At 48.8% G+C, this 115,343-nt stretch carries 104 protein-coding genes and 1 riboswitch (1 of these 105 running past the window's edge); of the genes, 58 read left to right on the top strand and 46 right to left on the bottom strand.

Annotated elements, in window-relative coordinates:
- From DUW71_RS03915 to DUW71_RS03905, 3 genes are all read right to left on the bottom strand, one after another.
- Positions 1–320, bottom strand: the start of a protein-coding gene (locus DUW71_RS03915) for an FAD-dependent oxidoreductase (protein WP_199671146.1). 1,072 nt of this gene lie to the left of the window's left edge; 320 of the gene's 1,392 nt are visible here — the first part of the coding sequence; its start codon is at positions 318–320; its stop codon lies beyond the left edge, outside the window.
- Between the two features lie 105 nt (positions 321–425).
- Positions 426–2,927: a DUF2339 domain-containing protein gene (locus tag DUW71_RS03910; RefSeq protein WP_158583860.1), complete on the bottom strand. Its 2,502-nt coding sequence runs from the start codon at positions 2,925–2,927 to the stop codon at positions 426–428.
- 158 nt (positions 2,928–3,085) lie between these two features.
- Complete coding sequence (locus tag DUW71_RS03905) at positions 3,086–4,870, bottom strand: carbamoyltransferase family protein (protein WP_119393933.1); 1,785 nt, start codon at positions 4,868–4,870, stop codon at positions 3,086–3,088.
- A gap of 341 nt (positions 4,871–5,211) precedes the next feature.
- Between DUW71_RS03905 and ybaK the strand changes: the two genes are divergently transcribed.
- The 3 genes from ybaK (at position 5,212) to DUW71_RS03895 (ending at position 6,608) form a co-directional block, all read left to right on the top strand.
- Entirely contained in the window at positions 5,212–5,676 is a 465-nt protein-coding gene (gene ybaK, locus DUW71_RS03900) for a Cys-tRNA(Pro) deacylase (protein WP_119393932.1), read from the top strand.
- 92 nt (positions 5,677–5,768) lie between these two features.
- Positions 5,769–5,891 carry a hypothetical protein gene (locus tag DUW71_RS17940; protein WP_267896646.1) on the top strand — a complete coding sequence of 41 codons (123 nt, stop codon included), beginning with the start codon at positions 5,769–5,771 and terminating at the stop codon, positions 5,889–5,891.
- A 66-nt stretch (positions 5,892–5,957) separates the two neighbouring features.
- Positions 5,958–6,608 carry a TetR family transcriptional regulator gene (locus DUW71_RS03895; protein ID WP_119393931.1) on the top strand — a complete coding sequence of 217 codons (651 nt, stop codon included), beginning with the start codon at positions 5,958–5,960 and terminating at the stop codon, positions 6,606–6,608.
- On the opposite strand, the gene DUW71_RS03890 is transcribed toward DUW71_RS03895, so the two are convergent.
- The 3 genes from DUW71_RS03890 to DUW71_RS03880 all read right to left on the bottom strand — a co-directional run bounded on the left by DUW71_RS03890 (position 6,553) and on the right by DUW71_RS03880 (position 9,063).
- Entirely contained in the window at positions 6,553–7,806 is a 1,254-nt protein-coding gene (locus DUW71_RS03890) for a uracil-xanthine permease family protein (RefSeq protein WP_119393930.1), read from the bottom strand. The two genes, DUW71_RS03895 and DUW71_RS03890, sit on opposite strands and share 56 nt — an antisense overlap.
- Before the next feature lie 9 nt (positions 7,807–7,815).
- Positions 7,816–8,442, bottom strand: a complete 627-nt coding sequence (upp, locus tag DUW71_RS03885; RefSeq protein ID WP_119394138.1) for a uracil phosphoribosyltransferase — start codon at positions 8,440–8,442, stop codon at positions 7,816–7,818.
- Positions 8,443–8,565: 123 nt separating this feature from the next.
- Entirely contained in the window at positions 8,566–9,063 is a 498-nt protein-coding gene (locus DUW71_RS03880) for a hypothetical protein (protein ID WP_119393929.1), read from the bottom strand.
- Positions 9,064–9,300: 237 nt separating this feature from the next.
- Here DUW71_RS03880 and DUW71_RS03875 point away from each other — a divergent pair, with 237 nt between their 5' ends.
- On the top strand, positions 9,301–9,984 hold the full coding sequence (locus tag DUW71_RS03875) for a GGDEF domain-containing protein (RefSeq protein WP_119393928.1): 684 nt from the start codon (positions 9,301–9,303) through the stop codon (positions 9,982–9,984).
- A 7-nt stretch (positions 9,985–9,991) separates the two neighbouring features.
- Here the strand turns inward: DUW71_RS03875 and DUW71_RS03870 are convergent, their stop codons facing one another.
- Complete coding sequence (locus DUW71_RS03870; protein WP_119393927.1) at positions 9,992–11,323, bottom strand: DUF2252 family protein; 1,332 nt, start codon at positions 11,321–11,323, stop codon at positions 9,992–9,994.
- Between the two features lie 40 nt (positions 11,324–11,363).
- Entirely contained in the window at positions 11,364–12,521 is a 1,158-nt protein-coding gene (locus DUW71_RS03865; RefSeq protein ID WP_158583859.1) for a DUF418 domain-containing protein, read from the bottom strand.
- 150 nt (positions 12,522–12,671) lie between these two features.
- Positions 12,672–12,765: riboswitch (TPP riboswitch) on the top strand.
- Positions 12,766–12,799: 34 nt separating this feature from the next.
- On the opposite strand from DUW71_RS03865, the gene thiB reads away from it, so the two are divergent.
- The 3 genes from thiB to DUW71_RS03850 are packed head-to-tail and all read left to right on the top strand — an operon-like array spanning position 12,800 to position 15,925.
- Positions 12,800–13,777 carry a thiamine ABC transporter substrate binding subunit gene (gene thiB, locus DUW71_RS03860; RefSeq protein WP_119393925.1) on the top strand — a complete coding sequence of 326 codons (978 nt, stop codon included), beginning with the start codon at positions 12,800–12,802 and terminating at the stop codon, positions 13,775–13,777.
- The gene (locus DUW71_RS03855) at positions 13,756–15,288 is read left to right on the top strand and encodes an ABC transporter permease subunit (RefSeq protein ID WP_119393924.1); all 1,533 of its coding nucleotides are present in this window, start codon (positions 13,756–13,758) and stop codon (positions 15,286–15,288) included. Before thiB ends, DUW71_RS03855 begins: the two co-directional genes overlap by 22 nt.
- Positions 15,281–15,925, top strand: a complete 645-nt coding sequence (locus DUW71_RS03850; RefSeq protein WP_119393923.1) for an ATP-binding cassette domain-containing protein — start codon at positions 15,281–15,283, stop codon at positions 15,923–15,925. Before DUW71_RS03855 ends, DUW71_RS03850 begins: the two co-directional genes overlap by 8 nt.
- A gap of 9 nt (positions 15,926–15,934) precedes the next feature.
- On the opposite strand, the gene murI is transcribed toward DUW71_RS03850, so the two are convergent.
- Positions 15,935–16,738: a glutamate racemase gene (gene murI, locus DUW71_RS03845; RefSeq protein WP_119393922.1), complete on the bottom strand. Its 804-nt coding sequence runs from the start codon at positions 16,736–16,738 to the stop codon at positions 15,935–15,937.
- 218 nt (positions 16,739–16,956) lie between these two features.
- Positions 16,957–17,418, bottom strand: a complete 462-nt coding sequence (locus DUW71_RS03840; RefSeq protein WP_119393921.1) for a hypothetical protein — start codon at positions 17,416–17,418, stop codon at positions 16,957–16,959.
- A gap of 142 nt (positions 17,419–17,560) precedes the next feature.
- On the opposite strand from DUW71_RS03840, the gene gcvH reads away from it, so the two are divergent.
- Positions 17,561–17,956 (top strand): glycine cleavage system protein GcvH, encoded by a 396-nt coding sequence (gene gcvH / locus DUW71_RS03835; RefSeq protein ID WP_119393920.1) that lies wholly within the window; start codon positions 17,561–17,563, stop codon positions 17,954–17,956.
- 42 nt (positions 17,957–17,998) lie between these two features.
- Here the strand turns inward: gcvH and DUW71_RS03830 are convergent, their stop codons facing one another.
- The 4 genes from DUW71_RS03830 to DUW71_RS03815 all read right to left on the bottom strand — a co-directional run bounded on the left by DUW71_RS03830 (position 17,999) and on the right by DUW71_RS03815 (position 23,732).
- Positions 17,999–18,562: a cob(I)yrinic acid a,c-diamide adenosyltransferase gene (locus DUW71_RS03830; RefSeq protein ID WP_119393919.1), complete on the bottom strand. Its 564-nt coding sequence runs from the start codon at positions 18,560–18,562 to the stop codon at positions 17,999–18,001.
- A gap of 69 nt (positions 18,563–18,631) precedes the next feature.
- On the bottom strand, positions 18,632–21,172 hold the full coding sequence (locus DUW71_RS03825) for a hypothetical protein (RefSeq protein ID WP_119393918.1): 2,541 nt from the start codon (positions 21,170–21,172) through the stop codon (positions 18,632–18,634).
- A gap of 84 nt (positions 21,173–21,256) precedes the next feature.
- A complete protein-coding gene (locus DUW71_RS03820) occupies positions 21,257–22,894 on the bottom strand; it encodes a sensor histidine kinase (RefSeq protein WP_119393917.1) in 1,638 nt (545 codons plus the stop codon).
- The gene (locus tag DUW71_RS03815) at positions 22,875–23,732 is read right to left on the bottom strand and encodes a ketopantoate reductase family protein (RefSeq protein WP_267896645.1); all 858 of its coding nucleotides are present in this window, start codon (positions 23,730–23,732) and stop codon (positions 22,875–22,877) included. The genes DUW71_RS03820 and DUW71_RS03815 overlap by 20 nt, the downstream gene beginning before the upstream one ends.
- 40 nt (positions 23,733–23,772) lie before the next feature.
- Between DUW71_RS03815 and DUW71_RS03810 the strand changes: the two genes are divergently transcribed.
- From DUW71_RS03810 to flgL, 9 genes are all read left to right on the top strand, one after another.
- Positions 23,773–24,216 carry an FxsA family protein gene (locus tag DUW71_RS03810; protein ID WP_119393915.1) on the top strand — a complete coding sequence of 148 codons (444 nt, stop codon included), beginning with the start codon at positions 23,773–23,775 and terminating at the stop codon, positions 24,214–24,216.
- A gap of 121 nt (positions 24,217–24,337) precedes the next feature.
- Complete coding sequence (locus DUW71_RS03805) at positions 24,338–24,628, top strand: co-chaperone GroES (RefSeq protein ID WP_119393914.1); 291 nt, start codon at positions 24,338–24,340, stop codon at positions 24,626–24,628.
- Positions 24,629–24,659: 31 nt separating this feature from the next.
- The gene (gene groL / locus DUW71_RS03800; protein ID WP_119393913.1) at positions 24,660–26,300 is read left to right on the top strand and encodes a chaperonin GroEL; all 1,641 of its coding nucleotides are present in this window, start codon (positions 24,660–24,662) and stop codon (positions 26,298–26,300) included.
- A gap of 423 nt (positions 26,301–26,723) precedes the next feature.
- Complete coding sequence (locus DUW71_RS03795; RefSeq protein WP_119393912.1) at positions 26,724–27,470, top strand: type II secretion system protein N; 747 nt, start codon at positions 26,724–26,726, stop codon at positions 27,468–27,470.
- Complete coding sequence (locus DUW71_RS03790) at positions 27,471–28,478, top strand: type II secretion system protein N (RefSeq protein WP_119393911.1); 1,008 nt, start codon at positions 27,471–27,473, stop codon at positions 28,476–28,478.
- Between the two features lie 13 nt (positions 28,479–28,491).
- Positions 28,492–30,390, top strand: coding sequence for a type II secretion system secretin GspD (gene gspD, locus DUW71_RS03785; protein ID WP_119393910.1), 1,899 nt, complete (start codon positions 28,492–28,494; stop codon positions 30,388–30,390).
- Between the two features lie 183 nt (positions 30,391–30,573).
- Positions 30,574–31,554 carry a flagellar assembly peptidoglycan hydrolase FlgJ gene (gene flgJ / locus DUW71_RS03780; protein ID WP_119393909.1) on the top strand — a complete coding sequence of 327 codons (981 nt, stop codon included), beginning with the start codon at positions 30,574–30,576 and terminating at the stop codon, positions 31,552–31,554.
- 3 nt (positions 31,555–31,557) lie between these two features.
- A complete protein-coding gene (gene flgK / locus DUW71_RS03775) occupies positions 31,558–34,572 on the top strand; it encodes a flagellar hook-associated protein FlgK (RefSeq protein ID WP_119393908.1) in 3,015 nt (1,004 codons plus the stop codon).
- A gap of 9 nt (positions 34,573–34,581) precedes the next feature.
- Entirely contained in the window at positions 34,582–35,829 is a 1,248-nt protein-coding gene (gene flgL / locus DUW71_RS03770) for a flagellar hook-associated protein FlgL (protein WP_119393907.1), read from the top strand.
- A 106-nt stretch (positions 35,830–35,935) separates the two neighbouring features.
- On the opposite strand, the gene DUW71_RS03765 is transcribed toward flgL, so the two are convergent.
- Positions 35,936–36,244, bottom strand: coding sequence for a hypothetical protein (locus tag DUW71_RS03765; protein WP_119393906.1), 309 nt, complete (start codon positions 36,242–36,244; stop codon positions 35,936–35,938).
- A 22-nt stretch (positions 36,245–36,266) separates the two neighbouring features.
- Between DUW71_RS03765 and DUW71_RS03760 the strand changes: the two genes are divergently transcribed.
- Positions 36,267–36,869, top strand: coding sequence for a PIG-L deacetylase family protein (locus DUW71_RS03760; protein ID WP_119393905.1), 603 nt, complete (start codon positions 36,267–36,269; stop codon positions 36,867–36,869).
- Between the two features lie 104 nt (positions 36,870–36,973).
- Here the strand turns inward: DUW71_RS03760 and DUW71_RS03755 are convergent, their stop codons facing one another.
- On the bottom strand, positions 36,974–38,536 hold the full coding sequence (locus DUW71_RS03755) for an ATP-binding protein (RefSeq protein ID WP_119393904.1): 1,563 nt from the start codon (positions 38,534–38,536) through the stop codon (positions 36,974–36,976).
- Between the two features lie 38 nt (positions 38,537–38,574).
- Positions 38,575–39,564, bottom strand: a complete 990-nt coding sequence (locus DUW71_RS03750) for an Rpn family recombination-promoting nuclease/putative transposase (RefSeq protein WP_267896644.1) — start codon at positions 39,562–39,564, stop codon at positions 38,575–38,577.
- Positions 39,565–39,954: 390 nt separating this feature from the next.
- Between DUW71_RS03750 and pseB the strand changes: the two genes are divergently transcribed.
- The 4 genes from pseB to pseI are packed head-to-tail and all read left to right on the top strand — an operon-like array spanning position 39,955 to position 43,735.
- Entirely contained in the window at positions 39,955–40,953 is a 999-nt protein-coding gene (pseB, locus tag DUW71_RS03745; RefSeq protein ID WP_119393902.1) for a UDP-N-acetylglucosamine 4,6-dehydratase (inverting), read from the top strand.
- A gap of 7 nt (positions 40,954–40,960) precedes the next feature.
- A complete protein-coding gene (gene pseG / locus DUW71_RS03740) occupies positions 40,961–42,049 on the top strand; it encodes a UDP-2,4-diacetamido-2,4,6-trideoxy-beta-L-altropyranose hydrolase (protein ID WP_119393901.1) in 1,089 nt (362 codons plus the stop codon).
- The gene (locus tag DUW71_RS03735; protein WP_199671145.1) at positions 42,046–42,693 is read left to right on the top strand and encodes a formyltransferase family protein; all 648 of its coding nucleotides are present in this window, start codon (positions 42,046–42,048) and stop codon (positions 42,691–42,693) included. Before pseG ends, DUW71_RS03735 begins: the two co-directional genes overlap by 4 nt.
- The gene (pseI, locus tag DUW71_RS03730) at positions 42,680–43,735 is read left to right on the top strand and encodes a pseudaminic acid synthase (protein WP_233546018.1); all 1,056 of its coding nucleotides are present in this window, start codon (positions 42,680–42,682) and stop codon (positions 43,733–43,735) included. Before DUW71_RS03735 ends, pseI begins: the two co-directional genes overlap by 14 nt.
- Positions 43,736–43,743: 8 nt before the next feature.
- Here pseI and DUW71_RS17935 read toward each other — a convergent pair whose 3' ends face one another.
- From DUW71_RS17935 to pseC, 6 genes are read right to left on the bottom strand one after another with little or no spacing between them, the layout of a single operon-like run.
- Complete coding sequence (locus DUW71_RS17935) at positions 43,744–43,872, bottom strand: hypothetical protein (RefSeq protein ID WP_267896643.1); 129 nt, start codon at positions 43,870–43,872, stop codon at positions 43,744–43,746.
- Positions 43,873–44,586 carry an acylneuraminate cytidylyltransferase family protein gene (locus tag DUW71_RS03725; RefSeq protein ID WP_199671144.1) on the bottom strand — a complete coding sequence of 238 codons (714 nt, stop codon included), beginning with the start codon at positions 44,584–44,586 and terminating at the stop codon, positions 43,873–43,875. It lies immediately after the preceding gene.
- Positions 44,580–45,332, bottom strand: coding sequence for an SDR family oxidoreductase (locus DUW71_RS03720; protein WP_119393897.1), 753 nt, complete (start codon positions 45,330–45,332; stop codon positions 44,580–44,582). The genes DUW71_RS03725 and DUW71_RS03720 overlap by 7 nt, the downstream gene beginning before the upstream one ends.
- Positions 45,329–46,222, bottom strand: a complete 894-nt coding sequence (locus DUW71_RS03715; RefSeq protein WP_119393896.1) for a Gfo/Idh/MocA family oxidoreductase — start codon at positions 46,220–46,222, stop codon at positions 45,329–45,331. Before DUW71_RS03715 ends, DUW71_RS03720 begins: the two co-directional genes overlap by 4 nt.
- Positions 46,223–46,224: 2 nt before the next feature.
- The gene (locus tag DUW71_RS03710; protein WP_119393895.1) at positions 46,225–47,085 is read right to left on the bottom strand and encodes an aldo/keto reductase; all 861 of its coding nucleotides are present in this window, start codon (positions 47,083–47,085) and stop codon (positions 46,225–46,227) included.
- Positions 47,082–48,242, bottom strand: a complete 1,161-nt coding sequence (gene pseC / locus DUW71_RS03705) for a UDP-4-amino-4,6-dideoxy-N-acetyl-beta-L-altrosamine transaminase (protein ID WP_119393894.1) — start codon at positions 48,240–48,242, stop codon at positions 47,082–47,084. Before pseC ends, DUW71_RS03710 begins: the two co-directional genes overlap by 4 nt.
- Positions 48,243–48,611: 369 nt before the next feature.
- Between pseC and DUW71_RS03700 the strand changes: the two genes are divergently transcribed.
- The 5 genes from DUW71_RS03700 to DUW71_RS03680 all read left to right on the top strand — a co-directional run bounded on the left by DUW71_RS03700 (position 48,612) and on the right by DUW71_RS03680 (position 59,665).
- On the top strand, positions 48,612–50,666 hold the full coding sequence (locus DUW71_RS03700) for a motility associated factor glycosyltransferase family protein (RefSeq protein ID WP_119393893.1): 2,055 nt from the start codon (positions 48,612–48,614) through the stop codon (positions 50,664–50,666).
- A 170-nt stretch (positions 50,667–50,836) separates the two neighbouring features.
- Positions 50,837–54,412, top strand: coding sequence for a flagellin N-terminal helical domain-containing protein (locus DUW71_RS17980; protein WP_119393892.1), 3,576 nt, complete (start codon positions 50,837–50,839; stop codon positions 54,410–54,412).
- Positions 54,413–54,479: 67 nt separating this feature from the next.
- The gene (locus DUW71_RS03690) at positions 54,480–54,887 is read left to right on the top strand and encodes a flagellar protein FlaG (protein ID WP_119393891.1); all 408 of its coding nucleotides are present in this window, start codon (positions 54,480–54,482) and stop codon (positions 54,885–54,887) included.
- 139 nt (positions 54,888–55,026) lie between these two features.
- Complete coding sequence (fliD, locus tag DUW71_RS03685) at positions 55,027–58,905, top strand: flagellar filament capping protein FliD (protein WP_119393890.1); 3,879 nt, start codon at positions 55,027–55,029, stop codon at positions 58,903–58,905.
- 298 nt (positions 58,906–59,203) lie between these two features.
- A complete protein-coding gene (locus DUW71_RS03680; protein ID WP_158583856.1) occupies positions 59,204–59,665 on the top strand; it encodes an REP-associated tyrosine transposase in 462 nt (153 codons plus the stop codon).
- Positions 59,666–59,849: 184 nt separating this feature from the next.
- Here the strand turns inward: DUW71_RS03680 and DUW71_RS03675 are convergent, their stop codons facing one another.
- Positions 59,850–60,059 (bottom strand): cold-shock protein, encoded by a 210-nt coding sequence (locus DUW71_RS03675; RefSeq protein ID WP_119393888.1) that lies wholly within the window; start codon positions 60,057–60,059, stop codon positions 59,850–59,852.
- Between the two features lie 403 nt (positions 60,060–60,462).
- On the opposite strand from DUW71_RS03675, the gene DUW71_RS03670 reads away from it, so the two are divergent.
- From DUW71_RS03670 to DUW71_RS03640, 7 genes are all read left to right on the top strand, one after another.
- Entirely contained in the window at positions 60,463–60,717 is a 255-nt protein-coding gene (locus DUW71_RS03670; protein WP_119393887.1) for a BufA1 family periplasmic bufferin-type metallophore, read from the top strand.
- A 2-nt stretch (positions 60,718–60,719) separates the two neighbouring features.
- A complete protein-coding gene (locus DUW71_RS03665; protein ID WP_119393886.1) occupies positions 60,720–61,571 on the top strand; it encodes a DUF692 domain-containing protein in 852 nt (283 codons plus the stop codon).
- A complete protein-coding gene (locus DUW71_RS03660) occupies positions 61,555–62,205 on the top strand; it encodes a hypothetical protein (RefSeq protein ID WP_119393885.1) in 651 nt (216 codons plus the stop codon). The genes DUW71_RS03665 and DUW71_RS03660 overlap by 17 nt, the downstream gene beginning before the upstream one ends.
- Positions 62,206–62,228: 23 nt before the next feature.
- The gene (locus tag DUW71_RS03655) at positions 62,229–62,705 is read left to right on the top strand and encodes a DoxX family protein (protein WP_119393884.1); all 477 of its coding nucleotides are present in this window, start codon (positions 62,229–62,231) and stop codon (positions 62,703–62,705) included.
- Positions 62,702–64,300, top strand: a complete 1,599-nt coding sequence (locus DUW71_RS03650; protein WP_119393883.1) for an ATP-binding protein — start codon at positions 62,702–62,704, stop codon at positions 64,298–64,300. The genes DUW71_RS03655 and DUW71_RS03650 overlap by 4 nt, the downstream gene beginning before the upstream one ends.
- Entirely contained in the window at positions 64,297–64,905 is a 609-nt protein-coding gene (locus tag DUW71_RS03645) for a response regulator transcription factor (protein ID WP_119393882.1), read from the top strand. Before DUW71_RS03650 ends, DUW71_RS03645 begins: the two co-directional genes overlap by 4 nt.
- 449 nt (positions 64,906–65,354) lie before the next feature.
- Complete coding sequence (locus DUW71_RS03640; RefSeq protein ID WP_119393881.1) at positions 65,355–66,212, top strand: type 2 periplasmic-binding domain-containing protein; 858 nt, start codon at positions 65,355–65,357, stop codon at positions 66,210–66,212.
- A gap of 149 nt (positions 66,213–66,361) precedes the next feature.
- Here DUW71_RS03640 and DUW71_RS03635 read toward each other — a convergent pair whose 3' ends face one another.
- The 4 genes from DUW71_RS03635 to purM are packed head-to-tail and all read right to left on the bottom strand — an operon-like array spanning position 66,362 to position 69,785.
- On the bottom strand, positions 66,362–67,360 hold the full coding sequence (locus DUW71_RS03635) for a 2-hydroxyacid dehydrogenase (protein WP_119393880.1): 999 nt from the start codon (positions 67,358–67,360) through the stop codon (positions 66,362–66,364).
- Positions 67,361–67,375: 15 nt separating this feature from the next.
- Positions 67,376–68,086 (bottom strand): DUF3108 domain-containing protein, encoded by a 711-nt coding sequence (locus DUW71_RS03630; protein ID WP_119393879.1) that lies wholly within the window; start codon positions 68,084–68,086, stop codon positions 67,376–67,378.
- 8 nt (positions 68,087–68,094) lie between these two features.
- Entirely contained in the window at positions 68,095–68,742 is a 648-nt protein-coding gene (gene purN / locus DUW71_RS03625; RefSeq protein ID WP_119393878.1) for a phosphoribosylglycinamide formyltransferase, read from the bottom strand.
- Entirely contained in the window at positions 68,742–69,785 is a 1,044-nt protein-coding gene (purM, locus tag DUW71_RS03620; protein WP_119394137.1) for a phosphoribosylformylglycinamidine cyclo-ligase, read from the bottom strand. The genes purN and purM overlap by 1 nt, the downstream gene beginning before the upstream one ends.
- Positions 69,786–69,924: 139 nt before the next feature.
- Between purM and DUW71_RS03615 the strand changes: the two genes are divergently transcribed.
- Genes DUW71_RS03615 through hda form a run of 3 tightly spaced genes read left to right on the top strand, consistent with a single transcriptional unit; the run spans position 69,925 to position 72,767 of the window.
- Complete coding sequence (locus DUW71_RS03615; protein ID WP_158583855.1) at positions 69,925–70,977, top strand: DUF2066 domain-containing protein; 1,053 nt, start codon at positions 69,925–69,927, stop codon at positions 70,975–70,977.
- Positions 70,978–71,001: 24 nt separating this feature from the next.
- Positions 71,002–72,069, top strand: a complete 1,068-nt coding sequence (locus DUW71_RS03610) for an AI-2E family transporter (RefSeq protein ID WP_199671143.1) — start codon at positions 71,002–71,004, stop codon at positions 72,067–72,069.
- Complete coding sequence (gene hda / locus DUW71_RS03605) at positions 72,066–72,767, top strand: DnaA regulatory inactivator Hda (RefSeq protein WP_119393876.1); 702 nt, start codon at positions 72,066–72,068, stop codon at positions 72,765–72,767. Before DUW71_RS03610 ends, hda begins: the two co-directional genes overlap by 4 nt.
- Positions 72,768–72,898: 131 nt before the next feature.
- Here hda and rnt read toward each other — a convergent pair whose 3' ends face one another.
- Positions 72,899–73,588 carry a ribonuclease T gene (gene rnt / locus DUW71_RS03600; RefSeq protein WP_233546016.1) on the bottom strand — a complete coding sequence of 230 codons (690 nt, stop codon included), beginning with the start codon at positions 73,586–73,588 and terminating at the stop codon, positions 72,899–72,901.
- 32 nt (positions 73,589–73,620) lie between these two features.
- Between rnt and DUW71_RS03595 the strand changes: the two genes are divergently transcribed.
- On the top strand, positions 73,621–74,505 hold the full coding sequence (locus DUW71_RS03595) for a flagellar protein MotY (protein ID WP_119393875.1): 885 nt from the start codon (positions 73,621–73,623) through the stop codon (positions 74,503–74,505).
- A 6-nt stretch (positions 74,506–74,511) separates the two neighbouring features.
- On the opposite strand, the gene DUW71_RS03590 is transcribed toward DUW71_RS03595, so the two are convergent.
- Positions 74,512–76,500 carry a class I SAM-dependent methyltransferase gene (locus DUW71_RS03590; RefSeq protein ID WP_119393874.1) on the bottom strand — a complete coding sequence of 663 codons (1,989 nt, stop codon included), beginning with the start codon at positions 76,498–76,500 and terminating at the stop codon, positions 74,512–74,514.
- 186 nt (positions 76,501–76,686) lie between these two features.
- Between DUW71_RS03590 and fliS the strand changes: the two genes are divergently transcribed.
- The 4 genes from fliS (at position 76,687) to DUW71_RS03575 (ending at position 80,429) form a co-directional block, all read left to right on the top strand.
- On the top strand, positions 76,687–77,100 hold the full coding sequence (gene fliS / locus DUW71_RS03585; protein WP_119393873.1) for a flagellar export chaperone FliS: 414 nt from the start codon (positions 76,687–76,689) through the stop codon (positions 77,098–77,100).
- 229 nt (positions 77,101–77,329) lie between these two features.
- The gene (locus DUW71_RS03580) at positions 77,330–78,769 is read left to right on the top strand and encodes a sigma-54 dependent transcriptional regulator (protein WP_119393872.1); all 1,440 of its coding nucleotides are present in this window, start codon (positions 77,330–77,332) and stop codon (positions 78,767–78,769) included.
- Between the two features lie 38 nt (positions 78,770–78,807).
- Positions 78,808–78,981 (top strand): hypothetical protein, encoded by a 174-nt coding sequence (locus DUW71_RS17550; RefSeq protein ID WP_158583854.1) that lies wholly within the window; start codon positions 78,808–78,810, stop codon positions 78,979–78,981.
- A 269-nt stretch (positions 78,982–79,250) separates the two neighbouring features.
- Positions 79,251–80,429, top strand: coding sequence for a mechanosensitive ion channel family protein (locus DUW71_RS03575; protein WP_199671142.1), 1,179 nt, complete (start codon positions 79,251–79,253; stop codon positions 80,427–80,429).
- Positions 80,430–80,649: 220 nt separating this feature from the next.
- On the opposite strand, the gene DUW71_RS03570 is transcribed toward DUW71_RS03575, so the two are convergent.
- The 11 genes from DUW71_RS03570 to DUW71_RS03520 form a co-directional block, all read right to left on the bottom strand.
- On the bottom strand, positions 80,650–83,709 hold the full coding sequence (locus tag DUW71_RS03570) for an efflux RND transporter permease subunit (RefSeq protein WP_119393871.1): 3,060 nt from the start codon (positions 83,707–83,709) through the stop codon (positions 80,650–80,652).
- Positions 83,709–84,908: an efflux RND transporter periplasmic adaptor subunit gene (locus DUW71_RS03565; RefSeq protein ID WP_158583853.1), complete on the bottom strand. Its 1,200-nt coding sequence runs from the start codon at positions 84,906–84,908 to the stop codon at positions 83,709–83,711. Before DUW71_RS03565 ends, DUW71_RS03570 begins: the two co-directional genes overlap by 1 nt.
- Before the next feature lie 155 nt (positions 84,909–85,063).
- Positions 85,064–85,510: a methylglyoxal synthase gene (locus tag DUW71_RS03560; protein ID WP_119393869.1), complete on the bottom strand. Its 447-nt coding sequence runs from the start codon at positions 85,508–85,510 to the stop codon at positions 85,064–85,066.
- Positions 85,507–85,854, bottom strand: coding sequence for a VanZ family protein (locus tag DUW71_RS03555; protein ID WP_119393868.1), 348 nt, complete (start codon positions 85,852–85,854; stop codon positions 85,507–85,509). Before DUW71_RS03555 ends, DUW71_RS03560 begins: the two co-directional genes overlap by 4 nt.
- The gene (locus tag DUW71_RS03550; RefSeq protein ID WP_158583852.1) at positions 85,827–86,474 is read right to left on the bottom strand and encodes an alpha/beta hydrolase; all 648 of its coding nucleotides are present in this window, start codon (positions 86,472–86,474) and stop codon (positions 85,827–85,829) included. Before DUW71_RS03550 ends, DUW71_RS03555 begins: the two co-directional genes overlap by 28 nt.
- A gap of 59 nt (positions 86,475–86,533) precedes the next feature.
- The gene (fabB, locus tag DUW71_RS03545; protein WP_119393866.1) at positions 86,534–87,763 is read right to left on the bottom strand and encodes a beta-ketoacyl-ACP synthase I; all 1,230 of its coding nucleotides are present in this window, start codon (positions 87,761–87,763) and stop codon (positions 86,534–86,536) included.
- Between the two features lie 6 nt (positions 87,764–87,769).
- On the bottom strand, positions 87,770–88,291 hold the full coding sequence (fabA, locus tag DUW71_RS03540) for a bifunctional 3-hydroxydecanoyl-ACP dehydratase/trans-2-decenoyl-ACP isomerase (protein WP_119393865.1): 522 nt from the start codon (positions 88,289–88,291) through the stop codon (positions 87,770–87,772).
- Positions 88,292–88,401: 110 nt separating this feature from the next.
- The gene (locus DUW71_RS03535) at positions 88,402–88,998 is read right to left on the bottom strand and encodes a hypothetical protein (RefSeq protein WP_119393864.1); all 597 of its coding nucleotides are present in this window, start codon (positions 88,996–88,998) and stop codon (positions 88,402–88,404) included.
- Positions 88,952–89,821, bottom strand: a complete 870-nt coding sequence (locus DUW71_RS03530) for a hypothetical protein (protein ID WP_158583851.1) — start codon at positions 89,819–89,821, stop codon at positions 88,952–88,954. The genes DUW71_RS03535 and DUW71_RS03530 overlap by 47 nt, the downstream gene beginning before the upstream one ends.
- Entirely contained in the window at positions 89,754–90,359 is a 606-nt protein-coding gene (locus DUW71_RS03525) for a lysophospholipid acyltransferase family protein (protein WP_119393862.1), read from the bottom strand. Before DUW71_RS03525 ends, DUW71_RS03530 begins: the two co-directional genes overlap by 68 nt.
- 265 nt (positions 90,360–90,624) lie before the next feature.
- On the bottom strand, positions 90,625–91,818 hold the full coding sequence (locus DUW71_RS03520; protein ID WP_119393861.1) for a BaiN/RdsA family NAD(P)/FAD-dependent oxidoreductase: 1,194 nt from the start codon (positions 91,816–91,818) through the stop codon (positions 90,625–90,627).
- 248 nt (positions 91,819–92,066) lie between these two features.
- On the opposite strand from DUW71_RS03520, the gene DUW71_RS03515 reads away from it, so the two are divergent.
- The 6 genes from DUW71_RS03515 to DUW71_RS03490 are packed head-to-tail and all read left to right on the top strand — an operon-like array spanning position 92,067 to position 98,357.
- Complete coding sequence (locus tag DUW71_RS03515; protein ID WP_119394133.1) at positions 92,067–93,023, top strand: AAA family ATPase; 957 nt, start codon at positions 92,067–92,069, stop codon at positions 93,021–93,023.
- Entirely contained in the window at positions 93,023–93,910 is an 888-nt protein-coding gene (locus DUW71_RS03510) for a DUF58 domain-containing protein (protein ID WP_119393860.1), read from the top strand. The genes DUW71_RS03515 and DUW71_RS03510 overlap by 1 nt, the downstream gene beginning before the upstream one ends.
- Entirely contained in the window at positions 93,897–94,358 is a 462-nt protein-coding gene (locus DUW71_RS03505) for a DUF4381 domain-containing protein (protein ID WP_119393859.1), read from the top strand. Before DUW71_RS03510 ends, DUW71_RS03505 begins: the two co-directional genes overlap by 14 nt.
- A complete protein-coding gene (locus DUW71_RS03500; protein ID WP_119393858.1) occupies positions 94,355–95,266 on the top strand; it encodes a VWA domain-containing protein in 912 nt (303 codons plus the stop codon). The genes DUW71_RS03505 and DUW71_RS03500 overlap by 4 nt, the downstream gene beginning before the upstream one ends.
- The gene (locus DUW71_RS03495; protein WP_119393857.1) at positions 95,263–96,876 is read left to right on the top strand and encodes a VWA domain-containing protein; all 1,614 of its coding nucleotides are present in this window, start codon (positions 95,263–95,265) and stop codon (positions 96,874–96,876) included. Before DUW71_RS03500 ends, DUW71_RS03495 begins: the two co-directional genes overlap by 4 nt.
- A complete protein-coding gene (locus DUW71_RS03490) occupies positions 96,876–98,357 on the top strand; it encodes a BatD family protein (protein ID WP_119393856.1) in 1,482 nt (493 codons plus the stop codon). The genes DUW71_RS03495 and DUW71_RS03490 overlap by 1 nt, the downstream gene beginning before the upstream one ends.
- On the opposite strand, the gene yfbR is transcribed toward DUW71_RS03490, so the two are convergent.
- The gene (yfbR, locus tag DUW71_RS03485; RefSeq protein ID WP_119393855.1) at positions 98,343–98,954 is read right to left on the bottom strand and encodes a 5'-deoxynucleotidase; all 612 of its coding nucleotides are present in this window, start codon (positions 98,952–98,954) and stop codon (positions 98,343–98,345) included. The genes DUW71_RS03490 and yfbR overlap by 15 nt on opposite strands.
- A gap of 120 nt (positions 98,955–99,074) precedes the next feature.
- On the opposite strand from yfbR, the gene DUW71_RS03480 reads away from it, so the two are divergent.
- Together DUW71_RS03480 and DUW71_RS03475 are read left to right on the top strand one after the other, a co-directional pair.
- Entirely contained in the window at positions 99,075–99,662 is a 588-nt protein-coding gene (locus DUW71_RS03480) for an HAD-IA family hydrolase (RefSeq protein WP_119393854.1), read from the top strand.
- On the top strand, positions 99,659–100,342 hold the full coding sequence (locus DUW71_RS03475; RefSeq protein ID WP_119393853.1) for an HAD family hydrolase: 684 nt from the start codon (positions 99,659–99,661) through the stop codon (positions 100,340–100,342). Before DUW71_RS03480 ends, DUW71_RS03475 begins: the two co-directional genes overlap by 4 nt.
- Here the strand turns inward: DUW71_RS03475 and DUW71_RS03470 are convergent.
- Both DUW71_RS03470 and DUW71_RS03465 read right to left on the bottom strand, forming a co-directional pair.
- Entirely contained in the window at positions 100,325–100,699 is a 375-nt protein-coding gene (locus DUW71_RS03470; RefSeq protein WP_119393852.1) for a GNAT family N-acetyltransferase, read from the bottom strand. The two genes, DUW71_RS03475 and DUW71_RS03470, sit on opposite strands and share 18 nt — an antisense overlap.
- A 25-nt stretch (positions 100,700–100,724) precedes the next feature.
- Positions 100,725–101,300, bottom strand: coding sequence for a DTW domain-containing protein (locus DUW71_RS03465; protein ID WP_119393851.1), 576 nt, complete (start codon positions 101,298–101,300; stop codon positions 100,725–100,727).
- A 139-nt stretch (positions 101,301–101,439) separates the two neighbouring features.
- Between DUW71_RS03465 and DUW71_RS17930 the strand changes: the two genes are divergently transcribed.
- The 5 genes from DUW71_RS17930 to DUW71_RS03445 all read left to right on the top strand — a co-directional run bounded on the left by DUW71_RS17930 (position 101,440) and on the right by DUW71_RS03445 (position 107,132).
- Positions 101,440–101,565, top strand: a complete 126-nt coding sequence (locus tag DUW71_RS17930) for a hypothetical protein (protein ID WP_267896642.1) — start codon at positions 101,440–101,442, stop codon at positions 101,563–101,565.
- Positions 101,566–101,625: 60 nt separating this feature from the next.
- Positions 101,626–103,371 (top strand): ABCB family ABC transporter ATP-binding protein/permease, encoded by a 1,746-nt coding sequence (locus tag DUW71_RS03460; protein ID WP_119393850.1) that lies wholly within the window; start codon positions 101,626–101,628, stop codon positions 103,369–103,371.
- A 193-nt stretch (positions 103,372–103,564) separates the two neighbouring features.
- A complete protein-coding gene (traF, locus tag DUW71_RS03455) occupies positions 103,565–104,977 on the top strand; it encodes a conjugal transfer protein TraF (protein ID WP_119393849.1) in 1,413 nt (470 codons plus the stop codon).
- Between the two features lie 11 nt (positions 104,978–104,988).
- On the top strand, positions 104,989–106,581 hold the full coding sequence (locus DUW71_RS03450; RefSeq protein WP_119393848.1) for a hypothetical protein: 1,593 nt from the start codon (positions 104,989–104,991) through the stop codon (positions 106,579–106,581).
- Positions 106,582–106,679: 98 nt separating this feature from the next.
- On the top strand, positions 106,680–107,132 hold the full coding sequence (locus DUW71_RS03445) for a DMT family transporter (RefSeq protein WP_119393847.1): 453 nt from the start codon (positions 106,680–106,682) through the stop codon (positions 107,130–107,132).
- Here DUW71_RS03445 and DUW71_RS03440 read toward each other — a convergent pair.
- A complete protein-coding gene (locus DUW71_RS03440; protein WP_119393846.1) occupies positions 107,094–108,659 on the bottom strand; it encodes an HD domain-containing phosphohydrolase in 1,566 nt (521 codons plus the stop codon). The two genes, DUW71_RS03445 and DUW71_RS03440, sit on opposite strands and share 39 nt — an antisense overlap.
- 96 nt (positions 108,660–108,755) lie before the next feature.
- Positions 108,756–109,493: a TSUP family transporter gene (locus DUW71_RS03435; protein ID WP_233546014.1), complete on the bottom strand. Its 738-nt coding sequence runs from the start codon at positions 109,491–109,493 to the stop codon at positions 108,756–108,758.
- A gap of 99 nt (positions 109,494–109,592) precedes the next feature.
- Here DUW71_RS03435 and sbcD point away from each other — a divergent pair, with 99 nt between their 5' ends.
- The 3 genes from sbcD to DUW71_RS17770 all read left to right on the top strand — a co-directional run bounded on the left by sbcD (position 109,593) and on the right by DUW71_RS17770 (position 115,169).
- The gene (sbcD, locus tag DUW71_RS03430; protein WP_119393845.1) at positions 109,593–110,750 is read left to right on the top strand and encodes an exonuclease subunit SbcD; all 1,158 of its coding nucleotides are present in this window, start codon (positions 109,593–109,595) and stop codon (positions 110,748–110,750) included.
- Complete coding sequence (locus DUW71_RS03425) at positions 110,747–113,995, top strand: AAA family ATPase (protein ID WP_119393844.1); 3,249 nt, start codon at positions 110,747–110,749, stop codon at positions 113,993–113,995. Before sbcD ends, DUW71_RS03425 begins: the two co-directional genes overlap by 4 nt.
- An 88-nt stretch (positions 113,996–114,083) precedes the next feature.
- Positions 114,084–115,169, top strand: a complete 1,086-nt coding sequence (locus DUW71_RS17770; protein WP_119394131.1) for a UPF0149 family protein — start codon at positions 114,084–114,086, stop codon at positions 115,167–115,169.
- Positions 115,170–115,343: the final 174 nt, after the last annotated feature.

Genomic DNA, 115,343 nt, shown 5'->3' with positions numbered 1-115,343 from the left:
GTAAGCATGTGCAAGCGCGGCAATAAATCATTGGGGTCGCTTGGGTCTGATTTAGGTGTGACCACGACGGTAGGGCGCTTGTTAATTGCCTGCGGGTAAATTTGCATGGTTTGCAAAGACTGGCGCAGCAAGTCGCGGCATTGTTGATCGGAAATCTCGCGATAAAAATTACCACCAGCATGCAGATGGCAAACCGGCGGGCCATTCACCAAGCTTGGCCCTTTTTCAAACAACTCAATGCCTAGCCCTTGCTCGGCTAGGAACATGGCGATGGTTGACCCAGCAACCCCGCCACCAATAATGCCTACCTTAATTGTCACGTGCGACTCAGCTATTCGTTTATTTGCGGTGAATCATAACAAAACTCATTTACTGGGTCGTTGATACGTAACAGCAAAAATTTAGACTTGTCGCGTAAAGCGTCATTATGTTGCGTGCTTCTTGCTCTGCAGGCGCTGGAAGATCCAGCCTAATGCCACCAGTGCTGCGCCTAAGCCAATAAAGCTTGCTGCTCGCAGCACGCCATCTAACTCGCTGGCATCAATCAGAAACACCTTACAAGACACTAGCGCCAGCAAGCCTAAGCCGATGGTTTGCACAACAGTCTGTCGTTTAGCTGCCGCAAAAATGGTCATGGTTATGCCCAGTACTAGCCATACCACCGAATAGCTATATAGCTCTGAGTTGCTTAGGCCATAATCAATGGCCATCTGGCCGCCTTGCCAAATATTTCGAATAGCAAGGTTGATCCAGAGTGTTGCCAAAGCCGCTGCCGCAACGACGTAAACTTTACCACTAATCGGCTTCACCAATAGGTTTTGCTTGGCTTGCCAAGCAAAGAGTACCGCGGGCACCAAATAACCCACAAGCATCCAGTTGAGCACACGCCATCCGGCACTTGCCTCGTAGTATGACTCATAGTATGACAAGTAAGGTAGTTGCACGGTTAGCAGCAGCAACATAACAACTGCGCCAAGTGCTAGCAGCGCTTGTGCGTAATACTGATACAACTTATGCGAGCTAGTGCCACTGCGCCACCAATATAGCGCCGAAAGGCTAAATGTTTGCGCTGAGGCCAAACACAGGCGGGCAAACTCATTGCCGTTTGTCACATCCAGCCACAGCTGCCCCAATACCAGCAGCCAAACTGCAAACACATGCAGAATGCCACCGTTATACCAAGGCAGTAGGGCATGGCCTGTCAGCAGGTGCCTACCGAGTAATAGTAGTGCCAACACCGCGCCACCTAGTAAACCATAGGGCAGCAGGTTAGCGAGTTGCCAATCGCCAACAAAGGGTGCTGCGGTAAATAGCAAAGAAATAGCCAGCAACGCCGCTTTGATTAACCAGGTTGATGGTTGCCAGTTTTGCTGGTTGGCTAGCCATGCGAGCAGCGCCACTTGCGCAGCAATAGCGGCAACAAAATAGCCACCGGGCAGGGCAAAGTAGCTTAATAAGGCCAGCAGAATGTGGGCCGAGCAAAACATGGCTTGGCGTTGAGCACTTAACTGGTTGGCAGCCAAAACACTTGCGGCTAGGGCGGTGAGAATAATCAGGCGCCAATCGCCAACTAACATGTCGCTTAAATGCAAGGCGGTTAAACTTGCGGGTAGCCAAAAAATGCTAAACCAGTGGCTAATCACATCTAATGGTTCGCGCCCTTGCAGCATGAGTCGCGCCCATACTAAAGCTGGAACGGCCAGCAGCTGCCAGCTTACGTCGCTATATACGAGAACCAGTAGCAACCAAACAATGGCGAACACGAGCGTGTCCCATGTAATAAGCTGATGGCTGCGCCCTGTCACCAACACAGGCAACCATACACAGGCCAGCAGTGCCCAGCTCATCCATAACATTTGCTCGTTGTTATAAATAGAAACTACTAAGGCACTAGCCGCTAACAACGCACTAATGGTAAGGTTTGGGTGCTGCCAAAATGCGGGTGAATGATTGGTTTTCAGCCTCCAGCCTTGGCGAGGCACTAGAACTAACAAATAGTAAGCAACGGGTAGCGCGATGCTAGCAATCAAAGTTGATTGGCTGGCTAATAACAACAGCCAAACGGCCATAAATGGCCAATTAAAGTAACCTAACCAAGCTCGTTTTACCCGCTGGCTTACCAACTGCCCAGCCACAACAATAGAAAACAGGTACGCCGATAATAACCATAGGTTGGGCTGCTGGCTGTCAATAAACAGTGGTGCAGCAAAGCCTGCTAGCATACCCAAAGCCGCCATTAACGGGCCTTGGCGCTGGGTGAGGGCAATGCTTACCCAAGCAACGACCGCAAGCATTAACATGGCGCTGCTTGGCCCTAATAATTGGTAATCCAAATAAGCAAATAAAACTGTGCCATAAAGGCCACTCTTGCCCGCGGCGGTAACGGCTGCGGGAATATAGGCGAAGTGCAAGCCATCCTTTCGGTGCTTGTGCAGGTATTCGCCAAGCATGATGACCGCGAGTGAAATGATGCTGGCTAAGCTAATTCTGGCAAGCGGCGGAATGCTGAAGTTGCTGCCTATTACCTGAACTAGGTAGCCCATGCCGATCAGCAGGGCAAGGCCGCCAATCCAAACCAGCCAGTTAGCTTTGAAGCTTTGCCATACCTTGGATGTCCAGGTTGAACTCAAAGGCGGTTTCGATGCAGGCAAGTCATAAACTTTTGTTGGCTGGCTTATTGGCTCAGCTGGCACGGGCGTTGTTTCTGGTTCGGCAGGTGTTTCAACTGGCGCTTCCAGTGCGCTATCGCTTTCCTCGTCCCTGGCTGTATTGTCGGGGATAGACTCATTTGCCTCTTTAAACGCCGCTTTGCGTTCTAATACCCGCACGCGTTGTTTAAGTTTTTGTACCGAGGCAATGGCCCAGATCGCAATGGCAGTTGGGCCAATAATCACCCATAAGGCTAAAAGTATAATGCCAGCATCCATGGTGGCCTCCTTCATTGTTTTGTCATCTTAGTTTGACGATAAAACAATCATTTGGCCATCAGGAAATATGTCTAGCGAGTCAGTCGTTAAGGTAGCGCAAAAGAAAAACCCCGAGCAAGCTCGGGGTTTACATTTAAACGGCAAAGTAATCAGACTGGTCATACCGTGGCGGTAGTTTGATGCACCTCTTCGTTGCCTTGTTTAATGGCTTGCTTGCGAAACACGTAGCGGCCAACCACTAATACTTCTATGTCGGAAGTGTAAAACGTCATCACGGCATCATTGAGGCAGCCAACAATAGGTTTGCCCATCACATTTAAGCTTGTGTTTAACAACACAGGCACGCCGGTTCGCTCATAGAACGCGGTCATCAAACCGTGAATATGCTCGTTGCGCGCTTTCGTTACCGACTGCAGGCGGCCGGTATGATCGGCATGGCACACCGCCTGTACTTTGCCGCGTACTTCTGGTTTAAAGGTAAGAACCTTTTCCATATATGGCGTGTCGCTGTAGTCTTCAAAGTACTGCTCACCAAACTCGTCTAGCACCATGGGTGCAAACGGTCGGAACGGTTCGCGGTACTTCACCGCCGCATTAATCTTAGCTTTCATTTTTTCACTGCGAGGGTCGGCTAAAATTGAGCGATTGCCCAGCGCTCGTGGGCCAAACTCAGCGCGGCCTTGCACCCAGGCGACGACCTTACCAGCTTCTAACTCATCGGCTACTGCTTGATAAAGCTCACGCCATTCAAGCTTCTCTACATTAGTGATGCCACCTTTGGCAATGAAGCTGGCCACTTCCTGTTCGTCGATGTCGTCACCTAAATACGGCGTTTGGAAAGCATTGCGAATAACTAAATCTGGGTTGTCTGCTTTGGCAGCCAGCAAGGCAGCACCTACTGCATTGCCATCATCCCCTGGTGCATTGGGTACGAAGATGTTTTTAAATGGCGTGTTCTTAGTAACACGGCCGTTATAAGACGAGTTCAGACCACAGCCGCCGGTAATAACAATATTGTCCATGCCGGTAATACGGTGAATGTCGGTGAGCACCTGATCCATTAGTTCACTGAAGTGATATTGTGCGGTATACGCTAAATCTGCACATTCTTCTGGGAACATATGATATGGGCGGGCATGTTCACGCATTTTTGCAACAGCCATAACTGACCCTTTTGGCAGGGTAATATAGCCATCTTTAACACCAATATGTTCGCGCAATACTTGCAAGAATGCTTCATTTAACTTGCCATAAGGGGCAAGGCCCATAATTTTCCATTCTTCACCAGAATCAGGTGCAAAGCCGCATACTTTACATATGGTATAGCCGTAGTATATCCCTAAACTTGCGGCAATGCGGTTCAGCTCGCCGTCGTATTCCGGCATATCTAGTTTTTCTAGCTTATTATCTTTATAGATATAAACAGACTGCGCTGAATCTTCGGCATAGCCATCCATTACCAAACATGCGGCCTCTTCGAATGGCGAGGAGTAACATGCAAAAGCAGCATGTGTGCTATGATGGTCGAAGTGCTTGATGGTGCTCGGAATCTCTAAATTAAAAGCCGTACGCGCAGCGCCGCCACCAGCCATCTGGATATTAGGTAAAAATACCTGTTCCATGTTCATGGTTTGAATGGTGATAAAGTTCTGCGTGATGGCTTGTTCTGGGCCAGGTTGCGCGACTGGTGTAATGCGTTCAATCTGTGCCCGCATACGCGCTTCGGTATCGGCTGGCCAAGACTTACAAATGGTAAGTTCTGTGATATCTGGCGCATAGCGTTTTAGTAGCTTAGCCAGCTTGTGTGGCTGGTCCGGCGCTAGGCTGAATCCTTGTTTGCTCTGTGTATCGCGCTCTGCTGCTTGGGCATAGAGCACCTTGCCATTTTTATCCACTAACGCCAATGCATTATCGTGGCCTGTGCATGATATCCCTAAGTACATGCTGATTCCTTTTGTTTAGTGTTGTTATTAATCCGTTTGAACACTATAAAGGTGGTCATTAAGGTTAGTCAAAAGAAATTTATCAGTGTGAGAAAAACTAACCTAAAGTATAAATATATGTAATATAAACAAAAAAATAGGGTGCTTTAGGGGAAAGCACCCGTTAAGAAAGAGACAGGCAGTCTATATGTCTCAGAGGGTAGTCACTGCGAGTCAAGCATGGCAGTTACCTAACTCAAAGCACACACTACGCCTAAATTGCTGCAAATTTTTTTCAAAATTATGCAAGTTAAGTAAAATTTTCAATTATCTTTTGGAACACGCTAGATGGAGATATTGATTTGACACCCGCCGTTGCATTAGCGAAAGCTAAAAAGATTAACTATTTTTTACATCAATATGAACACGACCCAAAAAGTCAGTCGTATGGCTTGGAAGCGGCTGAAAAGTTGTCGGTAGAGCCGCCGAGAGTATTTAAAACTTTGGTAGCTGATGTAGACGGCAAGCTGGTTGTGGCAGTTATTCCGGTTGTTAGCCAACTAAGTTTAAAGGCGCTCGCGAAAGCCGCAGGGGGTAAGAAGGCAGCCATGGCCGATAAACAAAAAGTGCAACGTGCTACAGGCTATGTACTCGGTGGCGTAAGCCCGTTGGGGCAAAAGCAAGCGTTACCACTCTTCGTAGATACCTCGGCGCAGGGGTTTGCCACTGTTTATGTGAGCGCCGGAAAACGAGGGTTAGAGATTGAACTCGCACCTAGCGATCTGCTTCAGCTCGCCAATGGCCAGCTAGCCGAGTTGCAGGCGTAGTACTTTCAGTAGGCTTATCTAACAGTTTGGTAATCGTAATAAGGTGAACATGCTTTAACATGCAGCGCCATTAACACCTATTGAGGCATGTCATGAAAGCTGCTACTGAAATCTTGTGTGCATCTAAATGCACTATGGAGCGTCGCATTGGCGTCGTTGCATTTCCGCTTATTTCTGCTGGATTTGCTCTGTCGGCTTGGTACTTCTGGCTATAAGTGCTGATGATCGTTATCTTAGGTACCCGCGTAATGCAGTACCTAGATAGTGATTGAGAGCCTTATATGAGTTGGCATCGAGCACGCAGTGCCGAGCAAATAGAAGACCGAGTAAATTCCATTATCACCGCCGCCGCAGAGCTGTTTGAAAGCCACAGGTTTGAAGACATCTCGTTGGTGATGATTGGTAAGCGCATTAATTTTACCCGCTCAAACGTTTACCGATATTTTGATAGCAAAGAAGAAATTTTTCTCCATCTTTTGCTGAAGGATATCGGTGTGTTCCGTCAAGCATTAACGCAGCTGCCGCCACCACCCGATCTAGCGACTTTCTGCCAGCAGTGGCTGACTGCTGCACTAAACCAACCTCGTTTAATGAAACTATTCTCGTTGTTGTATCAGATGCTTGAACACCATGCGACGCCTGAGGCCTTGTTTGCTTTTAAGCGGGGGCTAGCAAGTGAGCACCAACAGCTAACAAGGCTTTTGTCAGCTTGGTTTCCAAATGCCAAGCAGGTGGAAGGCTTCTTATTTGCGCAGTTACCGATGATTAGTGGCATGTATCCATTACTGGTCATGTCGCCATTGCAGCAACAAGCGTTGCAGCAGGCGGGGTTGCCTGCTGCACAAACCGATTATCGCAGCTTATTAAGCCAATCGCTTATGGCGCTGGCGCATCAGTTTTTGGCGCCGCAGGTAGAATCAGGTTCAGAATAATTGCCACAATACCACATAGGCTAATGCCTTGAAGTGAGAAGCTATCGTTGCCGACTACCATGCCGCCCAAGCCAAGCACGAGTGTGGTCGCAACAATCACTAGATTGCGCTGATGGCTTAAATCAACATTGTTTTTGATCAAAATATTCATCCCAACCGAGGCGATTGAGCCAAATAACAAGATCATTATGCCGCCCATAACCGGCACCGGTATGGTTTGCAGTAAAATGCCAAACTTGGCGATAAAGGCTAGGGCGATGGCGAATACTGCTGCCCAAGTCATTACTACAGGGTTGAAAGCGCGGGTTAGCGTGACGGCACCAGTGACCTCTGAGTAGGTTGTGTTGGGTGGGCCGCCAAACGCAGCTGCCAATGCCGTAGCGATGCCATCGCCAAATAAGGTGCGATGCAAACCTGGCTTCTTCAGGTAATTTTTACCAGTAACATTGCTAATGGCCAACACGTCGCCAACGTGTTCAATTGCTGGGGCAATGGCAACGGGCAACATAAACAATATGGCAGCCATATTAAACTCTGGGGCGGTGAAATTCGGCACAGCAAATAGTGCTTGTTCTGCCACTGGCGAGAAATCGACCATGCCAAAAATAAGCGCTGCGATATATCCTACTACAACACCAGCGAGAATAGGGACTAGCCTAAAAATACCACCGGCGAATACCGATACAGCCACAGTGGTGGCAAGCGCTATCGTGGCAACAATCATGGAATCTAGATATGGGAACACGCGTGTGTCGCCTGCCATGCCCATCGCATTGCCAACGGCAACAGGCGCTAGATTTAAGCCAATAATCATAATGACAGGCCCAGTTACCACGGGCGGGAGCAAACGGTGGATGATGTCTGGCCCGCGCCAAGCAACGAGGCCAGCTAGGATCATATAAACACCACCAGCAGCCATTAGTGCGCCCATCGTCGCGGCTTGGCCATATTGCTCAATACTAATGCTGATCGGTGCGATGAATACAAAAGACGAGGCGAGAAAAACAGGGATAGAGCGCTTGGTCACCAACTGGAATAACAAGGTTCCCGCACCAGCTGTGAAGAGCGCAACGCTTGGATCTAAACCGGTGATCAGTGGCATGAGGACCAAGGCCCCGAATGCTACAAAAAGCATTTGTAAGCCGACCAAAGGTAGCTTCCAGCCAGACACCTCGTTGCTGTTTACATTTGTGGTCATGGGAAGTCCTTATTTGGTGCCAAAAATCTTGTCGCCTGCATCACCCAAACCTGGAATGATGTAGCCGTTTTCATTCAAATGACTATCGATAGCCGCCGTGTAGATTTCAACATCTGGGTGTGCATCTTGTACGGCCTTAATGCCCTCTGGTGCAGCAACCAACACTAAGGCTCGAATGCTGTCGCAGCCGCTCTTTTTCAGCAGCTCAATGGTTGCGTTCATCGAACCACCGGTTGCAAGCATAGGGTCAACAACTAGTGCCATGCGCTGGTCAATGTCGCCCGCAAGCTTGTCGAAATAGCTCACTGGTTGCAGGGTTTCTTCATCTCGATATATACCTACCACACTAATTTTGGCACTTGGCACCATTTGCAGAACGCCATCTAGCATGCCGAGCCCGGCCCGAAGAATGGGCACCACGGTAATCTTTTTGCCCTTAATTTGCTGTGCTTCAATGGGGCCGTTCCAGCCTTCAAGCTCAAACGTTTCGAGTTCTAAATCCTTGGTGGCTTCGTAAGTAATGAGGTTGCCTACTTCGCCTGCGAGCTCGCGAAAGCTGCGAGTGCTGATATCTGCAGCTCGCATAAGGCTGATTTTATGTTTTACCAAAGGATGGTTTATTTCATGCACAGTCATTGAATTTGCCTCATCAATTTGCACAAAAAATGCCACTTTATGTGGCATCTTGTTGGAATTAGCTCAATTATGCTGACATCTTACCAAATTGGTCAGGTTGCCGTAGATCAGTTGAAGGCCTAGTTATAGCAAGCTTTTGACCTGTTGGATGTACAGATTAGTTGCCGATGCAGGAACTCGGTCGGTCATACGCTTTAACCATTGATCCAAACAAAACTGCAGCTCAGAGGCATCCTGCAGGTGATCAAACACATCGGTGAGCATGGTATCTAGCTCGTCGGATAAATATTGCTGGCTACACATGGCAAGAATGCCTCGAATTCTATTTAACGAAGCGCTAGCGGGAAGGCTAGTGACTTGCAGTGTGTTACCGGTTGAGCTAGTTGGTTTGGCTGCTGGTTTTGCTGTAGCAGGTTGATCGCCAGCGATTAAGCCTTCTTGCAGTAAAGACTGAACGCGTGCGATGGCAGTATCGTCGATGCTTGGAAAGATATCTTTCACACGCTTTTTTCCGTCGATCATAATTAGTAGCTGGCGTTGTTTTGGTGATAGGGGGATGCTTCTATCGGTAATGGCAGCGCGGCCTTGGTCAGTTTTGGCAAAAATGGCGTCAGAGTTCATAAGTCAACCTACTGCTAATTATTTTTCTATTTATAAGCAGACGGTAACATAAAACGGCAGAGAACTAAGTATCAAAATGGTTTAAGGCAACAAGGTACCCTAGGCGGCGAAAGTCTGTCGTTATTTTGATAAAATAAGCCAAAAAAAGTGGTATGGCTTATGCTTAGTTTAATACGGTATGCTGGTACAGAAATAGGGTATTGGCAGTGAGTGTGATAATGGTAACAAGGCGGTTAGATGGAACGGTTGAACAATAAACAGTTCGCTCAAGTTGAGGCGTGCGAGTCTTGCGAAGCATATCGCCAACAACTCGATCACCTGACGAGCAGAGTGTCCGAGCTTGAAAAGATGGCTTCAACGGATGAACTGACACAGTTGTTTAACCATCGCGCATTTGAGCAGCATCTTGCCCATGAAATGGAGCGAACCCGCCGTACCGGTTCTGCTATGTCATTGATCATGTTAGACCTTGACCACTTTAAGCGTGTTAATGATGAGTATGGCCATCCCGTTGGCAATGAAGTATTGCAAGAATGGAGTCGCCGCATAAAAGAAACCGTTCGCAAACTAGATATTGCTTGCCGCTATGGTGGTGAAGAATTTGCCGTAATTTGCCCCACTACTGGCATGCGGCAAGTTAAAACCATTGCCGAACGCCTACGCCGAGTCTGTGAAGAAACACCCTATCATACAGAAGCTGGCGATTTGAATATTACTTGCAGTGTCGGGGCCGATGTGTTGTTTGCGGCCGACAACGATACCCGCCAAGACCTCATTGCCCGTGTTGATGAGCAACTGTATCGAGCCAAGCGTAGTGGCAGAAACCAAGTAAGCTGTGGCAGAGGGGAAGACCGCGGGCGCATCAACGAAGTCAGTGCCGATGAAAAATCGGCACTATCTGGCTTATTCGGCGGTGAATAACACTAGCCTAGTCGTTCTTGTGTACCGTGCTTGCTAGCCAATTGTGGTCGAACAATACTTGCTGATAATACTGCTGTGCTGCTTCTATGATGGCGTCATCGTTGTGGGTGAGTGCTCTAACGATTTCAACTTCAAAATTGAGTGACCGTCGGTCGCCGCGTGAATGGGCCAGTGCGAGTGCATTTGCCGTCGTGCGCGCATATTGCACCATGGCTTCGCCGGGATTTTTTTTGCGCAATGCAATGTTATCAGGGTCGATGCCCACGCGAGCATGGTGGCGTGAGCGAATCAACCAATGCTGATTTTGCCAATACACTTCATCAAGAATGAGGTCGGGTTTGTGCTGCATTAAGCCTTGGCAGCTAGCCGTTAGGTGCGCAGGGTTAAGCTGGTTGCGTGGATTGATCTGATTAAAATAGGCCAGCGGCGCAGCAGGCCGTTGTTGTTTTACCTCAACCACATGGCAAAGAAAAATATCTTCTTGGGTGCGTAAATGCTTTGGCCCTACTAATAAATAATAGCGGCTTAGCTCCAAAGACCCAGTACCAGCACCAACTCGGCTGACTATATCGATAATCTCGTCGTCTACGTACGGGCGAAACGCTGCCTCAATCGCACGCCGTTCTTCGCTTTCTAGATGGACAAATTTATCGGGTAGATCGGCAAACTGGAGATGACCTGTTGGCGCATGTTCTGTCAGTTTGGCGAGCGTGCTTTTGCGGGCGAAATCTTTACCACCGGGTGCACGAGCTAGCGCTTTTTTTTCTGGCTTGCGCAATACATGTGGTTTATCAAATCCATACACAGTTTCGTCTCGGCGACGATCATCGCCAATGATGAGCGCTAGCGCGTTGGCATATTGCTCAATAAATGCCGTCGCAGCGGCAATGTCTTCAGCTTGGTCGCTGGCAACTTTGCCATCGAGTTTAACGCCGTCAACGTTATCGTAGCGCCCCTCTAATAATCCACGCGCGTAGTCGCCACTGAGCAATAAGCTTGTAGCAAAACGCAGTAAATCCCAAACCGCCGGGCCAAAGCAGGCATCATCAAAGTCATTTGGGGCAAAGATCACCTGGTTGCCGTGCGAGCCCTCTTCAGTAAAAAAGCCAAAGTTTGCTACATGGCAATCACCCATAATGGCTGTATGCGGCACGACGTCAAAAAACGGCTTGGGCAATACAATTTGACTGGCTAGGTCGTAGTAAAATAGCGGTGCTGAGCCGCGGAAAAACCGAAAAGGATTGCTCGCCATTTTATAGTGTTTGCCAATTGGCTCTTCACTGTTTGGCGAATGGCCATCGTTGCGGGTTAGCACTTCATCTAAGATAGTGGCTCGCATGGGCAGCTCCTTATTCGGTTTCTCCACTCAGCATAGTCAATTAACTCTGAGCCCGCTCAAGTTTACGATAGGCCAATGTTCGCCATAGTTTTTCCATCGGGCCTTGGCCATGGTTTGATTGCCACCAGTGGGCGGCAATGACTAACAGCGCCAAGTAGGCTGAAATAAACAACCAGGCTTGCCCGCGCGTCATCACGCCCCACCACTGTGGTGCTAACCACTGGAAAACAATGACAAGAATGACCGATTGAGCCAGATAAACGGTAAATGCAGTCTTACCGGTATTTTTCAACGCTGTGGTCAGCAGGCCTTGGCGATTAGCAAACAAGGCAATGATATTGGCATAGCCAATGGCCATTAGCAGGCCAGCTGGCATCATTAGCATAATGGTGGCTTGCGTCTGATCGGTGTCGGTGCCCCAGTGCAAGCGTAAGCGAGTGACAATAGCGCCCCAGATAAAGCCAATGATTAAAAAGGCAATTGAGCGTTTGCGCAACTTGCTAAAGTAGTTAGTTTCAAAAAGCACTGAGCCAATTAACATAGTGGCCATAATTTCCCACCAGGTAGCAATGGGGCCAGCGAAAATCAACTGCAAATAATCGCTCGCGTTATTGACGAACATGGCGCTTGTACCCAACTTAGCACGCTCCTCAGCCAGGTACTCGGCGCTAAATGGCATTGCAGCGTAGTCAAACATGCCAATATCGGCGAAAAATGTGCCAAGTAGCAAAAAGCCCATGGCTAACTGAGCAATGACCATGAACACCACGGCGACGATCATCTTGCGGCGCACACTCCAATTCATCATGAAGAGCAGAAAGAAGCCAGCAATGGCGTACGTGGATAAAATATCGCCCGCCCAAAAAACAAAACCATGGATTAAACCAAAAATCAGCAGCCAAAATAAGCGCCGGCGCAGCCAGGGTTTGGGTGCTAGCGATTTCATCTCTAAGCGCTGCCACTGCAAAGTGAGTCCAATGCCAAACAGCAGGCTAAACATGCTCATAAAGCGTGATTCAATAAACAGGGATTGAATAATATAAATGGTTTGGTCGAGTGAGTTGGTAAACCACGCCCAGTCGATAATGGAGTAGGCTTCGATTGGTGCAACAATCGACATGATATTCATATACAGAATGCCCAGCACGGCGATGCCGCGTATAAGGTCTAGGCTTTCTATGCGCTGATAGGTTTGCATGCTGGGTTCCTTTCCCATTGGGTCTGTTGTTCAGTGTAAGGTCAAAGCGTGAAAGTTAGTTAACAATATTGTTAGCCTGTTCAGGTTATCTTCAAATTCGGTAATCAAGCTTGGTTTGCTAGTTCTACTGCCCTTAGGCATAATGGCGCCCGAATCTCGTCGGGGTGCACTTCGGTGCTGAGAACACACCCGTACTTCACCTGATCCAGTTCATACTGGCGTAGGAAACGAGCATGCCGTTACCTGCCTATGTATGAGCGCCTGTTTTGGAGACGCCCATGCAAAAACAACTTCTTGCCTCAATAGCACTGGTTGCTGGTACAGCTGTTGCCAACCCACTGACCATTTATACCTATGACTCGTTTGTTGCCGAGTGGGGCCCTGGCCCACAAATAGAAGCTAATTTCGAACAAAAATGTGGTTGTGACGTTGAGTTTGTCGCGCTTGCTGACGGTGTAAGCCTGCTTAATCGTTTGCGTATTGAAGGCGATGATACCAAAGCCGATATCGTGCTAGGCATCGACAACGCCCTGCTTGCAGATGCAAGAAAAACTGGTCAAGTAGCTGAGCACACTGTGGATACCAGTGAACTAGTTGTTCCAGGTGGTTGGGCGCATAACGACTTTGTGCCTTTCGACTATGGTCAGTTTGCGTTTGTTTACGACAGCGAAAGAGTAAGCAATCCACCCACTTCATTAGCCGAACTAATCGACTCGGATCTATCCGTTGTGTACATGGATCCACGCACTTCAACCGTGGGTGCTGGCCTGCTGTATTGGATGAAGTCGGTATTTGGCGAGCAAGCGGGTGACAAGTGGGCAGCGCTAGCTGATAACACCACCACGGTAACGCAAGGTTGGAGTGATGCATATTATGGCATCTTTATGGAAGGTGGTGCCGATGCGGTGCTTAGCTATGTAACGTCTCCGGCGTACCACATTGAGTATGAAGATGAGACACGCTTTAAAGCCATGCCGTTCTCGGAAGGGCATTATCAGCAAATTGAGGTGGCATTCGTTACGCACGCCTCGCAGCAAGCCGAACTAGCCAACGACTTTTTGCAGTATCTGGTGTCGCCAGAAGCGCAATCGATTATTCCAACAACCAACTGGATGTTCCCTGTACATCCTGAAGCTGAGTTACCGGCGTCGTTCGAGCAATTGATTACCCCTGCCGACATTCTAATGTTCGATGAAGATGACGTTGCTAACGAACGTAGCAACTGGGTGCGTGAATGGCTCAACGCCGCCAGCTAACCCTTCAGCCATCGTGGTTGGCAACTGCTTGGGTAGTTGCCGCCTTGGTGCTACCCATTTCTGCCGTATTATCGATGTTTTGGCAAGCCAGCGCCGAGCCTATGCCTTGGCGCTGGATCGGCAACATTATTCAATTCACCCTGCTGCAAGCCAGCTTGTCGACGCTAGGCTCTGTGCTCTTGGGTATTGTTATCGGTCGCACGCTTGCTAGGCGCAGCTTCATTGGCCGCAATTGGTTAATTGCATGGCTCGATGCTTGTTTTGTGATGCCAGGTTTGCTGATTGTGCTAGCCATTTTATTGACTTGGAGCCCAACGGGTGCGGTGGGTCAGTTCCTTGATTGGAAGTTTTATGGTCTGCCTGCCATTTTGCTGGCGCACTGGTTTTTTGAAACACCGCTCATTGCCCGAGTGGTGATGCAGCAAATGCAACGTATTCCAGAGGCGCATATTAAACAAGCGCAGCAATTGGGGTTAACGGACTGGCAAATGTGGCGCTTGTTGGATTGGCCGGCGATTCGCGCCGCTATTTTCCCTGTCGCTGGCTTGGTGTTTTTAATATGCATGACCAGCTTCCCCGTTGTCGTCAGTCTAGGAGGCGGGCCTGGTTCAACCACGCTTGAAATAGCGATCTACCAAGCCCTGCATTACGAGTTCGATTTTTATTTAGCAACTTGGCTAGCGGTCATTCAACTCGCTATTGGCGTGCTGCTGGCGTTGCTTATATTGCGCCACTTGCTTGATTCATGGGGCGCAGGGCCCATTAATGTGCAACGCAGTCGCCCTGAATTAACGAGCACGCGGTACTTTGATGGCTTGGTTATTCTGGTGTGTTTAGCCTATTGGCTGGCACCCATTCTAGGCTTGTTAGTGAAAGCCGGATGGCAGCCACTACTTGACGCAATGAGTTCCGCTAAGCTTTGGCAAGCAACCGGGCAAACGCTGATGATCGCCACGGCAAGTGCCATGCTTGGTGTTATGCTCGCTATTGGTTTGCAAGCCGGGCGAGGGCGGTTTGCCATGTTTGTTGGCTATACCGTTATGCTGGTGCCATCGATGATGCTTGCGACTGGCGCATTTATTATTCTATGGCGCTACGGCGATGCATTATGGCAGCGCCTCGCCGCCATTGCCCTGCTCAATGCACTAATGATTGTGCCATTTGCCATCAAACTACTGCGACCAGCAAAAAATGCTGCTCAAGCTCGCTATGGGCGGCAAATGACCATGCTGGGCTTAAGCCAATGGCAACGCTGGCGCTGGATTTATTGGCCCAAAATGGCCACCGCCATTGCCGGTGCCCTAGGGTTGGCATTTATGTTAGCCGCCGGTGACCTAGGGGCGGCACTGATGCTGTCTAGCCACGATTTAAACACTTTGCCGCTAAGACTCTACCGCTTAATTGGTGCGCGCCAGTTGGAGCAAGCATTGTGGGTGGGGGCATGGTTAGTGTTCATCGGGGTTATGATTCAGCGCTTATTGGCTTGGTTAGCCAGGAGGTACCATGCTTAGCGTCGACAATGTAGTGATAGAGCGCGACAACTGGCAATGCCGGTTTAACTTTCAACTCACCGCTGGCCAGATGTTGCTAATAAGTGGTGCAAGTGGTGCAGGCAAGTCCACCTTGCTCGATGCGCTAGCAGGGTTTACCGCCATTCGTGGTGGTGAAATAAGCTGGCAAGGTCAGTCTTTGCTTGGCTTAGAGCCAGCTCAGCGCCCAGTATCGATGTTGTTTCAGCAAAATAATGTGTTTGAACACCTGAGTGTGGCGCAAAATCTGGCGCTGGGCATTAGTGGCTCACGCAAACTACGCCCCGAGCAACAAGCGCGTGTGACCGCTATTGCTGAGCGCCTACAGATCACCGATCAACTAAACAAACGCTGCACCATGTTAAGTGGTGGTCAGCAGCAGCGCGTCGCTCTTGGGCGCGCATTGCTGATGCAGCGTCCACTTTTGCTATTAGACGAGCCGTTTAGCGCCCTAGATAAAACGACGCGTTTGACCATGCAGGCATTAGTCAAAGAAATGCATGACGAGTTTGGCCTCACCACCTTGGTGGTAAGTCATCAACCCGAAGAAATGCAAGCCATGGTAGATGCTGAACTTTATGTTGATAAGGGTGAAGCAAACCTGCGCCAGGCCCCCTAAAGGGAGCCTCTAAAGGTCGACTAACTCGACTTGCGTCGGCGCAATCGGCTCGTCTAAAAATACGCGTGCAACACGGGCAAACCGCTCAGGTCCGTCGGTCACCATAAAGTGCTCGCGGGCCGGGCCATGGCGCTCAAATAGTTGGTGTTTTGCCAATAGCGCTTCAATCGCTATTGCGGTCGTGCTGGCAGAATCAACAACGGTAACCGTTGGCCCAACAAAGGCCTCTATAACAGGGCGAAACACCGGAAAGTGCGTGCAGCCAAGCATTAGTGTGTCGGGCGCATTTTCGACAAAGAACAATCCACGCAAGTACTCATCTACTGCAAGCTGGGCAAGCTTATTCTGTGTCCAGCCTTCTTCGGCCATGGATACCAACATTTGTGTGGCTAGGGCGTCGACTTGCGCCGATTGGTTAAGCGCTTGAATAGCATGTTCATAGGCTTTGCCGTTAATAGTGCCTTCTGTGCCAATGACCGCAATGTGCTGGTTTTTGCTAGCGCCAACTGCTGCCTGCGCACCAGGCTCAATAACGCCAATGACTGGTATATTTGGATACGCCTCCTGCAGCGCCGGTAGGGCAACCGCCGAGGCTGTGTTGCAGGCAACCACTAAGGCTTTAATGTCGCGCTCAACTAGTTTTTTAGTGGCTTGTAGGGCGTAGCGGCGCACCGACTGGGCGGATTTGGTGCCATAGGGTACGCGGGCTGAATCACCTAAATACACTAACGACTCACTAGGTAGTTGGTGGCGAATTGCCTGAAATACCGATAGCCCACCGACGCCCGAGTCGAAAATACCGATTGCAGCCATGCTTGTCTCCTAATATTAAGCGCTGCAATCTTACCCGTTGCGCAAGGCAAGTAAAAGCGGGCGTAGGTTTTCAAAACCGCAGGTTTGGGAAACATTGATCGCTGGCGATACACGTTGCCCGGCGCATGCGCGCCGTACAACCTACAGGTGCTTTGATGAGTTCGGGCGTAGGTTTTACAAACCGAAGGTTTGGGAAACAAATCCGTTCGCCGCCCCAATTACTCCTGATACCGCTCGTCGATATCACTGGTCATGGTCTTCGTCGCAATACGATAGTTGCCAATCCCTAATAACTGCAACTGCACCTGCATTCGTTCACGGGTATAAACATTGGTTGCTTCGAACTCGAGCATGTCGGTGGCCTGTGCGCGGCGGAACGTCGGTTCGGTTAAATGGAAGCGCTCCATGCCATTAAACTCACTAATGCCTTTCAGTGCTAGGCGGCCGGCATCACAATGGCACACCCATTGAATATACATGCTATGAGAAACGGGAGGACGCTCGCTTTGAACTAGGTACACGCGGTAATAGCCGGTCATATCGGACTGCGACCAGTCATTGTAGTTTTTAACCAGCTCAACGGTTAACGGCAAATCATACAGGCGATAGTCCATGCTGACATCGGCGCGCAGCGGCAATACCCAAAAACAAAAAAGTGTCACGATCAAACAGTTGCGCATCGATAAATCCTCATCTAGCTTTTGTTTTATCGACCAGAACCCACTCAAGCTTTAGGCCTGTGTGGTAAACCTCAAACTTTAGACTGGTTTTTTAACCGCTCAATGATAGAGTAGCGGCGAATAACAGAGAGATAAGGCAATCATGAGCAATATTCCTGCTGATTTGAAATACGCTGATACCCACGAATGGTCTCGTTTGGAAGCCGGCGACGTTATTACCATTGGTATTACCGACTACGCCCAAGAAGAGTTGGGTGATGTGGTTTATGTTGAACTACCAGACGTTGGTCGCAAGCTTCAGGCAGGCGAAGAAATGGCAGTGGTGGAATCGGTCAAAGCCGCTTCTGACATTTTTGCCCCAGCTGCCGGTACCGTCATTGAAATTAACGAGCGCGTTGATGAAGCACCACAGCTAATCAATGAAGACTGCTACGAAGATGGTTGGTTGGTAAAAATTAAGTTAGATGACCCAAGCGAGTTAGATGACTTAATGGATAGTGAAAGCTATCAAGACCAATGCATGGGCGATGACGACTAGCCCCTGAACTTGGCCCTACTTGGTAGGGCCTCTCGAGAGTTTTTAAGCGCCTTTTTCTTTCAGGCGGCTGTCCCACAGAATCTCTTGCCCGCCTTCGCGGCGGCCGGTTACGCGGCCCATTACGAACAATAAGTCCGATAAACGGTTCAAATACTGCATCGCAATCTTATGTTCGTTGCCATCGCTTGCCATAGCAACCAATACGCGCTCACCGCGGCGGCAAATGGTGCGTGCCATATGCATGTGGGCGGTTACCTTGTCACCACCGGGTAATATAAAGTCTTTTAGGGCAGGTAAGTCGGCATTGAGCGTGTCGATGTGCGCTTCTAGCTCGGCAATGGGCTCGGGGCGTAGCAGCTCAAAACCCGGCATCGCCAGCTCACCGCCTAAATCGAATAAATCATGCTGGATGCGTGCTAGTACAGTTTGCAGCGCGTCTTGCTCATCCATATACGCTCGCACTAAGCCGATAGCACTGTTGAGCTCATCTAGGGTGCCAATGGCTTCGATGCGCAAGTCTGCCTTGCTTACGCGGTCATTAGTCCCTAAACCAGTTTCACCTTTGTCGCCGGTGCGTGTGTAGATTTTACTGAGTCGATTTCCCATAAGTTATTGCCTTGCTAGATTTAGTGAGACTCTACGCATAAAAGCAAATAAAGTCTCACTTCTATCGCCTTATAGCGCTGTCTCAAAATTAAGCGCCAAAGACCATTCAGCGTTTTCTACACCAAACACAGAGGCTAGCTCGCTGCGAACAGGTATGATGCCATAACCAAGTATCCAATCTAGATAAACACCGGTGGTAATACTGGCTGCCACTTGCTGATCAACACCAGATACTAGTGTGCCAGCGGTAGCGCCAAAGCGAGTGTAACCAATAGGTGATAACCCAAGCACGCCTCGCGGCTGATAAGCGCTGCCCCAATATAGCTTGTTGCGCTGCTGCCAAGCGATATCACTGGTGCCCAAATCAAGCACACCCGGGTGCGATAACCCAATCTGAGTAAGGCCGGGTGTTGCGCCATCAATAGACGTTGAGTTGACCAGTTCAGCGCTCTGTCCTTCGTCCCAAATGACTGAGCCGCCAGCCACATAATACAGGCCGCCAAGTTGGCGATACCAAGCTAGCTCACTTTGCGCACGGCCGCCGGTGTCGTCCCCCCAGCTAGCAAATGCCGCGATGGTGCTGCCTTTACGTGGCTGTATGCCATAGGTGGCGTAACGTAATTTGCCGAGTCCAAGCCCCGCACCAACGCGATACGCATCGTCATCAACCTGTCCAGCAAGGTTGTAGCCAAACATTAAACCAAGGCCAAGTTCATGCCCTTGACTAAACGACAGCTGAGCGCGCCAATCGGTTGACTCATCTGTGCTACCCGCTACTTGACCAACGCGCGTAGCCAGCTGCCAGTTCGGCCATGCGTAAGCAAGGTCGACTTGCACATTGTCAAAATCCGTTTGGCCAACAAGGCTGGCCGTATGATCACCCGTAGCATCGGCAAAGTTGATACCAGCGCCATAAGCTGGTTTATCTGCCGTGCCACCAAATGTTGGCAGCCAGTTAATTGGGCGCAATGCTAGGGTTGGTAAGTAGTTACTTGTCTCGTAGGTATTGTTATTTGAAGAAGCGAATTGCAAATTGGCACTCGACTGCACGGGTTCTGGCACTGGCATTGTGGCAACCGGCATTGGGTTGGAGAGCGAGTTAACCTGATAAAACTCTGGATGCATTTGGCGTAGTACTAGGCCATTGTTAGTGGCGACTATATCGGTCACGCCACCGGTAACATTGGTCACTGGCTGCTGGTCAGACGCGCGAAACGCATTCTGAGTACCATTTATACCACTAACGAAATAAATCTCGTCCTGGTTCGCGGCAATCGCAATCGGTGCAAAATCTGCTAAACCGATTGCCTGCCAATCACCAGGCAAGCCGGTGTAAATGTCGCGATTGGCGCCATTCGCAGTGAGTACCACAAGCTGGTCATTGACTTGCACCGCCGAGAGCACTCGCTCCGGTGTTTCGATTAACTCGCCTTGTTGGTTGGCTAACTGATACTCACTGCCATCAAATAAAATATGATACTCATTACCACCAGGCACCAAGGCGACCCAACCATCACACTGGCTCACAACACGCCAGCGCTCATCAACGAGTTCAATTAACTCTGAGCTGCTGCGCCCATCACACTCTCGGCCACGCAAGGCCTGCCAGGTACCGTTGCGGAACTGAATGTCGAAGGTGCCTGCTGGCAGTTCAAACTCATCTTCACCGTTGGTAAACACCGCAGGTGCTTCGACAGCACCTTGAAAATACCAGATTTCACCGTTTGGTCCGACCACAGGTGCACCGATGCGCCCAGTCGCTAGGGCTTGGCCTTGAACCGGCGTGCCAATGGCCGCCAGTTGTGCTTCAACTTGCTGGCTTAACCAAGCTGAAAACTGCTGCCAGTCGTGCGTGATTTTGGTGCCGAATGCATCATAGTAAGCACCATCAACAAAACCCGCGAAAGGTTTGGCACCATTGGCGCGAATCCAGCGAGCTGCTGCATCTTGGCCGTATTTTTCGGTAATAAAGCGAATAAATGCCGAGCCAATTAAGTACTGATCGCCCACCACTGGCACGCGAGCACTAACGGTAAAGTCTTCGATGTCGGGCAAACCTGCTTGCACCACGGTACGCAACTTGCCGCTGTAATAAGGCGCTGTTGCCCGGCCAGTAGTGGGTGAAGACTCACCCCATACGGCAATCCCTTCGCTCATCCAACGCGGTACTAACCCGTTAGGGAGGGTAAAAAAACTGCGACCAAATATCGAATCAATAGCCTTAGCAAAGCCAGAAGACTGTGACATGTGAACAATATGAATCAGCTCGTGGAAGATCACGCTATCGAGCCAATCATCAAGGTTTAAAAGACTACCTTCACGCGGGTATGAGGTATACAAATGGACAATATTACTCGGCAATACTTGTGCTGTGCCATTCGCGTCGTCGGACACATCGCCGACCACAATGTTAAGGTGATCTACTTGGTGATTCAGTAAGGTCTCCGCTTGCTCAAGCAATGGGTCGATACGGTTGGCAATGTTTTGGCAGTAGGCTTGGCTGACTTCATCGCCACATATCACTCGGGCGCGCTCGGTTCGCAGTTGGTAATCCGCTAGTGCTGGGGTTGCTGCAACCATCGCAGCAATGGCTAAAGTTAGACGTTTCATTGGGTCTTCCTTGAAATGGCTGGCTTTGTAAGATGAGCGTATTTTAGTGTGCGTCACTCAGATCACCAGTGGTTAGTTTCCTATCTAGTTGATCCGTTCAGCTTTTGGTAACTTAATTGAAAATGTTGTGCCAACTTCAGGTTCCGAGCTCACAGTCATAGTGCCATGGTGATGGTTAGTAATAATAAAATAGGAAACCGACAAACCAAGGCCACTGCCTTCTCCGACTGATTTGGTGGTATAAAAAGGCTCAAACACGCGCCGGCGCACGGCATCACTCATGCCAATGCCGTTGTCGCTAATATCAATATGAACGTGGCGCTCAGTTTGCCACAAGCGAATATTGATACAGCCATCATGTTGCTCAAAACGGCTGCTTTTACGAACTGCATAATGCGCATTGCGCAGAATATTAACGAGCACTTGCTCCAATTCCACTGCCACAACAGGCGCGTAGATGTCTGCTTGTGCGACTTCAAAACGAATTTTTATGTCGTTATTGCTTTGTGCTTGGGTGAGGTCTTTGTCCGACTCTAGCAGCTTTAATGATTGCTCAATGACACTGTATACCGAAACCTCTACTAGTGAGGCATCGCTGCGACGGGCGAACTGCAGCATGTTAGTGACGATATTGCTGGCGCGTTGGCTTGATTGCTGAATCAGGTTTAAAAAGTTAAGAATTTCACGCTGGTGCAAGTATTGCTGCATGCGCTCTAGATCAAAGTTGAGCTGCTCGGCAACGGCTTTGTTTTTTGGCAATTCAGTGGATAGCCGGCGGCGAATATTTTGCGCTCCCTGTGTGATGGCACTCAACGGATTGTTGATTTCGTGAGCCATGCCAGCCGCTAGGCCTCCCACCGACATCATTTTTTCGGTTTGAATCATTACCTCGCTCATTTTGTGGCGCTCGGTAATGTCATCAACCCTTAGCACCACACCAGTGCGGCCACCGCGGTCAACTGGGTAAATCATCAAGTTCAGAATGTAGTCGTGGCCATCAATGCTGTATTCAACATTGTCGAAGTGAGTTACCTCTAACTGGTGCAAGGCTTCTTCAATGGCCGCAAAGGCTTTTACAGGTAGGTTAAAACTGTTGGCTAAGCGGCTTCCAACAGCCTTGGCTGCGGGTACCCCGGTAATACGCTTGGCTTCGTTGTTCCACCAGGTCACCACTTGATGATCGTCTAGGCCAATCATAATCGATGGCATGTAGCGAATCATTGCATCTAGGTCGGTTTGCACTTCGGTTAAGCGTTGCTCAACTTCAATGCGCACTCGGTTTTCTTGCTCTAGCAGCTCGTTGCTTTGGCGAACTGCCAAAATCGATTGCTCGGCAATGAGTTTTTGCTGTTCTAACGCCGTTTCGCGGCTGCTAATTTGGTCGAGCATTTGGTTAAACGAGCGCACCAGCTGGCCGACTTCATCATCGTACATAGGCTGAGCGCGAGCATTATGGCTGTCGTGTTCGCCAACCAAGCGAGCAATGCGGCTGAGGTGAGTAACAGGGCGGTTAACGGTAACCTTGATGACCCGCCAAACCAGAAAGATAGAGAGCACCGCTAAGGTAGCCGCGATGCCAAATAGCCACCATTGCAGTTGGGTTGCCGTGCCACTTAGGGCAATCATGCTGGCATGCAGGAGCAGCATTAGCCCCAATACTGTGCCGGTTAATACAGTGACCTTATGGCGAATGGCCAGTCGGCTATACCAGTTGCGAAGCATATCCCTCTTCTTTTAACTGTTCACACACCTTAGTGTAGGTGGGCATGGCAACTTGTTGTGCGGCAGCTTGTTGCAGAATGTAACCAGATATCCAAGGCAGCTCGGTTGGCCGCCCAGCATTAGCGTCTTGATTACTAGATGAAAAATTATCCGCAGTTGCCTCACAGACTGCCTTCACGGTAGCACTCACATCCGGTATATCAAGGCTGAGTTGTGCAACCAAGGTGTTCAACTCTTGGCTTAGCGTGCAGGCTTGCTCATACCAAGGTGGCTGTAGTAGTGCACCATTGCGCACATTATAAAGCACCGTCATTGGGTTAATCACCGCATTGACCACTAGTTTTGTCCAGCGCTGAGCCTGCATATCTGGCTGCCATTGCCAACTTGTTTTGCTCAGCCAAAGGGGGGCTTGTGCGGCACCGCCAATTGTTGTGGTGCCAGGGCTTATAAGATGAACTTGATCATCCTCACGCCAGGCTGCAGCAGTGGTAACCCCTGGTAAAAAAGTTCCCGGTAACTGATTCAATAACTGGTCGTAACCCATGCCGTTGCATAGGCTAATAACCTGGCTTTTTGCTGATAATCGCTCGGCTAGCGGGGCAATGATGTCCGCTAGTTGATACACCTTGCAGCAAATAATGGCTGTGTCTATCTGTTCCACTTGTTGCCAACTCAGCACCTCAATGGCTTGGCCTTCAATTAACCGGCGACCCGCATGGCGCCCTACCAGTACCGGCTGCACAAGGTTTTTAAGTTGCTGGTAAACATTAGCACCCAAGGCGCCGGCGCCAATTATATGTATAACGGGTTGATTTTTATCGGATCGACCAGATATCACTCTATTCAAGACCTTTTTTGCATTGCCGTTGGAGGCGATTATGCCAGTGTTGATGGTACCTGTGATGCTCTACTTCTTGATAGAGATATTTTTGTTGTTTGCTATGGCAAGCTGGTTTGGCTTCTTAGGCACAGCTGTATTGTTTTTTGGTTCAAGCTTTTTAGGTGGCGCTTTGTTGCGCCGAGAAGCAGCGCGTGCGCCGGAAACATGGTTGCAAGATGTGCAGCGCTTAGGGGTAAAAGCGGCTAGCAACTCACGGTTGTTTCCTGTAATTGGCGGCTTGTTGCTGACTTTGCCCGGCTTTTTAACCGATATTATCGGATTGGTAATGTGGGCGCGAGGTAGCCTCTTGAAAGTTAATTCGAGTGGCCCTATTTACGATGAGCCGCCAATGGGTGAACCAGGTTCGCAGCGCCCAGATGACGCACCGCAGCGCCCGCGCCAGGGTCATACATTGGAAGGCGAGTATGAGCGGGAAGACTAAAAAAATTTAGCTTACCCCCTTGAGTTTAACTTTGCCGACCTTAGATAGGGGAGGCAAGCGGTGAAAAGCCGCAGACAAACAAGAAACGTTGACTATTCATTATTTTTCAGGAGATCAGTACATGAAACTGCGTCCATTACACGATCGCGTAGTTGTACGTCGCAAAGAGCAAGAAGAAACCACTGCTGGTGGCATCGTTCTGCCGGGTTCAGCGAAGGAAAAGCCATCGCAAGGTGAAGTGATTGCGGTAGGTGCTGGCCAAGTACTAGAAAACGGTTCAGTACGTGAGTTGGCTGTAAAAGTGGGCGACACAGTTGTATTTGAAGAATACGCTGCTAGCACACACAAAATTGAAGGCGAAGAGCTGCTGATTGTTAAAGAAGCAAGCATCCTAGCGGTAGTTGAAGCCTAATTTACGTTTACTTGATTGAGGAATTCTGAGTATGTCTGCAAAAGAAGTTTTATTTGGTGATTCAGCTCGCACCCGCATGGTTGCTGGCGTAAACCTACTAGCCGATGCGGTTAAAGTTACCCTTGGCCCTAAAGGCCGTAACGTGGTACTTGAGAAGTCATTTGGTGCGCCATCGATCACGAAAGACGGTGTATCGGTTGCCAAAGAGATCGAACTAAAAGATCGCTTTGAAAACATGGGCGCGCAAATGGTAAAAGACGTTGCCTCACAAGCCAACGACAATGCTGGTGACGGTACAACGACTGCAACAGTACTAGCGCAAGCGTTTGTAAATGAAGGTGTTAAAGCTGTTGCTGCTGGCATGAACCCAATGGATCTCAAGCGTGGTATCGACAAAGCCACTGCCGCCGTTGTGGAAGAGTTGAAGAAGATTGCCAAGCCTTGTGAAGATAGCAAAGCCATTGCTCAAGTAGGCACTATTTCTGCTAACTCTGATGCCACCATTGGCCAGCTAATTGCTGATGCAATGGACAAAGTAGGTACTTCAGGTGTAATCACAGTAGAAGAAGGTTCAGGCTTCGCTGATGAGCTAGAAGTAGTAGAAGGTATGGAGTTTGACCGCGGTTACCTATCGCCATACTTCGTAACTAACCACGAAAACATGACGGCTGAACTAGAGAACCCATACGTTCTGCTAGTAGACAAGAAGATCTCTGCGATTCGTGACCTAGTGCCAGTACTAGAAGCAGTTTCTAAATCAGGTCGCCCGCTAATGATCATCGCTGAAGACATTGAAGGCGAAGCGTTGGCAACACTGGTTGTTAACAACATGCGTGGCACCGTAAAAGTAGCCGCTGCGAAAGCCCCTGGTTTTGGTGATCGTCGTAAAGCTATGTTGCAAGATATCGCTATTCTAACAGGCGGTACAGTCATCTCTGAAGAAGTGGGTCTATCACTCGACACGACAACACTTGAGCACCTTGGTTCGGCGAAAAAAGTTAACCTAACCAAAGAAAGCACTCAGGTTGTAGACGGTGCCGGTGATAACGACGCTATCAGCGCACGTGTTGAGCAAATTAAAGCAGAAATTGCTAACAGCTCTTCAGACTACGACAAAGAGAAGCTACAAGAGCGCATGGCTAAACTAGCTGGCGGTGTTGCAGTGATCAAAGTAGGTGCGGCCACTGAAGTAGAAATGAAAGAGAAAAAAGACCGCGTTGACGACGCGCTACACGCGACTCGCGCAGCGGTTGAAGAAGGTGTTGTACCTGGCGGTGGTGTTGCACTAGTTCGTGCACTAAGCAAGCTTGGTGAGCTAACAGGCGACAACGAAGACCAAAACGCTGGTATCACCCTTGCACTGCGTGCAATGGAAGCGCCACTACGTCAGATTGTTACCAACGCTGGTGATGAGGCGTCTGTTGTACTTTCAAATGTGAAAGCGTCTACCGATTCAAACTACGGCTACAACGCTGCAACAGGCGTTTACGGCGACATGGTTGAGTTCGGTATTCTAGACCCAGCTAAAGTAACGCGCTCTGCACTGCAGGCGGCAGCATCTGTTGCGTCTCTAATGATCACTACAGAAGCTATGGTAGCTGAGATCCCTGAAGAGAAACCAGCGGCAGGCCCAGATATGGGCGGCATGGGTGGCATGGGCGGCATGATGTGATCCGCCTAGATTGCTTAAAAGCTTGCTGATCCCGTCATTCCCGCGCAGGCGGGAATCTAGTTTGCCAACATTCGAGGCCAGCAAGTCAACATAAAGCAATCAACTCTCTAAAACCCTCAATGCTCTGCATTGAGGGTTTTTGCGTTTTTGGCCGGGCAACAGTCATTCCCGCGCAGGCGGGAATCTAGCCACCACGTTTAAAAACAGCAAACTAGACACCCGATAAAAGCGCTCGGGTGTGACGAATAGGTTAGCAAACTAGCCACCTGACAAAAGCACTCGGGTGTGACGAATGGGTTTGTTTCCCATACCTTCGATATCAGCTAACCTGAACCCCAGCCGCAAGCGAACTGAGGCAAATATCGCAAAAGCACTGATAGGCGTTTCAAATTGTTTTGCTTTTGTGGTTACATGTTCGGCTAAATGAATAGGAAGAATGACAATATTATGGGTTTGCGAGCGTCTGTAGCGGTTTTTGTCGTTAGCTTGATACTGTCGCTGGTCATTTGGGCGCCAGTATCGGTGATCGCATCCATTGCTGAGCGCCAATTGGGTATGCCTGTGCCATTACAACAAGCGCAGGGAACCATTTGGCAAGGCAAGGGTGCAGTATCAGTGAATCAAGTAGCATTGGATGCCGAATGGCAATATCAGTTCCCACTTTCATGGCAGTTAACGGTTGGTAATACTGAAAGTGGTGAGCTAGTTGGCTCACTCGCTCCGTTATCCACCCAACTCAACAACTTAACCGGTGCCGTGAAGGCCGGTTGGCTATTAAATCAGATTGAGCCCTACCTAGGCGGCATCTACCTAGACGCTCCGGGTGAGATCGACCTTGCAGGCGTTAGTGCTCATATAAACAACGGCCAGCTCACATTTGCAGAAGGCACCATCAGCTATGATGGTGGTTTAGCAACCTATAATCTTTTCAGCGACGTAAACGTTAACGTGCCGCCAATGATCGCTCTGATCGAAGCCAGTGACGATCGCCGCATTAATGCGCGACTGCTCACTCAAGACGGCCTACTACTTGGTGATGCTGAAGTAGCGGAAGGGTTGGCACAATACAAAGTATATAATGCGCTACCTAGTTTATTTGGCATGGGTTCAGGCAATCCTGCTGATATATATATTGAAAATCAAATCGCGATGCCTGCGTTGGGGATGTAAATGAACGCAATCAAAGCAAGTAAGTTTGGACTCTCGCTCGCCGTTTTTGTCTGCGTGACGTTGGCGGGTTATGTGGTGTCGCAAATCATTTGGACAGCAGCGACAACCGAACGAGAAATTGTTGTACCAGCCGTGCAACCAGAGCAGCTATCTTCTGGTGCGTCGGTTGCTATGCAAGCCCTTGAAGTAGCGCAAGCCAATCTGTTTGGTGAGTACCGAGCGCCACAAGCGCCACAACCAACACCCGTTCCAACACCAGCGCCACCACCGCCTCGCACACCACTGACCTTTGAGTTGCAAGGTGTAATGGCTGGCCCTAACGGCACAGGTACGGCGAGTATCGCTAGATCCGCTGGTCAGCGTGGTGAGTTGTTCCGCGTTGGTGACACTGTTTATGGGCAAGCGACGATTAAATCGATTTACCCTGGTGGAGTGATTTTTGATCGCAATGGCACAGAAGAGACATTAGCCTTTAACGACGAACAGTTGATTGGCGATGGCACAGGGTTAACTCAAACGTCAAACACTGGTATGGCGTCGGTTTCAGTGGGGCAGGCACCGGTTTACCGGGTGAACGAATCTACTGGTACGACAACTACTTTCACTAACCGCAGTACTCAGCGCGGTAGTCAGAATGCCGTGAGTTCTAATCGTGGCCCGTCTGCAGATGCCATCCCACCGGGTGCACCTTCGACAACAGAAGAAGCCCGAAACATGGCGCAAAGCATTATACAGGGTGCCCAGCAAGACCCAGAGCGAGTGCTAGCGCGCTATGGTTTGCGTGTGGTAGACAACGGCTACATGGTAACGGGCAATGCTCGTTTACTGATGGCCGCATCGCTGCGCCCTGGTGATGTAGTAGTCGCGGTTGATGGTGTACCCGTTGGTGACCCAGCAATTGATGCCCGTCGCTTGCAATCTGTTATGGCCAAGACTTCACTGCAGGTGGATGTTATCCGCGATGGCCGAAATGTTATAATAAAGTATCGAATTCCTTCGCTGTTTTAATGGGAGATAACGCGTGAAACGAATTTTAATCGCACTGGCTGTAATGGTTAGCGTCAGTTTTCCTGCGCTGGCGAAGGCAGAAGAACCAACTTATAACTGGACATTCCGTGACCAAGAGATCCGTGTTTTGATCGATCAGGTTCGAGAGATTACCGGTAAAACTTTTATTGTTGATCAAAAAGTTAATGGTCGCGCGACCATTTTGTCAGACGAAATGAAAACGCCTGACGAAATTTACGAAATGTTTCTTGCTGTGTTGCAAATCAACGGCTTCACTGCCATTGATGACGGCAATGGCATTACCCGCATTACCGTGTCGGCCGATGCCAAAATGCTCGACAGCGCCGTAGAGGATAACCGTGGTATTGGCCTAGATGACGGCCCCCGTGGTGAAGTGGTCACGCGCATTGTTGAAATTAAGAACACCGCCGCCAATGAACTAGTGGCGGTGCTGCGCCCATTTGTTGCGCGCTATGGTCACTTATCGGTGATTCAAAACACAAACTCGCTAATTATTCATGATCACAGAGACAACGTAGACCGCTTGGTTGAAATTATTGAAGCCATTGACCTCACCGGTGACCAAGAAATTGCCGTGGTTGAGTTAAAAGAAGCCTGGGTTGGTAATGTTATCCAGCTTCTAGAGCAGCTAAACCCTGAAGAAGTTCAAACAGGTACACGCCAGGGGGTTGGCAACATCCGCTTGGTAGCCGATGAGCGTGGCAACCGTATTATCCTAAAAGGCGAAACCACTGCCATCGAACGAGTAAAAGAAATGATTGCCGAGCTAGACAAACCAGCGCCTAGCTTGTCTTCTTCTCAGGTGATTTTCCTTAATCATGCCAACGCCGAAGCCATGGCCGAAACACTTAGTGGCATTGCCGGACAGGTAGCAGAAGAAAACGCTGCTGATGGTGCGCCAACGGTAAGTGACGTAACCATTCTGGCAGACACCGACTTGAACGCTTTAATTGTGCGCGGTGAGCCGGCGGTTATTGAAGAAGTGCGCAGCATTATTAATCAGTTAGACATTAAACGCTCACAGGTAATGATTGAAGCTGCCATTGTTGAGTTCACTATTAGCGACGACAACCGCTTGGGTGTGCAGTGGGGGATGATTCCAACGGATGTATCGGGTGGTATCTCGGTGCCGGCTTTGGTTCAGCAAGTATCGCAAAGTGGTCAGGTAGGCATTGCGCCGCTTGTTAATGCTATTGGTACAAACCCTTTGAGTGCAACGGAAGTGATTCCATCTGGTATTTCAGGTGTTGTAGGTGGCGAGCTGTCATTTGATGGTGATCAAATTGGCGTGTGGGGCACCTTCCTGCAGGCGTTGGCCTCGGAAACCAGCAGCAACCTATTGTCGACGCCAAGTACGATGACAGTGAACAATATGGAAGCTGTGCTGTCGGTTGGTGAAACCGTACCTGTACCAACGCGTACTGATGGTGACAACGACAACCCGTTTACCACTTTTGAGCAGAAAGATATTGGTACTGAGCTGAAGGTAAAACCACAAATCCAGAATGATGGCACCGTGCGCTTAGAAGTAAACCTAACCGTGGAAGACTCAAAAGGTACGGCGACCTCAGGTGGCGTGACCACATCAAAACGAGCGATTACCAACACCGTATTCGTAAAAGACGGCTTGGTCGCACCACTGGGAGGCTTGATTCGTGAAGCCAGCAGCACGGGCGTGGTAAAAGTTCCGGTATTGGGTGACCTGCCAGTGATTGGTGCCTTGTTCCGCTCAACCTATGAAGAGTCGCGCAAAACCAACCTAATGTTGTTTATTCGCCCAACCATCGTAGAAAACAACATGCCGGAAATCAGCAACAGTCAGCTAGACCGTGTTCGCTCAATTGATTTTCGCATCGGCGACATCGACAGCGCCGAAGGATTGTTTGAATAATTGATTCATTCAGTCATTCCCGCGATACACCCAGTCATTCCCGCGAAGGCGGGAATCTAGTCACCTAGGGATCACACATCCGTCAACTGGACCCCCGATAAAAGCACTCGGGGGTGACGCTTCTTAACTCCGGCACACTTATTGCATTCTCCTAATTAGAGCCAAACTTTAATTGGAGCACGCATGACTCAAGTAGATGCCAGCTTTGTATATACCGACATGAGCGGACTCGACTCGCTACGCCAGCAAGCGCGTACCGATGATTCGGCTGCATTACGCACGGTAGCTCAGCAGTTTGAGTCGATGTTCATCCAAATGATGCTCAAAACAGCGCGCGAAACCGAGAAACTGCTCAACGACGACAGCATGTTCAATAGCCATGCCTACCAAACTTGGCGGCAAATGAGCGACGAACAAATGGCGCTGTCTATGTCGGCTGATGGTGGTTTGGGGCTCGCCGATCAGTTATACGACCAACTACACGACCAAGTAATTGGCAACGGCAATAAATCACCGCAAGTATTGCCGCTTGATGAAAGCAATCGCACCATTTTACCGCCACGCTTTGACAGCACGCCACGCCAACCGGGCAGTGCCGAACCCGTGCAAAGTATTTACCAAGAAGTAAACGCTCACCCAATCACTAGCAAACTAGACGGCAGTCAAACGGACCCAGTGGCAGAAAAAATCGCCAACTTCGTTAATAAAATTCGCGCAGGCGCAGAGCAGGCCGCCGAAAAACTAGGCATCGACCCTAAATACCTTATTGCCCAAGCCGCCTTAGAAACCGGCTGGGGGCAAAAAGTGATTCGCGATAGCGCGGGCAACAACAGCCACAACTTGTTTGGCATTAAGGCGCATCGCGACTGGCAAGGCAACAGTGCCGAAACCATGACACACGAATATCGTGATGGTGTGCGCTTAGATATGAAAGACCTGTTCCGCGCTTACAACAGCTACGACGAGTCACTCAACGACTACGTCGACTTCGTTAACGGTCACCCTCGCTACCAGCCTGCCATTGCGCAAGCGCAAGCAGGAAACAGCCGTGGTTATGTTGAAGGCTTGCAGCAAGCCGGTTATGCCACCGACCCAAATTACGCCCAAAAAATTATCTCACTTGCTGAAAGCAGCCGCTTGCAAGTGGCAATGGCGGAGGGCTAAGCCATGCCGAATGCTCTAAACACTGCCATATCTGGCCTTAGTGCGTTTAAAACTGCACTATCTACAACTGGCCATAACATTGCCAACGCTTCAACCCCCGGCTATTCACGCCAAGAGGTCGTCATCGGCACGAACTTGGCACAGTACAAAGGATTTGGTTATGTGGGCAATGGTGCCAACTTGGAAGGTGTTCGCCGCCTACACGACCAGTTTCTAACCGAGCAAGTGCGCAGCGATACCGCCGTATTTCATGATATGGATGCCAATCGCTCTAATATTGAGCAAATCAACCGCTTGTTAGCCGATGAGCGCACCGGCTTAGCGCCGTCGATGGATAAGTTCTTCAGCGCCATTCAAAACGCTGCGAGTAACCCGTCTAATGTGCCGGTTCGTGAGGTGCTCATTGCCGAAGCCGGTGGCTTGGTAGAGCGCTTTCACCTAATTCAAAGCCGCTTTGAAGAGCAAAACGATACCCTAAACGGCCAAATGCGCGCGATTTCTGCCAACATAAATGCGCTGGCCGAAGGTATTGCTGAGATCAACGAAGATATTGTGACCTATCAAGGCGACCAAACCACAGCGCCACCAAACGACCTATTTGATAAACGTGATGAAATGGTACGCCAACTAAACGAGCTGACGCGCGTGGAAGTCACCGAAATTGATGGGGCTTATGATATCTTCTTGGGCACAGGCCAAGCCTTGGTGCAGCGCTACACCGCTAACAGCATTGAAGTGGTAGATGGGCGTTTTGACCCTGACCGCCAAGAGATTAAATTTGTATCCGACGTTGAAACCGTATTCTTAACTGACTCGCTTAACCAAGGTGGGCAGTTAGCGGGGATATTAAACTTTCGCAAAGAATCACTCGACCCAAGCATGCAGCAACTTGGCCGCTTGGCGGTTGGCTTTGCCGACCAAATTAACCATGCGCACAAAAATGGTTTAACGCTTGCAGGTGAGTGGGGGCAGAACTTCTTCCAAGATTTTAACACCCAAGAAGCGAAAAACCGCCGCATTGAACCGGCGCAAACCAATGCACCACCAAACGATCGCGTTATGTCGGTAAGCATCACCGACACCAGTGCATTAACCGGTAAGGAGTTCTATCTAGAATTTCCCGGCCCGCGCCCGTACAACTATCAAATTCGCGAAGTAGGTAGTAACACCATTCTTAAAGATGGCTCGGTTGAGTTTAACTTCCCCGAAACCATTGAGTTTCAGGGCATGGACATAGAGTTGTTCTCGGGCACCTTCCAAGCCGGTGACCGCTTTTTGGTGTCGCCAACACGCTTTGCTGCCAAAGATGTAAAGCTAGCCGTTACCCAGCCCGATGAGCTGGCCTTGGCATCGCCAGTGAAAGCCCAAACTGCATTTGGCAACATGGGCAGTGGTGAAGTAAATCAAGGTGAAATTCTCAACCGCAATAGCAAGTTTTTAGCGCAAGACAACAAGCTAGACCCGCCGCTATTGATTATGTTCGAACCTGGTAACCGCTATAGCATCTACGACAATAGCGACCCGCTAAACCCGAAAGCGTTAACACCGCCTCTTGAGCACTTGCCTTATATTCCGGGCACGTCGAACAACTTGCTGCCCGACACCGAAGGCTTAAGCCTTGTGCGCAGCCAGCGCGGCCAGGTACCGTTTCAGCCGTTTAAACAACTTGCTAGCGCTACAGACTTAACGCCGGGCAACGGCTTTAACCCTGAGCGGTTAAAGTTTGATATTTACGACGCTGAAACCGACAGCACGATGCAGCGCACCATCGACTTCCCTGCCAATGCTCCGGCATCAGAAGTGGCCACCACACTCAGTTCGTTAAATGGGGTAACCGCTCGCGCTTATACAACGGTAGAGTTGACCAACTTTAAAAATGGCAACCCACCGTATGCACCACCCAACCCGTTAGAAATAACCATTAATGGTGTGAACCTCACTGAAGACCTAGTGGGTAGCCAATCTACCCAGTGGGGCGATGACGTTATTCGTGAACTGCCAAGTGATATTACCGCTGACTTTATTGCCAACCGTATTAATAACAGCTTAGAGCTGCAAGGGCAGGGGGTATACGCAACATCAGACGGCTCTACTTTGCGCATTGTGGACACACAAGGCGACGACGTGCAAATTGAAATGCGCGGTGATAAAGAAGACCCAGCCGTTTCCGAGCCGGGCGATACTTTTGAGGTTTCTAATGGTGAGCGCTACCAGCTGCCAATTGTGCAAGGTGATTTAAAAGGCTTGTTAAGTGATAAGCGTGGTTTTGACTTCGCCACCGAAGGCCCATACGTATGGAACTTTAACCTACCCGACGGTACCACCGGCGAAGTGGTGATGGGGCAAAAGTTCGACACAGCCGACGATTGGATGGATGAGGTAGAGCGCCAAATTAATGCTCAGCTTACTGGCCCGGGGCGTAGCGAAATAGAAGTGTCTCCAACGGGTGAGTTGCAATTTAGGCTGCTTACCAAAATGGGCGGCTACTCCAATAACGACTCCGCCAAGCTAACCATTGGTGGCCAAGTAGATGTAGAACTAGACCCAAATGTGACAATGGAAACCTTGCCACCCTATGGCAACCGCTTTGACCGCAACACGAATCCACAAGTAATCGATTTTGGCGTGCAGTTCCAACTAAATGGCCGCCCTGAACCGGGCGACAGCTTTACGATTGATTGGAACGAAGACCCATCGAACGACAACCGCAATGCCTTGGCCATGGCCGGTTTGCAACTAGAGGACACCTTGGCTTCCAACAATGGTGGCCTTACGTTCAACGAAGCCTATGGCGTAATGGTCGAGCGCATCGGTACGCGCACGGCACAGCTACAAATTAGCACCGAAGCCGCCGAGGGGGTGCTAGAACAAGCGTCGAAACGGCGTGAGGCAATCTCTGGGGTGAACTTGGACGAAGAAGCCTCGCGGTTAATTGAATTTCAAAATGCCTACCAAGCGAACGCGCAAGTTATCAAGGTGGCACGCGAAATGTTTAACACCTTATTACAATCATTCTAGGAGTAACCCATGGTAGATAGGGTTTCGACATATCAGGTGTTTTCCAGCGGGTTAAGTGACCTGCAGCGACTCAACTCGCGCATAGACAAGGTGCAAGAGCAAATTAGCTCGGGCCGCAAAGTAGTGACCCCAGCCGACGACCCAGTGGCCGCTAGCCGTGTGCTAGAGCTAGATGCCACCATTGCCCAAAGCACCCAGTTTAATACCAACAACGACGCTGCGCGTTCACGCTTAGAGCAAGAAGAAACCAAATTAGACGCCATTGAAGAGTCGGTCATGCGGGTGCGCGAATTGGCAACCCGAGCAGGGAACGGCTCATTAACCATCACCGAGCGGCAAGCTATTGCCGCCGAAATCCGCCAGCGCTCCGACGAAATACTCGCGCTGATGAACAGTCGTGACTCGAACGGCGACTACATGTTTTCTGGTTTTTCTGGCAATACCGAGCCATTCGAGCGCCTATCTGGCGGTGGTGTGCAGTGGAATGGTGATGAAGGCCAGCGCTTTCTGCAAATTGCCACCACGACCAAGGTAGCGACTAGCGATAGCGGCAAACGGTTATTCGTTGATGTCCCCGCCGCCGAACCCAGCTTCTTAACCCGTGCTAACCCAATTAACCGCGGTGACGGGCGCATTTTGGAAGGTGTGGTGATTGATCAGGATAAGTTTCAAAGTGAGCTATACCCAGACGACGCCATTATTGTGTTTAACAACCCGCAAGACATCGACCCGCCATCACCAAACTATACCGTGGTCAACAAAACCACCAAAAAGCCAATTGATGGCCAGGTAAACGTACCATTCGCGCAAGCAAGGGAAATTCCATTTGGCGGCCTGCAAGTGCAAATTATTGGTGAACCGAGCGCCGGCGATACCTTTGTGGTAGAAACCAGTAATAAACAGCCGTTATTGGCAAGTGTTGATCGATTGGCACACGGCCTAGAAACCTTAGACGACAGTGCTGAACAATCGGAAGCTTTAAACAACTTGATTGCCAACAGCCTAGATAACTTAGAAAACGGCCTAGATCGTGTAACCGAAGTACGCGCCCAAGTGGGGGCGAGGCTAAACGTGCTAGAAACCACGAAAAACACCCTCGAAGACCTCAAGCTTAGCGCCACCGCTGTGCGCTCAGAGCTGATAGACCTCGACTACGCCGAGGCCATTACCAGGTTTTCAATGGAAACCTTTGTACTGCAAGCCAGCCAACAAACCTTTGCCAAAGTCGCCGGGTTAAGTTTGTTTAATTATTTGTAGGTTGTACGACGCGTATTTTTGCGTTGGGCAACGTGTATCGCCACAAATCAATGTTTTCACGATTACGGCACCACCTATTGTTTCCCAAACCAGCGGTTTGTGAAACCTACTTTTTGCCATACGCTTTTAACGCGGTTTTACTGTGTTTGGCCTTATTTAACTCATCGGCAATGCCTGCTTGTATACGCTGCAGGGCTTCTCGTTCAACGCCGATGGCATCAAACAAAGCACCTACTAACGCCGTTTCCGACTCAGACGGCATTTCTGGAATGGGATCGAGCAAGGCTTTCAACGCGGCATCGCGTTCTTCAATCATATTGGCCAAATCTTGGCTAAACTCTCCACTATTGAGTTGGTCTATATTTTGCTGAGTTCGCGCTAACCAATCTTTTAACTGATCTTGTAAATCTGACATTGAGCACCTTAGGGAGCCTATTATGAAAATTGTTGTACTGGCCGCACAACCCGGAGAAGATATTCGCTACCTAGGGGGTAGCCTAGCAAAATGGGCGGCACAGGGTGCAGATATTCACATTGCCTACTACAGCCTAGGTGAAAGCAAGGCCCAAAACGAAAGCTTGCAGCTGCTCGCGCAAAGCAAACGTGCGGTAAAAGTACTGGGTGTTAACCCGGAAAACTTGCACGTACTTGACCAGCAAGTCGACGACGTAACGCCAAATAGCATGGCAAGCGCCATTCAAAACCTACTGACCGACCTACAACCACAACGCCTAATTCTACCGCCAACCAACAGCCGCTCACACGCCTCGCGATTATTGTTAAGCGCTGCCGAAATGGCCCTGCACCCAGTGTGCACCATTGCACAAGTATTACATATGCAAGGCCAGCTATGGCGAGTGGATATTTCTGAGCATTTGCTAGACAAACAAGACGCCATGACCGCATTCGACATAGAACCACATTATTTCCCTCACCCATACTCACCCGAAGCCATAGAAGTAAACGCCCAGGCCACCGGTAGCCATGTTAACTTGTTAGCAGCAGAAGGCTTCGATATTTGGCAGGTTATAGAGGCGTAGGTTGTACGACCGTTCGCGGTCGGGCAACGTGTATCACCAAAAACCAATGTTTCCACGATTATGGTGCACCACACATTGTTTCCCAAACCTGCGGTTTGTAAAACCTACGCCTGCTTACTACTAAACTGCACCAAATTACGCTGATGGGTATTAAACACCATACCCACCTCGAACACGGTTTTACCTTGCCCCACATACTTGGCCGAATAACCACGTTGCTGAATTTGCTCAAGCGCTGGGTTTACCTCACCGGCAACATAATCTGGTGAGGTATCACGCTTAATTTCCATCACATACACAAAGTCACCCAGCTCAATGGTCAGATCCGTTTGGCCATGGTTGCTAATGTCTTCAGCTCGAATGCTTGCATTTAAACTGGCGAAAAACGCATACAACACGCTGGCATAAAACCCTTCGCTATCGGCGAGTTCATTATAGGTGTAGTTACGCCATGGAATGCCGGCAAAAAGCGCCTTGATATGCTGTTCTAAACCAGCAATATCACCCTCATTCAACGCATCAAACAGCTTAAACTGCAAAGACGCCCGTGTTGGCGAGCCATGCTGCGCGTAACCGCCAGCTAGGTGAGTATTCAAAGCTTGCTGCACTTCTTGGTTGGGCACCGTCAACACAAAAAACAGCTGATCGTTCATCCGCCTGCGTGTTTCTTTAATGGTGAGATAGCCACTTTGATATAACAGAGTGACTGGATCGATGTGCTCAACATCAAAGTTGTCGAGAATCTCTTCGCCTACCTCAATGTCACTGAGTTCAGGCAAAAAATACTGTTGCTGTTTAAACAGCTTCATCAAAAAGCTAGGGCTGCCCGTTTCAAACCAATAGTTGCGGTAGGAGTGCCCTTTACTAATAAACAGCAGAATATCGTAAGGGTTATAGACTGGCTCACCCAAAAAATTATAGCCGTTGTACCATTGCTTTAACTTGGCCCAATCAACGCCCGCTAAATGATCGGCGAATAGCGTTTGCAAGTCATGGTGCGTATAACCACAAATGGTCGCAAATCGCTCATCTAAACTAATATCTTCTAGCTGATTCAAGCCACTAAATAAGCTTACCTTACTGAACTTACTCACCCCGGTCATGAACACAAAGCGCAGGTGCGCATCTTGAGTTTTTAACACCGAATACAGGTTTTTGAGCCCATCGCGCATGGCTTGTGCGACGGGATCGTTTTCAATGTTATCCAAAATTGGTTTGTCATACTCGTCGATGAGTACAACTGCCTTTTGACCGTATTGCTTAACACTGCCTTCAATCAGTTCAGCTAACACGCCCGATGAAGTTTGTGCTGTTGTGCGAATCTGCAAACGGTTGACATTGTGACGGAGCATCTCGCCAATCTTCTCTTTAAGCTCTTCTGGCGATTTTAACGTGCCACTGCCGAAGTCGAGACGAATAACTGGGTAGCAAACCGACCAATCCCAATTAGGCTCGATATGCAAACCTCGAAACAGCTCTCGTTTGCCTTCAAACAACTGGTGCATGGTATCGAGTAATAAAGACTTACCAAAGCGGCGCGGGCGCGAGAGGAAGAAGTACCGACCTTGACTAGTTAAAGCTTCGAGCATGTGCGTTTTGTCGACGTATAGATAATCGGTAGAACGCATTACTTCAAAACTACTTACCGCTATTGGAAGCTTTTTCATCATTACCCCTGTTGGTTACTCCGCCGTACCGAACAACATCAATCTTTACCACACATTGTTTCCCAAGCCTTCGGTTTGTAAAACCTACGCCCCGCCACGAACATAACGCTAACCGTCGGTTGCACGACTTGTCGGGCAACGTGTATCGCCGCAAACCAATGCTTCAAAGATTCAACTTGGTCAATAGTTAGCCCGGTAATTTTTGCGATTTGAGCGGTATCAAAACCTTTTTCCATCATTGCTTTTGCTGTTTCGAGCTTTCCGGCTACGAGCCCTTCTTGTCTACCTCTCTCGATACCTTCTTTCAACCCGCGCTGACGCAACAATTCTGCAATAGTGGCCGTATTTTTGTCTCCAAAGTGAGTAGCGGATTCGTTTACCTGTTCCAATACGCTATCTAAATGCGCATCGTTTGTTTGGCCTGCCGCCAAGGCATATTCTAGCAATGAGCGAAGAAAATCCAACTTTACTTGATCTGTGGCGCTAACGCCTTCGAAACAGCTCAACAACTCTATTAAGATTGGGCTTATGTCGGCATCACGAATGTGTTTCATCAACTGGGCGAGCATGCCAATTTGCTGCTGTTGCCGCAGTTGCTCCTCGGGTAATTCGTTCACATCGATTAACGGAATGGGCTCACCGAACAGGTTCTGCATTAGCCCTAGTGGGTCGTTAAAGCAGTCGGCCAAGTGCATGGAATAAGGGTACGGGTCGCCGTGATAAAACACCATACAATATGCAGCAGGAAGTAAATCACCTTCTAATTCGCGCAACTGCCGACTAAAGAGGCTAAACATGTAGTGCCCCACCCGTGCAGGCATGAACTTGTCCGGCGTTGACTGGTGTTCTATCAGCAAACTAATAGTGGCTGGCCTACCTGCAAGCTCGCAGCCGAACACCACATTACTAAAAACACTTTTTAACTGTTTATTGATATAACTAGTGTTGAGAAGCCTGAGCGAGTTTAGGTTCAACTGCCTAACCAAGCTTTCTGGCAAGTAATACTGCATAAACTGCCGAGCCAGCAACTGCTTTTGCTTGCTTAAAAAATGAATCGTGCGGGTTATTCGGCTTTGTTGAGCACTTCGGGCAAAACAGTGGTGCGTTGGGCAGCCCAATCAAACTGCACATTTACTTCAGAAAACAGCGATTTTTGATTACTGCTCGGGCTATTTTACCTCGCCAAAATTTTGCCTCTGAAAGTTTTAGATTCTACTAGCGGTGTCAAATAATTGCCGATTAGTGATTTTCGATTGCCACATGCCATGGAGCGTTAACACGAGGTCGGAACTGAATCAGTTGTTAGCTGTTAAGCAACGCTGGCTTTCATCGTGTTTTTTCTACTGTTGGCATTTTCTTTGCTACGCTTAGTTACATAACTGTCAATTTAACGTCAGTGTGGCGTGGAAGGGGGCTGCATGTTCGACAATCAATCAATCTTAATCACCGGTGGCACTGGGTCATTCGGTAAACGCTTCATTGAGCGTATTTTGAAGCAGTACAAACCCAAAAGGTTGGTTGTATTGTCACGCGATGAGCTTAAACAGTTCGAAATGCAGCAGGTGTATAACGACCCTTGTATGCGTTACTTTATTGGCGATGTTCGCGACAAAGACCGGATGGTTCAGGCGATGCGTGGCATAGACTATGTGATACATGCTGCCGCACTGAAACAGGTGCCTGCAGCCGAGTACAACCCCACAGAGTGCATTCGCACAAATATTAACGGTGCTGAAAACGTCATTGCTGGCGCGATTGCCAATAACGTAAAGCGAGTCATTGCGCTATCAACCGATAAAGCAGCGAACCCAATCAATCTTTACGGTGCAACAAAGCTAGCTTCTGACAAGCTGTTTGTAGCTGCTAACAATATGGTCGGTGGTGCTCAACCTAGGTTCTCAGTAGTGCGCTATGGCAATGTTGTTGGATCTCGTGGCTCCGTGGTACCGTTTTTTCAAAAGTTGGTGCGAGAGGGCGCTAAAGAAATACCGATTACTGACGAAAAAATGACGAGGTTCTGGATTACTCTTGATCAAGGGGTGGAGCTAGTGATGAAAGGTTTTGAGCGCATGTATGGTGGCGAAATTTTTGTCCCAAAAATCCCTTCCATTCGCATTGTTGATCTCGCTAAAGCGATCGCTCCTAATTTACCGCACAAAATAATCGGCATTCGCCCTGGTGAAAAACTACACGAAAAAATGGTACCGCGTGATGATTCTTACCGCACTGTGGAATTCTCTGATCATTACGTCATCAGTCCAGCCATTAAGTTCCTAGACACCGATGTGGACTATTTGACCAATAGGTTAGGGGAGTCAGGAAACTATGTAGAGCAGGGATTTTGCTATGACTCAGGCACCAATAACCGCTTTCTTTCAATTGATGAAATTACCATTTTGAATAGTGCAGTTTCGTGAGAAGCCAATGAGAGTTGCTTTCCGAGTTGATGCATCAATATCGATAGGTACCGGCCATGTCATGCGATGTTTAACGCTCGCCGATGAACTAGCTTGCAAAGGGCATGAGTGCCTGTTTATTTGCCGAGCCCATGACGGTCATTTGGGAGACTACATTGAAGCAAAAGGATACTCGTTAACACTTTTACCAGGTGGCAATCCTGTAACTAGTAAAGCGAGCAATGACTACGATTCCTGGCTTAGCGTGCCTTGGTCAGTAGATGCCGAGCAGACAATTACTTCGTTAAAAGACGGTCATTATGACTGGTTAGTCGTTGATCATTATGCGCTGGATGCACAGTGGGAGGGGAGCGTAGCCCCTTTCGTGGGTAGTATTGTTGCAATTGATGATTTAGCTAACAGGCCACACTATTGCGACATTTTGCTTGACCAAAATCTTGGGAGGTTAGCAAACGATTACAGTGATCTGTTAAAGGGTAATACAAAGTGCTTGATTGGCCCCAGCTACGCTTTGTTACGACCAGAATTCGCCCTGCAACGCAATGATAGCCTTAAGCGACGTTCAAGCCCTAAGCTAAAACGTATACTTGTTTCGCTTGGAGGGGTTGATCAAAACAATATGACAGGCCGAGTGCTAAGTGCATTAGCCCTGTCAGAGTTGCCGAAGAATTCTGAAGTGGACATCGTCATGGGTGCGAACTCACCATACTTGAGTGCTGTTCGCCAGCAGGTACAGCATTTACCCTACAAGGCCTCCGTCGAAATAAATGCAACGAATATGGCTGAGCGAATGTACCTAGCAGACCTTTCAGTAGGTGCCGCAGGTAGCACGACTTGGGAACGATGTTGCGTAGGTTTGCCCACTTTGCTGATTGTACTTGCCGCGAATCAGCAACCACTTGCGAAGGCCGTGAGTGATAGAGGTGCTGCAATCTGCATTGATCGTGACCATATTACTGAAGAATTGATAGAGTCAGTATCAAAAATTAATTTATCGACTAGAGTGTTGAAAGGGCTATCAAGGCGGTCTCGTGATATATGTGATGGATTAGGTAGAATGCGAGTTGCTTCCGTGATGGAGGAATGCATCTCGTGAATATTACCATTATTTGTAGTAATTTTGATCATCCAGTTAAAATGTACCTAGATCGCTGGATATCAGAAATAAGCAATGAACATGATGTTAATCTAGTAAGCTCAACAAAAGATCTAACCCATGGTGACTTCTTATTTCTTGTTTCATGCTCAGAAATAGTGCCCATTTCATATCTTAGTAAATATCGTCACTCTCTAATATTACATGCAAGCGACCTCCCTAATGGACGAGGTTGGAGCCCTCATATTTGGGATCTTGTAAACGGAAAAACGTCGATTACCCTCTGCCTTTTGGAAGCCGAAGATAAAGTTGACTCAGGTAAAATCTGGTTTAAACGAAAGATCCAAATTGCAAAAACAATGCTTTGGTACGAAATTAATGATGCGTTGTTTCGAGCGGAAATAGGCCTAATGCAGGAAGCTCTGAAACAGCATGCGCAAGTTAGACCATTCATACAAGAAAATGCAGATTCATTAACGTACTATCGAAAAAGAACCCCTTTAGATAGTAAGATTGATCCAAGTAAATCAATAATGGATCAGTTTAACTTAATGCGCCTCTGTGATCCTGGTCGTTATCCTGCTTGGTTTGAATTGGACGGGCATAAGTACAAAATATCAATAGAGAAACATGATGATGAATGACTTCGCAATTTCGGGCCGTTCGATCGGTAAGGCCTGTAAGCCCTATATCATTGCTGAAATGTCTGCTAATCACAATGGTAAAATCGAGACAGCATTTCAAATAATAGAATCGGCTAAAAGAGCAGGTGCCGATGCAGTAAAACTACAAACGTATACGCCCGACACCATAACACTGAAATCTGACCAGCCTGATTTCATGATAGAAAGAGGTCTGTGGGCTGGAAAGGCTCTCTATGAGTTGTATGAGGAGGCGCATACACCATGGGAGTGGCACAAACCATTGTTTGAACATGCTCGAAAGGTTGGCATCACAATCTTTAGTTCCCCCTTTGATTCAACAGCGGTGGACTTATTAGAAGACCTGAATACACCGGCTTATAAAATTGCTTCCTTTGAAGCCGTTGATCTACCTTTAATTCGCTATGTTGCCAGCACCGGCAAGCCAATGATTATTTCGACCGGCATGGCCAATGTTGAAGAAATTGAAGAAGCGATTACAACCGCAAAAGAAGCAGGCTGTAGGCAATTAGCGATTTTGCACTGTGTCAGTGGCTATCCAGCACCCGCTGCGGATTATAACCTGCGCACCATCCCTGATATGATCGACCGCTTTGGCTTAATAACTGGTTTGTCCGATCACACGCTGGATAACACCACTGCTATTACCAGTGTCGCTTTAGGCGCGTCAATCATTGAAAAGCACTTTACTTTAGACCGTACCGGCGGCGGTCCGGATGATAGTTTTTCTCTCGAACCAAGTGAGCTGAAAGCCTTGTGCCGTGATGCGAAAACGGCTTGGCAGGCGCTTGGTAAAGTGGACTATGGGCGTAAAGCGAGTGAGCAAGGTAATGTGAAATTTCGCCGTTCACTATACTTTGTAAGGAATATTCGTGCGGGGGAATTAGTAGCTAAAGATGACGTGAGAAGTGTTAGGCCTGGATTTGGATTGGCGCCTAAATATATAGATGAAGTGATAGGCAGTCGTTTGATAAAAGATGTGAAGCTCTTTCAAAGAGTATCCTGGGATGATTTGGCAAAGTAAAACGAGCTTTACGGCGCCTGTTTGATGGTATGACTGGGTTGCATATCAATCACATATTGACTAGACGAGTAGTGTGATTTTTTTAATGCTTTGCTGGGAATGATCTTATCAATATCCTCGGTGAGTAGAAAATGCATTTAACTGCTCATTTTCTTTTGTGATTTCATTTTTTTTACAACTTCTGCAAAAAATAAATCGTCGTAATCGTCAATGTCGACCGCCGCTTCCCAAGAGAGTGGTTCAAAAACATGATTAGCGCCATAAAACGTTTGTTCGGAGAAGAGAGGCTTGGTTTTAGCAATCCAAATTGCCCCAGTAGGGCAAAATAGCTCTGGCAAGTCCTGTGATCTTTTCGTTACCGCTTCAGGAAAGAGCTTTTCAGGCCTTTGATTTTCATCAAGTTTTGCTGCCCACCATGGGTTCATCCAGCCGTACTTGAAGCAACTTATTTGGAACTCCCTATCAAACTGCTCAAAACTCTCGACGGCGGCAATTATACTATTTGCGTCTCTAAGAGGACAGTTGGGCATCAACTGGGTCACTGAGTCGTAGTCTTCCTCCCAGTACTCCATCGCCTGCTGTAGTGCAGCAATTGTTGCTAGGCTAACGGGTGAATGACTGTCTGCATAGTTGTTTCGGTGAAAAGGTGTTTCTGCTCCCCATTCTTTAGCCACTGTAGCAATCTCTTCACTGTCTGTTGATACGAGTACACGATCAAATAGCCCTGACCGGTTAGCAGCTTCGATCGTCCAAGCAATCATCGGCTTGTTGCAAAATGTAGCAATATTCTTTAGCGGAATTCGCTTAGAGCCTCCACGAGCGGGAATTATTGCAATTCTTTTTTTTACCATATAGTCCAGCCTCCATCTGCAATAAGTGTATGCCCTGTTACTGCGCTGCTACCAGTAGACGTTAAAAAATCGAGCGGACCTGCAACTTCGCTCTCCTCAAGCATTCGGCCATTAGGTGAAAGTGATGCATATCGGTCTTTAAAGTCTGACCTTGCTCGCCCTTCCACTCCTCCATACGCAATACAGTTTACCCTTATCTTGTGTTCAGAAAGGCGCACTGCTAATTCTCGTGTTAGATGATTCAATGCAGCTTTTGCAACATTGTATTGGATTGGGGACTGAGTATGGTTGTCATACAAGTTTGGATTCGAGGCTACAATGCCGTACTGTGAGCCGATGTTAGTGATTGACTCTAGCGCTTCTGGTTGTATTTCGCTTAGTCTGATAGACAGCTCATATGGTATTACTACATCTAAAAGATATTCATTCATGAAGTTGTCGCGAGATGAATATCCTGCGCTATCTGTCTTAAGAAAGTCGAGATTTCTTGCATTGTTGACTAAATGATTTACAGTTATTCCTTCACTCCTAAGCCCGTTTAGGAGATCAGAAATGGAATTTTTTGCAAGTAGGTCGACTACTCTGTACGAGGTGTTATCCGAGCAGTTCAATTTGTCTAGCAGATCGGCGCCTTTTTTCTGCTTGGTTGTGGTAAATATTACGGTCCACTTCTTTTCTGAAAAGTGCTCTACGAACTTCTGTCCGAGTTTTCCTGTGCCACCTGTGATTAATATTGTCTTATTCATGGCATTCCTTTCTCAATCAAGTCCACGACTTGCTCATTAAAACGTTTGGGTGATTTGATAGTGTTGCTTCTAATGCCGCTGATGAAATCAGAGAGTGCAGCCTTGAATGCTGAGAATGTATCTGAAAACGTAAGTAGTTTGGTGCTTTTTGCACCTATTACCTTAATCGATATTTCAGCTTGAGTATCCCCTAATGCAATGAACTTGGTTTGGATTCCACTTTTCCAACGTACAATTAAAGTGCTAGATTCGGCGTGGTTATTGTCTTTTTCTTTTTCGTAAGAAAGTAGTCGATCTCCTGTAGGGAGCATCTTCAACACAGGCTCAATTATATGCACTGAATACTTACTCCAGCATTTAGGAGTAGTTGCAACTATCTCTCTTATGTCACCTAGTTCTTGTCGATCGTGATAAGAAATCTGAAGCTGTTGACTGTAACGCAATGCTGAGCAAGTGAACACCTGGCCTGGGTATCTTTCATTACGATATATTTTTCGAAGTGATTCCAGAGATAAGGCGATAGGTTTATCAATATATATAGGTAATCCCGCATCAAGAAATGGCTTGGCTATGTCAAAGTGGTTTTCCGCATCATCGCGGGCAAGAAGTAAGGCGTCAATAGTGCCGATCATGTCTTCAGGATGTTCTGAAATGATTGGTATGTTTGATGCTTTTGATATCTTTGTTGAAGTTTTGATATCTTGCGTCCAAACTGTCGTTACTGTAGCGCCTGATATTTGGCAGTTCGGCCATCTTTCGTGTTCTAGATACCTTGGGATAACTGGAAATCCACAAGATTCCATGTGTTTTTTAGAATATCCGTTGAATATGGCGCTCCATGAATATGGATGACCATTGCCCTCAGAGATTCCGATTATGCCTAGTTTCATGTTTACAATTTCCACCGAGATGGTTCAATTAAATCAATGTCATTTGAGTTTAGTTCGGCTGGGATGTTTATAGTCTCGCCTTTGTATGCTGATATTAGCTGCTTAAGCTGAGAAAGGGACTCGACGCCCACAACAATTTTGTCAATCTCAGGAAAGCTTTTAAGGAATCCAAGGCATGCTTGAATTGGTGAAATGCCTTCTTCCGCTAACCAATTATCATACACATCAAATAATGGGCTCCATCTGGTAAAGTAGTTTGGTCTACTCCTCTTGGGCATCAACAGAAGCCCTTGCAGAAAACAAGATCGAACATGAACCTCAATACCTTTTTCTTTAAGTTTTGTGAGCCAATGAGAGCTTGCCAGTCTTTTATCTAGTATATTCATAGGGGTCTGAACTAGGTCGAAATCAAACTTGGTGAGCAAGTCAAGTTCAGCAGGCGAGTAGATTGAGATACCTATATTTTTTATGAATCCTAGTCTTTTTTGCCTAACTAACTCACTATATAGCTGTGGTCCATAGCTCTCTAAAAGTTGCATTGGGCGGTGAAGGAGCGCGCCATAGATACTTTCTTGCCTGAGCTTTGCTAATGATGAGGTCAAACTATCCTGAATAAAATCACTCGGTAAGGTGTCGCAGAGCGGCATTGCTGGGAATTTGGTTACAATATTAAAGGAACTGGTGTTTATACCACCTAGTACTTCTTCGCTACACCCATATAGTGATGCTGTATCAATATAATTAATTCCTACCTCTCTGCTGTAGCTAACAATATCTGATACTTCTTTTAAAGGGACTCTTCCCGATATATTGGAAATACCATACTTCAACCCGAATTGCGCGGTTCCTAATGCTAGTTTCATTGATTGAGAGCTCTTTTTAAACTGCTAACTATATAGTTTTGCTCTTTCTCAGTCAGGCTTGGAAATAAAGGAAGAGTTATAGCCTCTTGGTAATACTTGATAGAGTTTGGAAAATCATTCTCCTGGAATCCCATTTTCTTGTAGAATGGCTGGGTGTGGATTGGAATGTAGTGAACATTTACTGAGATTCCTTGGTTTATCATCTCTAGAAAGACTTCGTCGCGACTTATTTTTGAGCTGTCATTGGGGATTCGAACAATGTACAAGTGCCTAGCTGAATAACAATCTGGATGTTGCCATGGCGTTAAAACTGGCAGGTCTGATAATAATTTGTCGTATCTTAGGGCTAGTTCGTTTCTACGAGAAACAAACTCTTGTAGCCGTTTCAATTGACTGATCCCTAAAGCTGCGTGTATATCGGTCATACGATAGTTATAGCCGAGCTCTTGCTGCTCGTAATACCACGGTCCATCACGCTCGTTTGTTAGGTCTTCATTTCGGCGAGTAATGCCATGGCTACGAAGCAACCGCATTCTATTTGCAAGCTCCAAGTTGTTTGTTGTAGCCATGCCTCCTTCTCCAGTAGTTATGATTTTAACTGGATGAAAACTGAAGACAGTGATATCACAATATCTACAGCAGCCTATAGGATAGTCTTGGTACCTACCTCCGATAGCGTGAGAAGCGTCTTCAATAATTCGAACCCCGTAGATGTTGCAGAGTCTTCTTATTTGTTCCATGTTGCACGATTGTCCTGTGAGATGGACGGCCACAAGGATTTTCGGCAGCCGGTTATCTAACTTCGCACTCTCCAGCTTTTTAGCTAACGCATGTGGGCAAATGTTGTAAGTTTCGCTGTCGATGTCGATGAAATCAACACAAGCGCCGCAGTAAAGTCCACAGTTAGCAGAAGCGACAAATGATATCGGGCTTGTCCAAATGTAATCTCCTTTACTAAGACCGAGAGACAAGCACGCAACATGTAGCGCTGACGTTGCGCTGTTCGTTGCAACCGCTTCAGCCGCATTGACATTGCTCGCAATTAGCTTCTCTAGCTTAGGAACGTATGGTCCTTGAGTTAAAAAATCAGATTTTAATACTTCAACGACTGCATCAATGTCGTGCTGTTCAATGTCTTGTTTGCCGTAAGGGATCATTATTCGTTCACTGTACTCATCAATGTAGTGATTTTATGGATTTCAAAAGCTTGACTACCCATTGCTTGCGAATCAATCCAATTTAAAGCAGGAGTCGTGCCAAAAAAAGTATTGGGTTTCAGTGCTTATTTAAGGAAATCTGTCAAACAGTTGACACATCATGCCAGTTTTACTCCAGAGTCAAAAGTTTGTCGGAAATCTGTTGCCACTCTGTCGTTGGGTCCTTGGTTCTTGAGGCAAACAAGAGAATGTGTGATTTATTGTTAGTTGGTCTGGTATTTGCATTGTTTTTTCAATTAGAAGTGATTGGACAGTACACCGTTACTTGGTCTTGGTTTTAGAGTTGTGGTTGTTAACTAGGGGTAGAATGTGCGTGATATAAACTTTTTGTCTGATAATCTAGCGAAGAATTTAAAATTTTTTGAAAAAAAATATCCTCAATTGTTTCAGATGTATTCAGGGTATAGCCCGAAAAAGTACAAGTTGCACTATGATCCAACTTCTGATGACTTTAATTTACTATTGGATGGTGTAGCTGTTTATAATTTTGGAATGGAACAGCATTACAAAGAGAGCGCTAGAGATTTTTTATCAGAAGTTTCTGAAAAAAGTGTTGTTCGTACGTTTGCTTTGCCAACCAAAAATGACTTTAATCCAAATAGGTTTTTTTATGGGCATTTGCACCGTTATATGGATAAAATTAATCCAAGTGACAAAGTAAGAAATAGGTATTTAGTAGGAAGTCGGATACCTTTGCTTGTTTTTTTTGGTGTGGAGTCGGGGTTGCATGTTGATGAAATATTGAATCATAGAGAAGTCGATCAGATTGTATTTGTAGAAAAAGATCCTGAGCTTTTCTACTATAGTTTGATGTTTGTTGATTGGGGTAAGATTTGTGGAAAGTTTTTGAATGTAAGAAATAAAGCGATAAGTTTTATAATTTTTGGTGGTGATTCAAGGGTTTCTGAGAGTAATGTTCAAAATATTTTGCATAATGACCTTTGGAATCAGCTATATTTTAGAGTTCCTATCTATCCTTTGATGACATTTTCTGTTTTTTCGGGGTTGTCAACTGATTTCTATAAAGGGATTTTGCAATCAGTAAAAGATAAGCTGATTGCTCACGTGACTTCTTGGGGGTATTATGACGATGATATAAATCAGATTAATCAGTTTTTCCACAATGCCCGACAGTCTCCACGGATCTTAAGAGCTAACGCTGTTAAGCCTACGGATCGGTGGGCCATAATATGCGGCAATGGACCATCATTGGATGATGCTGCTGAGTTCATCAGATCGAATAGGGACAAGTTGTTTGTAGTTGCAGCATGCAGTGCGCTTCATACGCTAGTAAACCACGGCATAAAGCCCGATTTGGCAGTTTCATTAGAATCTGACTATTCGACCTTGTCTGCATTCAAGCTAATGCCAGCGGACAAAATTCGGGATGTGCCATTTGTGGGTGCGCTTCAAATTCACCCAGGTACATTTGAGTTGTTTAACCATTCCGCGTGTTATCTAGGGTCGGAAACATCGTTCCTTAGTTTGTTGAATGGTGAGCTAGATATTGTTCATGGTGACCGACCAACTGCTACGAACTCTGCATTTTCAGTAACATGCACTCTTGGTTTTAAAAAACTAATACTAACCGGCTTGGATTATGGCTACGTTGAGGGTGATCGACACCATTCTAAAAAGTCATTTTATTATGACGGATCCGCAAACGAAAACTTAAATAAGGTAGCAAGAGGGATTGAAGAAAAGTCATACTTCAAAGAAGAAAATGTTCATGGCCGCATTTATACAACAACGGTATTTGACTCAGCAAAACAGCGTTTAGAGCAGGCTGTTGCGCATTATAGGCCTAATGTTGTACTTAATTTTTCCAAAGGCTTAACGATAAAAAATGCAAGATTTGTCGATTTGGGGCTTCTGGAGGAGGTTATGTCTGAGGCGACGGTGAATGATGTTGATGTTAAATCTGTGTTGTCAAGTTTCGAAGAGTTTGACGGATCCATCATTTCTAGCTACGAAAACCAGATAATCGATTTTATTAGAGAAAGCTCAAATAAAATATTGTCCGTTGTTAGAAATGTGACTGCAACCGAAGAGTCCGTTTATGAGGCCATTGTAAAGTTTCACACCATATTGCCTCAGACAGCTGAGCGAGCTCGGCAACAACCGTTCTTCCTCATTCGGGGGGTGCTGTGGTGGTATTCGTTAGCGCTTTACGGCTCTATAAAGAGTGTTGATGAACTAGATATCGAGTGTCTGGTGGATGAGTGGAAAAAGTCCTTAGAAAAGCTATGTACGCAATGGTCTACCCATGCAGAATTCTTTCTCTCTGACTTGTCTAATGATGATCCTAGGCTCGGCCTCACCATCAATGACCCTGAACCTGACTGGCAGTTGTTTTTCCGCTAGCTGTCTATCTGCTTCTCGAGCGCTTTGATTTTTTGGTGAGATGTAAAAAAAGTCTAAAGTTGGTTAAAATGCCGCCGATACTCATAGCCGTAACGTTAACACCGACCACTCAAGGTTGGCTGAATAGCCCTAGGAACCTGAGATGGCCGGAAGGCTAGGGGGAAACAATCATGCCTCAAATTATCAATACTAACATTGCGTCTTTGACGGCCCAGCGTAACTTGGATCGCTCACAGTCTGCTAATGAAACAGCGCTGAACCGCCTGTCATCCGGCCTACGCATCAACAGCGCCAAAGACGATGCGGCAGGTCTGGCAATTTCGACTCGGTTCGAATCACAAACCAAAGGTTTGGCAGTGGCCATTCGTAACGCAGGTGACGGCATCTCGCTCTCACAAACTGCCGAGGGTGCACTGCAGTCAATGACGGACGGCCTACAGCGTATTCGAGAGCTAGCGGTTCAGTCATCGAACGCCACTAACTCAGACGATGACCGCTTGGCACTGCAAGCCGAGGTAAAACAGTTAGTGTCGGAAATTACCCGTACCTCCGAAGAAACCACCTTTAACGGCCGTAAACTGTTTGATGGTGACTTTAATGGCACGTTCCAGATTGGTGCAAATGCAGGCCAAACCGTTGACATCGAAATTGGTGAGTTGACTGCTGCTAAGTTAGGGGCGTCCGATCAAGTGGGCGTCACGGCAGTTGGTTCTAACAGTGCAATTGAAAATGGTGATTTGACTATTAATGGTGTAGCCATCGCTGCATCAAAAGCTGAGGATGATACAGCTTCAACCGCGGAATCCGCCGCATCAGCAATTGCAAAAGCTGCGGCAATAAATCGCTTCACAGATCAAACGGGTGTGAAGGCTTTTGCTAATGAGAACGTTGCTGCTGGTAGTGAGATGTCCGGGTCGGTAACCTCTGGTACGCTCAAGCTCAATGGCGTCGAAATTGAATTGTCAACTACCACTAATACGTCGCAAACACGAGCAGCGGTTGAAGAGGCGATTAACTCGGTTGCTAACCAAACAGGCGTTCGGGCTATCGCCGGAGAGTCGGATGCGGAAGGGGTGACTCTTATAGCCGAGGATGGGAGAAATATAGAGCTTGACCTTGATTTTTCGGGAACTTTAACTGCTGCGGCAACTGGTTTGGCTTCGGACGCACAGGTTTACACAGGTGGCTATACTTTAATTGCCGAGGGCGACGTTAAATCCATTGAGATTGAAGGCGGCAATGGTACTGGTAAAGGTGATATCGACAATGCCGGCCTTGTGGCTGGCACATATGACCGCGCGACGGCAGTGAATGTTAGTGAAGTAAAAACCGGTGCAGAAAGTGCTGCGTCAATTGGTGGTGGATCAATTGAAGGCACGTTAACAAAAACAGCGGCAAACTTTACTGCTGTTGGTGATGCGGCTGGTACAGCCGTAAACACTTTTACTACAGCTGTTGCTATAACGAATGATTTGGTTGTGTCCTTGGGTGCGACCGGCACAGGGACTATTGTCGCTGCAGATGTTGTAGCGGCTATGGCTAATGGATCTGCGGGCATTACGGGTCGAGTTGCAGGTGTTACAGCTTTTGAGAAAATAGACTTAACTCTAAACATTGCTGAATTTGGTAATTCTGACACAGCTGCAGGCTCATTTACCATTGACAATCAAGTCTTTAGCATACCAGCAGAAGCATCGACTAGTTTAAATGATGCATCTGAGCAACAAGCTTATGCTGAGAATTTAGTTGATAGTATTAACAATGCAACGTTCACAGGGGTTGCTTCGTCAGACGGCGGCTATGTCGTTGCTAGTTTATCGGCAGATAAGTTGTCTGTAAATGTTTCTATACTCAACGCAGGTAGCTCCTCTTTAGCTTTCGGTACTGATGGCACCGCAGACATTGGTGTTGTGATGAATGGCGGTGCGAGTGACGCTGATTTTGCTGTTGGTGCGTCCACTAATGAGATGCAAGGTAACCTAGTCTTTGTGTCAGATAATGCTAATGATGTTGAGTTAACGTTCTCTAATGGCACTGGCGCTACTGATTTCTTTACAACAAATGGGGTAGTAAAGTCGCTCAATAGTTATGGTACTGAACCAACAGGTATTAGTACTGAGTCTGAAGTAGACATAAACATTAAAGTGGGTACTCAAGATTTAAGTCCTATTACTATTGCTGCTGGGAGTAATGTTTCAGACATCGCAGCTCAAATTGATGCTGAAGACGGCGTGAGTGCCTGGGAAGAAATTTCTGTTACTTTCACTGCTCAAAACCTAGAGGCGGGTGATCAACTTACCTTGACTGGCGGGAGTAGTGGCGCTTCATTTACAATCACATCAAACTCTGCGGGTAATGTGACGTTAGCGTCAATTGTCGATGATTTTAATAATGCGGACTTTGCAACTGAAGATTTGCAGGTCTCCGCCGAATTAGCGGCCGATGGAAATAGCTTCACGCTAAATATTAATAATTATAGTAGCAACAATGTTCAGATAAACTCTACAAATAGTCAAGGTAGGGGCTTATCCAGTGGGTCTACTCAAATTAGCACCGAAGCTGTTTCAGTTGGTGGCAAGGTTGCGTTTCAATCTGATACTGGCGAGGACGTTACTGTCTCTATGTCAGATCCAGAGGCGACAGGCAAACTGTTCACAGGCTCTAGTGGCTCTGGTACCTACGATGGTATTAACGGCCTACAGGATGGTGATCTATTAATAAATGGTGTATCGATAGGTTCCGCTAAAGTGGGCGAAGATACTGCTTCGGCTGTACTCTCGTCAGATGGCTTTAAAATTCAAAGTTCTGAAAAATCATTGTCTGGTATCGCCGTTGCAGCTGCCATTAATGAAGTGTCAGAGGAAACCGGTGTGACTGCCACTGTACTGGCTACAGAAGTAGTTGGTGGTGAAGGAGCCGAAGCTGCCGATGCTCAAGACTTTTCTGTGGGAGATGAGGCTGGTATTTACTTGAATGGTGTAAGTGTCGGTACTGTTACGCTGCAGGCTGAAGGGGATGGCGTGACAATTGATCTAGACCGCGCTCGTGCTGATGCGCTGAACCTCATCAATCAAAATTCCGAGAAAACTGGTGTTATGGCTGTCGACAATGGTGAGTCTTTGACTCTCACCGCTAGCGATGGACGCAATATATCAGTAGCGATCGATGATCGCTCAGGAAACTCGGATTCAATTGGTAAGTTGTTTGGTCTTGATAAGGCTGTTGATGGCATTGGTGAGAGTACATTCGGTGCCAGTGAAAATGGCACTAATGCTAAATCAAGCGCCGAAGCGCAGACCTACGAGACAACATACAGCCAAGTGAAGCTTGAAAGTGCAGGGACTTTTGAAGTGTCAGTGGGCACCAATGGTGCTGATGAAGTTGAGGCGTTAGGTTTAAGTGTTGGCACCTTCGGCGGCGGTGAAGATGGTCAGTTCTTAAAAGACATCGACATCTCAACCTTTGAAGGGGCGCAGGCGGCAATTACCGCGGTAGATAACGCTCTGGATACGGTAGCCAGTACTCGTGCAGACTTGGGTGCGATTCAAAACCGCTTTGAATCGACCATTAGTAACCTCACGATTACGTCTGAGAACCTAACGGCTGCGAACTCTCGTATTCGAGATGCCGACTTCGCTGCCGAAACGGCGGAGCTAAGTCGAACCCAGGTGCTACAACAGGCCGGTATTTCGATCTTGGCGCAGGCGAATCAGCGACCACAGCAGGTACTGTCGCTACTGGGTTAATCGTCGGCTAGTCCGACCGGGTGGGGCGCCTAGCGCCCCTTGGTTCTAATAGGTCAGGAGGTGTGATATGAGTGAGATTAATCTCAACACCACACGCCCAGCAGTAGATGCTGGCGGCAAAAAATTGCCGCCGGAGCCTACAAAAAAGGCCGATCTTGCAACGCAAGAGGTTGAACCTGCACTGGTTGCTAAAGCCGAAGCAAAAGCTGATAAAGCGAATGAAGACGCCCAAGCACAGCAGACAACTAACCCAGAAGCAATGCAGGACGTGGTGGCAAAACTCAATGACCATGTTCAAAACATTGAACGCAAGCTCAACTTTCAAATGGATGAAGACAGTGGCCGTACCATTGTCCAGGTGTTTGATAAAGAAACCGACGAGCTGATTCGGCAAATTCCCAACGAGGAAGCGCTAGAGTTGGCGCGAAATTTGAAAGACAACGAGCCATTCGGGTTGTTCTCAGCCCAGGTTTAATGGCTTTGTAAATTGCTCGCTACAAAAATGGCGAGCAACTTAACCAAACAGGTGTTAAGAATAAGGCAGTTAAGCCGACTATTCTTACACCTGTTTTTTGTTGTCTGGTGGTTTGGCTAGGCATTGCACGAGGTGAACCATGGCGAGCATTGAAAGTTTAGGTATTGGCTCAGGATTGCTAACCAATGAACTGGTAGATCAGCTAGTGAATGCTGAGCGTAAACCAGCAGAGTTGCGCCTAGATACCAAAACGGCAAAAGTAGAAGCGCAAATCTCTGCTTATGGCACCTACACCACTACGCTGTCTAAGCTGCAGCAGAAAGCAGAAGCTTTGGCCGACAGCAAATCGATACTAAAAGTAAATGCCAACATTAGTAACGACGATGCCCTGTCGGTCACCACCTCAAGTTTGGCCGAGGAAGGCAATTATCGAATTGCCATCGACCAGCTAGCTCAAGCACATTCGCTGGCATCTACACGGTTTGAAGGGCTCGACGACGCCGTCGGCACCGGCACGCTAAGCATTCAGTTAGGCGAGTACACCTACAACCCAGATGGCACCATAGATACCTTTAGTCAAAACGAAGAGGTCGCTGGTTTTGATATTGAAATCGATTCGAGCAACAACACCCTGCAAGGCATTCGGGATGCGATTAATAACGCTGATGGTGGCGTGCAAGCGTCGTTAGTGAACGACGGCCAGGGGTTTCGTTTGTTGTTGTCGTCTAAACAAACCGGTAAAGAATATGCCATGCGCATTGAAGCAACCGGTGATGCCGGTTTGCGCCAATTGGCGTACAACGAGACTCAACAAGACCCAACCGCCAATATGGACGAAACCCAGCAGGGTACCAATGCCAATATCTCGGTTAATGGCTTAGCCATTACCTCAAAAAACAACCTTGTGGCAGATGTGATTAAGGGCGTTACCCTTAATTTAAAAGAAACAACAGGCAGCTCTATTTCGCTCGACTTAAGCCGCGACACACAAGGCATGGCCACCAAAGTAGAAGAGTTTGTGGAGGCCTACAACGAGTACCGCACCGTGTATTCAGAGGTCACCAAGTACGACCAGAACGAAAATGTGGGTGGTTTGTTAAATGGTGATTCCACCATTCGACGAGTGAATAACCAGGTGCGGTCTTTGATGACAGGCATTGTGGATGGTTTAGGCGATGCATCTGTACGTTCGTTGGCAGATATCGGCGTGTTTACCGATTCCACCGATGGCTACAAGCTAGCGTTCGACAGCGCCAAGTTTACTGCCGCACTCAGTAACAATGCTAAAGACGTGGCCGGTTTGCTCGCCACAGATGTGCAAACAACCGACAGCTCTATTCGCTACATTACTCGCTCGGCCGATACCGTGCCAGGTGAATACGATATCACGGTAAGTAAACTTGCCACGCAAGCTACTTTAGTTGGGCAAACAACGGCTGCTTTAGCATTTACATCGCCGGTGGTAGTAGATGGCTCGAATGATTCGTTTCGCATGTCGGTGGATAACAGCGAGTTTACCGTTAATTTAGAGCAGGGTAGTTACGCTACGGGCGAAGACTTAGCACTGGCGTTGCAAAATGCAATCAATCAGTCGGCACCGGCTGGAAAAGGGGTAACCGTCAACTTCGACGACGCCCAAGACAGGTTCAGCGTTACCTCTAATAAGTTTGGTAGCAAGTCAGAAATTGAATTTGTCTCTGCCGATCCTTCGGTGGCTAATACCTTCGGGTTATCTCCATCTGGCCAAGGTGAAATTGCTGGCGCCCAGTACGCTACGTTAAACGAAGCCGCGTTTGCTGCCACCACAACCGGTGGCATTAAAGAAGTGCAGCCAGAAAACGGTATCGACTTCGCTAACAATACGGTTAGCTTTGATATTTCGGTCGACGACAATGGTGTTGTGAACAGCGCAAGCATTGTGTTGGATGAAGATTGGTCGGATATTGTGGATTTGAACGGCAATGTCACAACCGATCGCAACCGTGATGACGCTCTGTTATATATTCAGTCGGAACTGAACTCACAAGGCATGACCAATGTTACGGCTGAGTTCGACAAGTTTAACCGCTTAACCTTTAGAACCGATGCGGCAGCCAATAGCCAAACGATTACGTTGTCGAATGTGGCTACCACGGGTGCAGATGTGCTTGGGTTGCAGAACCAAACGGCCACAAGTGGCAAAGTGGTAGACCCTGGTACAGAGTTTGAAATTGCCATTAGCAACCGTTTAGGCGACACGTCGTCTGGCACCATTACAATTCCAGACGGTACATATCAAACAGGCGATGAACTGGCCGCTGCCATTCAAGCGGCCATCAATGCCGACCCAGCCATTGCCGGCTCGGCAGCCGGTGCAACAACCGAGGCGGGCTCGCGCGACTTGTCGGCGGTTAACTTTACCGACGACCCAGCCGAAATTGTGCTCAATATTAATGGCAGCGAGCAAACCTTCAGTTTTACCACAGGCGATGGCTCTGATCCGTTGGCCGATTTAAATGCCCAGTTAAATGCACAAGGGGTTGAAGCAACATTAGAAGCAAATGGCGCTTTGGTGCTAAATACCATTGCTACGGGTGCAACAGAGTCGTTAGCGGTTGTTAGTGACGGGCGAGGCGCGCGTACAGCAGCGGGTTCGCTCGACTTATCAACCGATATTGATTTTTCTACCAACAACGCAGTGTTCACCCTAGGCATGGCTGGGCAAGAGTTTGAAGTAACGGTAGACGGCGCGACCGCCGGTACCGATGCGCAAACCAGGCTCGCTGCGATTCAGTCGGCGATTGATGAAGCGTTGCTAGCGGAAACTGGCGACACCTTTGCCGCTGGCGATATTGTTGCCAAGCTCGATGCTTCAAACCAAGTTTATTTTGAGTCGGTCGCCAAAAATGGTGAGCAAACACTTGATACCTTTGGTGCTGACGCTGCCATAGAAATTGTTAGTGCCGATACCTCGGGTAGCAATACCGACCTAGGCCTCGTAGCGGCTAATTATGCCGATGGCAAAGACGCGCTAGGGCTATCTAGTGGCTCGTATCAAGGTTTTGATGGTGCTGCTACGGTGAGCTATGTGCAAGATGGCTCAGCCACTGGTGGCTTCAATATTTTGTTCGACAACCAGACCACAGTAAGCATTAGTAACCCAACGTTAACGGCTATCTCGCAACTTGGTTTGAGTGCTGAGGCAGTTTCTACCAGCGCGCAAGCCACAGGCGAAGATGTTGAAGGCACAATTGGTGGTGTGGAAGCCATTGGCGATGGTCAGGTACTCACAGGGGCTGCAGGCAACGAAGCCGCAACCAATGGTTATTTATTGGGTGGTGCAGGTTGGGATTTTGACTCCGGCTCGGCACTGGTAACCAGCAGTAACAATACACTCAAGCTAACCATTGATGGCACACAAAGTGGCGAAATTACCGTTCCCGAGGGTGCCTATGCGTCGGGGAATTCCTTAGCCGACGCGCTAAAAACAGCGATTAACGGCGACTCTGCCTTGAGTGCTGCCAATAAATCTGTTGATGTTCAGTTCGACGAAAACACAGGTATTTTTGGCATTTTTTCGGTGAGTAAAGGTGAGCAGTCAACAGTAAAAGTGGACGAAATCACCAGTGGCGGTACGGCGTTATTTGGTTTTACCACTACTACCGCTGGGGTAAATGGTAAAGACGCCGTGGGTGAAGAAAGCCCAGCAAAAGACATTAAAGTTCGCGTTACAGGCGGTAGCCTTGGCGAGCGCGGTTCGGTTAACTTTGTTCAAGGTATCGCCGAAGACCTAGAAACCCTATTGCAAGACATGCTTTCAAGAACCGGTTTTATCACTAAACGAACCGAAGCGCTCGAAAACGAAAAAGCCGATATCGAACAGGAGCGAGCTGACCTTGATGCACGCATGCTGCAAGTGGAAGAACGCTACAAGTCGCAGTTCTTGTTTAACGATAAAATCATCAGCCGCCTAAAAACCACGGAAGATTTCCTCAAACAACAATTCGAAGCCATGGCCGCCGCAGCCAGCGCCAAGTAGGTTTCACAAACCGAAGGTTTGGGAAACAAGTACAAGCAACAGGCATTCAGGATAAAGCGTAGGTTTCACAAACCAAAGGTTTGGGAAACATTGATCGGTAGCGATACACGTTGCCCGGCGCAAAAAAAACGCGCCGTACAACCTACGATGATCATTCGTAGGTTTCACAAACCAAAGGTTTGGGAAACAAGTACAAGCAACAGACATTCAGGATAAAGCGTAGATACAAGGTTTTACAAACCGAAGGTTTGGGAAACACCAACCGAAAAAACACCATACGATCTAAACAAGGATGTTTATGAAATATCGCCGGGTATTTATCAAAGGTGGTCACTATTTCTTTACTGTGGCAAGCAATCACCGTGCGCCTGTTTTTATTGATAACATTGATGCCATTCGCAATGGATTGCGTTACGCAAAAGAAAAACACCCTTTCGATATAGAGGCATCGGTTATCTTGCCGGATCATTTGCACATGATCTGGAAGTTACCCGAAGATGACGCAAATTTCCCATTGCGTTGGCAGCTCATCAAGAAGCATGTAACCCGCTCTGTGGGGCGAAACATATGGCAGCGACGGTTTTTTGAGCATGTTTTACGGGACGATCATGATTGGCAGATGCATGTTGATTACATCCATTATAATCCCGTCAAACATGGATATTGTGAGCGTGTTAGCCAGTGGCCGTATAGTTCATATCGCAAGTTTTATGGCGACAGTGAAATTGAAATCAAGGCAATAGATATGGATTTAGAGTAGGTTTCACAAACCAAAGGTTTGGGAAACATTGATCGGTAGCGATGCACGTTGCCCGGCGCAAAAAAATGCGCCGTACAACCTACGGGGGATTTGATGCATCCGGGCGAAGGTTTGGGAAACAAGTGGCCCAAAAAACAAAAACGCCGCGAATGCGGCGTTTTGGGCTGAACTGTAGTGCTTAAAATTAAGCTTCTACAACTTCTTCAGCTTGTGGGCCTTTTTGGCCTTGAGTGATTTTGAACCGAACCTGTTGGCCTTCTTTCAAAGTCTTGAAGCCATCCGATTGAATAGCGCTGAAGTGTACGAATACGTCAGGGCCGTTCTCTTGTTGGATGAAACCAAAGCCTTTAGATTCGTTGAAGAACTTAACAGTTCCGGTTACTTGATCTGACATTACTTTACGTCCTAAAAAAATTATTTCTTTCCAGCCCAAATTGCAACGCGGCAGTTGGTGTGCACTGGAACATGGTGCTCGTAATGCAGTTCAAAGGCCAACAAAGCGACTTAAGCTTTTAGCAGCATACACTAGCTTTTGGCTTTTACAAATGAATATTGGATAAAAATGCATCAATGTTTTCGCCTATCACTACCGTGGTAAGTATTTCTCCTCATATAACCCCGCGTTCGTGCGAATGTCCGCATCCATGGCCTTGCTCTAACTTTATTAGTGTCGAAACGACACAGGCTTCATAGAGATTTTACTCTGGCAACTAGACTCCCGCCGTCGCGGGAGTGACCAGTAGTCGAACCAAGAACTTAAAGCCTGTTGATTATTTAACAATGTTGGAGAGAAAATTATGAAACATTCAGCCAAACTTGCCGCTACAACACTTGCCGGTATGATCGCATTAGGCGCAACTAGCCCAGCACTAGCCAAAGACAAAATGGAAAAGTGCTACGGCGTTGCTGAAGCTGGCCAGAACGACTGCGCCACAGCCACGAGCTCATGCGCTGGTACGTCAACAGCTGATGGCCAGGGCGATGCATTTTTGATGGTACCAGAAGGTACTTGCGACCGCTTGGTTGGCGGCAGCACTGAGCCAATGGCTTAACAATGAAGCTGCCACGTCAAATGGGTTTAGGCTTGCGTGCGCCGCTACATGCGCAAGCCTTAGCTAACCCAACAGCGGTTGGTTTTTGGGAAGCGCATACCGAAAACTATTTGCGCCCAAGTTACGCGCAGGATGTTTTGCTTACGCTAGCGCAGTATCGGCCAATAAGCTTACATGGCGTGGCAATGTCGTTGGCGGGTCCCGACCCGCTAGACGACAAGTTACTGGCTCAAACGGCCGGGCTAATCGAAAAAGTTAAGCCGGCTGCCATTAGTGAGCATTTTGCTTGGTCGCTAGCCGGTGGTAGAACCTTTAATGACCTACTGCCTGCACCCCTGCTGCGCAGCACGCTCAATCATATGGTAGCGCGAGTGGACCATGTGCAACAAAAGCTAGGGTGTCAGATACTCATCGAAAACCCTTCTACGTATTTAGAGTTTATCGAGCAAGAGCTAAGCGAGCCTGAGTTGCTCAATGAGCTTGCCCAGCGAACCGACTGCGGGCTACTGCTAGACCTCAATAATTTGCGGGTGAACGAGCTCAATCATGGCTTAAGTGCAGCCACCTACTTAAACAATATTTATTGGCCTTCGGTGCAAGAGTTGCATGTGGCGGGTTATCAAACTGAGGTAATCCAAGGCCAAAGCGTGGCGATAGACTCTCATGCGGCGAGTGTGAGCCCTGCGGTGTGGCGATTATTTGAACGCGTGATTGATAAGCATGGCGCAATGCCTAGTCTGCTAGAGCGCGATGGCAATATTCCCAAGTTGGAAGCATTGCTTGCTGAAGTCGCTACTGGAAAGCAAATAATTGACCAGCATAGCTTGGAGCATACTGATGCAATGGCCGAATGATGCGTATCAAATAGCGCAAGATATACTGCAGGGTAACAACAACCCCCACATAAAAGCCTGTGGTATTGACGGGCGGCTGCAAATTCATAGCCGCCATATGTGGCATACCCTAACGCTGGCCCTACAAACGGATTTCCCAAGCTTTGCCAAACATGAACAAGCTGTGCATTGGTGGCATCTGTTTATAGCCGCTCAGCCGGTTGCTCAGCTTACTGAGCTGCCAGAAAAGTTTGTCGCTTGGTTAACCGAGCAAGATATTAGCAGTGATTGGCTGGCGCGCGCGCGATTCGATTTAGCCTGCCAGCAAGCACTGCATCAACCGTCGGCTCGCCAAGCGCCTATGCCCGAACACTTCAACAAAGTGACCACACTGGCTGCTTTAGTGGCTCTGGAGTACAACCCACTAAACAACTGGCACAAGGCAAAAACCTATTTGGCCCTGCGCCGAGAGGGCAACAGGATAGCGCAATATCCATTAAGTGCTGCAGACTTTGCTTTGCTGACCAGTATGCCCAAGCTGGGGTTAATGGCTGCGCTCACTCAGGTACTTGAAACAACGCCCGATTTCCCAGCCAATTCAAGATTACCGGCGCTGTGGCAAGCCAACTTAATTGGCGAGCCGAGAACTGCCTAGCCCAATCACTACCGGAGATTACGATGAATCACCTACTACAAAATAAGATAACCCACTCTGGTCAGTTGGTTACCAACATAATGGTGGCGCTGGTTGAGTTAATAAACCGCTATACCGTTGCCATGGTGTTTTTAACATCAGGCTGGCTTAAACTGCAGAATTGGCGCACAACCGAGTATTTGTTTGAGTATGAGTACCAAGTGCCACTGCTACCATGGCAACTGGCCATGTACTTTGGTACGGCAGCTGAAATGGTATTGCCACTTTTGTTAATTGCTGGCCTTGCTAGCCGATTTAGCGCCGCATCGCTGTTTTTAGTCAACTTAGTTGCCTATATTAGTTATGCTCATGTGTTAAACGAGCGCCCGATTGCTGGGCTAGACCACCAGTTGTGGGCACTGATGCTGTTAATCGCAGCAGTGCGTGGTGGTGGGCTGCTATCGCTCGATCAACTGTGGGTATGGTGGCAAAACAAGCGCTTAACAATGGCCGTTAAATGATACGAAAGATTGCTCTATTTTCTGCTTTAGTGCTGCTGGTATTAGCAGCACTATGGTCCTCTAATTGGTTGCGCATGTACTCAGCACCACTGGCCTTGGTGTGGCCAGCGAGTGGCTTGGCTGTGTTCCTGTTTTGGCGCTTTGGCTATCGTGCAGCACTACCCATCGCATTGGCCTCTGTTGTCTATAGCATTTATCAGGACAAGGCAGTGTTAACCGTTGTCACGTCGGCCTTTGCCATTGTCAGTACGGGTGCCATTGCCTTATGGGCATTGCGGCAATGGCGGGTTGACTTAGCATTTCAGCGAGCTGGGGATGCACTTAAGTTTTTTGCCGTTACTATTGCCGCGACCGCGTTAAGTTCTTTGCTTACGGCCACACTCGATATTCTTGGCAGTTGGAGTACTTGGCAAGAGGTCAGCAAGGTTTGGTGGGCTTGCTGGCTTGCCGAGGCCATGGGCATCATTTTGCTGCTGCCGGTGCTAACGACATGTCAGCAGATGAAAGTAAAAAATTGGCATGAGCTAATTTTGATTACCCTAGCCGTCGTGGTCAATGCATGGCTGGTTTATGGCGATGTTTTACCTTATGGCTGGGCCATGAGCTTGCCACTCACTTATACTATTTTCCCGCTGATTATTTGGGCGTCGTTTCGCCTAAACAACCCATGGTTGGCGCTACTTCTATTGCTTAACGGTGCAGCGGGTATTCTTGGCACACGCCTTAGTATGGGGCCGTTTGTACTAACTAGTGCAAGTGAGAGCGCGCTAGCATTGCATGGCCATTTAGCGCTCGTTAGTATTACCGCACTCATGCTAAGTGGGGCCATGGTTGAGCGGCAAAAAACTCAGCAGCGCCTGCGAGCCAATCAAGAAGCCTTGGCGCGTTCCAGCCGTATTAACGATATGGGGCAGCTTGCAGCTGGTCTTGCCCATGAGTTAAACCAACCACTCACCGCGATTATGACCTTTTCGCAAGCCGCCCAGCGCTTGGTTGCCCAACACAATAACGACCCAGACGTGCAGGCTGCTATGCAGCGAGTGGTAGCGAATGCGCAGCGTGCTAGCGATATTATTAAACAAATGCGCGCTTTTGTGCGCAATGAAGTACCAAACGCCGAGTGGCATAACGTAACGACCTTAGTAAACGACGCCGTGCGCTTAATCAGTTTTGAAGCGAAGCGCCAGCACGTTCCTATTTTGGTTGATATTGCCGAGCCAGTGCAGGTATATGTGGCAGAAGTATCGTTTCACCAAGTACTAGTTAACTTGTTGCAGAACTCACTGGAAGCGCTGGCAGAGCACCAGCGCCCAGAAGTTAGAATTAAAATCAGCTACAAGCTTGGTAAGGTGACGATTGTCATTAGTGATAATGGCCCTGGTGTGCCAGAGCATTTAATTAGCACTTTATTCGATCCATTCGTTAGCTCAAAAGCCAATGGTATGGGGCTTGGTTTAAACCTTAGCCAAAGTATTATTGAAAGCTTTGACGGCAAACTCGAATATGCTGGCAGCAAGCATGGGGCCGTATTTACCATTCAATTAACGGCAGAGCCAGTAAGTGCGCAAGGGGCAAAAAAGGAGTACACAGCATGAGTGATTACACAGTTCATGTGGTAGACGACGAGCCCGATGTGCGTGGCGCCGTGCAGCTACTATTGAAGTCTATGGGTTATACCGTTATCTGCTACGAGAATGGCCAAAGTTTTCTCGAACAATTTAGCGGCCAGGGCAGTGGCTGCATTATTTTAGACGTGCGCATGCCTGGTAAAAGTGGATTGGCCGTGCAAGAGGCACTCATTGATCAAGGTTGCTTGCTGCCAATTATTTTTATGTCGGGTCATGGCGACATTCCTATGGCGGTTAAAGCAGTGCAACGCGGCGCGCTCGACTTCCTAGAAAAGCCATTTAATGATCAAGCCTTACTCGACCTAGTAGAGCGAGCCAAACTAACCTGTGCTCAACACACCCAAACACAGGCCGAAATTAGCGAAATTCAACAACAGATGGCCGAGTTAACCCCACGCGAAAAAGAAGTGATGCAATGCCTAGTAGAAGGCTTGTCTAACAAACTCATTGCCCGAAAATTAGATGTAAGCCCACGTACCGTTGAAATCCACCGCTCACGCGTTTTCCAAAAAATGCAGGTTGAAAACGCCCAGCAGCTTGTCAAACGAGTCGTGCAGGTGCGTTCGTTGTAGGTTTTACAAACCAGAGGTTTGGGAAACAAACCCATTCGTCATCCCCGAGTGCCTTTACGGGCCAGTCATCCCCGAGTGATTTTATCGGGGATCCAGCTTAATAGGTTTGAATCTGGCGACTAGACTCCCGCCTGCGCGGGAGTGACTGTTACCGGGCCAGTCATCCCCGAGTGATTTTATCGGGGATCCAGCTTAATAGGTTTGAATCTGGCGATTAGACTCCCTCCTGCGCGGGAGTGACTGTTACCGGGCCAGTCATCCCCGAGTGATTTTATCGGGGATCCAGCTTAATAGGTTTGAATCTGGCGACTAGACTCCCGCCTGCGCGGGAGTGACTGTTACGCGTCTACTGTTGCCCGGCGCAAAAAACACGCGCCGTGCAACCTACCAAAGCAAAACGTGATTTGTAACTGTGTTTGACTATACTCCAATGCAGCTAGGAGTATTGTATGCGCATTTTTCTTATTGCTATTTTGTTGTCAGCAAATGTTGCGGCCACGACAGTGACTACTATCCCTCCGCAGTCGGAGTTTGATGCGAGTCACGGTTACTTCATTGCTTTGCTTGAGTTGGCATTAAGCAAAACCCAGCCCACACATGGCGATTATCAAATTAGTTTCAGTAACCGGTTTGAACAAGGCCGTGCCATTCAAGATTTAAAAAACAACGGTACTATTAATGTGTATTGGGCTGGCACTAGCATTGAGCGCGAGCAAGAGATCAACCCCATTCGCATTCCTCTTGTTAAGGGCATGTTAGGCATGCGCTTATTTGCCATTAAAGAGGAAAGCCGAGCGCTCTTCGACCGAATTGAATCTTTAGATGAGCTAAAGCCGCTGAACGCCTGCCAAGGCACGCATTGGCCAGACTCAGATATATTGGAGTCGGCTGGTATTGCAGTTTATCGCGTTGCCGCATATGAGCTCATGTGGGGGATGCTTGAACGCAAGCGTTGTCAGTATTTTCCTCGTGGTGTGCACGAAATCTTTGCTGAAATAGACGTGCGCAAAGAAGAGTACAATAATTTAGTTATCTACCCAGACACTGGCGTTTACTACCCGTTCCCAATGTACTTTTTCACCGCCAATGATAACCCTGAGTTAGCTGAGCGAATTGAGCAAGGCCTAGAAATGGCCATCGATGATGGCAGCTTTGAGGCATTGATGCGCAACCACGAAGCCACCAAACATTTGTTCCCACTGTCGCAATGGCAACGGATAAATTGGATATCAATCGATAACCCAACATTACCTAGCACCGCCAACCCAACCGATGAGCGTTATTGGTTTTTGCCGAGTTCCCGGTAGGTTGTACGGCGCAGGCGGTCATTCCCGCGCAGGCGGGAATCTAGTTGTATGGTTTACGCACTGCAAGCTAGACACCCGATAAAAGCACTCGGGTGTGACGCCTATTAGACTAGACACCCGATAAAAGCACTCGGGTGTGACGAAGGGGTTTATTTACCTGTAGTGACCTGGTGCATGTCTTCAAAGCGGCCTTCGGCAAAGGCATTCAAGTTGCTGAATGTTACTTTGGCGATGGCGGTGAGTGCTTCTTTGGTAAAGAATGCTTGGTGACCAGTGATAATCACGTTAGGGAAGGTTTGCAAGCGGGCGAAGGTGTCGTCTTGCAATACGTTATTGGAGTAGTCTTCGAAGAATAGGTCTTCTTCTTCTTCGTAAACATCTAACCCTACGTGTCCGATTTGGCCTGATTTAAGCCCTTCAATCACGGCTGGTGTATCAATGAGGCCACCACGGCTGGTGTTGAGCAGCATAACGCCACGCTTCATTTTGCTGATCGTGTAGGCATTAATAATGTGGTACGTCTGGCTCATTAATGGGCAGTGCAATGAGATGACATCACAACGGTTGAGCAAGGTATCTAGGTCTAAAAACTCAAAACCTAGCTTTTGTGCTTCATTGCTTGGGTAGGGGTCGTAGGCCACTACTTTGCAGCCAAACCCCTGCATGATTTTGCCAAAGCACACGCCAATTTTACCGGTGCCGATCACGCCAACTGTTTTGCCGTTGAAGTCAAAACCTAGTAGACCATCGAGCGAGTAGTCGTTTTCACGTACTCGGTTATGGGCACGGTGCAGGTTGCGGTTTAAGCTCAAGGCCAGTGCCGCAGCGTGCTCGGCAACGGCGTAGGGGCTGTACTCTGGCACGCGAACAATGGGTAGCTCTAGTTGCTCGGCAGTTGGTAAATCAACATTGTTAAAGCCAGCACAACGCATGGCAACAAGTTTGATGCCATTATCTTTCAGTGCAACCAGCGTATCGCGATCAAGAGTATCGTTAACAAAGCAGCAAACCACGTCAAACCCTTTGGTCAAGGGTACAGTTTGGCTATCTAGGTGTGGTTCAAAAAACTCCAACTCATGTTGACCTTGGTTAATTTCACCTAGGTAGGTTTGGTCGTATGGTTTCGCAGAAAATACTGCAACCTTCATGATTATGCTCCTTTGTTACTGATCAGCAGTTGCGCCAACAATTGGCTCGCCAGCATAGTTGCCTGACTGCAGCAGTACTTCGTATGTGATTTTATTATCAACTTCGCGTCGCCAGCGAACGGGTATATACCCGTAGTCGTTGGCGAACCAGTAGTAATTTTTTTCGTTGCCGCGATTACCCTGTGTTTGCTCCACTAGGGTAACGCTAAGTTTGCCTACTTTGGTATTCATTAAGCCAGCCCGTGCTACACGATAAGCCTCGGCTTTCGAGCTATTCCAAGTGATGCGCTGTTGCTGCCATTCGGTTTTACCTAACCTAAGTTGCTGCCCCATATGTAGCATGCTAGTGAGTGGGTCTAGGGTATTGCGGTTGGCGGTGCGAAAGGCATCGCCATTCACTGTGCCCTCAATCCACTGCTCACTAAATTGGTAGCTTTTTTCTTCTTTGATAAAGGTTAGCTGAGTCAGCGCGTCATAGCGCAGGGGGGTGATTTGATTATTCTGCCAGTTGAATATGGCCTGTTCTTGCTGTTTGCCAATGGCTGCTCGGGCATCTAGTCTCGCTGTCCACTGATTGCCTGTTTCTTGAAGGGTCAATTGGCCATTGGCTTTTACATCGATAAAACCGTACTGAATGGCCTGCATGTCAAGCGTAAACGGGGAGAGTGGCATGGCTAACGCCATGGAATGAGCAGTTAACACTAGTAGCAGGCCAAGCAGTCGCATCGTCACCTCTAATCGTAGTTTTGGCGCAACTGTTCGCGAGAGATAGGCAGGTTGTCTAACAAGGTTGTTTGGCTATCTTGCATGACCACCCGGCCTTGCGCGATCCATTGCACGGCTAATGGGTAAATCTTATGTTCACCACGATGAACCTTAGCTTGCAGGGTGTCCGTGTCATCGTCCGCTGCAATAGGTACCACGGCTTGCATAATACTAGGTCCGGCATCGAGTTCTGGGGTAACAAAATGTACGGTCGCACCGTGCTCAGTTTCCCCTGCCGCAATAGCTCGAGCGTGCGTGTCTAACCCAGGGTATTTAGGCAGCAAGCTAGGGTGAATGTTAATCAGCTTACCCAGGTAATGATCAACAAACTGTTCAGTTAAAATACGCATAAATCCCGCCAGTACAACCAAGTCTGGTTGCCAAGCATCGATTCGTTCGATCATCGCTTGATCGAAACTTAAGCGGTCAGTGAAGTCTTTGTGGCTAATGACGGCGGTGGCAATACCTGCTTTCTGTGCACGAATAAGGCCGAACGCATCGGCCTTATTCGATAGTACCCCAACGACCTCGTAGTCAGTGTTGGGGTGGTCGAGAATGGCTTGTAAATTGCTACCGCTGCCCGAGATTAATACAACAACTCGGCAACGCTGGCTCATTACTGGTGCTCACCTTCTACAATAACAGCTTCACCGTCACGGCCAGCGGTAATTTCACCAATTTGGAATGCTTGCTCGCCTTGCTCGTTAAAGAAGTTGATCGCATCTGCTGCTTGCTCTGCTGGTACGACGAGCACCATGCCAACACCACAGTTGAATGTACGATACATTTCCGTTGCATCTACGTTGCCGTTTTCTTGCAACCACTGGAATACTTCTGGCATCGCCCAAGTTGACGCATCAATCTTGGCAGTCGTGTTGTCTGGCATCACACGTGGAAGGTTTTCTAATAAACCACCACCGGTAATGTGCGACAGCGCGCGAACATCAAATTTTTCAATTGCCGCCAAGACAGGCTTAACGTAAATGCGAGTTGGCTCAAGCAGGGTTTCACCCAATGTGCTGTCGCCAAAGGCTTGAGATAGGTCGGCGCCAGAAACTTCGATGATTTTACGAATCAGCGAGTAGCCATTTGAGTGTGGGCCACTTGATGCTAGGGCAATAAGGGCATCGCCAGCAGCCACTTTGCTGCCATCAATAACGCCGTCTTCTTCCACTACGCCCACGCAGAAACCAGCTAGGTCGTAGTCGTCGCCATGGTACATGCCCGGCATTTCAGCGGTTTCACCACCCACAAGGGCAGCACCAGCCAGTTCACAGCCTTTGCCAATACCCGTTACGACATCGGCAGCAACGTCGACATTCAGTTTGCCTGTGGCATAGTAATCAAGGAACAATAATGGCTCGGCGCCAGCAACGACTAAATCGTTTACACACATCGCCACTAGGTCGATACCGATGCTATCGTGAATATTTAGGTCCATCGCTAGTTTTAGCTTGGTGCCAACACCGTCGGTGCCTGATACTAGTACAGGGTTTTTGTACTTTTGCGGTAGGCGCGTTAAGGCGCCAAAGCCTCCAAGACCTCCCATTACTTCAGGGCGGCTAGTACGGCGGGCAACACCTTTAATTCGGTCAACCAGAGCGTTACCAGCATCGATGTCTACGCCGGCGTCTTTATAGCTGAGAGAAGGTTTTGTCATGAAGGCCTCAGGTTTGAATTGCTGCAATTGAAATTTGGGCATGTATTATAGCGACATGTGCCTTGCTAGCCTAGAGACGAGCGGAATAATTGTTATGCAAGTTGTGCAAGCGAACAACAAATTTACAAAGGAGAGGGTAATGCGCTACCTCATCAGTGTGTTGCTTTTATCGTTATCTACCCTTGGGTGGGCGGCGACAGAACTAGATATTTATCAGGCCTCACAAGTGCTGCGAGTGAATGCCGGTGCGCAAGAAGAGCGTGAAGCAACGCGCCAAGCCATGTTAGAAGTGATGATTCGCGCCACCGGGCGAACCGACCTGCAACTTGAGCAAATGCCACGCAACCCAGACAGCTATATTAGTGGTTTCGGTTACCTTGCTAGTGATGAAGTGCTGACTAACCGCTTAGGCGATGAGGTGCCAACCCAGCGTCTACAAGTCGACTTCGACCCTATTAGCCTGCAGCGTTTAGCTAACGACAATAACTGGGGGTTTTGGCCGAATGTGCGCCCAGACACGCTGTTGTGGGTCATGGTAGACGACGGTCGCAAGCGCACCGTAAGTGAATCGGATAATGATGACCTGGTGGCTGCCATCAATAACGTTAAAACGGCGCGAGGTCTATCCACTAGTTTACCATTGTGGGACACCCAAGATCAGTTTGCCCTGCCGCAAAGCTCGCTGTGGGGCTTGTTTAGCGAAGACATTATTCTTGCCAGCCAACGCTACGAAGCCGACTGGAATGTTGCGATTAAAATTCAGCAATCGGTGTCGGGTTGGCAGGGCACAGGGCTGGTGATCAATACTGGCCAAGAGCGCTTTGATGTGCGCGGTGAATCACCTGCCGAAGTACTTGAGCTGGCCCTACAGCAAGTGGCCGACTGGCAGGCCGCTCAATTTTCATTGTCATCAACTGGCTATGCCCAGGCGCAACTGGTATGGCAGGTATCTGGTATTAATAGTTATGACAAGTACCACGCGTTGCTGACTTATTTAACTAATAAAGTTGCGATACTGTCGGTACAGGTTGCTGCGGTAGATGCCGATCTCATTACACTGCAAATTGATAGCGCGGTCGATGAAGCAAGATTGTGGTCACAGCTGAGCTTAGAAGGGCGCCTGCAAGAAGCCGATACTAGCTTCCAGCAAGAGTCGCTGCGTTCGAATCGCTTATTCAACTGGCGCCGCTAAGCCGCGGCGAAAAGGATTGATGCCATGATATCAGAATCGCAAAAATGGTTTTTTCTTGTTGGGCTGGTGCTGTGTGCCGCTCTACTTTATACGTTGTCGCCTATTTTAACGCCGTTTTTGGTGTCGGCAGTGTTGGCGTATCTGGGTGATCCTATCGCCGACAAACTGGAGAAGTGGGGGCTGTCGCGCACGGCAGCGGTTTCGGTATGCTTTGCCGTATTAACTCTGGTGTTTGCCATTATCATCTTGATTGTGGCGCCGATGCTGGTGAATCAAATTAAAGTGTTGAGCGCACTTTTGCCAGAAATTAGCGCTTGGGTGCGCACGACTGCACTGCCCTATATTAATGAACGCACTGGCTTAACATTAGAAACATGGAACCTCTCGGCCATTAGTGAAGAGATTGACTGGGCGTCTACGGGTGGTATCGCTCGTTCTATTGTGGATAGCATTACCAGCTCGTCGTTGGCTCTGATAGGTTTTGGTGCCAACTTATTGCTTATTCCTGTTGTAACCTTCTATCTGCTGCGTGATTGGGATGTGCTAATTGAGCGCATTGGCTTGTTGATTCCGCGTCAATATATCGAAACCTCTTCAACGCTAGCGCGCGAGTGTCACTCGGTACTGGGTGCATTTATCCGCGGTCAGTTAATTGTAATGGCTGCCCTAGGCTTAATTTACTCCACAGGCTTGAGTTTGCTTGGATTAAAGCTTGGGTTGGTTATTGGTTTAATTGCTGGTGTAGGGTCCTTAGTGCCGTATTTGGGGACCATTATTGGCGTTGGTTTGGCATTGATCGCAGCATTTTTTCAGTTTGATAGCATTTGGCCTATTGTTGGTGTGGCGGCCGTTTTTATTGTTGGGCAAGTGTTGGAAGGCTCGGTTCTTACGCCTTTGTTAGTTGGAGATCGCATAGGATTGCATCCGGTAGCCGTTATTTTTGCCGTGCTCGCAGGTGGCCAACTGTTTGGCTTTACTGGGGTGCTCTTGGCATTGCCTGTGGCTGCCGTCATAATGGTGTTACTTCGCCATATGCATGCAAACTATAAAGAAAGCCGCCTGTACGGGGGCAAATCGGAGCCAAGCGAATGATTTCACAACCCAAGCAGTTGGCACTCGCCATTGGGTTAAATGAGCCACCATCATTAGATAACTTTTATGCCGACCAGCATAAAGGTGTACTAGATTTGCTCCGCGAGTTTGCTCGTGGTGGCGGTGAGCAGTACCTGTACCTTTGGGGTAAAAAAGGCTGTGGCGTGAGCCACTTATTAACCGGCGTGGTCGATGCAGCGCACGATAGCGGCGTAGTCAGTGCATACTTGTCGCTTGCCGAAGCCATTGATTATCCTACCTCGCTGCTTGGCGAACTCGACGATGTTGAGTTAGTCGCACTCGATGATCTAGATGCCGCTTTAGGCAATGACGAATGGGAAGTGGCACTGTTCCACTTGTTCAATCGTTTACGTGACAGTGGCCGAAAGCTCATTATTGGTTCCCATCATCACCCGTTTAAAGAAGCGGTAAACCTACCAGACCTTCGCAGCCGTCTCGCATGGGGGTTAGCGCTGCAAATTGAAGAGCTTGATGACAAAGGCAAAGAAGAGGCGTTGATAGAAGGCGCTAAAGCTCGCGGCCTTGAGCTAGCTCCAGAAGCAGCGCATTTTATTGTGTTACGTAGTGGCCGTGAAATTGGTGAGCTAATGACAGTATTGGATATGCTCGATGAGGCTTCTTTGGCACAGCAACGCAAATTAACCGTGCCATTTATCAAAACCTTTATGGGGTGGTAGGCCGGTCAACCCGAGTGATTTTATCGGGCTCGTCATCCCCGAGTGATTTTATCGGGGATCCAGCTTAATAGGTTTGAATCTGGCAAATAGACTCCCGCCTGAGCGGGAGTCTATTTGCCTAGGCGTACAACCTACGAATCACCGAATGGGTTGTATATTTCAGGTTCGGGCTCTTCTGGCTCGTCTTGCCAGCCACCTAGGTCTTTCCATTTATTTACAATGTTGCAAAACAGTTCGGCGGTTTTTTGAGCATCGTATAAAGCGCTATGTGCCTCTGAGTTGCTGAACTCAATCCCGGCTGCGGCACAAGTTTTTGCCAGCACGGTTTGCCCATAGGCTAATCCGGACAATGTGGCGGTGTCGAAGTTTGAAAACGGATGAAATGGGTTGCGTTTAATGCTGCAGCGCTCTGTGGCGGCCGTGACGAAGGCGTGGTCGAAGTGCGCATTGTGGCCTACTAAGACGGCGCGCGTACAGCCTTCGGCTTTGACTGCTTGGCGAATTAGCTTTAATACTTCGCCCATTGCGTTGCGTTCATCATGTGCCTCGCGCTCTGGGTCGTGCGGGTCAATGCCAGTAAATTCAAGCGCCGATTGCTCTAGGTTGGCGCCTTCAAATGGTATGACAGCACGATCAATACTTTGGTGTGGAACCAGTAGGCCTTGTTCGTTAAACGTGACGGTGACGGCAGCAATTTCTAACAAAGCATCGGTTTTAGCATTAAAGCCTGCGGTCTCAACGTCGACTATAACAGGTAGGTATCCGCGAAAACGGCGAGCCATTTTGGTTTTTGGTTTTGCCTGATCGGGCACAACTGACATCCTAACTAACAAACGTGAGGCGCTAGTCTAACATGATCAAGTCTTTCCTGCCCTCGCTAAAAGCGAATTTAATTGCCTTGGCACTGCTACCCAGTGCCTCGGTTTTGGCGGCCAGTTATGAGCCGTCGATAGAACAATCGCAATGGTTAAATGACGGTAATATTTTTGGCTGTCGGTTATACCAACCCATTCCCAATTTTGGTTTGGCTGTGTTTGAGCACCGAGCCGGTGAGGAGCCGGTGTTTTTACTTGAGTCGTCAAGAATGTTGTTTGCTCAGACTAATGGCTCGTTAACCATTGAAGCGCCAAGTTATCGCTCTAGTGCACTAACCAGTGCGTTAGGCATGGTGAGCTTAGCGCAACCGCCAGAACCTGTTCGGGTAGAACCCGAGCGCACTTATCGTCTACTTGCCGAGTTAGAGCAGGGCATGGCGCCCGCGGTAACAGGCATGGCTTTGCATGGAGCCGATACTGTGCATGTGCGCACCGCACCCAATGGTTTTACCGACAGCATGGGGCAATTTCATGCCTGTCAGGGCATGTTGCTGCCGGTCAACTTTGACCAAATTGAACGTTCAGCAGTGTATTTTGAGTTTAACCAAGCTGAGTATGGTGACGAGGCTGAGACGTTGATTAATAACATTGCCACCTATGTGAATGCCGACCCAGCCATTACGGGGCTGTTTGTTGATGGGCATGCTGATGAAAGTGGTACGCGTTTTTATAATCGACGCTTATCTGAGGATCGGGCGTCAATGGTGACCAATGCACTCATTGCCGCAGGGGTGCCTGCTGAATTAATCCTGACTCGCTATCATGGTGAACGATACCCAGTGAGTCGTGATCAGGCGTTAAACCGTCGGGTAACCATTCGCCTTGAGCGAGTACCCAATGCGCCATTTGAGCCTGGCATGTAGCGAGCGCTAGTCGCTCGCTTGGCAATAAAGCTGGATCATGTTGTTAAACGTGTTTGGTATTGCCTGCTCTAGCTCGGCCCAGCGTTCGAAGTCTGTTGGGTCGGGTAGGGTACCAAAGTGATTCAGCCAGTTGCGCTGCATGGTGGTATCAAGTACCAAACCAATTGGCTGCAAATCATGGCGCTTTACCATGTCGATTAGTTCAGCTACGGTGAACTGAACTTCGTGTTCGTTGAACAGTAAATCCTTGGTGCCACTTAGCGAGTAGAAGTCGCGTGAGTCGGCAATGCCGGCCCATTTTTCTTCGGTTTGCTCGCTTAGGATATCGTCGCGCTGCTGGCGAATCGCTTCGGCCGAGCAATTAATAAAGCTTAATTGCTCACGCAAAGCGATAATCTGCTTGCGTGCTTCGCGTGAATAAACGGCAACTTTTAGCATACCCTGCGGCAATAGTTTGTCGCGCAGCTTCGCTAACCCTGCTTCAGCACTTGCCATGTGGTGTAAAACCCCAGAGCATTCGACGAGTGCAAACTGTTGATCCAGTTGCTCTAGTTGCATGATATCAAGCTGCTTAAACTCTACATTATTCAGCTCATACTGCTCGGCTTTCATTTTCGCCCAACCAAGGCTTGCACGAGAGATATCGATGGCCGTGACTTGGGTGTCGCTGAACCCTTTGGCGACGTGCAGTGCATGCCTACCTGTTCCGCAGCCCGCAATCAGTACTGGCATTGGGCTTAGCGATAAGCAGCTTGGAATTTCCGCCAACTTGAATGTTCGTTTAATGGCTTCGGCAAATGGAATTTGTTCAGACCAATCTAAGTGCTGCCAGCGAGGATAAGGCCATTTTTCGTACTGCTGCTGCACTCGGCAGGTGATGTCGCCAAGCACATCGTTAGGCGCGATCGATTGTTGGCTTCTAATTAGATGTTGCGCCTCATCGGTAATTTGTTCCATTACACGGTGCGCCCAGCTAGGCCAGCTACCTTCTAATTGTGCCAATTGTGGCACCAGCTTACTGGCTAATGCTGGCTTATACATGCCAAACAATACGATTAGCGGGCACACATCGCCCTTCATCATGCCAGCTTGATGAGCCTGGGTTATCAGGTGTTCTAAGTTATTGAGTAGTGTGGCTTCATCGTCACTGTAAGACCAAACGCCCTCATTGAGGCGGCTTTGCTGGAACAGCGCCAAAGCAAGTTTAAGCCCCTCTTCGCTAATATGATTGTCGGCAAGGGCCGAAACAAATATCGTGCGCCGTGTTTGGCGTAGTAACAGTTCCAACTCGCCCGAGGCAAAGTGAGTCTTTGCCAATGCAGTCAGCAGTAAACTATCTGTTGCCATCACGTTCACGAGTGGGCGCGACTTATAGCGATGCAATAATAAAGCACCAATGAAGTTGCCCAAATCATCAAAAGGCGCATCGTTAAAGTTTAACCACCAGAGTGCGTCCGAAGCTAGGCCTGTGTCATCATGGTCTGGTCTAATAAACCGCAGTAGCTTAAATAGTGTCGCACGCACAGCACCGTCATCGGGAAAACGGCGAATAACGCGGCGCATAATGCCAAAGGCTTCGACCATGCGACCCATTTGCATTAGGGTAAAGCCCATACCAAAATCGGCGCGCGTTGCTGTGCTATTAAGATTAACCGCATTAGCGAAGGCGTCTAGGGCTGCTTTGAATTCTTTGTTGGCAAGATAGGCGTGGCCAAGTTGAAAGTAGACCTCTGGCGCATTCACAAGCGTTTGAGCCGCACGCTCTAGCAAAGCTTTCGCCATGGGGTTCTCGGCTGAATCGAGTGCGATGCGCCCCACCCAGTAGTCGCGCCAGGCTGGAGAACTTAGTGCATTGGCGTGCTCAATTACCTGCTCGCGTGCTTTTTGCAGCTCAACAAAACCCAGTGGCTGCCTTGTGCGGCTATATGCTAGCTCTACGACTTGTAGCGCTTCATGCCCTTGTGGCGTGCTTTGTATTTTTCGTTGCGCGGTCATTATTTGCCTCCCGATGCATACTGTGGCAATTCATTGCCGTCAGCATGCGGCATAATTTTGCTCTGGTAGGCTCCTAGCGAGATGTATGCCAATTTTTTTGCAGCTAGGTTGAAATTTCCTCTAAAGATTCTGCCATCACTGCCGTTTAACTTGGGTGTATGCAGTAATCGTTATCGGAGGGGTCGCATGACGAATCAAGGTATTGCTCAGTATCAGCGCGTAAGCACTCAGACAAGTGTGATGGATGCCGATCCTCACCGTTTGATTCAGCTGTTGTTTAATGGTGCGCTTGCCAAAATGGCGGTAGCGCGCGGTGCCATTGAACGCAAAAATTTTGAAGAAAAGAACAGAGCGCTCAACAGTGCCATCGATATCGTTAATGGTTTGCGCGAGAGTTTGAACCTTGATGCAGGTGATCTAGCTGGCAATCTAGATAACCTGTATGAATATATGATATTCCGTTTGTTCGAGGCGAACGCCAAAAACGATGTCGCTAGAATTGACGAAGTACACGGGCTGCTCTCACAAATCAAAGAAGCTTGGGATGCGATTCGCGAACAAGCCATCGCCACTCAACCAATGCAGCAGGTTGCCCGCTAGGTTTCCCCTCCTTTGTAAGTGGGTCGCGCAATATTGTGCGCGACCTAACACTGATAGTGTGACATATTTCAAAAAATTGATGAATTATTGGCGCTTTTCTGTGATTATCGGAACTACCCCGTCGGTGAGTATTCGAAATTATTAATTTTTTCGCCGAATAATTGACGATTGGGTAATTCACCACTTTACTGAGTAACAATCACACAACGTAGTCTAGGAATTTGACATAATGAGGCGCGAACATATTTTTGTCATCGATGATGTTGCCCAAAGAGTAAACGACTTTGGTGTTATCATGCAGTTCATCGATGAACACGCTTTATTTGCCACTTCTGACAGCTGGAAGTCGGTATTAGAGGATAGTGTAGAGTCTGCTAACCAGTTAGCAGCAGTTGTGATTGGCCAAGTTTCTGGGCCTGTAGATCGCTTGATAAAACAGCTGCTCGAACTCGACCCAGGTATTCCATTTTTGTTGCTTAATCAGGCGTTGCCAGAGCAGGTAGATGATCAAGTACGGCGTGCCTGTATTGACCAACTGTTGTGGCCAATTAGCCATGCTAGGTTGTTAGATAACCTGCATCGAGCTCAGTTATATCGTGAGCAGATCGACTTGATGAACTCAGGCTCTGGCCGCGCTCCGAAGCTTTTCCGCAGCTTAGTTGGTAGCAGTCGTGCGATTCAAGGTGTGCGAGAGTTGATGTCTCAGGTTGCTGATAAAGACGTAACCGTGTTGATTACCGGCGAATCTGGTACTGGCAAAGAAGTGGTTGCACGCAATTTACATTACCACTCAACGCGTCGCGACAAGCCTTTTATTCCTGTGAACTGTGGTGCCATTCCAAGCGAGCTGCTAGAGAGTGAGTTATTTGGCCATGAGAAGGGTGCTTTTACCGGCGCTATCTCGGCACGCGCTGGCCGCTTTGAGCTAGCAGAGGGTGGGACCTTATTTCTTGATGAAATCGGTGACATGCCTTTGCCTATGCAGGTCAAGTTGCTTAGGGTCTTGCAGGAGCACACGTACGAGCGCGTAGGGGGCAATAAAACTATTCGTACTGATGTTCGAATTATTGCTGCAACGCACCGCAACTTAGAAGATATGATCACTGATGATCGCTTCCGCGAAGACTTATACTACCGCTTAAATGTCTTTCCAATTGAAATGCCAGCACTACGCGAGCGCCAAGAAGATATCCCAGTGCTACTCAACGAACTAACCGTTCGTATGGAAAAAGAGAAGCGAGGCTCGATTCGCTTTAATAACAGCGCCTTAATGTCATTGATTCGCCATCCATGGCCGGGCAACGTGCGAGAGCTTGCCAACCTGGTTGAACGCTTAGCAATTATGTTCCCATTTGGCGTTATTGGTTCGGGCGAGCTACCTAAAAAATATCGCCACGTTGATGAAAACGAAGAAGCGCTACCAGAGTTTGAAATTGAGCAGCCAGTCGCCGCACCTGTAGAATCGCAAGATCCAGCATTGCTGCCGGTAAATGGGTTAGACCTTAAAGATCATTTAGCGCAGATGGAAAGCAGCCTAATACGCCAAGCACTAGACGATTGCAATGGCGTGGTAGCGAGAGCGGCAGAAAAGCTCCGTATTCGACGTACAACGCTGGTTGAAAAAATGCGTAAGTACGGATTGAACCGCGATGAGGTCGTGCAAAATTAATGGTAAACTTCAGCTAATTCTATTGTTGGAGTATCACCATGGATTTTAACGTACCCGAAGCTACAGACGATGGCTTACCTGTAAACCTGCCGCCACTGGAGCGCCAAAAAGCAGTGGTAGCAGCCATTGAAAAACTTGTTGCCGAGGGTGTTCCTGAAGCCGAAGCGGTTCAACGTGTGTTTGACGACCCTAGGTTCAAAGAGGACAGCTAGCCTCGGCGTCGTTTTTTGTGATTTATACGTTTAGTCTGCGAGCGTTAGAGAAATGAGCTGCCTTTACAGGTGGCTTTTTTATTTACCAATGACGGCCATTCCACCAATTCCTTGCTCTGAGCCCACCGCTGACGCAGCTTGTATGCCATAACCAGTGCCGACTTGATACGCGTTGCTGCCCTGACTTCTTTTTGTGACTCGAAGCCTTCATACTAGGACGTATATTGCTTTCGCTATGGTTTATTGCGGTAACTAGATAAGGAATGGCTATGTATCAGAGAGTATTGCAACAAATGCTGGATTGGCAGGTACCAATGGCTGAATGGGCTGCGTTGGGTGCAGTGCTGCTAGTAATTGTTTTGATTGCTTGGGTGAGTTATTGGGTACTGCATCGAATCGTTTTGCGATTTTTAGATAGCGCTGCACAAAAATCTCAGCGTATTTGGCATCGAGCATTGTTTGGTCGCAAATTGTTTTCACGCAGCATGGTTGTTGTGCAGCTAGTCATACTTAGCTGGCAAATACAGCTTTGGTTGCCGGATGGCTTTGTGCTGCTGCCAGTTAGCAGCATTATTTTAGAGTCGCTAATCGTGCTCTATGTAATGCTGTCGCTGTTCTCTTTGCTGGACGTGGTGCTAGATTTCTCTATGACCAGCCGAGCAGGAAGGGAGCTTCCGCTGCGAGGACTGTTTCAAGGGGTGAAGTTGGCGCTAGCCGTGATGGCCCTTCTGCTCATTGTTTCGATACTAATTGGCCAGTCGCCGCTTATTCTGCTTAGCGGCTTGGGTGCCATGACGGCCATCTTGTTGCTGGTATTTAAAGACCCAATTCTTGGCTTGGTCGCTGGTATTCAGTTGTCGGCGAACCGTATGGTTGCCCCAGGCGACTGGGTTGAAATGCCGCAATACAAAGCCAATGGTGAGGTGATTGACATCACTCTAACTACTGTAAAAGTCCAAAACTGGGATAAAACCATTACAACTATCCCTACCTACGCAATGATTTCCGATGCCTTCGTCAACTGGCAAGGTATGCAAAAAACCGGCGCTCGGCGCATTAAACGCTCGGTCACCATTGATGTGCGCTCGGTTAGGTTTGTTGATGATGAACTAAAACAACGCATTGCCAATCTACCTGGTGTGGCGGACTATTTGGCTGCTAGCAAGGCACCAACGAATCTAGGCGCTGTGCGTTTTTATATTGCCGAAAAACTAAGGCAGAATGAAAAAGTGCGCAGTGATTTAACACTGATGGTGCGCCAGCTTCAGCAAACGGCACAGGGCATTCCACTAGAGATTTATTGTTTTAGTGCCATTACCGATTGGATTATCTATGAAGGTATTCAAGCCGATATTTTTGATGAGCTTTATGCCTCGCTTGATCATTTCGATCTGGCTATTTACCAGTCGCCAAGTGGCACCGACTTTCAACAGTTAATGTCATCGTAGGTTGCAAGGCGTTTGTGTTTGCGCTGGGAACCACGTTCCTGAAACAGTCATGTTCTGCAAACTGGATCCCCGATAAACCCACTCGGGGATGACTGTATGGGTCATTCCCGCGCAGGCGGGAATCTAGTTGCCAGTGTCATGTTTTGCAAACTGGATCCCCGATAAACCCACTCGGGGATGACTGGCCCAAAAAAAGCGCCCGTTGTCGGGCGCTTTTGCATTATGCGGTTTCTAGGGTTTTGCCGTGCTGGCCGCGCCAGCGTTCGATGGTGGTAAGCAGGGCTGGGACCATGAATAAGATCAGGAATACGCCATACAGCAAACCGAAGGCCAAACCAGCGGCAAGTGGAATTAGGAACTGAGCATCGAATGATGATTCGAATAGCAGCGGAATCAAACCACTAACCGTTGTGAGCGAGGTAATGATTACAGGGCGGAAGCGCATGGTGGTGGCTTCAATAATTGCCTCATGCACGTGCCAGCCTTTTTCTCGCAGCTCTTTATAGAACCTTATCAATACAATGGAGTCATTGATAATAATCCCCGATAAACCAAAGATGCCGTATACCGATAGAATCGAGAAATCTAAACCGAGCAGCCAATGGCCTAATAATGCACCGGTTAGCGCAAATGGAATGACCGACATGACCGCTAGCGGCCAGCTCCACGACTCAAATACCCAGGCTAGGATGCCGAAGATCAACAGGAGACCAACCACCGTGCCAATTTGCACGTCGCGTACAAAGTCTGCTTGTTGTTCCTGGTCGCCACCTAGTTTGCTTTCCACGCCAAAACGGGCTTCCAGTTCTGGTAGCAAGGTTTGCTTTAGCTCCTCGCCAATCTCACTCAGTGACAGTGTGTCGTTGGCGATGTTAGCTGTTACTACTGCAGTCAGTTGTCCATCTTTGCGATTTAAGCGAGCAATACGGCTTTCTGCACTGAGGTCTGCGACAGCGCCCAAAGGTCGATACTCACCATTAGGTAGCAGGATCGGCATGGCCGACACGGCTAGCCAAGTGCTGGTTTCTTCGCCATTGAGTTGTACCGTTACACCTTGTGTTTGGCCATCAATGCGCAGGGTTTGAGCGGTGACACCATTAGTTAGGTTGCGCAGCTGTCCTGCTAGGTCGGTGTTGGTCAAGCCCAGCGCCTTGGCATCTGGCTTAAGGGTAACCGACCATTGATCTGAGCCGGTTGGCAAATCGTCGTCAATTTCAATTAATCGACCATCAAGCGCTAGCTCGTTTTGCAGCCAATTACTGGCTTCACGCAGCTGCTCTAAGTCATCGACAGCTATTTGGATGGCCAGCTCGGTAGAGCCTGGGCCAATTTGTGCCGAGCGCAACTCATAGCTTAATAATCCATCTGGGCGCTGAACTCGCTCACGCCACTGCGCAGCAATCTCGTCGTTCGACAGCGGCCGCTCAGCGCTTGAATCAAGCTCAATGACCAACCGCGCCGAATACGGCGAGCCATCATTTAAAAAGGTAACGATCTCGTTAATAAACGGACGCGGTGCCGATGCCTCTACTGCACGTAAGCCATCTAATGCGTCGGCCATAAAGTCCTCAATTTTGGCGGGACTGGTGCCGTCAGCAAACTCAGCTGCTAGGGTTAGCTGGGGTGCATCAATTGCCGGTAGGAAAACAAACTTTAGTTTGCCACCTACTAACAAGCTGATGGAAAACGCCAGCAGTGCGATCGCCGTGGTATAGGTCACCATGCGATTGTTGACTGAGTACTCCGCCGCGCGGCGAACTGGGCCGTTACGAAGCCAGTTAACAAAGTTTTCAATTTTAACGCGAACGATATTAGGTTTGCGTTGCTTGCGCTTTTTCAAGCTGTGGGCCAAGTGGCCGGGCAAAATCAAGAAGCACTCAATGAGTGACGCGGCAATGGCCATCATCACTACAATAGGAATAGGCTTCGAGAACGCACCGCCCGGGCCTGTTACGAGCAACAGCGGCAAAAAGGCGGCAATCGTCGTTAAACTTGATGCCAGTACCGCTGGGAACATGCGCACGGCAGCACCCACGGCAGCATTGGTAGGCTCCTCACCCGCTTCAACGTGGGCCCAAGCATCTTCGGCCACAACAATGGCGTCGTCGACGACGATACCTAGCGCGATTAAGAAACCAAACAGGCTGATTTGGTTAATAGTTTCGCCATTCAAATCTAAGAAGAAGAGCGTGCCCAAGAAAGCAACTGGAATGCCTGCTGCCACCCAAAATGCAATCCGGTGATTTAAGAATACGAATAGTACAATGAGCACCAACAGTAAGCCGCCAAGGCCGTTCTCCAAAATAATGTTGATACGGCTTTGTACAAACTTCCATGTCTCGTTGTATACCGCCAGCTCAAGACCTGCCGGTAAACTTTCTTCAAACTCGACTTGCCAAGCCTGCAATCGATTAGCCATGTCTAGGGTGTCATCTTGCTCGCCACGAGTGATCACTAATTCAATGGCTGTAACACCTTGATAGCGCACGCGTGTTTGGCTGTCGTCATATTCAGCACGTAGGTTAACCAGGTCTTCAATGCGCGTGTTGCGCTCATCAGACAGTGACTGATTACTCAGCGACAACAAGTTTGTTTCTTCATTGGCAATACGAAGTTGGCGGTCGATGCCAAGGTCACCAATGCTACCGGCCGGCGTTGAGATGTTGTCACTGCCAATTTGGTTAGCCAGTGCCTGAGGTGTTAAACCACGTTCCAGCAAGTCGGCAGCGCTTACGCGACCCACATAGCTTTCATCGGGTAAGCCAATCACTTCTACTCGGCTCAAGCCTGCTTGCGCGAGTGTGCGCTCTGCCGTTTGTGCCCATTGGCGCATTACTGTGAGGTCGGCGTCGCCAAAAATCACGACATTGGCAACCGACTCTGGAATTTCAAAAAACTCAACTTCTGGGTCTTCGGCGCCATCTGGGCGTGGTACCCGGTTGACGGCATCACGAATGGTCGTGAGGGCGTCATCTTTGTCGACATTGTCTTCGAGCGTGACCGTTAGGCGCAAGCCATCATCATAACTAATGGTATCTACATCAGCGACTTCGGTAAGAGCGAATACCTCTTCTTCCAGCGGAATCGCGTAGCCCTCTTGCACGTCTTCTGCCGACGCGCCAGGCCAGTTGGCGGATACGTTGACAATATCTAAGTCAAAGCGTGGAAAGAACGTTGCGTTGATGCGGTCTAGGGCAATCAAGCCTGCAATGATTACCAACGCCATCACGGCATTGGCAGCAATCCGGTGTTGGGCAAAACTTCGAATAATGGCTTCCATTATTGAACCTCCTTCACCCGCAAGCCTGGGGCTGCTTCATCTAAGCGGGTTACGAGAACGCGGTCCTCGAACTTAATGCCCAGTGGATCGATCAGTACCCACTCATCGCCATCATTCATTCTACGGCCAATAATGTTTACTTCCGATGGGTAAAGCTGTCCTTCACTGATTTGATAGACCAAGCCGCTACCGTAGATCGCAGCAGCGGGTAAGGCAACGGCGTCCACGGCTGGTAAAGACAGCACCGCTTGCGCGTAGCGCCCAGGTGTTAGGCTGTCATTGCCGGCAAGTACTAGCTCTGTTTCGATTGAACCTGCGTTGGCGGCAACCCCTTTGTTTACCCGTGAGGCCACGAATGATTCGCCATCTAACCAAATCATGCCTTCCAAATCACTATTGGCATATTTGGCTGGGATCCAGGTGCTCAGTTTGCGATCGTCTCCAACCACTTGCGCCAGCGCTGCCGTGCCGGCACGTTCACCAACTTTCGCATTTAAGCTCGCTACTCGGCCCTCGAATGGGGCGGTGATAGTGCTGTCAGCAATATCTTCAGCAATACCTTGTGCTTGAGAGTTTAGCCTGCGACTTTGCGCCCGAAAGCGTAACAAGTCGGTTTCGGCGTTGTTCACTGCTAGCTGGCGATTGTTAACCGCAATTTGGCTGGCACGCAGTTGATTTTGTGCTTGCTCAAGCTGGCTATCGGACGCCAAGCCTTGTTGGGCTAGGCGAGTTAGGCGGCGCACCTCGGTTTCAGCCACAGATAACTGGGCTTGCTCGAGCTCTAAGGCTTGTTCGTCGATGGCTAACTTGTTGCGCACGGCTTGCTGCTGGGCCGCAAGCTCGTCTATTTGCGCCTGTAGTTGTTCGGCTTGCAGAGCTAAATCGCTGGTATCTAGTTCAATTAGTGGTTGCCCTGCGTTAACTCGATCCCCTAGGTTGACCAACACCTGTTCAATGCGCGCCGAGCCAACGCTGGCGCTAAGCTGCGCTGAGTTAGGGGCAGTAATCTCTCCCCAACTAAGTAGTTGTGGAGATAGCGACTGGATTTCAGGAGCGGTGCTGGTGACCAACGCAAAGTTTTCCGGCACAACTTCGGCAACGGGTGAGTCGCTGTCATCGTCGCTAACCGACCAAAAAACTGCCAGGGCGCCAACACCAAGAATTACAACGGGTATAACGAATCGAAGAATTTTTTTCACGGGGCCTTTCCTTTTATTCAATACAGCGCTGTACGTTCAGCTTTGACGGGCAGATCTACATTTTGTTTGCAGTGTAGTTGCCCAAATCGTCTTACGCTGAGCTCTGTACGAAAAGAAAAGGGGAACGGTGCCACTCAGTGAGTGGCATTGGCGAATTAGTTGCCCTCTGCAGGGGTTACACGATTAGTGTAAATGCTGAAGTCGGGTTCGGTTGGTTGATAATTGTCGTCTAGCAGCAGTGGTGATTCGATCATGTAATCCGCCGACGCGATATTACAGGCAACGGGTACGTTCCAAAGTGCTGCAATGCGCAACAAGGCTTTGATGTCTGGGTCGTGTGGTTGTGGCTCTAGTGGGTCCCAAAAGAAAATCAGCATGTGAATTTCGCCTTCGGCAATCTTTGCACCAATTTGTTGATCGCCGCCTAGCGGGCCCGATAACAGACGATTAATTGGACGGCCCAATCTTTTTTCCAACAAACGACCCGTCGTGCCGGTTGCAAAAATACCTAGCTTGCTGAACTTGTCTTCATGCTTTTTCGCCCACAAGCAGAGCTCTTCTTTTTTGTTGTCATGTGCAACTAAGGCAACATTTTTATTCATTGAGGTTTCCTTATGCGCAGCCAGCCAAGAATTAATAACAGCATTAATCCAGCGCCTGCGCTGTTGGCAATCATATCGGCAATACTAGCAAATCTATAGCTGGTCAGCCCCTGTAAAAATTCAATTATCCCGCCATACGCCACGACGCCGAGCCAAATTATGGCTAACTTGGTTAGGGTGTGGCTGCGAAAGTACAGGTACCACAACAGCATTAATGCCCCGTAAGCGAGTAAGTGATCAATTTTGTCATTGCCCGTAGCAGGGCCGCTGGCAGGCCAAAGCGAAGCAATCAATATAACTAGGCTGGCAAGCGTTGCTAGCGCGCCAAATGCGTGTTTAACCACTGGCTAATGTCCTCTAACTGCTCGGGCACAACGGTATGGGTGGCTTGAAAAGTTTTGTGTGTGACTGGTATGTGCTGCTGGCTTAATGCTTCTTTGGCGCGCAGCGATAGTTCAAAAGGCACTACATCGTCTTGCTGGCCGTGGTGAATTTCTACCGGCAAAGGCCGCACCGTGTTTGGTAAGTCGTTGGCCAGATACGTCGACAGTGCGATCATGCCTGCAAGTGGCCGATCACTTTGGAACGCCGTTTCATAACAAACAGCACCACCTTGGCTAAAGCCGATCAGTGCAATGCGCTCTGGGGCAACTCCTTGGGCTACTTGTTGGTCGATTAATTGGTGGATTGCAGCGGCAGATTCACGTAAATGTTCAACATTGGTTTCTCTGTCTAGCCCCAGCGATAGAATGTCGTACCAGCCTGGCATTTGATAGCCATTGTTGATGGTAATGGCTCGGGTAGGGGCTTGCGGGAAGATAAAGTTTACGCGCAAGTCTGAGCGTAACCTTAAGTGCTCGGGCACGCCAAAAAAGTCATGGCAACTAGCCCCTAACCCGTGCAGCCAAATAACGACAGCTTGATTAGTGCCTGTACCTAGCGTTTTAGAAATGTGCTCAATCATAGGTTTCTCCCTTGAATGCTTCGCTAGTCTATCAGAAATCATTCAAGGGAGAGCAAGGCTTAGTCGGCGAGTTTTGCCATCACTAAGCTTGCGTTAGTACCACCAAAGCCAAAGCTGTTCGACATGGCAACAGCAACGGGTAAGTCTTTGGTAGCAGTAATAATGTTGGCATTACCCGCTTCTGGGTCGAGGTTGTCAACGTTAGCTGAGCCAGCAACAAACCCTTGCTCCATCATCAGCAGCGAGTAAATCGCTTCTTGCACGCCAGCAGCGCCTAGGCTGTGACCAGATAGTGACTTGGTAGAGCCCATTAATGGCATGGCATCGCCAAACACTTCTTTCACCGCGTTTAGCTCGGTGATGTCACCAGCTGGCGTAGACGTACCGTGCGCGTTGATGTAGTCCACTTTGCTTGAGTAATCGGTGCCATCAAAGCCTTGTAGCGCTTGTTGCATACAACGCACGGCACCTTCACCACTTGGCGCTACCATGTTGTAGCCATCCGATGTGGCACCATAGCCAACGACTTCGGCGTAGATTTTCGCACCGCGTGCTTTGGCGTGCTCGTAATCTTCAAGCACTAACATGCCACCACCACCGGCGATCACAAAACCATCACGATCCGCGTCGTAAGCGCGTGACGCTTTCTCTGGTGTGTCATTGTACTTAGTCGACAATGCACCCATAGCATCAAACAATGAGCTTAGGGTGTAATGCTCTTCTTCACCGCCACCCGCAAACACGATATCTTGCTTGCCTAGTTGAATTTGCTCAACGGCATTACCAATACAGTGAGCACTTGTAGAACAAGCAGACGAGATGGAGTAGTTGACACCCTTGATTTTAAACTCGGTGGCCAAACAAGCCGAAACGGTCGATCCCATGGTTTGTGTTACCCGGTAAGGGCCTACACGCTTGATACCACGCTCGCGTAAAATATCCGCTGCTTCGACTTGTGATGAGGACGCTGCGCCACCAGAACCAGCGATAATACCGGTGCGGAAGTTTGACACTTGCTCGTCGGTTAAGCCTGAATCCTTGATGGCATCACGCATGGCGACATAGGCGTAACCCGCGGCCGCGCCCATAAAGCGTAGTGCTTTACGATCAATTTCTTCTTTCAGGTCGATTTCTGGTGATGCGCTCACATGGCTGCGCATCCCCACTTCTTTATATGTTTCGTTTGCTTTGATGCCACTGCGCATGTTGCGCAATGAATCTGCTACAGCACTGGCGCTGTTTCCTAGGGCACTCACGATGCCCATGCCAGTAATTACCACTCTACGCATACGCGTTTAGCCTCCCATTTGGCCGGCTTGGAACAAACCTACTCGTAAATCTTTTGCCGTATAAATCACTTCACCGTCGCAAAGTAGTTCACCATCAGCGATGCCCATCACCAACTTGCGCTCGATCACTCGTTTGATGTTCAAACGGTACTCAACTTTTTTCGCCGTTGGCAATACCTGTCCCGTGAACTTTAGCTCACCAACCCCAAGGGCGCGACCTTTACCAGGGTTGCCTTTCCAGCCTAGGAAAAAACCAACCAATTGCCAAAGCGCATCTAGGCCTAAACAACCTGGCATCACAGGGTCGCCAGGGAAATGGCATTCAAAGAACCATAGATCTGGGTTGATATCTAACTCAGCGCGAATTTCGCCCTTGCCGTAAGCACCACCTTCGGTAGAAATATGGGCAATACGGTCAAGCATTAGCATGTTGCCAACTGGCAATTGCGCGTTGCCCTCACCGAACATACGGCCATAACCGCACTCTAATAGCTGTTCTTTATCAAAAGAAGAGGGTCTTTCACTCATGGTGCATTCCTAAGTTGAACAATCCAATTTAACTGGCGCAACCATACCGCAATTGCTAACCCCTCGCCATGACGTAAGCCATAGGCATTCAGCCAAGCATAAAATACAAGTCACCAAGGTAGTGGAGCTTGATCGAGTGCATCATCGTGTTGAAGGCGATCTCCAGAGATACCAATTGCCAGTGACAATTGTCGATCAATACTAGGTGGCATGCGGGATAGCCGCTGATTAGCGCCATTATTGAACAATGCCCAAGGCGTATTTGCCGCTAAGAAAAATCCGTTGTTGCGCAAGTCGCGGCGCTGCCATTGCGTAGTTTCATGATAGGAAAGTAAATACAGTTGTTCCGCTTCGCCATAAACTCGCCAGGTTGAGTTGGGCAAATTTAGCAAACCAACAGGCGAATCAACCGCTAATGTGGTGTTACCAATCATGTGCCCATGGTTTAGATCGAATTGTAGAGGTGCTAAAGAAGCGACCGATATTTTGCTGGGAGCGATCAACAATACTTGCTGTTCACCATTTTGGATCATCATGGTGCCAGCGTTTAGGTTGATTAACATGCCTGGGCTGAGTAACTCGCCTTGGCGGATGGCGCGATCGTCTCCGTATTGAATGGTGGTCGCTTCACCATTTAGTATGCTTACCTGCCATTGCCCATTAGCGACTGAGCAAACGCAGACCAGCAGCCAAAGTAATGGCTTCATTTGTCCAAAGTAGTTCGTCATTTTCCCACTCAACTTCGATAAAGGTAATAAGGTCTGGTGCTAGTACCCACTGAACCATCATGTCAGCTTGATACACCTCACCATAGCGCAGGTTGGCGGCCAACTGATTAGACTGCCAAGTTAGTTTGGTGAAATAGGCTAGGGCGTAGTTTTCGTAGGCAAGGCGCTCATTGCGTTCAATGGATAGTTGCCATTGCTGCCAGGCAAGGCCTGCCTCGGCGAGCACATTAAACTGCCAAGCTCGTTGCCAAGTGTTGGGGTACTGCCAATGGCTTGTGAGCGCGAGGTTGGTCACTAGCTGCCATTGATTTGGCAAAAATGCGTCAAACTCGAGTTGGTTCGTTATTTTGAGGTGGTCATAGGGTTTATACCAATAATGGTCTACTTGGTTGTGACTCGTGAGTGCGCCTATATTATCTTGTTGGTGCCAGCGCCACAGACCGCCTAGTTTGGTGTAACTGGTAAAATCTGGGCTGCCGAGTCGATAACCACCAACAAGTGCCCAGTCGCGATAAGCTTGGTTGTTGTACCAATGACGGTCGCCTAAACGGAATTGGCTATCGGCGAAATACTGGCCTTGCACTTGCCTTGCGGTAAGCTGTATTTCGCCGCGGCGATAGTCTAGTGATGCGCTTTTTGCATACTGCTCAGCGCTGCTAGCCGGGACGGCTATTTGGTAATCACGCAGCCATTGCCCTTTTTCTTCACTGTCTTTGCCTAACAGTAGCGACAGGTCAGCGGCGCATAGCGTCGAGGTCAGGCAGAGCAAATAGCTCAGGCTTAATGCCTTCTTTCGTAGCATAGAATGATCCTATGGCCTCCATGTCTTTTTCCAAGTCACCGGTAACAGTGATTGCCGGGCCAAGACCTATGGTTTTAGTCTTTTTATCAATGAAGCCTAAAACGATTGGGATCTCGGCGCCCACCGCAATATGATAAAAACCCGACTTCCAGCGCGTCACCAAAGACCGTGTGCCCTCGGGGGCGAGGGTAATGTACAGCGACTCATTTTTATTAAATAAGTCGATGTAGGCATTCACGGTATTACTAGCTTGACTGCGATTTAGTGCAATGCCACCCAACCAGCGCATAAACCAGCCGTAAGGTGCCTTAAAAAGTGTATGTTTGCCTACCCAGTACATCGGCCAACCACGCGTAAATATAGCCGCCATGGCCAGTGGGAAGTCCCAGTTAGAAGTATGTGGCGCACCGATAATAATGGCTTTTGGCGCAGCAGGAAGATGCCCCTCGGTTTTCCAACCGCTAACTTTTAAAATAATCCAGCCAATCGCATAAAAAATCTGCTTGAGCACCGGGGTTTGAAAAATGGTTCTGTGCATTCGTATTCCTGCTTTCTTTCTTTTGTTAGTGTAGACCGCGTGGCATAAACTTGCTCGCGGTTGCTAAAACCTGCGATGGTGTTTGTTTCCCGAGCCTTCGGCTCGTAAAACCTACGCCTGATTTTGCATTCAATGCGACACCCGCAACAACTCACCCGTAGGTTGCACGGCCGTTTTTTGGCCGGGCAACGTGTTGTTTGTTTCCCGAGCCTTCGGCTCGTAAAACCTACGCTTGAGTTCCCCGTGGGTTGTTCGGCGCGAATGGCTATGACTTAAGCGCTTGAGCGCAGCACCAGGCGCTCGCCCACGCCCATTGGAAGTTATAACCACCAAGCCAGCCAGTTACATCGAGCACTTCGCCAATAAAATAAAGGCCCGGCTGTTTTTTACTTTCGAAGGTTTTTGATGACACTTCATCTGTGTTCACGCCACCTAGGGTGACTTCGGCTGTTTTATACCCTTCGCTGCCATTTGGTTGCCACGGCCAATTATTAAGTAGGGCGAGCTTGGCCAGTTGCGCTTTGTTCAAATCACCGACTCGGCTGTCACCGCAGCCAGTTAGGTCACACAGCAAGCGTGCTAGGCGTTTGGGAAAGTATTCAGCAAGCAAGGTGCTCACCTGAGTGGCAGGGTGCGATTGACGCCATTGTTCTACTAGTGCCGCAACATCCTCACTTGGCAACCAATCAAGCTTGAGTGCCTCGCCGGGTTGCCAATAACTGGAAATTTGCAAAATTGCTGGGCCTGATAAACCACGGTGGGTTATCAGTACCGGTTCACTAAAGCTTTGCTGATTTTCGCTGGTAGCCGTCATGGGCGTGGCAATGCCGGACAGCTCGCTAAACAGAGGTTTTTCGCTGTTTTGCCAGGTAAGTGGTACTAAGGCTGCACGCGTTGGAATAATGCTGTGACCATGCTGCTCAGCAATTTGATAACCAATGCCCGACGCCCCCATAGACGGAATGGACAGCCCGCCACTGGCAACAACTACCTGCTTGGCATACAGCTCGGGTAACCCATCTAGGTGAATAGTGAAGCCATTGTCTATTGTTTGCACCCGTTTTACTTTGTGTTGACAGCGAATGTCTACAGACGTTCTGCGACAGTGGTGCAGCAGCAAGTCAACAATGTCTTTGCTACTGTGGCAGCAAAACAGCTTGCCCAGCTCTCGCTCTTCCCACTCAATGCCTTGTTCACTGACTAGGCTAATAAAGTCCCATTGGGTGTAGCGCGCCAAGGCCGATTTGCAAAAATGTGGGTTTTGCGACAGATACTTGTTGGGCGCAATTTCCATGTTGGTAAAGTTGCACTTGCCACCGCCGCTCATCAAAATTTTTCGACCTACTTTTTTGGCCTGCTCGATGACGACCACAGATAAGCCTCGCTCAGCTGCTTGATAGGCACACATCAGGCCAGCAGCACCGCCGCCAATGATTACTACATCTGTGAACGTTTTCATGGATAAGTCGTATCTTCTTTGCAAAATTCAGTTTTATTAAAATGCGTTGGGGCCAAATTGAAGGCATCGTTGACCGATATGGTTAGGTTTGCCCGCGGCAAGTTTAACATAAGCCGTATTGCGCGCAGAGATTGGTTTACAGTTGCGTGGCAAGTTCGTAGCCTAGAGCCCATTGCGCCAATTTATTAAGGGAAATAATTATGACTGATGTATCCGCTGCGTCGCAAAATATCTTGCAACGTCAACAAATGCTTTCCCGTCTGCAAACCCTGCAGAAGCACCTTGCTCACGATGTCATTGGGCAAGGGCAGTTACTAGAGCAAATGCTCGTTACCTTACTAGCCGATGGCCACCTTTTGGTTGAAGGCCCGCCAGGTATTGCCAAAACTCGAGCGATTAATGCACTTGCTAGCCAAATCGACAGCCAATTTAAGCGAATCCAGTTTACGCCTGACTTGCTGCCAGCCGACTTAACAGGCACCGAGATCTTTCGACCACAAACGGGTGATTTTGTTTTTGAAGCTGGGCCACTATTGAATGAGTTTGTCTTGGCCGATGAAATCAACCGAGCGCCAGCAAAAGTGCAATCGGCCTTATTAGAGGCAATGGCTGAGCGGCAAGTGACTGTGGGTAAGGTAACCCGCAAGTTGCCGGCGTTGTTTATGGTGATGGCAACGCAAAACCCAATTGAGCAAGAAGGCACCTATCCGCTGCCAGAAGCACAGCTCGATCGCTTTTTAATGAAAATCGATGTTAATTACCCATCGGTGGATGTAGAGCACGAAATTTTACGGTTGAATTTGCAAGAAGCCGCTAATGTCGCCAAACCACAACCACTCAATATAGCCATCGATGAAGTGCTAGGTTGGCGTAGAGAAGTACTGGCCACAGAAATTTCATCGTCGATGGAGCAGTATATCGTGCATCTAGTGCAAGCCACCCGCCAGCCGGAAGCACTTAGCGCAGATTTGGCCAAGTACATTGAATGGGGAGCGTCACCTCGTGCAACCATTGCGCTGGCAAGGTGTGCCCAAGCGCGGGCATTTTTGCACGGACGCCGTTCCGTATACCCCGAAGACATTCAGTGGTTAGCCAAACCGGTGTTGCGCCACCGCATTTTGCTGTCTTACGAAGCCGAAGCCGATGGTTTAACGCCAGACATCGTGATTAGCCAGTTGTTAAATAAAGTGGCGGTGAGTGGCTAATGACAACTTGGGTCAGTGATGGTACCGAAATACTGCTACCCGACTTAATGGCGCTCGCGCGACAAGCGCAACAGCCGGAAAAACGCTTAATGGCGAAACGCCAGCAGCAGTCAACTCGGCGCAGCGTATTTCATGGCCGGGGCATGGAGTACAGTGAATCTAGGGCTTATCAGCCGGGTGATGAAGTACGCCACTTGGATTGGCGGTTGCTAGCGCGCACGGGTGATGCCTACAGCAAGCAGTTTCATGAAGAGCGCGATCGGCCAACTTGGTTATGGACGGATCTGTCGGCTCCTATGTGGTTTGGTTCGGTGAAGTTACTTAAGTCGGTGCAAGCTGCTCACCTTGCTGCCTGCTTAGGCTGGGCAGCCATTCAACGTAGTGATGCCGTAGGCGGCATGGTTTTTGGCGATCGCATTCGTGACTGTCGAACAGGCAGAGGGCGCGCAGCTTTGATGCGCTACTTGCACCTACTCGCCGAACCTAGCATGCATTGGCAACAAGATGCTGGGCAGGCTTTGCAGGCGCTAGCACAGCTCAACCGGGCAGTTAAAACTGGGGGGCGCGTGCATTTGATTTCAGACTTCCATTGGCTCAATGAGGCCAGCGTGCCACTTCTGCGCCAATTAAGCCGCCACAATGATGTGGTGGCTTGGCAAATACTGGACCCATTAGAGCTAAAAGCCCCAAACAAGCGATTGTCTCTGGCGTTTAAGTCTGATGCAGGAGTGATGACCGCCGTATTTAATCGTCGTCGAAATAAAGCTTATAACGAACAAATGCAGCGCCAACTTGCCAAGCAACAACAGTGGCTGCAGTCTGCCATGGTCACTCAGCAAACTGTCTTTACCAATGACTGGTTAGGGGGTGCCCATGTTACCGCATGATGTTGTATCCCTTGCGCCACCACCAGTGTGGCCGCTTGCCATTGGTTGGTGGTTGGTCATTGCACTAACCGTGCCGTGTCTGGTGCTCATAGTTTGGTGGCTGATTCGCTTGCGCTTGCGCAATAAAGCAGTGCGCCAGCTTTACAAGCAATGGCGCCTGCAAGCTAAACGCCAGCCAACACCAGATTTTGCCACCATCAAACAAATGAGTGAATCACTTAAGCGCCTGCTAATAAACCGACACGGGCGCGACGAGGTCGCCCAACTTGCTGGCAAAGCTTGGTTAAATTATTTAGACAACCTAATAGGCCAAACCCTACTCAGTACTGAAGCTGAGCGCTGGCAGCGCTTATTTTACGACGGCCACGACGCGCAAAGCTGCCAAACCTTGCAACGAGCGTTAATTGCTTGGCTAAAAGTCTATAAAAAGCGGGGAGGCAGACGATGATTCAGTGGGTATTGCCTCAGGTATTTGGGCTATTGTTATTGCTGCCACTCATTTTGCTGATTCCAGCCAAACAGCCACAAACGGCCTTGTGGGTAGCCAATGCTCAATTACAACACCGTAAAGCTGCGAAAGATTGGTGGTCGCGACTGCTCGTTATCTTGGCATTAGCGGCGCTAGTGATTGCCATGGCGCAACCTGAGCGAGTGGGGGATCCAATTGAAGTGTCTGACTCACAGCGCGATATGGTGCTAGTAGTTGACTTGTCTGGGTCGATGGGAGATCGAGATATGCGCTATGGGGCTTCACTATACCGGCGCATTGATGTTGTTAAACAGGTGTTAAATGGTTTTATTGATGGCCGCGATGGGGATCGCATGGGCTTGGTGTTTTTCGCCGATAGTGCTTATGTGCAAGCTCCCGTCACGCGCGACCTTGAGAGTATCCAGCAATGGTTGACAGAAACTGCTCCTCATATGATTGGCTCCAACACAGCTATAGGGGAAGGGATTGCACTGGGTGTTCGCCAGGTGAGAGATTTGGATGCCAAGGATAAGGTTGTCATTCTGTTATCCGATGGCGCGAACACCGCTGGTGAGGTCAGCCCAATGGAGGCTGCGAGTTGGGCGCTGGATCAAGGCGTGAAAGTGTACACCGTTGGGATCTCGGGATTCTTTGGTGGTGCTGATAACGCAACCTTGCGCCAGGTCGCGAACCTAACTGGCGCGAGATTTTTCAGCGCTCGCGATGCCGTTGAGCTGGTAGAAATTTACCGCGAAATCGACCGTTTAGAGCCGGTTGAGCGGCAAACAGATCCGGTGCGCATTAACGAACCGCTTTATTATTGGCCGCTGTCGATTGCGGTATTGTTATTGATGACATTATTTGTTTGGCGAGGTCGATTGTTATGACGTTTATTCGACCAGAATGGTTATTGCTTTTGCCCCTAGCCATTGCCGTGGTATGGGTTTGGTTTAAAACACAGCGCAGCGATGGCTGGCAATCACTATTACCTGAGCACCTAGCAAAAAAACTGTTGTCGGACACCAGTAGCAAACCATCGCATACATGGTGGCACGCGCTTATGGCGCTGACAGCTTTGGTGCTGCTAGTCATTGCATTGGCAGGGCCTAGCTTTAGCGAGCGCTCGGTACCCGCGCAGCAAGCACGGGAAGTGCGCGTGGTGATCATGAGCATCAATGACAGCATGGCTAGCACAGATGTTGCGCCGAGCCGGATGAATCAGGCTCACTTTATTATCAAAGATTTACTGGATCAGTGGTCTGGCAGCCAAGTGGCGTTAGTAGCTTATAGCCAAAATGCAGCGCTTATGATACCAGCCACGCCAGATTTCCAGCTAATTAATAGCATGCTTCCCCAGCTCACGTATGAGATTCCACGTGAGCACGGCGACAACTTAGCGGGTGCGTTAAACCAAGCCAAAAGAGTGTTTGAGCGTGCAGACGTTCAGCGAGGCCAAGTTGTTGTGGTTGCCGATCACTTACCGCAAGCGGCGCTAAATGCTGCTGGTGCCTGGAACCCAGGTATAGATGTCAACTTAGATGTGGTGAAAGTTGGCACCAGCTCTGGCATTCGCCCAGTGACAGATAGCGCGTGGCAAGCATTGGCAAGCCGTTTTTCGGGCGTGGCAGTGACCCGCAGCGGGTTGGATCAAGTGACTAGCCGCAACGTAGTCGATGACGCTGTGGTGCTGCAAGAAAACTTTGTCCTGCGCCATGATAGTGGCATTTGGTTTGTTGTCGCGGCCATGTTGCCATTGTTGCTGCTCATTGGTCAGCGCCAAATTGTTGTTTTGTTGCCTTTTGGCCTAGTACTGCTCGCGCCGCAGCCTGCACAAGCCAGTTGGTTTGACAACCGTGAACAACAAGCACAATCGGCATTAGCGCAAGAGCAATATGAGCAAGCACTTAACCTTACCGAGGATGTAATGACCAGAGGGATGGCGCTGTACCAGCAAGGAAAATATGAACAAGCCATTGAAGCTTGGCGGCAGCAACCTGGTATAGACAGTGTGTTTAACCAAGGGGTGGCATACGCCCGTTTGCAAAATTATGATGCCGCGGCTGCAGCATTTGAAGCGATCTTGCAAGAAGACCCGGATCATGTGCAAGCAGCTGAGAACTTGGCTGCACTGGAAGATTTGCAAAATCAGCAGGCCCAGCAAAACCAGCAGGGTGAGCAAAACAGCCAAGATCAACAAAGCGAACAAAACCAAGAACCATCCGATGAAACATCTTCGGGCAATGGCAATGAGCAATCCCAGCAATCGCCAGATGAATCAAGCCAGCAACAAAACTCAGATGGTGGCAGCCTACAAGCTGGTGAAAACAATGATATTCCACAAGAAGGCCTGCCGGATGAACTGCCAGAGCAGCCTATGGGGCCTGTGGTTGAAGGGGGCGGCGAAGACATTGACAGTGCTCGCATGATGTCGCTTGAACCACCCGACCCAGCACGCTTGATACGCTTCCGGTTCAACCAAGCAACAGGAGACAATTGATGCGCAAGTTTGTTTGGCTTTTTTTGCTGATGTTGTCAACTTGGTCGCCAGCGCTTTCGTTGCAAGTACTAGAGCCAACACTTGTGCAAGGTGAGCGTTTGCATGTGGTAATGAGCGTGGAAGATAAGCACATAGACTGGACAAAAGTTGACCTAACCCCTTGGTTGCTCGACTTTAACGTGCAGAAAACTCAAATAGTGCCACGCTGGCATCAGCAACAGCCTGCGGGTAGCGATTACCATCTATGGCTGGAACCCTTGGTTGAAATTCCTGATGGCGAAACCACGCAATTAGTATTACCTGCACTGAGTTATGAAGGCGAGGTGAGTAACGAGGCGAGTGTCAGTATTTCAAGCCTTGCAGGGACCGATATCTGGATGCGGCCATCGCGCATGGCCTCGCAAGCGCGCGTTAATGAACTGCACCGATACTCTGCCGAGGTGTATGTGGTCGGCACACCTGATTTTCGGGCTCGCTCAGCGGTAGTTAATGGTCGCAGCTTTCGCCCAACAGATGAGCGCAAAGGTGATGTGACCATAGCTGGCAAAACCTTTCAGAATTACAGCCTTAACTTTGAGCTAGAGCCAACTAATACGGGCACGTTGACCATTCAATGGCCGTCCCTGTCGGGTAACCTAATTGATCAAAGCGGCTGGTTACGCTCGGTAACGCTAAATGTGGCGCCGCGGCAATACCAAGTGGTGCAATCAACCGCCCCTAGTGGTGCTTTGGTGGTCGACAGCGCTTGGTTAGATGTGCAAGTAAACAACATGCCAGAGCGCTTGACCGTTGGTGACAGCCTGAGTTTTACCGTCACGCAATATGCCCTTGGTGCGGCTAAAGAATACCTAACGGCACTGGATTTAGAGGGCAAATATGAGGGATACACGATTTATGAGGTTAATAATGCACGCAGTGAAACCCGCCACGGTAATGGCTGGTTAGCCAGTTTAACGACTGAGTATAGCCTACTAGTGGATGAAGCCGGCCGGCTGTCGCTGCCAACCATGTCGTTGAGTTTTTTTCATCCGCGCAATCAACGGTTTGAGTCGGTGTACGCCAATCGGTTAGACAACCTGGTCGCCAAAGCTCCGTTGCCAACCTTTAATGTGAAAGCGCCTGTGGCAATTGTTGGGCCGCCGGTATGGTTATGGCCAATGGTTTATGGCCTTGGTGTTGGCTTGCTATTGTTGGGGGGGGTATTGTGGTGGCAGATTTGGCGAAAACCGCAGAATCGCTTTGCGCGCCGGTTAAATAAGCCAAATCCAGAAACGGTATGGCGTGTTATTTGTGAGCAAGCCAAGCATGATGGGGTGTTGGTAACAAAATTGGTTGACTCGCCAGACTGGCCAAAAGCGATTGATCACATTCAGCAGCAAATGATTCAGCAGGGTTACTTGTCTACCAATTACCGCCGGACACTAATAAAACTAGGCAGGCAGTACCGCCCGCCAGCGCCGACGTCGTCACCCTTTATCTAGTGAGGGGTCGTGGTGTGCAAGCAACTGATCGAGTGTGAGCACATAACCGTCCATAAATTGGGCAAGAAACTCATCGACCTCGGGCAACTTAAGTGACGCTAGGCGCGCCTCAATTGAGCGCTGGGCGTCACCAAACTCTGCTTTGTTGCCCGCTCTCACTTCGTAATTACACTTAATCAGCGCGCTAATTAAATCAGCCGCTTTCACTAGCTGCTCAACGTCTTCAGGAATTTGCTCGCTAAGCAAATAATTACGGTACGCTGGTTGCAACTTACTCGGCAGCTTTTCCAATAACTCCTGCTCGGCTTCTTTTTCGATGGCTTTATAAGCATCGCGAATGGTATCCGAGTGATACTTCACTGGCGTTGGCAGGTCGCCTGTAATGATTTCCGAGACATCGTGATAAAGTGATGCTTTGATCACTTCGTTAACATCTACCGCCTTGCCATTCAGTACTGCTAGCTCAGCCAGTGCATGGGCAATGGTAGTTACCTGCCAGCTATGCTCCATTACATTTTCTGGACTCACATTGCGCTTGAGCCCCCAGCGTTGAATCCAGCGCAAACGATCCAAGGTAGCAAAAAAGTTACTCGACATATCAACCCTGATGGCATTGCCTTAATGATTATAAATCTTCACATGTGTAGGTGAGCATCAAAGTGCCACCTTTGATGTGTTACGCTAGGCGCCTTTGTAGTGAGCGTCAATAGGTGGGCAATGATCAAGGCTGTTTTGTTTGATTTAGGGCGAGTACTGGTGCGATTAAATGGGTATCCGTTTCAACCAGACTGGGTAGCAGACCCAGAAGCTAGTATGCAGGTGTTTATGGCTGAACCATGCTTGCATGCCTATCACTGCGGTCAGGTATCGGAATCAGGGTTTATTAATACCATGCACTCTGTGCTTGGCTTAGCGGTTTCGCATGAAGCCTTTATGCAGCATTTTCGCCACTGGCCAGACCAACTATTGCCCAACGCCCTAGAAATTGTCGCCAAGGTAAACCCACAGGCGAAAAAAGCCGTATTCTCCAACATTAACGACTCGCATTGGGCGCCAACCATGCAGTTAGGCCTAGCTGGTAAGTTTGACTATTACTTTGCTTCGCACCGAATTGGTCATGCCAAGCCCGATGCAGCCATGTACACTCGCGCTCTTCGAGATATGGGCTGTAAAGCCAGTGAAGTGTTGCTAGTGGATGACACCCTAGCCAACATAAACACCGCCAAACAACTTGGTTTACACGCTGAGCAAGTGGTTGGCACCGAAGCACTCACGCAAGTTTTAAAAGATTATCAATTATTATGACCATCTCTGCTGTTCTGTTCGACCTAGATAACACCCTCATGCACCGTGAAAATACTGTGCGGGCGTTTGCGCCGGTGCTGCAAAACTACTTTCGCGAGTTGCTTGGCGATGAACCAATCGCTGCCATCGAGGCAGCCTTGCTCGAAGCAGATAATGGTGGCTATCTCGACCCAAACTTGGGCTTCGATAGCTTAAGAGAGCAGGTGGGTCGGCTGATGATTCGTGCTTTTCCTCAGTTGAGTGATGTTGGTGATGAACGCATTGGCGACTACTGGCAGGAAGTTTTCACCACCTGCGCGCAGCCTATGCCAAACATGGCCACAACTTTGGCAACGCTAGCCGATCAGTATGACTTAGCAGTGCTGTCGAACGGCCCAGAGAATAGCCGTTTAAAGAGCGCCCAAGGCTTAAATCTGACTATGCCGGTATATGCCACTGGGCGCATTGGCATTCATAAACCCAATGCTGGCGCCTTTGCTAGCGCCTTAAATGACCTTGGTTGGCAAGCAGAGCAAGTGGTTTATGTTGGGGATCATCCGGTTAACGACTATCAAGGTGCCAAAAACGCCGGGTTAACGCCAATTTGGGTGGAAGGCTTTCATCAGTGGCCACACGATCAACCAGCCAAACTTGCCATCAGCGACCTAGCAGAACTGCCAAGCTTATTGGCGAGCCTTTAAAGGCTTGCGCATACACTGCAATCCTTTATTTAGTCGCTGCAGTTTATCAGCGACTTCCGCTGGTGGGGTTGGCTCAATGTCGAACCCTAACGGCTGATAATAGGGAATAAGACTAGGCTGACAAAATAAAAACAGGGGGCCGGTTTGTTGCGCACTGAGTGCTTGGCACAGCATGCCACCAATGCCCTTACCACGCCAGGTGGGCGCAACGAACAAACCAGTCAACAGGGCATGCGGGCCAATATAGCGCTGGCGCACAGCCCCCACGACTTGGTTATTAGCCACAGCGACCCAGACTTGATCACTGCCACGTGGTCGCATGCTTTTATTATGTTGCTGGTAAAACTTGCGTGCCAATGGTAGTTGCTCTGCTGGCAGATGCTTAACGACGATATCTATGATGCAACTCCTTGGGTATTTGCGCTAGCCAACGATCATTAAAGGTTGCCATCACTTTATTTAGTCGCGGCCAATCGCAGTCTGGCTCGACCACAGATAACAAGTAGGCAATGGCCTCTATGCTGGCCAATCCATCAGCTTTAGGGCGTTTGCGAATGTGGTACTGACTAGCCGGTGCCTGGCTAAAATGAAAGCTAGGCAAGGCCTGCAAGCTTGGGTTGGCGAGGTACCAGGCGTTACACTGTTTCCAGCTGCCATCGAGCAGCAGCCATTGCTTGGGTAGCTCTTCAGTCGACTCGATTGGCTGGCTATGTGGCGTTGGAAATACTAGTCCAGTATTCAACAGATTAGTTGGAACGCTATGCAAAACCTGCATACTCGGCAAGCACTGTTTGACAAGTAACAGCGTGTTTTTCTTATTATTGGTTTCTCTTTGGTCTTGCAAGGTGGTGATATTGGTTTGGCACCTAAAAGGCATCACAACATCGCAGCAGCAAATGGCTAATGGGCGCTGGCAGTGCTGACACATCTGCCTTTTGGCGGTTAGTTGGTGCTGCATGTCTTACGCTGTCCAGTCATCATTCATTCACAGTCAATGGGGTAAACTTGTTGTACATCAGGTACTTGCAAGTACTTAGGTGTGTTTTAGTAACGCATTTGCAACATGGAATCAATGCAGCCAAATAAAAGGAGGGCTAATGATGTTGTCATTTTTTGCCATTGTTTTGGCACTATCGTCTATTGCAATTGGTATTAAACTGCTGAGCGAAAACCGCTCTACCTACAGCCGATCGCGCCGCCAGCGCCGCCGCTTCTTCGGTTAAAAATATATTGTAATCCAAACCCTAGCCGATACCCTACTTACCCGTTTGGTAGGGTAGCGTATGGCTGAATCTAAATTTTCTTTCGTCTTTCAATCCATTCGCCAGTTATTGTGGCGTTGGCGTTATCGTTTGCTTGTTGCCACCTTATTTATGGTTGCAGCGAAGCTTGCGAGTGTAGCCATGCCTTGGGCGCTAAAACATATTGTTGATGGCCTAGCACCACAAGGCGTGGATATATTGATTGTACCCGTGGTGTTTATTCTCTTATATGGCGGCTTGCGCTTTGCCATGACCGCGTTTAATGAGATACGGGATACCTTGTTTGCCCGAGTAACCGAGCAAGCGATGCGCCAGTCATCGCTACAAGTGTTCGATCACCTACACAAACTCGACCTAGGCTTTCATCTTAGCCGCCAAACCGGTGCCCTGGCACGAGATATGGATCGAGGGGCTTCGGCGCTTTCTTCCTTGGTGCGATTTTTTACCTTTAGTATTGCCCCAACCCTAATCGAACTCGTGCTTGTGGTGTGTATTCTCATTGCGGCATTCGACTGGCGTTATGGTGCGGTAACGGGCTTAGGTGTACTCAGTTATGTATTGTTTACTGCCATAGTAACCGAGTGGCGCACGCGCTATGTCCGTCAAGCCAATCAACTCGACTCGGATGCTTCGGCGCGAGCGGTAGATAGTTTGATTAACTATGAAACAGTGAAGTACTTTAACGCCGAACAGTACGAATCGACGCGCCTAGATGCAGCGCTAGCAAGCTGGGAAACCGCAAGATTAAAAACCCGTAGCTCACTGGCGATTTTAAACGGCGGGCAAGCGCTCATCATATCCATTGCCGCCACCATCATGTTGTGGATGGCCGGGCATGATGTTGCCAGTGGTCGCATTACCGTCGGCGACCTCACCATGATCAATGCCTATTTGTTGCAATTGTTTATTCCGCTTGGTTTTTTAGGCACGGTGTACCGCGAAATTCGCCGCTCATTTACCGACCTAGACAAGTACTTCGGTTTATTGCGCATCAGCGGTCAGATTCAAGACGCCGACGACGCCCAAACATTAACGCAGGTGAAAGGAGACATTCAGTTTCATAATGTGGACTTTGCCTACCATGCTGACCGTCAAATTCTGCACAAACTTAACCTGACGATTCAAGCAGGGCAACGCGTGGCTTTGGTAGGCGGCAGTGGTGCTGGCAAGTCTACTATTGCGCGCCTGCTGTTCCGCTTTTACGACGTGCAGAGCGGGTCAATCACGCTAGATGGCACAGATATTCGCGCAATAAAACAAGAAGATTTGCGCCAACAAATTGCGGTGGTGCCGCAAGATACCGTGTTATTTAACGATACCCTAGCCGCTAATATACGCTACGGAAGCGTTAACGCGACAGAGGACGAGATGGCGCAAGCCATCGCCATGGCGAACTTAGCCGAACTCGTAGAAAAGCTGCCAGAAGGGCTACAAACCATGGTTGGTGAGCGTGGCCTCAAGTTATCCGGCGGCGAAAAGCAGCGGGTTGCTATTGCCCGAGCCATCCTAAAACGCCCGCGAATTTTAATCTTCGACGAAGCAACCTCTGCACTTGATAGCCACTCTGAAAAGCTCATTGTTGATGCCATGCATAAGGTTACCGAAGGGCGAACAGCCGTTATTGTGGCGCACCGATTAAGCACAATTGCCGATGCTGACAATATTTTGGTACTCGACGAAGGCAGATTGGTTGAGCAGGGTACCCATGCGCAATTATTGTCAAAAAATGGCAAATATGCGCAATTATGGCAGCTACAAAGCCGATAAATAGGCGTGTCAATAATTTGACCGTCGTTTAATTGACGCACTGTTGTTCGATAATTAGCAGTTTGCCGTAGATCAGTGCAAAAATGTTAACCCGAGAGGCAGTTTTGCGCTAACCCCCTAGGATAGAGTGTGAAAGGGATCACATTACTCTGGCGATGAGTGATCCCGTACTCATATCGAAAGGGGATTTATCATGCGACGTCTTCTGATTGGATTAGGTGTGTCGCTGGCCGCGGCTTCCGCAACCGCGACCAACGGACTGTACATGCCAAGTGGCACTGGCGTAACTGCCGGTTCGGCTTCAAATGCGAAACTAGGTACCGCTTCTTCTTACAACCCAGCTGCGACATATTTTTCAACGAATCGAGCGCGATTCAGTCTGTTCAACGCTGGTGTAGGCCTTGAACTAGGCGGTGGGCAAGAGCTTTACGACGCTGGTATTGAGTTGCAAGAGCGACTAGAAGCGGTGCAAACGCAACTAGATGCTGAAAACTTAGATGCTGGCGCCACGCTTGGCGCAGTGAGTGATTTTGAAGAATCGCTTAATACTCAGCTGGAAGCCATTGGCAATAACTTTTACGTGCAACCGGGTGTTAGCCTATCGCTACCGTTTTTGCCTTTGCAGTTGCGCAGCCAGCGTTTGGGTGCATTTAGCGTGTCGGTATCGTCTTATACTGCAGCCAAATTAGATGTGCTGCATGATGAAGCGGTTCTAGATATCGACGTTGCCGACCTAGCCGACGGTGGTGATATTGATCCACTAGATTTCCTTCGCACTACCTCATCTGTATATGCCAAAGCCGGCCAGTTGTTTAACGTTGGCTTAGGTTATTCTCGACCAGTTTATGAAATCGACCGTTTCAACAGCCAAGTTGTGGTGGGTGGCCGAGGCACTCTGGTTGCCAACTCGCTAACCAAACACCTATACCCAGTAAAAGATTTTGTTGCAGCTGTGGCGAGTGAAGATGGCGATGTAGACGAAGTGATTGCCAAACTGCAAGACGATGGCCTATCGACCCTAGATGCATTCAACTACAACTTTGCCCTCGACTTGGGTGTGATGGTGATGAACGAACGTGGTCACCTTGGCTTTACCGCCTACAACCTCAATGCGCCAAAATACGAGTTCAATGCCTTGGGTGGCGATTGTGCTGCGCTCGACACTGAACTCAAACAAACAGAGTGTTACCACGCTGAGTTCTTCGCTTCTATAGGTGATATCTCGCTAGCAGAAGTTCACCGCGTTAACCCATTACTAACGGTTGACGGTGGCGTGCAGTTCTTCCGCAATCAGGTAGCACTTGCAGCCTCGGCCGACCTATGGGAAATCAACGACCTGTTTGGTCGTCCTAAGCAGTTGGTGTCTGGTGCATTGCTACTTCAGCCTAACTTCTTTGCGATTCCAAGCTTGCGTTTTGGCTTGCAGAAAAACCTAGCCGACATCAACTACACCAACTACAGCATGGGGTTATCACTCTTCCGTGTTGTGCAAATTGATGCCAGCTTAGCCGCCAACCTAGGTAACGTGCTATCTGGTGACGAATCTGAAATGGCAGGGGCGGTGCGCGGCGCATCAGTATCTGCCGGTTTCGACATTTCTTTCTAAGGAGAGCAATCATGTATAAGTTAAAAACTCTTTCAGTATTGGTTGCAGCGGTTGCTTTCGCAGGTTGTGATGCAGGTATTCAAGATGGTTCTGATCCAACACTATCTGGCATGAATGGTCTAGTTGTTGATGGGCGTGTAGCAAACGGTAAAGTATGGGCCGATCGTGATAACGATGGTGCGATTGACGATTTTGAGCCATTTGCTTGGACAGATGCGCAAGGTTATTACAGCTACAATCCTCAAACTGACACTGATTACTGCGCAGCCACTGCAGAAGATCAACTGAAACATTGCTTACGTTATGGTAGTTCATCCGACAACGTTGTAATCCGCATTCGTGGTGGTATTGATCTCGATACTGGTGAAAAGCTGAAGGGTATAATGGCGATGGATACAACGATTTCCGCCTCTGAGGCGAAGTCGGATACGCCCCAGGTTCTTTCACCTCTAACAACTCTTCTGCAGAGTGTACCTGCTAATGAGAAGCAGAATATGAGGAACGCACTTGGTATTACGAGCGATGCAGATCTTCGACGTGACTTCTCAAGCGCTGAGAGTGAAGCCGACCGTGCTTTTTATGCCAAAGCACTAGCTGTTCAAACCATTCTTGATGTGGCGTTTTCTGCTGGTGAATCAGATAGCACCAAGCAGCTTGCAGCATTAGGCAAACTAGCAGAGAAAATTGCGAGTATAGGCGATGTTACCTCGCTAGAAACAGGTGATTTAACTGAGGTACTAGAATCTGCTGGCGTGCCAACTGAGAAGCGCACAAATGTTTCCGAGCGTTTGCGCTCGGTGAACCAAGCGATTTCTTTAGTGGCAACCACTGGGTCGGCTGAAGATGTGAAAAAACGCATCAAAGCCATTGAAGTGGTATCTCAGCTAGTTAAACAAGAAGCAGATGGTGAAACGGTTGCAGCCCTAGGGGATGTTGGTGACGATAGAATAGGCAGTGTTGTGAATAGCGTTCAAGGCGCGCTTGGTGATAACGAACAAATAGATATCACCTCGGTGAGTAAAGCAATCAAAGACGGTGGCGACCCTGCAACAGCTGTAAATGATAACAAACTAGCGAGTGAAGTTGAGTGGGCTGGTAGCTGGTTCTTATTACGCCCAGATCAAGACACCATAGAAGATTTGAATGATGGCGACTTCCTTGCCTTCTATTTCTTTGGTACTGGAGAAGAAACCTCAGGCTCTATTGGAATTTGTACTGGCATTACTAAAGATGATTTAGGTGATGAAGTCCCTGATTTAGACGGCACATATTTTGGTGGATCTTGGTCAGAACTATCTAAAGGTCAGGTTTCATTTATCGTGAACTATGAAGGACAAGAGTTCAGTGGCCAAATGAAAGTGAAAGCATTTGATGCAAACGATGCCGATGCTGGCGGTGAATATAAAGGGCAAAGAATGCAGCAAATCCGTTTCACCAGTGATTTAGCAGAAGACGAATCATTTGAGCTATTGAGAGATGTGACAAGTACCGCATCGGTCTATTTAACCGAAGCTGGTGCAAACCTCCTTCCTAATCGAACTGATAGTAATTGTGACACGATATCTTCTAATGTTCGGCAGAATGATACCAACCAAGGGTGGTAATGAGCTGCTTTAATCTAAGCCCGCTTCGGCGGGCTTTTTTTATGGGCTAAAATCACCTAAGGTGCGTACCGCTAGCATTGATTTAATTGGGATTTGATATGTCGCAAACCAGTTGGGTGTGGTTGTTATTGTTGGGCTTGGCCGTTGGCTTTGGTTTAACCTCACAAGCCGGGGTCAACGCCCAGTTGCGCACGGCAATGGCGACGCCGATTCATGCGGCATTTGTTTCATTTGTGATTGGCACGGTTATTTTGGGTGTGATGGCTTGGCAAGCAGATCGCACCTTTTTTACCCAGCCGCTGGTGAGTATTCCTTGGTGGGCATGGCTGGGTGGTGCATTGGGCGCGTTTAACATTGGCATGTCCATTTTTTTAGCGCCTAAGCTTGGTGCTTTGGTACTGGCCGCGACCATAGTGGTAGGGCAAATGCTGACGTCGTTGGTTTACGATCAATACGGCTTATTAGGCTATCCAAAGGCTGAGATCAACTGGAACCGAGTCATAGGTGCCTGCCTATTGATTGCCGGGCTCGTCCTCGTCTCGCGCAAGTAGCTCGTCTTTACCTTGTTCGAATATGGTCACGAAGTTACTGAACTGACTGTCGAATAGTTTAACCAGTTCTGGATCGAACTGAATGCCCGCTAGGTGGCGAATCTCTTCTCGCACTTCTTGTGGGTCCCAGGCTTCTTTGTGCATGCGTTGACTGCAGAGCGTATCGAATACATCAATTAACCCAACAATTCGGCCTTCCAGAGAGATTTCTTTGCCTTTGAGTCCACGCGGATAACCACCACCATTCCAGTGTTCGTGATGCTCGTAGGCCACTCGGGCTGCCATATCAATAATGCCGTTCTTAGTTGTGCCCAGCATTCGATAACCTGCTTCTGGATGTTGGCGCATGATTGCCCACTCTTCTTCGGTCAGTTCGCCTTTTTTGTTCAGAATATGGTCTGGCACTTCTACTTTGCCAACGTCGTGTAGTTGTGCGGCAAGGCGTAGGCGTTGGTAATAATGTTTGGGTTGATCGCAAAGCTGAGCGAGCAGGGCTGCTGCATCGCCCACTCGGCGAACATGGTTTGAGGTTTCGCGGGAGCGGGTTTCCATCGCACTGCCCAGCAAACCAATAATGGTCTCTTGGGTTGAGCGCAAAACATTAGACAGCAACAAGTTTTCGTAGGTGATGATAACGTTTTGTAAGTACAACTCCACCATGCGCTTGGCTTCGTTATCAAGGCGCGAGGCAACTTTAAGAATAAATACTGTTTCGTTGCCTTCATCCGATTGATGGTAGTACACATAATAAGGGTAGAGAATGCGGCCTTTTTTCTCGTATAACGCGTTGGCATGTAGCGCTAGCATTTCTTCCGATAATTTAGGCTGCTGGTGCTGCTCTAGCAGCTGAATATTATTGCGCTCGGCCATCATAAAATGCGGCTGATCGTCTAGGTAAGAGATCGCTAGCGCCTCTGGTGTGTGAATCAGCAAGTTAGAATCAACAGCGTGGGTAACGTTTTTTAGCTGCTCAAGTACTGTATTGGCAAACTTAAATAAGTCCGAAATTTGGCTTGTGCGAGTGATGGCATTAATGACTACTTCCAGCGAGTTGCGATAATGCTGCAAGGCCAATACATCACGATAAGCACGCAGCGATGTATAAAAAACAGCTTCTAAATCGGCTTTGCGCAGTTCGGCTTTATTGCGATAACCGTCGATATCGTATTCACGAATCACCGAGGACTCTGGTGCCATGCCAGGTTGGCCTGTGCGCAGAATCACTCGGCTGTAGCGGTTTCCTAATACATTGCGAAGGTATTTTGCTACCCTCAGACCAGCGTCGTCAGACTCCATCACTACGTCTAACAAAATAACGGCAACGTCCTTGTGTTCTTTTAACAGGGCTTTGGCTTCTTGGCCGGTATAGGCGCTTAAAAACTCTAACTTGCGGTTTTCGAAGCGAAAGTTACCAAGCGCCATCTTCGTAGCGGTATGAACATCCACTTCGTCATCAACAATCAGCACCTTGTAGGTTGCTAACTCATCTTCGGATGCTGCAATATCGTCTTCTATCAGCCAATCCACACTATCTGCCTTCTACGCTCTGATAAGGATAAGCGTAGTACAGACAGGCCCATTTACTGCTAGAAAGTGGAAAAAAACTTATGCCAAACCGAGCGATTAAAACAGTTGCCAAATTTGCTGGGCTGAAAGCAGCAAACACATAAGAATGACCAGTGGCCGAATGATTTTACTGCCCAGCGTGACGATGTTGTGACTAGCAAACCATGCACCAATCGCTTGCCCTAACATCATGGTGAGGCCAATGCTCCACACCACCTGGCCACCAGCAGCGAAGAGCACAAGCGAGGCGATATTGGTGGTGAAGTTAAATAGCTTGGCTTCTATGGTGGCATTGACTAGCGAACGCGCCCGCCAGGCCACGCCAGATGCGGCAAAAAACGAGCCAGTGCCTGGGCCAACGGCGCCATCATAGAACCCCACAGCCGCCACCGACGCATCACCAAAGCGGCGCTTTTTGGCCTTAGGCGTTAAATTACCAAAAGCAAAATAAATCGCCACGCTAATAAGTAAAGCTGGGATGGCCCAGTTCAAAAAGTCGGTATTAATGTGCTGAATCAGCAGTGTGCCCAGCGCTGCGCCCATGGCGGCATAAAGTACTAGTTTTATCAGTGACCGATCGCGCAAATACCCTTGGCGAAACAAGCTAAAGGTAGCGGTGAACGTGCCCACACAACCTTGGCTTTTATTGGTGGCCAATGCCGCTAAGGGTGGCATGCCAACAAACAGTAGCACCGGCAGAACAATTAGCCCACCACCACCGGCGAGCGTGTCGATCCAGCCGGCTAATACCGCCACACAAAACAAAATTAATAATAAAACCAGAGTGACTTCCAAGCGGGGCTCCAAGAGCAGGTGATACAAACGGCGCCGATAAATTTATCGCCGCGAGCAACATGGTATCATGCTTGGCATCAAATTAAGGGAGTCTTAACTATGCGCATTTTGCACACCTCCGATTGGCACCTAGGACAAAACTTTTTTGGCTTATCGCGCCAATTCGAGCACCAACAGCTCATCGATTGGCTCGTTGAGGTAGTGCAAAACAAACAGATTGATGCCGTACTGATTGCCGGTGATCTTTATGATACTGGCGCCCCAGCCAGTTATGCTCGCCAATTGCTTAGCCAATTGATCGCCAAGCTGCATGCTTGTAACTGCCAATTGTGGTTGATGGCGGGTAACCACGATTCGGTCGCTGTACTGCAAGAGTCGCAGAGCGTATTGCAGTGTTTAAACACCCATGTTGTGACCACCACTGAGCATTCGCACCCGCAGCTATTGAAAAACCAGCGAGGAGAGGCATGCGCAACACTCGTACCCGTGCCCTTTATTCGCCCGCGCGATGTGCTCAATGCTGCACTGTCTGGCAGCCAGCAAGCATTAGGGCAGCGCATTAGCGAGCACTATCACGAGCGCTTTCAACAAGCCCAACAGCATGGCCTGCCAGTCATTGGCACGGGGCACTTAACGCTCATTGGTGCCAGCACCAGTGACTCGGAGCGCGATATTTATATTGGCACGCTTGAGGCGTTGCCAAGTAGCGCGCTCCCTGAATTTGATTACCTTGCCATGGGCCACATTCACCGCCCACAACAGATTGCTGGCAAAGCCCATTGGCGCTATAGCGGCTCACCGATTGCCTTAAGTTTTAGTGAGGCGAGCCAACAAAAATCCATGGTGCTACTCGATACCGAACAACTTGACCAACCCGAGCTGATTGAGCTGCCAACTTGGCAGCCAATGGCCTACCTGGAAAACCTCACGCTCGATACGTTAGCTCGGGAAGTGGATCGAGCACTGACGCAAAACAGCCTTTGGTTAAGCCTAAGTTTTAATGAAACGCGCAGCGACCTAACTAAAAAAGTACACCAGATGCTAGCTGATTACCCCGTGCAAGTTTTAAAAGTTCAGCGCCAACAGCTCAGCCCAACCCTAGCTTGGCAGCAGCGACAGGCATCGATTGATGAGCTCACCCCTATGCAGGTATTTGAGCAACGACTGCAAGGCATCGAGCTGAGCGACGAGCAGCAGCATGCACTAACCGAGCGCTACCAGCAGGTGGTTACTCAGGTTCAGGAGGGCGAACAATGAAACTTTGCACGGTACGTTTTGCCAACCTCAATAGCCTGCAAGGCCAGTGGCAAATTAACCTAGACCAAGCGCCTTTTGATGATGCGGGGCTTTTTTTAATCACCGGCCCAACCGGGGCGGGTAAAACTACGATTCTCGATGCCATCTGCCTAGCCCTATACCATCAAACACCGCGGGCGAATCAGGTATCGGCCAGTCAAAACGAGATTATGAGCCGTCAAACTGGGGAGTGCTGGGCGGAGGTTGAATTTATCGCCCAAGGCAAACGCTGGAAAGCCGGTTGGCAGCAAAAGCGTGCGCGTAGCAAAGCCGATGGCAAACTGCAGCCACCGCAAGCCTACCTTGCAGATATGACCGAGGATAAACAGGTAGAAGACAAGCTGCGCGACAAACTCAAAAGAGTAGAGGCCATTACCGGCTTAGATTTCTCGCGCTTTACCAAATCGATTCTATTAGCCCAAGGTGGCTTTTCGGCATTTATGGATGCGCCCGTGAATGAGCGGGCCGAGTTGTTAGAGGAGCTAACCGGTAGCGAGTTATATGGCGATATCTCCATTGCGGTATATGAGCGCCATAAATCGCTAGCAAGCCAGCTTGCACAAGACAAACAACGCCTTGATGCGACCGAGGTACTCGACGAAGAAGGGTTAGCAGCACTGCATCAGCGTATTGCTGAGTTAGAGCAAAACATTGCCGGCCAGCAAAGTAAACAGGCAGCGAAGCAAGACCAGCTAAAAATATGGCAGCGCTTGGGCGAGCATAAACAGCTATTAGCCGATAGCCAAGTAGCTTGGCAGCAAGCGAATCAAACGTGGCAAAGTTTAGCGCCCGAGCGCGCCCTGCTTGCCAGCGCCAAACCCGCTACTAAAATTAAACCATTATATGACCAAGCCAAGCTTGCCCAGCAGCGCCTCTCACAATTAGCGCAGCGACAGCAACAAGCAGACGAGCAAAAACACAGCCTTGCCCAGCAGCTAGATTCGGTTGTGGGCCAGAGTAGGGCTTGGCTTAGCGACACGCTGGCGCAGTTAACCAGTCAGCAGCACCGCCTTAATGATGAAAAAGCTCAGCTAGCACTATGGTTAAGCCAGCAAAGCCCCTTAACAACTGATCAATTAAACCAGCTGCGCCAGTACCTTGAGCAATACCGGCTAGTAACGGTACAGCTTGGTGAGCAGCGTGAACAACAGGCACAGCTAGATCAAAGCGTGGTGGGCACACGCGAGCAGCTGGCTGGAATTGGCCTGGCTCGTTTGAGTGAGCGAAAAGCCAAAATAGATGCGCAAGTACAAGCATTACAAAGCGACATTACTCAACTGGACCCAGATGCCACGCTCGCCAGCCAGGTGCAAACCCTAGCCGGGCAGGTGCAGCAAGCTGAGCGTAATCAACAAGATTGGCAGGCTCAGCTGGTGCAGTGGCAAAGCAAGCAGCAAACAGCGCAGCAGGCGCTGAGAGATGTGAAAAGCAAGCTCACTGAACTAGCACCAAACATAGCGCAAAGCAAAGCCCAGCTCGCCGACAAGCTCACCATATTTGAGCAAGCGCAAACCATTGCCGACCTGCAACAAGTGCGTGAGCAGCTACAGCCAGATAGCCCTTGCCCTGTGTGTGGCAGCACCGAGCATCCGAAAGTGGCGCAATACAATAATGTACAGCCAAGTAATGCCAAGCAAGCCTATCAAGTGGCCCAAGGCGAGCTTGATCAGCTCGTCAAAAATGAGCAGCAACTGCTTTTACAGCAACAGCAACTTGGCGAGCAACTGGCACATGCACAAGATCAGTGCCAGCAGTTGAGCAAACAATTAGGCGAGTTACCCAATATTGCCGAGCTCAGCGCAGAACTTGAAGCGTTGCGCCTACGTCAGCAAGCGCTTACACCATTGCAAAGCGAATTAGCCAAGCAACAAACTAGGCAGCAGGCGCTCGCTGTTGATTTATCGGCTGCTTCTAGTCGTAAGCAGGCGCTTGCAACACAGCTTGAATCACTACAAGCCCAACAAAAAAGTGCAGCAGACGCCCAGCAAGCATTGCAAGTAAAGCAAAATGAATTGAGTCAGACGCTGACTAAGATGACAGGGCAAAACGAAGCGTGGCAGCACTATTTAGCGCAGCAAGAGGTGCTCGCTGAACAAGTGAGCCATGAACGCCAACGCCTACAGCAGCAAACGCACGACCTTGCAAGTTTAAGCCAGCGCATTGAACAGTTGCAGAGCGAGCAGACAGCGATGAAGTGGCAGCCAGCCAATAACGACTGGTCAGCAGTGGATCAGCGAGCTCAGTGGCAACCTTTGTATGAACAATGGGGGCAGGTAGTTAGCCAGATGACCTTGCTAAGCGAGCAGGTCGCACAAGCCGAAGACGAAAAAGTACAGGCAGATCAGGCCTGGCAGCTGGCACTGGCGCAGTCGAACTTTGATGACGAAACGCAATTTTTGGCAGCAGTTTTAGATGATGCGAGCTTGCAATCATTAGCCGAGCGCATTGAAGCCGCTGAGCGCAGCTTGGTGCTGGCAAAAGAAAAGCTGACTAGCGTGCAAGAAACGCAATTGCCAAGCGAGCCAAACGTAGACCAAGCAACGCTGACCTTAGAGCTAGAAGCCATTAGTCAAACCCTAACTGAGCTTTGGCAACAGCTAGGCTCACTTAAGCAGCAACGAGATGACGATGCGACAGCACGGGCAAAGCTAGCTGAATACGCCAAACAACTGGCCGAACAGGAGCAAGAAGTAGCGATATGGGCGCAGCTCGATGGCTTAATTGGCTCGGCCAAAGGCGATAAATATCGCACCTTTGTCCAGTCACTGACCTTGGCACAGCTGGTAAACTTGGCAAACGTGCAACTGCAGCAGCTATTTGGCCGTTATCAATTAATTTGCACCGAACAGCTTGGCTTGGCCGTGCAAGATACTTGGCAGGCCGATGAAGTGCGCGATGTTAGCTCCCTTAGTGGCGGCGAGAAATTCTTAGCCAGCTTGGCGTTAGCGCTTGGCTTATCCGATTTAGTCAGTGACCGAGTGCAAATAGACTCACTGTTTCTCGACGAAGGGTTTGGCACGCTCGATAGTGCCACGCTTGATGTGGCCGTGGATGCTTTAGCTGGCTTGCAAGCCAGTGGCAAGTTAATCGGCATTATCAGCCATATCGATGCCCTAAAAGAGCGCATTAGTGTGCAGCTGCCCGTATCCCGTTCTGCCGGTATGGGGGTGAGCCGATTGCCGGACGAATATCGCATTACGGGATAAAATTGTAATCAGATGTTCACCAAGAATTAAGTTTTAGGCTGGGGTGTGGCATAATCGCGCGCTGATTTTATAGTCATTGGATGTAGGTATGTCAGATCTATCTTCATTAGCCAATGTAACGTCAGTGGAGGACGTTGCTGCGCTATCCATTTCATCGCAAGATGTGCCAGCATTGCTGGCGGTAGTTGAGCGGGCAAACTCCGAAATACTAGACGGCGCTTGGCTAGCCCTAGCGCACTTGGCCGATGAAGCCCTAGTTCCTGAGCTAATAAAGCGCTTAAAAGCCTTCGCCGAGAGCCCAACTGCCCAGAAACGCTTGCCAACCGTGGTAGATGCCATTGGTGAGCCTGCGATTGTGCCCTTTGGCCAGTATATGGTGGATAAGCGCCGTAAAGAGCCGGCGCGTCGTTTGGCGTTAATTGCGTTGGCTTCGCAGTTGCCAAAATACCCAGACCCAGTGATTGAGCAGTTAGAAAGCTATCGTGGTAAGTACGACGACAAAGCGACCGAGCTTAACAAGCTTTATGAGCAGTTGATGGGCGAGCTAGAAAAAGCATTGGCTGCCCAAAAAGTCGATGGCCATGCCTCGCAAGACGAGCAAATGGCCTTGGTCAATAAAGTTGAGAATATTCTTGAGCACTATGGCAGCAGCACAGGCTTAAAGGGGATTGCTCAGCTTGATGGCTTTTGCACGGCAATGGAACTGGCGGCCCGCCCAATTGACCCACAGTTTTGGTTAGCCCATATTTGGGCTGACAAGCGTTGGGAGCCACAGTTTAAAGACCAAGCTGAAGTAGTAGAGGTGTATCGCAGTATCGTCAGCATTCACAATGCAGTGGTAGAAGCACTACGTGGTGGTAACTTCGAAGCCAACGTTGAATACGACAGTGATGGTGAGCCAGCATTAGCGAACTGGATTTTTGGTTTTCGCCGCGGTCAAAAATTATGGACCATGCTCGATACCGCTGCTTTTGCCGAACTGGATGCCGCACTGGATGCAGGCAACGACCTAGACCGCCTAAACCAAGCGCTGCGCGACTGGTGGTCATTTGTTGGGCCACAACGCTTACAAGCCAACCAACCATTTACCCGCAGCCAACAGAAAGTAGGTCGCAACGACCCTTGTCCATGTGGGTCTGGTAAAAAGTTGAAAAAATGCTGTAAAGTTGCGTAAAAACTCGTAAAAAATTCGTTTTTATGAATAAAAAATAGCCCCTTTTTTGGGGCTTTTTTGTTTGCCCAGCGAAGCTGGCAAACCCGTCAGGTTGCAAGACACCTGAATCACCCCGACCAAGGGGAAGATAATCCGACTGGCAAGGGCGTTGCTGGCCAACGGCAGGGTCTGAAG

Source organism: Salinibius halmophilus (assembly GCF_003577475.1).
Classification (GTDB): domain Bacteria; phylum Pseudomonadota; class Gammaproteobacteria; order Pseudomonadales; family Natronospirillaceae; genus Salinibius; species Salinibius halmophilus.
The sequence above is the reverse complement of the archived record's forward strand: the minus strand, read 5'-3'. Positions and strand labels throughout refer to the sequence as shown.

Bases quoted from the DNA above. Each gene is read 5' to 3' on its own strand.
- DUW71_RS03910 (WP_158583860.1), bottom strand. From the start codon at position 2,927: ATGGATGCTGGCATTATACTTTTAGCCTTATGGGTGATTATTGGCCCA.
- DUW71_RS03905 (WP_119393933.1), bottom strand. From the start codon at position 4,870: ATGTACTTAGGGATATCATGCACAGGCCACGATAATGCATTGGCGTTA.
- DUW71_RS17940 (WP_267896646.1), top strand. From the start codon at position 5,769: ATGAAAGCTGCTACTGAAATCTTGTGTGCATCTAAATGCACTATGGAG.
- DUW71_RS03895 (WP_119393931.1), top strand. From the start codon at position 5,958: ATGAGTTGGCATCGAGCACGCAGTGCCGAGCAAATAGAAGACCGAGTA.
- DUW71_RS03890 (WP_119393930.1), bottom strand. From the start codon at position 7,806: ATGACCACAAATGTAAACAGCAACGAGGTGTCTGGCTGGAAGCTACCT.
- upp (WP_119394138.1), bottom strand. From the start codon at position 8,442: ATGACTGTGCATGAAATAAACCATCCTTTGGTAAAACATAAAATCAGC.
- DUW71_RS03880 (WP_119393929.1), bottom strand. From the start codon at position 9,063: ATGAACTCTGACGCCATTTTTGCCAAAACTGACCAAGGCCGCGCTGCC.
- DUW71_RS03875 (WP_119393928.1), top strand. From the start codon at position 9,301: ATGGAACGGTTGAACAATAAACAGTTCGCTCAAGTTGAGGCGTGCGAG.
- DUW71_RS03870 (WP_119393927.1), bottom strand. From the start codon at position 11,323: ATGCGAGCCACTATCTTAGATGAAGTGCTAACCCGCAACGATGGCCAT.
- DUW71_RS03865 (WP_158583859.1), bottom strand. From the start codon at position 12,521: ATGCAAACCTATCAGCGCATAGAAAGCCTAGACCTTATACGCGGCATC.
- thiB (WP_119393925.1), top strand. From the start codon at position 12,800: ATGCAAAAACAACTTCTTGCCTCAATAGCACTGGTTGCTGGTACAGCT.
- DUW71_RS03855 (WP_119393924.1), top strand. From the start codon at position 13,756: ATGGCTCAACGCCGCCAGCTAACCCTTCAGCCATCGTGGTTGGCAACT.
- DUW71_RS03850 (WP_119393923.1), top strand. From the start codon at position 15,281: ATGCTTAGCGTCGACAATGTAGTGATAGAGCGCGACAACTGGCAATGC.
- murI (WP_119393922.1), bottom strand. From the start codon at position 16,738: ATGGCTGCAATCGGTATTTTCGACTCGGGCGTCGGTGGGCTATCGGTA.
- DUW71_RS03840 (WP_119393921.1), bottom strand. From the start codon at position 17,418: ATGCGCAACTGTTTGATCGTGACACTTTTTTGTTTTTGGGTATTGCCG.
- gcvH (WP_119393920.1), top strand. From the start codon at position 17,561: ATGAGCAATATTCCTGCTGATTTGAAATACGCTGATACCCACGAATGG.
- DUW71_RS03830 (WP_119393919.1), bottom strand. From the start codon at position 18,562: ATGGGAAATCGACTCAGTAAAATCTACACACGCACCGGCGACAAAGGT.
- DUW71_RS03825 (WP_119393918.1), bottom strand. From the start codon at position 21,172: ATGAAACGTCTAACTTTAGCCATTGCTGCGATGGTTGCAGCAACCCCA.
- DUW71_RS03820 (WP_119393917.1), bottom strand. From the start codon at position 22,894: ATGCTTCGCAACTGGTATAGCCGACTGGCCATTCGCCATAAGGTCACT.
- DUW71_RS03810 (WP_119393915.1), top strand. From the start codon at position 23,773: ATGCCAGTGTTGATGGTACCTGTGATGCTCTACTTCTTGATAGAGATA.
- DUW71_RS03805 (WP_119393914.1), top strand. From the start codon at position 24,338: ATGAAACTGCGTCCATTACACGATCGCGTAGTTGTACGTCGCAAAGAG.
- groL (WP_119393913.1), top strand. From the start codon at position 24,660: ATGTCTGCAAAAGAAGTTTTATTTGGTGATTCAGCTCGCACCCGCATG.
- DUW71_RS03795 (WP_119393912.1), top strand. From the start codon at position 26,724: ATGAATAGGAAGAATGACAATATTATGGGTTTGCGAGCGTCTGTAGCG.
- DUW71_RS03790 (WP_119393911.1), top strand. From the start codon at position 27,471: ATGAACGCAATCAAAGCAAGTAAGTTTGGACTCTCGCTCGCCGTTTTT.
- flgJ (WP_119393909.1), top strand. From the start codon at position 30,574: ATGACTCAAGTAGATGCCAGCTTTGTATATACCGACATGAGCGGACTC.
- flgK (WP_119393908.1), top strand. From the start codon at position 31,558: ATGCCGAATGCTCTAAACACTGCCATATCTGGCCTTAGTGCGTTTAAA.
- flgL (WP_119393907.1), top strand. From the start codon at position 34,582: ATGGTAGATAGGGTTTCGACATATCAGGTGTTTTCCAGCGGGTTAAGT.
- DUW71_RS03765 (WP_119393906.1), bottom strand. From the start codon at position 36,244: ATGTCAGATTTACAAGATCAGTTAAAAGATTGGTTAGCGCGAACTCAG.
- DUW71_RS03760 (WP_119393905.1), top strand. From the start codon at position 36,267: ATGAAAATTGTTGTACTGGCCGCACAACCCGGAGAAGATATTCGCTAC.
- DUW71_RS03755 (WP_119393904.1), bottom strand. From the start codon at position 38,536: ATGAAAAAGCTTCCAATAGCGGTAAGTAGTTTTGAAGTAATGCGTTCT.
- pseB (WP_119393902.1), top strand. From the start codon at position 39,955: ATGTTCGACAATCAATCAATCTTAATCACCGGTGGCACTGGGTCATTC.
- pseG (WP_119393901.1), top strand. From the start codon at position 40,961: ATGAGAGTTGCTTTCCGAGTTGATGCATCAATATCGATAGGTACCGGC.
- pseI (WP_233546018.1), top strand. From the start codon at position 42,680: ATGATGATGAATGACTTCGCAATTTCGGGCCGTTCGATCGGTAAGGCC.
- DUW71_RS17935 (WP_267896643.1), bottom strand. From the start codon at position 43,872: ATGCATTTTCTACTCACCGAGGATATTGATAAGATCATTCCCAGCAAA.
- DUW71_RS03725 (WP_199671144.1), bottom strand. From the start codon at position 44,586: ATGGTAAAAAAAAGAATTGCAATAATTCCCGCTCGTGGAGGCTCTAAG.
- DUW71_RS03720 (WP_119393897.1), bottom strand. From the start codon at position 45,332: ATGAATAAGACAATATTAATCACAGGTGGCACAGGAAAACTCGGACAG.
- DUW71_RS03715 (WP_119393896.1), bottom strand. From the start codon at position 46,222: ATGAAACTAGGCATAATCGGAATCTCTGAGGGCAATGGTCATCCATAT.
- DUW71_RS03710 (WP_119393895.1), bottom strand. From the start codon at position 47,085: ATGAAACTAGCATTAGGAACCGCGCAATTCGGGTTGAAGTATGGTATT.
- pseC (WP_119393894.1), bottom strand. From the start codon at position 48,242: ATGATCCCTTACGGCAAACAAGACATTGAACAGCACGACATTGATGCA.
- DUW71_RS17980 (WP_119393892.1), top strand. From the start codon at position 50,837: ATGCCTCAAATTATCAATACTAACATTGCGTCTTTGACGGCCCAGCGT.
- DUW71_RS03690 (WP_119393891.1), top strand. From the start codon at position 54,480: ATGAGTGAGATTAATCTCAACACCACACGCCCAGCAGTAGATGCTGGC.
- fliD (WP_119393890.1), top strand. From the start codon at position 55,027: ATGGCGAGCATTGAAAGTTTAGGTATTGGCTCAGGATTGCTAACCAAT.
- DUW71_RS03680 (WP_158583856.1), top strand. From the start codon at position 59,204: ATGAAATATCGCCGGGTATTTATCAAAGGTGGTCACTATTTCTTTACT.
- DUW71_RS03675 (WP_119393888.1), bottom strand. From the start codon at position 60,059: ATGTCAGATCAAGTAACCGGAACTGTTAAGTTCTTCAACGAATCTAAA.
- DUW71_RS03670 (WP_119393887.1), top strand. From the start codon at position 60,463: ATGAAACATTCAGCCAAACTTGCCGCTACAACACTTGCCGGTATGATC.
- DUW71_RS03665 (WP_119393886.1), top strand. From the start codon at position 60,720: ATGAAGCTGCCACGTCAAATGGGTTTAGGCTTGCGTGCGCCGCTACAT.
- DUW71_RS03660 (WP_119393885.1), top strand. From the start codon at position 61,555: ATGCAATGGCCGAATGATGCGTATCAAATAGCGCAAGATATACTGCAG.
- DUW71_RS03655 (WP_119393884.1), top strand. From the start codon at position 62,229: ATGAATCACCTACTACAAAATAAGATAACCCACTCTGGTCAGTTGGTT.
- DUW71_RS03650 (WP_119393883.1), top strand. From the start codon at position 62,702: ATGATACGAAAGATTGCTCTATTTTCTGCTTTAGTGCTGCTGGTATTA.
- DUW71_RS03645 (WP_119393882.1), top strand. From the start codon at position 64,297: ATGAGTGATTACACAGTTCATGTGGTAGACGACGAGCCCGATGTGCGT.
- DUW71_RS03640 (WP_119393881.1), top strand. From the start codon at position 65,355: ATGCGCATTTTTCTTATTGCTATTTTGTTGTCAGCAAATGTTGCGGCC.
- DUW71_RS03635 (WP_119393880.1), bottom strand. From the start codon at position 67,360: ATGAAGGTTGCAGTATTTTCTGCGAAACCATACGACCAAACCTACCTA.
- DUW71_RS03630 (WP_119393879.1), bottom strand. From the start codon at position 68,086: ATGCGACTGCTTGGCCTGCTACTAGTGTTAACTGCTCATTCCATGGCG.
- purN (WP_119393878.1), bottom strand. From the start codon at position 68,742: ATGAGCCAGCGTTGCCGAGTTGTTGTATTAATCTCGGGCAGCGGTAGC.
- purM (WP_119394137.1), bottom strand. From the start codon at position 69,785: ATGACAAAACCTTCTCTCAGCTATAAAGACGCCGGCGTAGACATCGAT.
- DUW71_RS03615 (WP_158583855.1), top strand. From the start codon at position 69,925: ATGCGCTACCTCATCAGTGTGTTGCTTTTATCGTTATCTACCCTTGGG.
- DUW71_RS03610 (WP_199671143.1), top strand. From the start codon at position 71,002: ATGATATCAGAATCGCAAAAATGGTTTTTTCTTGTTGGGCTGGTGCTG.
- hda (WP_119393876.1), top strand. From the start codon at position 72,066: ATGATTTCACAACCCAAGCAGTTGGCACTCGCCATTGGGTTAAATGAG.
- rnt (WP_233546016.1), bottom strand. From the start codon at position 73,588: ATGTCAGTTGTGCCCGATCAGGCAAAACCAAAAACCAAAATGGCTCGC.
- DUW71_RS03595 (WP_119393875.1), top strand. From the start codon at position 73,621: ATGATCAAGTCTTTCCTGCCCTCGCTAAAAGCGAATTTAATTGCCTTG.
- DUW71_RS03590 (WP_119393874.1), bottom strand. From the start codon at position 76,500: ATGACCGCGCAACGAAAAATACAAAGCACGCCACAAGGGCATGAAGCG.
- fliS (WP_119393873.1), top strand. From the start codon at position 76,687: ATGACGAATCAAGGTATTGCTCAGTATCAGCGCGTAAGCACTCAGACA.
- DUW71_RS03580 (WP_119393872.1), top strand. From the start codon at position 77,330: ATGAGGCGCGAACATATTTTTGTCATCGATGATGTTGCCCAAAGAGTA.
- DUW71_RS17550 (WP_158583854.1), top strand. From the start codon at position 78,808: ATGGATTTTAACGTACCCGAAGCTACAGACGATGGCTTACCTGTAAAC.
- DUW71_RS03575 (WP_199671142.1), top strand. From the start codon at position 79,251: ATGTATCAGAGAGTATTGCAACAAATGCTGGATTGGCAGGTACCAATG.
- DUW71_RS03570 (WP_119393871.1), bottom strand. From the start codon at position 83,709: ATGGAAGCCATTATTCGAAGTTTTGCCCAACACCGGATTGCTGCCAAT.
- DUW71_RS03560 (WP_119393869.1), bottom strand. From the start codon at position 85,510: ATGAATAAAAATGTTGCCTTAGTTGCACATGACAACAAAAAAGAAGAG.
- DUW71_RS03550 (WP_158583852.1), bottom strand. From the start codon at position 86,474: ATGATTGAGCACATTTCTAAAACGCTAGGTACAGGCACTAATCAAGCT.
- fabB (WP_119393866.1), bottom strand. From the start codon at position 87,763: ATGCGTAGAGTGGTAATTACTGGCATGGGCATCGTGAGTGCCCTAGGA.
- fabA (WP_119393865.1), bottom strand. From the start codon at position 88,291: ATGAGTGAAAGACCCTCTTCTTTTGATAAAGAACAGCTATTAGAGTGC.
- DUW71_RS03535 (WP_119393864.1), bottom strand. From the start codon at position 88,998: ATGAAGCCATTACTTTGGCTGCTGGTCTGCGTTTGCTCAGTCGCTAAT.
- DUW71_RS03530 (WP_158583851.1), bottom strand. From the start codon at position 89,821: ATGCTACGAAAGAAGGCATTAAGCCTGAGCTATTTGCTCTGCCTGACC.
- DUW71_RS03525 (WP_119393862.1), bottom strand. From the start codon at position 90,359: ATGCACAGAACCATTTTTCAAACCCCGGTGCTCAAGCAGATTTTTTAT.
- DUW71_RS03520 (WP_119393861.1), bottom strand. From the start codon at position 91,818: ATGAAAACGTTCACAGATGTAGTAATCATTGGCGGCGGTGCTGCTGGC.
- DUW71_RS03515 (WP_119394133.1), top strand. From the start codon at position 92,067: ATGCTTTCCCGTCTGCAAACCCTGCAGAAGCACCTTGCTCACGATGTC.
- DUW71_RS03510 (WP_119393860.1), top strand. From the start codon at position 93,023: ATGACAACTTGGGTCAGTGATGGTACCGAAATACTGCTACCCGACTTA.
- DUW71_RS03505 (WP_119393859.1), top strand. From the start codon at position 93,897: ATGTTACCGCATGATGTTGTATCCCTTGCGCCACCACCAGTGTGGCCG.
- DUW71_RS03500 (WP_119393858.1), top strand. From the start codon at position 94,355: ATGATTCAGTGGGTATTGCCTCAGGTATTTGGGCTATTGTTATTGCTG.
- DUW71_RS03495 (WP_119393857.1), top strand. From the start codon at position 95,263: ATGACGTTTATTCGACCAGAATGGTTATTGCTTTTGCCCCTAGCCATT.
- DUW71_RS03490 (WP_119393856.1), top strand. From the start codon at position 96,876: ATGCGCAAGTTTGTTTGGCTTTTTTTGCTGATGTTGTCAACTTGGTCG.
- yfbR (WP_119393855.1), bottom strand. From the start codon at position 98,954: ATGTCGAGTAACTTTTTTGCTACCTTGGATCGTTTGCGCTGGATTCAA.
- DUW71_RS03480 (WP_119393854.1), top strand. From the start codon at position 99,075: ATGATCAAGGCTGTTTTGTTTGATTTAGGGCGAGTACTGGTGCGATTA.
- DUW71_RS03475 (WP_119393853.1), top strand. From the start codon at position 99,659: ATGACCATCTCTGCTGTTCTGTTCGACCTAGATAACACCCTCATGCAC.
- DUW71_RS03465 (WP_119393851.1), bottom strand. From the start codon at position 101,300: ATGCAGCACCAACTAACCGCCAAAAGGCAGATGTGTCAGCACTGCCAG.
- DUW71_RS17930 (WP_267896642.1), top strand. From the start codon at position 101,440: ATGATGTTGTCATTTTTTGCCATTGTTTTGGCACTATCGTCTATTGCA.
- DUW71_RS03460 (WP_119393850.1), top strand. From the start codon at position 101,626: ATGGCTGAATCTAAATTTTCTTTCGTCTTTCAATCCATTCGCCAGTTA.
- traF (WP_119393849.1), top strand. From the start codon at position 103,565: ATGCGACGTCTTCTGATTGGATTAGGTGTGTCGCTGGCCGCGGCTTCC.
- DUW71_RS03450 (WP_119393848.1), top strand. From the start codon at position 104,989: ATGTATAAGTTAAAAACTCTTTCAGTATTGGTTGCAGCGGTTGCTTTC.
- DUW71_RS03445 (WP_119393847.1), top strand. From the start codon at position 106,680: ATGTCGCAAACCAGTTGGGTGTGGTTGTTATTGTTGGGCTTGGCCGTT.
- sbcD (WP_119393845.1), top strand. From the start codon at position 109,593: ATGCGCATTTTGCACACCTCCGATTGGCACCTAGGACAAAACTTTTTT.
- DUW71_RS03425 (WP_119393844.1), top strand. From the start codon at position 110,747: ATGAAACTTTGCACGGTACGTTTTGCCAACCTCAATAGCCTGCAAGGC.
- DUW71_RS17770 (WP_119394131.1), top strand. From the start codon at position 114,084: ATGTCAGATCTATCTTCATTAGCCAATGTAACGTCAGTGGAGGACGTT.